106 protein-coding genes, 8 tRNA genes and 7 pseudogenes (2 of these 121 only partly in view) are annotated in these 113,593 nt (G+C 61.1%); 34 read left to right on the forward strand and 87 right to left on the reverse strand.

The features are described from left to right. The 7 genes from clpX to BMW74_RS08105 all read right to left on the reverse strand — a co-directional run. Window positions 1-677, reverse strand: the 5' portion of a protein-coding gene (gene clpX / locus BMW74_RS08075) for an ATP-dependent Clp protease ATP-binding subunit ClpX (protein ID WP_007946893.1). The gene continues 607 nt to the left of window position 1, outside the view; 677 of the gene's 1,284 nt are visible here — the first part of the coding sequence; it begins with the start codon at window positions 675-677; its stop codon lies off the left edge, out of view. 112 nt (window positions 678-789) lie between these two features. Beyond that, window positions 790-1,425: an ATP-dependent Clp endopeptidase proteolytic subunit ClpP gene (gene clpP, locus BMW74_RS08080; RefSeq protein WP_046047575.1), complete on the reverse strand. Its 636-nt coding sequence runs from the start codon at window positions 1,423-1,425 to the stop codon at window positions 790-792. 92 nt (window positions 1,426-1,517) lie between these two features. Continuing rightward, window positions 1,518-2,828, reverse strand: coding sequence for a trigger factor (tig, locus tag BMW74_RS08085; RefSeq protein ID WP_093416315.1), 1,311 nt, complete (start codon window positions 2,826-2,828; stop codon window positions 1,518-1,520). Between the two features lie 401 nt (window positions 2,829-3,229). After that, window positions 3,230-3,305 (reverse strand) — tRNA-His (locus BMW74_RS08090). A 78-nt stretch (window positions 3,306-3,383) separates the two neighbouring features. Then, window positions 3,384-3,468: transfer RNA gene (locus BMW74_RS08095), tRNA-Leu, on the reverse strand. 55 nt (window positions 3,469-3,523) lie between these two features. Further along, window positions 3,524-3,599 (reverse strand) — tRNA-His (locus BMW74_RS08100). Between the two features lie 32 nt (window positions 3,600-3,631). Further along, window positions 3,632-3,708, reverse strand: a tRNA-Arg gene (locus BMW74_RS08105). Between the two features lie 276 nt (window positions 3,709-3,984). On the opposite strand from BMW74_RS08105, the gene folD reads away from it, so the two are divergent. Further along, on the forward strand, window positions 3,985-4,839 hold the full coding sequence (folD, locus tag BMW74_RS08110; protein ID WP_093416319.1) for a bifunctional methylenetetrahydrofolate dehydrogenase/methenyltetrahydrofolate cyclohydrolase FolD: 855 nt from the start codon (window positions 3,985-3,987) through the stop codon (window positions 4,837-4,839). Between the two features lie 240 nt (window positions 4,840-5,079). Then, complete coding sequence (pbpG, locus tag BMW74_RS08115) at window positions 5,080-6,018, forward strand: D-alanyl-D-alanine endopeptidase (protein ID WP_093416322.1); 939 nt, start codon at window positions 5,080-5,082, stop codon at window positions 6,016-6,018. Window positions 6,019-6,087: 69 nt separating this feature from the next. Here the strand turns inward: pbpG and BMW74_RS08120 are convergent, their stop codons facing one another. Then, window positions 6,088-6,759 carry a peptidase C39 family protein gene (locus BMW74_RS08120; RefSeq protein ID WP_093416325.1) on the reverse strand — a complete coding sequence of 224 codons (672 nt, stop codon included), beginning with the start codon at window positions 6,757-6,759 and terminating at the stop codon, window positions 6,088-6,090. Between the two features lie 212 nt (window positions 6,760-6,971). Between BMW74_RS08120 and BMW74_RS25195 the strand changes: the two genes are divergently transcribed. Then, window positions 6,972-7,142 (forward strand): hypothetical protein, encoded by a 171-nt coding sequence (locus BMW74_RS25195; RefSeq protein ID WP_175479175.1) that lies wholly within the window; start codon window positions 6,972-6,974, stop codon window positions 7,140-7,142. Window positions 7,143-7,234: 92 nt separating this feature from the next. Here the strand turns inward: BMW74_RS25195 and BMW74_RS08125 are convergent, their stop codons facing one another. Both BMW74_RS08125 and BMW74_RS08130 read right to left on the reverse strand, forming a co-directional pair. After that, complete coding sequence (locus BMW74_RS08125; RefSeq protein ID WP_093416328.1) at window positions 7,235-7,984, reverse strand: TerC family protein; 750 nt, start codon at window positions 7,982-7,984, stop codon at window positions 7,235-7,237. A 29-nt stretch (window positions 7,985-8,013) separates the two neighbouring features. Continuing rightward, complete coding sequence (locus BMW74_RS08130) at window positions 8,014-8,268, reverse strand: hypothetical protein (RefSeq protein WP_093416331.1); 255 nt, start codon at window positions 8,266-8,268, stop codon at window positions 8,014-8,016. A 135-nt stretch (window positions 8,269-8,403) separates the two neighbouring features. Here BMW74_RS08130 and nhaR point away from each other — a divergent pair, with 135 nt between their 5' ends. After that, entirely contained in the window at window positions 8,404-9,303 is a 900-nt protein-coding gene (gene nhaR / locus BMW74_RS08135; protein WP_093416335.1) for a transcriptional activator NhaR, read from the forward strand. On the opposite strand, the gene BMW74_RS08140 is transcribed toward nhaR, so the two are convergent. Further along, window positions 9,300-10,457, reverse strand: coding sequence for an MFS transporter (locus BMW74_RS08140; RefSeq protein ID WP_093416339.1), 1,158 nt, complete (start codon window positions 10,455-10,457; stop codon window positions 9,300-9,302). The two genes, nhaR and BMW74_RS08140, sit on opposite strands and share 4 nt — an antisense overlap. A 285-nt stretch (window positions 10,458-10,742) precedes the next feature. Here BMW74_RS08140 and sstT point away from each other — a divergent pair, with 285 nt between their 5' ends. After that, on the forward strand, window positions 10,743-11,975 hold the full coding sequence (gene sstT, locus BMW74_RS08145; protein WP_093416344.1) for a serine/threonine transporter SstT: 1,233 nt from the start codon (window positions 10,743-10,745) through the stop codon (window positions 11,973-11,975). Window positions 11,976-12,152: 177 nt separating this feature from the next. Here sstT and BMW74_RS08150 read toward each other — a convergent pair whose 3' ends face one another. Then, window positions 12,153-12,662 carry a DUF1993 domain-containing protein gene (locus tag BMW74_RS08150; RefSeq protein WP_093416349.1) on the reverse strand — a complete coding sequence of 170 codons (510 nt, stop codon included), beginning with the start codon at window positions 12,660-12,662 and terminating at the stop codon, window positions 12,153-12,155. A gap of 360 nt (window positions 12,663-13,022) precedes the next feature. Here BMW74_RS08150 and BMW74_RS08155 point away from each other — a divergent pair, with 360 nt between their 5' ends. Further along, complete coding sequence (locus tag BMW74_RS08155) at window positions 13,023-13,667, forward strand: YceH family protein (RefSeq protein ID WP_093416353.1); 645 nt, start codon at window positions 13,023-13,025, stop codon at window positions 13,665-13,667. A gap of 2 nt (window positions 13,668-13,669) precedes the next feature. On the opposite strand, the gene BMW74_RS08160 is transcribed toward BMW74_RS08155, so the two are convergent. Then, window positions 13,670-14,488: a shikimate 5-dehydrogenase gene (locus BMW74_RS08160; protein ID WP_093416358.1), complete on the reverse strand. Its 819-nt coding sequence runs from the start codon at window positions 14,486-14,488 to the stop codon at window positions 13,670-13,672. A 246-nt stretch (window positions 14,489-14,734) separates the two neighbouring features. Here BMW74_RS08160 and BMW74_RS08165 point away from each other — a divergent pair, with 246 nt between their 5' ends. The 4 genes from BMW74_RS08165 to yegQ all read left to right on the forward strand — a co-directional run bounded on the left by BMW74_RS08165 (window position 14,735) and on the right by yegQ (window position 17,201). Further along, window positions 14,735-15,070: a hypothetical protein gene (locus tag BMW74_RS08165; protein WP_093416363.1), complete on the forward strand. Its 336-nt coding sequence runs from the start codon at window positions 14,735-14,737 to the stop codon at window positions 15,068-15,070. Window positions 15,071-15,308: 238 nt separating this feature from the next. After that, a complete protein-coding gene (locus tag BMW74_RS08170) occupies window positions 15,309-15,503 on the forward strand; it encodes a hypothetical protein (protein ID WP_093416367.1) in 195 nt (64 codons plus the stop codon). Window positions 15,504-15,605: 102 nt separating this feature from the next. Continuing rightward, complete coding sequence (locus BMW74_RS08175) at window positions 15,606-15,788, forward strand: hypothetical protein (RefSeq protein WP_093416372.1); 183 nt, start codon at window positions 15,606-15,608, stop codon at window positions 15,786-15,788. Between the two features lie 87 nt (window positions 15,789-15,875). Beyond that, window positions 15,876-17,201 (forward strand): prephenate-dependent tRNA uridine(34) hydroxylase TrhP, encoded by a 1,326-nt coding sequence (gene yegQ, locus BMW74_RS08180; RefSeq protein WP_093416377.1) that lies wholly within the window; start codon window positions 15,876-15,878, stop codon window positions 17,199-17,201. A gap of 352 nt (window positions 17,202-17,553) precedes the next feature. Here the strand turns inward: yegQ and BMW74_RS08185 are convergent, their stop codons facing one another. Next, window positions 17,554-18,870 (reverse strand): Na+/H+ antiporter family protein, encoded by a 1,317-nt coding sequence (locus BMW74_RS08185; protein WP_175479176.1) that lies wholly within the window; start codon window positions 18,868-18,870, stop codon window positions 17,554-17,556. A gap of 522 nt (window positions 18,871-19,392) precedes the next feature. On the opposite strand from BMW74_RS08185, the pseudogene BMW74_RS25685 reads away from it, so the two are divergent. Continuing rightward, window positions 19,393-20,463, forward strand: a pseudogene (locus BMW74_RS25685) (HAMP domain-containing protein); the annotation flags it as partial. A gap of 345 nt (window positions 20,464-20,808) precedes the next feature. Next, window positions 20,809-21,321: pseudogene (locus tag BMW74_RS25690) on the forward strand (methyl-accepting chemotaxis protein); the annotation flags it as partial. A gap of 299 nt (window positions 21,322-21,620) precedes the next feature. Here the strand turns inward: BMW74_RS25690 and BMW74_RS08195 are convergent. The 4 genes from BMW74_RS08195 to BMW74_RS08210 are packed head-to-tail and all read right to left on the reverse strand — an operon-like array spanning window position 21,621 to window position 24,217. Beyond that, complete coding sequence (locus BMW74_RS08195; RefSeq protein ID WP_093416390.1) at window positions 21,621-22,934, reverse strand: sensor histidine kinase; 1,314 nt, start codon at window positions 22,932-22,934, stop codon at window positions 21,621-21,623. Beyond that, complete coding sequence (locus tag BMW74_RS08200; RefSeq protein ID WP_093416395.1) at window positions 22,935-23,600, reverse strand: response regulator transcription factor; 666 nt, start codon at window positions 23,598-23,600, stop codon at window positions 22,935-22,937. 3 nt (window positions 23,601-23,603) lie between these two features. After that, complete coding sequence (locus BMW74_RS08205) at window positions 23,604-23,915, reverse strand: PepSY domain-containing protein (protein WP_093416400.1); 312 nt, start codon at window positions 23,913-23,915, stop codon at window positions 23,604-23,606. Continuing rightward, complete coding sequence (locus BMW74_RS08210) at window positions 23,915-24,217, reverse strand: PepSY domain-containing protein (protein ID WP_093416405.1); 303 nt, start codon at window positions 24,215-24,217, stop codon at window positions 23,915-23,917. Before BMW74_RS08210 ends, BMW74_RS08205 begins: the two co-directional genes overlap by 1 nt. A gap of 137 nt (window positions 24,218-24,354) precedes the next feature. Here BMW74_RS08210 and BMW74_RS08215 point away from each other — a divergent pair, with 137 nt between their 5' ends. From BMW74_RS08215 to BMW74_RS08240, 6 genes are all read left to right on the forward strand, one after another. Next, complete coding sequence (locus tag BMW74_RS08215) at window positions 24,355-25,434, forward strand: patatin-like phospholipase family protein (RefSeq protein ID WP_093416411.1); 1,080 nt, start codon at window positions 24,355-24,357, stop codon at window positions 25,432-25,434. Window positions 25,435-25,528: 94 nt separating this feature from the next. Beyond that, window positions 25,529-25,885, forward strand: a complete 357-nt coding sequence (queD, locus tag BMW74_RS08220; protein WP_093416416.1) for a 6-carboxytetrahydropterin synthase QueD — start codon at window positions 25,529-25,531, stop codon at window positions 25,883-25,885. Window positions 25,886-25,981: 96 nt separating this feature from the next. Further along, window positions 25,982-27,229, forward strand: a complete 1,248-nt coding sequence (codA, locus tag BMW74_RS08225; RefSeq protein ID WP_093416420.1) for a cytosine deaminase — start codon at window positions 25,982-25,984, stop codon at window positions 27,227-27,229. A 601-nt stretch (window positions 27,230-27,830) separates the two neighbouring features. Next, the gene (locus tag BMW74_RS08230; RefSeq protein WP_093416425.1) at window positions 27,831-28,982 is read left to right on the forward strand and encodes an MFS transporter; all 1,152 of its coding nucleotides are present in this window, start codon (window positions 27,831-27,833) and stop codon (window positions 28,980-28,982) included. A 136-nt stretch (window positions 28,983-29,118) separates the two neighbouring features. Next, window positions 29,119-29,724, forward strand: coding sequence for a serine protease family protein (locus BMW74_RS08235; protein WP_093416429.1), 606 nt, complete (start codon window positions 29,119-29,121; stop codon window positions 29,722-29,724). 8 nt (window positions 29,725-29,732) lie between these two features. Beyond that, window positions 29,733-30,470, forward strand: a complete 738-nt coding sequence (locus BMW74_RS08240; RefSeq protein ID WP_139208383.1) for a hypothetical protein — start codon at window positions 29,733-29,735, stop codon at window positions 30,468-30,470. Between the two features lie 39 nt (window positions 30,471-30,509). Here BMW74_RS08240 and BMW74_RS08245 read toward each other — a convergent pair. Then, a pseudogene (locus tag BMW74_RS08245) lies at window positions 30,510-31,366 on the reverse strand (TonB-dependent receptor domain-containing protein); the annotation flags it as partial. A gap of 140 nt (window positions 31,367-31,506) precedes the next feature. Here BMW74_RS08245 and BMW74_RS08250 point away from each other — a divergent pair. Beyond that, the gene (locus BMW74_RS08250; protein WP_093416439.1) at window positions 31,507-31,899 is read left to right on the forward strand and encodes a VOC family protein; all 393 of its coding nucleotides are present in this window, start codon (window positions 31,507-31,509) and stop codon (window positions 31,897-31,899) included. A gap of 15 nt (window positions 31,900-31,914) precedes the next feature. Then, window positions 31,915-32,214: pseudogene (locus BMW74_RS08255) on the forward strand (GFA family protein); the annotation flags it as partial. A gap of 17 nt (window positions 32,215-32,231) precedes the next feature. On the opposite strand, the gene BMW74_RS08260 reads toward BMW74_RS08255, so the two are convergent. Then, a complete protein-coding gene (locus BMW74_RS08260) occupies window positions 32,232-32,843 on the reverse strand; it encodes a hypothetical protein (RefSeq protein WP_093416448.1) in 612 nt (203 codons plus the stop codon). Next, a complete protein-coding gene (locus BMW74_RS08265) occupies window positions 32,840-34,309 on the reverse strand; it encodes a PAAR domain-containing protein (RefSeq protein ID WP_093416453.1) in 1,470 nt (489 codons plus the stop codon). The genes BMW74_RS08260 and BMW74_RS08265 overlap by 4 nt, the downstream gene beginning before the upstream one ends. A gap of 697 nt (window positions 34,310-35,006) precedes the next feature. On the opposite strand from BMW74_RS08265, the gene BMW74_RS08270 reads away from it, so the two are divergent. After that, window positions 35,007-35,336 (forward strand): DUF6124 family protein, encoded by a 330-nt coding sequence (locus tag BMW74_RS08270; RefSeq protein WP_093416458.1) that lies wholly within the window; start codon window positions 35,007-35,009, stop codon window positions 35,334-35,336. 123 nt (window positions 35,337-35,459) lie between these two features. Here the strand turns inward: BMW74_RS08270 and BMW74_RS08275 are convergent, their stop codons facing one another. The 4 genes and pseudogenes from BMW74_RS08275 to BMW74_RS08290 all read right to left on the reverse strand — a co-directional run bounded on the left by BMW74_RS08275 (window position 35,460) and on the right by BMW74_RS08290 (window position 39,106). After that, on the reverse strand, window positions 35,460-36,902 hold the full coding sequence (locus BMW74_RS08275) for a mechanosensitive ion channel family protein (protein ID WP_093416463.1): 1,443 nt from the start codon (window positions 36,900-36,902) through the stop codon (window positions 35,460-35,462). 204 nt (window positions 36,903-37,106) lie between these two features. Further along, complete coding sequence (gene ycaC / locus BMW74_RS08280) at window positions 37,107-37,733, reverse strand: isochorismate family cysteine hydrolase YcaC (RefSeq protein WP_093416466.1); 627 nt, start codon at window positions 37,731-37,733, stop codon at window positions 37,107-37,109. Window positions 37,734-37,793: 60 nt separating this feature from the next. Next, window positions 37,794-38,146: pseudogene (locus BMW74_RS08285) on the reverse strand (hypothetical protein). A 93-nt stretch (window positions 38,147-38,239) separates the two neighbouring features. Beyond that, the gene (locus tag BMW74_RS08290) at window positions 38,240-39,106 is read right to left on the reverse strand and encodes a pirin family protein (RefSeq protein WP_093416471.1); all 867 of its coding nucleotides are present in this window, start codon (window positions 39,104-39,106) and stop codon (window positions 38,240-38,242) included. Between the two features lie 105 nt (window positions 39,107-39,211). Between BMW74_RS08290 and BMW74_RS08295 the strand changes: the two genes are divergently transcribed. After that, window positions 39,212-40,120, forward strand: a complete 909-nt coding sequence (locus BMW74_RS08295) for a LysR family transcriptional regulator (RefSeq protein WP_093416475.1) — start codon at window positions 39,212-39,214, stop codon at window positions 40,118-40,120. Window positions 40,121-40,308: 188 nt separating this feature from the next. Here the strand turns inward: BMW74_RS08295 and BMW74_RS08300 are convergent, their stop codons facing one another. The 8 genes from BMW74_RS08300 to BMW74_RS08335 form a co-directional block, all read right to left on the reverse strand. Then, entirely contained in the window at window positions 40,309-43,548 is a 3,240-nt protein-coding gene (locus tag BMW74_RS08300) for a transporter substrate-binding domain-containing protein (protein WP_093416480.1), read from the reverse strand. 6 nt (window positions 43,549-43,554) lie between these two features. Then, the gene (locus BMW74_RS08305; protein ID WP_093416484.1) at window positions 43,555-44,202 is read right to left on the reverse strand and encodes a response regulator transcription factor; all 648 of its coding nucleotides are present in this window, start codon (window positions 44,200-44,202) and stop codon (window positions 43,555-43,557) included. A 129-nt stretch (window positions 44,203-44,331) separates the two neighbouring features. After that, window positions 44,332-44,766 carry an ANTAR domain-containing protein gene (locus BMW74_RS08310; RefSeq protein WP_093416489.1) on the reverse strand — a complete coding sequence of 145 codons (435 nt, stop codon included), beginning with the start codon at window positions 44,764-44,766 and terminating at the stop codon, window positions 44,332-44,334. A gap of 123 nt (window positions 44,767-44,889) precedes the next feature. Next, a complete protein-coding gene (locus BMW74_RS08315; RefSeq protein WP_256562547.1) occupies window positions 44,890-46,113 on the reverse strand; it encodes an EAL domain-containing response regulator in 1,224 nt (407 codons plus the stop codon). Between the two features lie 131 nt (window positions 46,114-46,244). Next, complete coding sequence (gene mgtA / locus BMW74_RS08320; protein WP_093416493.1) at window positions 46,245-49,010, reverse strand: magnesium-translocating P-type ATPase; 2,766 nt, start codon at window positions 49,008-49,010, stop codon at window positions 46,245-46,247. A 463-nt stretch (window positions 49,011-49,473) separates the two neighbouring features. Continuing rightward, the gene (locus BMW74_RS08325) at window positions 49,474-50,202 is read right to left on the reverse strand and encodes an amidotransferase (RefSeq protein ID WP_093416496.1); all 729 of its coding nucleotides are present in this window, start codon (window positions 50,200-50,202) and stop codon (window positions 49,474-49,476) included. 327 nt (window positions 50,203-50,529) lie between these two features. Beyond that, window positions 50,530-52,674 carry a 3-hydroxyacyl-CoA dehydrogenase NAD-binding domain-containing protein gene (locus BMW74_RS08330; RefSeq protein ID WP_093416500.1) on the reverse strand — a complete coding sequence of 715 codons (2,145 nt, stop codon included), beginning with the start codon at window positions 52,672-52,674 and terminating at the stop codon, window positions 50,530-50,532. A gap of 28 nt (window positions 52,675-52,702) precedes the next feature. Then, window positions 52,703-53,908 carry an acetyl-CoA C-acetyltransferase gene (locus BMW74_RS08335; protein ID WP_093416505.1) on the reverse strand — a complete coding sequence of 402 codons (1,206 nt, stop codon included), beginning with the start codon at window positions 53,906-53,908 and terminating at the stop codon, window positions 52,703-52,705. A gap of 596 nt (window positions 53,909-54,504) precedes the next feature. Here BMW74_RS08335 and BMW74_RS08340 point away from each other — a divergent pair. Continuing rightward, on the forward strand, window positions 54,505-55,311 hold the full coding sequence (locus tag BMW74_RS08340) for a c-type cytochrome (RefSeq protein ID WP_093416511.1): 807 nt from the start codon (window positions 54,505-54,507) through the stop codon (window positions 55,309-55,311). A 68-nt stretch (window positions 55,312-55,379) separates the two neighbouring features. Here the strand turns inward: BMW74_RS08340 and BMW74_RS08345 are convergent, their stop codons facing one another. The 11 genes from BMW74_RS08345 to BMW74_RS08395 form a co-directional block, all read right to left on the reverse strand. Beyond that, entirely contained in the window at window positions 55,380-55,721 is a 342-nt protein-coding gene (locus BMW74_RS08345; RefSeq protein WP_093416516.1) for a ribonuclease E inhibitor RraB, read from the reverse strand. 203 nt (window positions 55,722-55,924) lie between these two features. Next, window positions 55,925-56,161, reverse strand: coding sequence for a hypothetical protein (locus BMW74_RS08350; RefSeq protein WP_093416520.1), 237 nt, complete (start codon window positions 56,159-56,161; stop codon window positions 55,925-55,927). 136 nt (window positions 56,162-56,297) lie between these two features. After that, on the reverse strand, window positions 56,298-56,903 hold the full coding sequence (locus BMW74_RS08355; protein WP_093416525.1) for an START domain-containing protein: 606 nt from the start codon (window positions 56,901-56,903) through the stop codon (window positions 56,298-56,300). Window positions 56,904-56,944: 41 nt separating this feature from the next. Then, window positions 56,945-57,199 (reverse strand): YkgJ family cysteine cluster protein, encoded by a 255-nt coding sequence (locus BMW74_RS08360; RefSeq protein WP_093416530.1) that lies wholly within the window; start codon window positions 57,197-57,199, stop codon window positions 56,945-56,947. Window positions 57,200-57,365: 166 nt separating this feature from the next. Beyond that, window positions 57,366-57,815, reverse strand: coding sequence for a translation initiation factor 2 (locus BMW74_RS08365; protein ID WP_093416535.1), 450 nt, complete (start codon window positions 57,813-57,815; stop codon window positions 57,366-57,368). A gap of 89 nt (window positions 57,816-57,904) precedes the next feature. After that, complete coding sequence (locus BMW74_RS08370; RefSeq protein WP_093416541.1) at window positions 57,905-59,344, reverse strand: aminotransferase-like domain-containing protein; 1,440 nt, start codon at window positions 59,342-59,344, stop codon at window positions 57,905-57,907. Window positions 59,345-59,544: 200 nt separating this feature from the next. Further along, window positions 59,545-60,348, reverse strand: a complete 804-nt coding sequence (locus tag BMW74_RS08375; RefSeq protein WP_093416546.1) for an OmpA family protein — start codon at window positions 60,346-60,348, stop codon at window positions 59,545-59,547. Beyond that, entirely contained in the window at window positions 60,345-60,701 is a 357-nt protein-coding gene (locus BMW74_RS08380; RefSeq protein WP_093416551.1) for a DUF4398 domain-containing protein, read from the reverse strand. Before BMW74_RS08380 ends, BMW74_RS08375 begins: the two co-directional genes overlap by 4 nt. Window positions 60,702-60,710: 9 nt before the next feature. Beyond that, window positions 60,711-61,535, reverse strand: a complete 825-nt coding sequence (locus BMW74_RS08385) for a substrate-binding periplasmic protein (protein WP_093417371.1) — start codon at window positions 61,533-61,535, stop codon at window positions 60,711-60,713. An 81-nt stretch (window positions 61,536-61,616) separates the two neighbouring features. Then, complete coding sequence (locus BMW74_RS08390; protein ID WP_093416555.1) at window positions 61,617-62,546, reverse strand: electron transfer flavoprotein subunit alpha/FixB family protein; 930 nt, start codon at window positions 62,544-62,546, stop codon at window positions 61,617-61,619. 2 nt (window positions 62,547-62,548) lie between these two features. Continuing rightward, window positions 62,549-63,298 (reverse strand): electron transfer flavoprotein subunit beta/FixA family protein, encoded by a 750-nt coding sequence (locus BMW74_RS08395; RefSeq protein ID WP_093416558.1) that lies wholly within the window; start codon window positions 63,296-63,298, stop codon window positions 62,549-62,551. A gap of 545 nt (window positions 63,299-63,843) precedes the next feature. Between BMW74_RS08395 and BMW74_RS08400 the strand changes: the two genes are divergently transcribed. Further along, window positions 63,844-65,508, forward strand: coding sequence for an electron transfer flavoprotein-ubiquinone oxidoreductase (locus BMW74_RS08400; RefSeq protein WP_093416563.1), 1,665 nt, complete (start codon window positions 63,844-63,846; stop codon window positions 65,506-65,508). A 73-nt stretch (window positions 65,509-65,581) separates the two neighbouring features. Here BMW74_RS08400 and BMW74_RS08405 read toward each other — a convergent pair whose 3' ends face one another. After that, on the reverse strand, window positions 65,582-66,061 hold the full coding sequence (locus BMW74_RS08405) for a GNAT family N-acetyltransferase (protein ID WP_093416567.1): 480 nt from the start codon (window positions 66,059-66,061) through the stop codon (window positions 65,582-65,584). 359 nt (window positions 66,062-66,420) lie between these two features. On the opposite strand from BMW74_RS08405, the gene BMW74_RS08410 reads away from it, so the two are divergent. Continuing rightward, window positions 66,421-67,641 carry an MFS transporter gene (locus BMW74_RS08410; RefSeq protein WP_093416571.1) on the forward strand — a complete coding sequence of 407 codons (1,221 nt, stop codon included), beginning with the start codon at window positions 66,421-66,423 and terminating at the stop codon, window positions 67,639-67,641. A gap of 11 nt (window positions 67,642-67,652) precedes the next feature. Here BMW74_RS08410 and BMW74_RS08415 read toward each other — a convergent pair whose 3' ends face one another. From BMW74_RS08415 to BMW74_RS08430, 4 genes are all read right to left on the reverse strand, one after another. Further along, complete coding sequence (locus BMW74_RS08415) at window positions 67,653-68,213, reverse strand: DUF1285 domain-containing protein (RefSeq protein ID WP_093416575.1); 561 nt, start codon at window positions 68,211-68,213, stop codon at window positions 67,653-67,655. 17 nt (window positions 68,214-68,230) lie between these two features. After that, window positions 68,231-68,836, reverse strand: coding sequence for a DUF4823 domain-containing protein (locus tag BMW74_RS08420; protein WP_093416579.1), 606 nt, complete (start codon window positions 68,834-68,836; stop codon window positions 68,231-68,233). 124 nt (window positions 68,837-68,960) lie between these two features. After that, window positions 68,961-69,929 (reverse strand): GTP 3',8-cyclase MoaA, encoded by a 969-nt coding sequence (locus tag BMW74_RS08425; RefSeq protein ID WP_093416583.1) that lies wholly within the window; start codon window positions 69,927-69,929, stop codon window positions 68,961-68,963. Window positions 69,930-70,070: 141 nt separating this feature from the next. Continuing rightward, window positions 70,071-70,709 (reverse strand): TetR/AcrR family transcriptional regulator, encoded by a 639-nt coding sequence (locus BMW74_RS08430; RefSeq protein WP_093416587.1) that lies wholly within the window; start codon window positions 70,707-70,709, stop codon window positions 70,071-70,073. A 79-nt stretch (window positions 70,710-70,788) separates the two neighbouring features. Between BMW74_RS08430 and BMW74_RS08435 the strand changes: the two genes are divergently transcribed. Further along, window positions 70,789-71,922 carry an aminotransferase class V-fold PLP-dependent enzyme gene (locus BMW74_RS08435; protein WP_093416592.1) on the forward strand — a complete coding sequence of 378 codons (1,134 nt, stop codon included), beginning with the start codon at window positions 70,789-70,791 and terminating at the stop codon, window positions 71,920-71,922. Between the two features lie 224 nt (window positions 71,923-72,146). Here the strand turns inward: BMW74_RS08435 and BMW74_RS08440 are convergent, their stop codons facing one another. The 12 genes from BMW74_RS08440 to BMW74_RS08495 all read right to left on the reverse strand — a co-directional run bounded on the left by BMW74_RS08440 (window position 72,147) and on the right by BMW74_RS08495 (window position 81,929). Further along, a complete protein-coding gene (locus BMW74_RS08440; RefSeq protein WP_093416597.1) occupies window positions 72,147-72,935 on the reverse strand; it encodes a TatD family hydrolase in 789 nt (262 codons plus the stop codon). A gap of 79 nt (window positions 72,936-73,014) precedes the next feature. Beyond that, window positions 73,015-74,001 carry a DNA polymerase III subunit delta' gene (locus BMW74_RS08445; RefSeq protein ID WP_093416603.1) on the reverse strand — a complete coding sequence of 329 codons (987 nt, stop codon included), beginning with the start codon at window positions 73,999-74,001 and terminating at the stop codon, window positions 73,015-73,017. Continuing rightward, on the reverse strand, window positions 73,994-74,626 hold the full coding sequence (tmk, locus tag BMW74_RS08450; RefSeq protein ID WP_093416608.1) for a dTMP kinase: 633 nt from the start codon (window positions 74,624-74,626) through the stop codon (window positions 73,994-73,996). Before tmk ends, BMW74_RS08445 begins: the two co-directional genes overlap by 8 nt. A 21-nt stretch (window positions 74,627-74,647) precedes the next feature. After that, on the reverse strand, window positions 74,648-75,766 hold the full coding sequence (gene mltG, locus BMW74_RS08455; RefSeq protein ID WP_256562548.1) for an endolytic transglycosylase MltG: 1,119 nt from the start codon (window positions 75,764-75,766) through the stop codon (window positions 74,648-74,650). 3 nt (window positions 75,767-75,769) lie between these two features. After that, complete coding sequence (pabC, locus tag BMW74_RS08460) at window positions 75,770-76,585, reverse strand: aminodeoxychorismate lyase (protein ID WP_093416613.1); 816 nt, start codon at window positions 76,583-76,585, stop codon at window positions 75,770-75,772. Beyond that, window positions 76,585-77,829, reverse strand: a complete 1,245-nt coding sequence (fabF, locus tag BMW74_RS08465) for a beta-ketoacyl-ACP synthase II (RefSeq protein WP_093416617.1) — start codon at window positions 77,827-77,829, stop codon at window positions 76,585-76,587. The genes pabC and fabF overlap by 1 nt, the downstream gene beginning before the upstream one ends. A gap of 109 nt (window positions 77,830-77,938) precedes the next feature. Beyond that, on the reverse strand, window positions 77,939-78,175 hold the full coding sequence (gene acpP, locus BMW74_RS08470) for an acyl carrier protein (protein ID WP_093416622.1): 237 nt from the start codon (window positions 78,173-78,175) through the stop codon (window positions 77,939-77,941). Window positions 78,176-78,367: 192 nt separating this feature from the next. Continuing rightward, window positions 78,368-79,111, reverse strand: a complete 744-nt coding sequence (fabG, locus tag BMW74_RS08475; protein ID WP_093416627.1) for a 3-oxoacyl-ACP reductase FabG — start codon at window positions 79,109-79,111, stop codon at window positions 78,368-78,370. A gap of 16 nt (window positions 79,112-79,127) precedes the next feature. Beyond that, window positions 79,128-80,066, reverse strand: coding sequence for an ACP S-malonyltransferase (fabD, locus tag BMW74_RS08480; protein WP_093416630.1), 939 nt, complete (start codon window positions 80,064-80,066; stop codon window positions 79,128-79,130). Window positions 80,067-80,191: 125 nt separating this feature from the next. Further along, window positions 80,192-81,202: a phosphate acyltransferase PlsX gene (plsX, locus tag BMW74_RS08485; protein WP_093416634.1), complete on the reverse strand. Its 1,011-nt coding sequence runs from the start codon at window positions 81,200-81,202 to the stop codon at window positions 80,192-80,194. A 3-nt stretch (window positions 81,203-81,205) separates the two neighbouring features. Continuing rightward, complete coding sequence (gene rpmF, locus BMW74_RS08490) at window positions 81,206-81,388, reverse strand: 50S ribosomal protein L32 (RefSeq protein ID WP_003179396.1); 183 nt, start codon at window positions 81,386-81,388, stop codon at window positions 81,206-81,208. A 13-nt stretch (window positions 81,389-81,401) separates the two neighbouring features. After that, complete coding sequence (locus tag BMW74_RS08495; RefSeq protein WP_008152342.1) at window positions 81,402-81,929, reverse strand: YceD family protein; 528 nt, start codon at window positions 81,927-81,929, stop codon at window positions 81,402-81,404. Window positions 81,930-82,034: 105 nt separating this feature from the next. Here BMW74_RS08495 and BMW74_RS08500 point away from each other — a divergent pair, with 105 nt between their 5' ends. Next, entirely contained in the window at window positions 82,035-82,613 is a 579-nt protein-coding gene (locus BMW74_RS08500) for a Maf family protein (protein ID WP_093416639.1), read from the forward strand. A gap of 74 nt (window positions 82,614-82,687) precedes the next feature. Here the strand turns inward: BMW74_RS08500 and sppA are convergent, their stop codons facing one another. The 3 genes from sppA to rluC are packed head-to-tail and all read right to left on the reverse strand — an operon-like array spanning window position 82,688 to window position 85,312. Next, complete coding sequence (gene sppA, locus BMW74_RS08505) at window positions 82,688-83,677, reverse strand: signal peptide peptidase SppA (RefSeq protein ID WP_093416643.1); 990 nt, start codon at window positions 83,675-83,677, stop codon at window positions 82,688-82,690. Between the two features lie 20 nt (window positions 83,678-83,697). Then, window positions 83,698-84,363, reverse strand: coding sequence for an HAD-IA family hydrolase (locus BMW74_RS08510; RefSeq protein WP_093416646.1), 666 nt, complete (start codon window positions 84,361-84,363; stop codon window positions 83,698-83,700). Then, on the reverse strand, window positions 84,350-85,312 hold the full coding sequence (gene rluC, locus BMW74_RS08515) for a 23S rRNA pseudouridine(955/2504/2580) synthase RluC (RefSeq protein WP_093416649.1): 963 nt from the start codon (window positions 85,310-85,312) through the stop codon (window positions 84,350-84,352). The genes BMW74_RS08510 and rluC overlap by 14 nt, the downstream gene beginning before the upstream one ends. Before the next feature lie 740 nt (window positions 85,313-86,052). On the opposite strand from rluC, the gene rne reads away from it, so the two are divergent. Then, the gene (gene rne, locus BMW74_RS08525; protein ID WP_093416652.1) at window positions 86,053-89,166 is read left to right on the forward strand and encodes a ribonuclease E; all 3,114 of its coding nucleotides are present in this window, start codon (window positions 86,053-86,055) and stop codon (window positions 89,164-89,166) included. 91 nt (window positions 89,167-89,257) lie between these two features. On the opposite strand, the gene BMW74_RS08530 is transcribed toward rne, so the two are convergent. The 9 genes from BMW74_RS08530 to BMW74_RS08570 all read right to left on the reverse strand — a co-directional run bounded on the left by BMW74_RS08530 (window position 89,258) and on the right by BMW74_RS08570 (window position 96,812). Beyond that, on the reverse strand, window positions 89,258-89,878 hold the full coding sequence (locus tag BMW74_RS08530) for a nucleotidyltransferase family protein (protein WP_256562549.1): 621 nt from the start codon (window positions 89,876-89,878) through the stop codon (window positions 89,258-89,260). Between the two features lie 81 nt (window positions 89,879-89,959). After that, window positions 89,960-90,979 carry a UDP-N-acetylmuramate dehydrogenase gene (murB, locus tag BMW74_RS08535; RefSeq protein WP_093416659.1) on the reverse strand — a complete coding sequence of 340 codons (1,020 nt, stop codon included), beginning with the start codon at window positions 90,977-90,979 and terminating at the stop codon, window positions 89,960-89,962. Continuing rightward, window positions 90,976-91,440, reverse strand: coding sequence for a low molecular weight protein-tyrosine-phosphatase (locus BMW74_RS08540; RefSeq protein WP_093416662.1), 465 nt, complete (start codon window positions 91,438-91,440; stop codon window positions 90,976-90,978). The genes murB and BMW74_RS08540 overlap by 4 nt, the downstream gene beginning before the upstream one ends. Then, window positions 91,440-92,204, reverse strand: a complete 765-nt coding sequence (kdsB, locus tag BMW74_RS08545; protein WP_093416665.1) for a 3-deoxy-manno-octulosonate cytidylyltransferase — start codon at window positions 92,202-92,204, stop codon at window positions 91,440-91,442. Before kdsB ends, BMW74_RS08540 begins: the two co-directional genes overlap by 1 nt. After that, entirely contained in the window at window positions 92,201-92,386 is a 186-nt protein-coding gene (locus BMW74_RS08550; protein ID WP_087265487.1) for a Trm112 family protein, read from the reverse strand. Before BMW74_RS08550 ends, kdsB begins: the two co-directional genes overlap by 4 nt. A 22-nt stretch (window positions 92,387-92,408) precedes the next feature. Next, window positions 92,409-93,419: a tetraacyldisaccharide 4'-kinase gene (gene lpxK, locus BMW74_RS08555; protein WP_093416668.1), complete on the reverse strand. Its 1,011-nt coding sequence runs from the start codon at window positions 93,417-93,419 to the stop codon at window positions 92,409-92,411. Continuing rightward, the gene (locus BMW74_RS08560) at window positions 93,419-93,847 is read right to left on the reverse strand and encodes an ExbD/TolR family protein (RefSeq protein ID WP_093416671.1); all 429 of its coding nucleotides are present in this window, start codon (window positions 93,845-93,847) and stop codon (window positions 93,419-93,421) included. The genes lpxK and BMW74_RS08560 overlap by 1 nt, the downstream gene beginning before the upstream one ends. After that, window positions 93,844-94,479 (reverse strand): MotA/TolQ/ExbB proton channel family protein, encoded by a 636-nt coding sequence (locus BMW74_RS08565; RefSeq protein WP_175479177.1) that lies wholly within the window; start codon window positions 94,477-94,479, stop codon window positions 93,844-93,846. The genes BMW74_RS08560 and BMW74_RS08565 overlap by 4 nt, the downstream gene beginning before the upstream one ends. A 98-nt stretch (window positions 94,480-94,577) precedes the next feature. Next, complete coding sequence (locus BMW74_RS08570; protein WP_093416675.1) at window positions 94,578-96,812, reverse strand: DNA internalization-related competence protein ComEC/Rec2; 2,235 nt, start codon at window positions 96,810-96,812, stop codon at window positions 94,578-94,580. A gap of 135 nt (window positions 96,813-96,947) precedes the next feature. Here BMW74_RS08570 and BMW74_RS08575 point away from each other — a divergent pair, with 135 nt between their 5' ends. Then, window positions 96,948-97,469 (forward strand): DUF2062 domain-containing protein, encoded by a 522-nt coding sequence (locus BMW74_RS08575; RefSeq protein WP_093416679.1) that lies wholly within the window; start codon window positions 96,948-96,950, stop codon window positions 97,467-97,469. A gap of 110 nt (window positions 97,470-97,579) precedes the next feature. On the opposite strand, the gene BMW74_RS08580 is transcribed toward BMW74_RS08575, so the two are convergent. The 4 genes from BMW74_RS08580 to BMW74_RS08595 form a co-directional block, all read right to left on the reverse strand. After that, a complete protein-coding gene (locus BMW74_RS08580) occupies window positions 97,580-98,359 on the reverse strand; it encodes an ABC transporter permease (protein WP_093416684.1) in 780 nt (259 codons plus the stop codon). Beyond that, window positions 98,356-99,288 (reverse strand): ABC transporter ATP-binding protein, encoded by a 933-nt coding sequence (locus tag BMW74_RS08585; protein WP_093416689.1) that lies wholly within the window; start codon window positions 99,286-99,288, stop codon window positions 98,356-98,358. The genes BMW74_RS08580 and BMW74_RS08585 overlap by 4 nt, the downstream gene beginning before the upstream one ends. 133 nt (window positions 99,289-99,421) lie before the next feature. Further along, window positions 99,422-100,045, reverse strand: a complete 624-nt coding sequence (locus tag BMW74_RS08590) for a glutathione S-transferase family protein (RefSeq protein WP_093416694.1) — start codon at window positions 100,043-100,045, stop codon at window positions 99,422-99,424. A 44-nt stretch (window positions 100,046-100,089) separates the two neighbouring features. Next, complete coding sequence (locus tag BMW74_RS08595) at window positions 100,090-100,749, reverse strand: transglutaminase-like domain-containing protein (RefSeq protein WP_093416699.1); 660 nt, start codon at window positions 100,747-100,749, stop codon at window positions 100,090-100,092. A gap of 237 nt (window positions 100,750-100,986) precedes the next feature. On the opposite strand from BMW74_RS08595, the gene BMW74_RS08600 reads away from it, so the two are divergent. Both BMW74_RS08600 and BMW74_RS08605 read left to right on the forward strand, forming a co-directional pair. Beyond that, complete coding sequence (locus tag BMW74_RS08600; RefSeq protein ID WP_093416704.1) at window positions 100,987-103,434, forward strand: acyl-CoA dehydrogenase; 2,448 nt, start codon at window positions 100,987-100,989, stop codon at window positions 103,432-103,434. 95 nt (window positions 103,435-103,529) lie between these two features. Continuing rightward, window positions 103,530-103,928 carry a PA2817 family protein gene (locus BMW74_RS08605; protein ID WP_093416709.1) on the forward strand — a complete coding sequence of 133 codons (399 nt, stop codon included), beginning with the start codon at window positions 103,530-103,532 and terminating at the stop codon, window positions 103,926-103,928. A gap of 55 nt (window positions 103,929-103,983) precedes the next feature. Here BMW74_RS08605 and BMW74_RS08610 read toward each other — a convergent pair whose 3' ends face one another. Continuing rightward, window positions 103,984-104,982, reverse strand: a complete 999-nt coding sequence (locus BMW74_RS08610) for a LysR family transcriptional regulator (RefSeq protein ID WP_093417384.1) — start codon at window positions 104,980-104,982, stop codon at window positions 103,984-103,986. Window positions 104,983-105,080: 98 nt separating this feature from the next. Here BMW74_RS08610 and BMW74_RS08615 point away from each other — a divergent pair, with 98 nt between their 5' ends. Continuing rightward, window positions 105,081-105,719, forward strand: a complete 639-nt coding sequence (locus BMW74_RS08615) for a LysE family translocator (RefSeq protein WP_093416714.1) — start codon at window positions 105,081-105,083, stop codon at window positions 105,717-105,719. Window positions 105,720-105,779: 60 nt separating this feature from the next. Here BMW74_RS08615 and BMW74_RS08620 read toward each other — a convergent pair. From BMW74_RS08620 to BMW74_RS08640, 5 genes and pseudogenes are all read right to left on the reverse strand, one after another. After that, a pseudogene (locus tag BMW74_RS08620) lies at window positions 105,780-106,106 on the reverse strand (ATP-binding cassette domain-containing protein); the annotation flags it as partial. A gap of 359 nt (window positions 106,107-106,465) precedes the next feature. Beyond that, window positions 106,466-106,541: transfer RNA gene (locus BMW74_RS08625), tRNA-Gly, on the reverse strand. Window positions 106,542-106,544: 3 nt separating this feature from the next. Next, window positions 106,545-106,620, reverse strand: a tRNA-Glu gene (locus BMW74_RS08630). A gap of 104 nt (window positions 106,621-106,724) precedes the next feature. Next, window positions 106,725-106,800, reverse strand: a tRNA-Gly gene (locus tag BMW74_RS08635). A gap of 2 nt (window positions 106,801-106,802) precedes the next feature. After that, a tRNA-Glu gene (locus tag BMW74_RS08640) sits at window positions 106,803-106,878 on the reverse strand. A 371-nt stretch (window positions 106,879-107,249) separates the two neighbouring features. Between BMW74_RS08640 and BMW74_RS08645 the strand changes: the two genes are divergently transcribed. Beyond that, the gene (locus tag BMW74_RS08645) at window positions 107,250-108,008 is read left to right on the forward strand and encodes a hypothetical protein (RefSeq protein ID WP_093416718.1); all 759 of its coding nucleotides are present in this window, start codon (window positions 107,250-107,252) and stop codon (window positions 108,006-108,008) included. A gap of 63 nt (window positions 108,009-108,071) precedes the next feature. On the opposite strand, the gene BMW74_RS25695 is transcribed toward BMW74_RS08645, so the two are convergent. The 3 genes and pseudogenes from BMW74_RS25695 to BMW74_RS08655 all read right to left on the reverse strand — a co-directional run bounded on the left by BMW74_RS25695 (window position 108,072) and on the right by BMW74_RS08655 (window position 111,584). Continuing rightward, window positions 108,072-108,953: a methyl-accepting chemotaxis protein gene (locus BMW74_RS25695; protein WP_371911745.1), complete on the reverse strand. Its 882-nt coding sequence runs from the start codon at window positions 108,951-108,953 to the stop codon at window positions 108,072-108,074. Continuing rightward, window positions 108,933-110,039: pseudogene (locus tag BMW74_RS25700) on the reverse strand (HAMP domain-containing protein); the annotation flags it as partial. The gene BMW74_RS25695 and the pseudogene BMW74_RS25700, both read right to left, overlap by 21 nt. Window positions 110,040-110,171: 132 nt before the next feature. After that, window positions 110,172-111,584 (reverse strand): aminotransferase-like domain-containing protein, encoded by a 1,413-nt coding sequence (locus BMW74_RS08655; protein ID WP_093416728.1) that lies wholly within the window; start codon window positions 111,582-111,584, stop codon window positions 110,172-110,174. 330 nt (window positions 111,585-111,914) lie between these two features. Between BMW74_RS08655 and BMW74_RS08660 the strand changes: the two genes are divergently transcribed. Continuing rightward, window positions 111,915-112,919: an NADP-dependent oxidoreductase gene (locus tag BMW74_RS08660; RefSeq protein ID WP_093416733.1), complete on the forward strand. Its 1,005-nt coding sequence runs from the start codon at window positions 111,915-111,917 to the stop codon at window positions 112,917-112,919. 123 nt (window positions 112,920-113,042) lie between these two features. On the opposite strand, the gene pyrF is transcribed toward BMW74_RS08660, so the two are convergent. After that, window positions 113,043-113,593, reverse strand: partial view of an orotidine-5'-phosphate decarboxylase gene (pyrF, locus tag BMW74_RS08665; protein ID WP_175479178.1) — the 3' portion only. It continues 148 nt past the right edge of the window; only the last 551 of its 699 coding nucleotides appear in the window; the start codon falls outside the window, past its right edge — the gene reads right to left on this strand; its stop codon occupies window positions 113,043-113,045.

Below are 113,593 nucleotides of genomic sequence, written 5' to 3' on the forward strand. Positions count from 1 at the left end.
GGTGGAACGGAAGCGACCGTGCCTTCGATCAACTTGAGCAGAGCTTGTTGCACGCCTTCACCGGAAACGTCCCGAGTGATCGACGGGTTGTCGGACTTGCGCGAAATCTTGTCGATTTCGTCGATGTAGACAATGCCCATCTGAGCTTTCTCTACGTCGTAGTCGCACTTCTGCAACAACTTCTGAATGATGTTTTCAACATCTTCACCTACGTAGCCCGCCTCAGTGAGGGTGGTTGCGTCGGCGATGGTGAAAGGCACATTCAGCAAACGAGCCAGTGTCTCGGCAAGCAGGGTTTTACCCGAGCCTGTTGGGCCGATCAGCAAGATGTTGCTCTTGCCAAGTTCGACGTCGTCATTCTTTTTGTCACGCTGGTTGAGGCGCTTGTAGTGGTTGTATACCGCTACGGCCAAAACTTTTTTCGCACGCTCCTGACCAATTACGTACTGATCAAGGATGCCGCTGATTTCTTTAGGCGAAGGCAATTTATGCGCGCTGCTTTCGGCCTGTGCTTCCTGCACCTCCTCGCGGATGATGTCGTTGCACAGGTCGACGCACTCGTCGCAGATAAAGACCGAGGGGCCGGCAATCAATTTGCGCACTTCATGCTGGCTTTTGCCACAGAAGGAGCAATAGAGCAGCTTGCCGTTGTCCTCGCCGTTGCGGGTGTCAGTCATTCGTTCGATCCAAATCCGATAGGCTTGCAACACAAGATGAAGGCTATTGCGGGCTTTTTCAAGCCCGCAGGTGACCAGACCAGCCAACCAACCCTATTTTGAGCTGCTTATTTTAAGCAGGACGCTGGCTGATCACTTCATCGATCAACCCGTACTCACGTGCGGCTTCTGCACTCATAAAGTTATCGCGGTTGGTGTCACGCTCGATTTCTTCAAGCGTGTGCCCGCTATGCTTGGCCATCAACGTGTTGAGACGTTCGCGAATGAACAGGATTTCCTTGGCATGGATTTCGATATCCGACGCCTGCCCCTGGAAACCGCCCAATGGCTGGTGAATCATCACACGCGAGTTCGGCAGGCAGTAACGCTTGCCAGGAGCACCGGCAGTCAGCAAAAACGCGCCCATGCTGCAGGCCTGGCCGATACAGGTGGTCGACACGTTGGGCTTGATGAACTGCATGGTGTCGTAGATCGACATGCCCGCTGTCACCGAACCGCCAGGGGAGTTGATATAGAGATGGATGTCCTTGTCCGGGTTTTCCGCTTCAAGGAACAGCAATTGCGCACAGATCAGGTTGGCCATGTAGTCCTCTACCGGACCAACCAGAAAAATCACTCGCTCCTTGAGAAGGCGCGAATAGATATCGTAGGCGCGCTCGCCACGAGCGGATTGCTCGACAACCATCGGGACCAGGCCGCCTGCGGCCTGGATATCAGAGTTCTGCTGAATATACGAATTACGGAACATGCTCTGCAGTCACTCCCAAATAGTTATGTCTTGAATACGCATAAGCCAGCTCGAAAGCTGGCTTATGGTGTGTGCTTCTAACGCTAAAACAATCAGTCGGCTTGTGGAGCTTCTACCGGCTTGACTGCTTCTTCGTAAGAGACCGATTTGTCGGTCACGCTAGCTTTCTGCAGAACAGTATCCACAACTTGCTCTTCCAGCACAACCGAACGGACTTCGTTCAGCTGCTGGTCGTTTTTGTAGTACCAGGATACAACTTGCTCTGGCTCCTGGTAGGCCGAAGCCATTTCCTGGATCAGCTCGCGAACGCGGGTTTCGTCAGGCTTGAGGTCAAACTGCTTGACCACTTCAGCCACGACCAGACCCAACACAACGCGGCGCTTGGCTTGTTCTTCGAACAGCTCGGCTGGCAGCTGATCAGGCTTGATGTTGCCACCAAACTGCTGAACAGCCTGGACGCGCAGACGGTTCACTTCGTTCTCGATCAGGGCCTTTGGCACGTCGATCGGGTTGGCCGCCAGCAGGCCGTCCATGACTTGGTTCTTGACCTTGGACTTGATCGCCTGACGCAGCTCACGCTCCATGTTCTTACGAACTTCGGCGCGGAAACCTTCGATACCTGTTTCCTTGATACCAAACTGAGCGAAGAACTCTTCGGTCAGCTCAGGCAGCTTCGGCTCGGAGACGCTGTTCACCGTAACGGTGAACTCGGCAGCCTTGCCAGCCAGGTCGAGGTTTTGATAGTCAGCTGGGAAGGTCAGGTTCAGAACGCGCTCTTCGCCCGCCTTGGCGCCAACCAGGCCATCTTCGAAACCCGGGATCATGCGGCCGGAACCCAGAACCAACTGGGTACCCTTGGCGGAACCACCGGCGAATACTTCACCGTCAACCTTGCCAACGAAATCGATGTTCAGTTGGTCGTCGTTCTGAGCGGCACGCTCAACGGTTTCAAAACGAACGTTCTGCTTGCGCAGGATGTCGAGCATTTTGTCCAGATCGGCATCGGTCACGTCAGCGCTGAGGCGCTCGACAGCGATCGTGTCGAAACCAGCAACCGTGAACTCAGGGAACACTTCGAACGTCGCGATGTATTCCAGATCCTTGCCTTTCTCCAGCACTTTCGGCTCTACCGAAGGCTGGCCAGCCGGGTTCAGCTTTTGCTCAACGACCGCTTCGTAGAAAGAAGCCTGGATCACGTCACCTACAGCTTCCTGGCGCGCATCAGCTTCATAACGCTGACGGATCACGCTCATCGGCACCTTGCCAGGACGGAAGCCTGCAATCTTGGCCTTTTGGGCAGTCTGCTGCAGACGCTTGTTGACTTGAGTCTCAATGCGCTCAGCTGGCACGGTGATGCTCATGCGGCGCTCAAGAGCAGAAGTATTTTCAACAGAAACTTGCATGGATATTCCTCGTTGCACAGACGTTAGCCGGCCGTTTCCGACCCCAGAATCAAGGGCATGCATTCTAGTGGGTCAAACTCAAGAAGTCACCCTACTCAAAACGGGTAAAAACGCAGCAGGCAATTTATCGGCGGGGACAAAGGGTTGAGCCTCGCCATGAGAGCAAATACAGCCAATCACGCCAGGGCTCTGCGCCAACCCTTCTTATATAGAAGAAGTTGCCAGCATCTCCCTGACAGCCGATCTTGCGAACAAGGCCGGTGGCCGGCGCGGCATCATCGAGAAACAAAAACACGACGAAACGCCAACCCCAGCGACCCACAACCTGCAGCCGCCGGACACTCCAATCTCTAGAAACAAAAAAGGCGCCAGACTGTTAAATCTGGCGCCTTTTCTAAATATGGGGTGGACGATGGGGATCGAACCCACGACAACGGGAGTCACAATCCCGTGCTCTACCAACTGAGCTACGCCCACCATATTGCGTCACAAAGAAACCAAACCACTTCTTTGCTGAGCTCCAGCCAAACCAACCGGCGTGAGTGGAGCTTTATTTGGTGCGGATGAAGAGACTCGAACTCTTACACCTTGCGGCGCTGGAACCTAAATCCAGTGTGTCTACCAATTCCACCACATCCGCTTCAAACTTTTAAAGCAAAGGCGCCAGACTGTTAATCTGGCGCCTTTTCTAAATATGGGGTGGACGAAGGGGATCGAACCCTCGACAACGGGAGTCACAATCCCGTGCTCTACCAACTGAGCTACGCCCACCATATCGCGCTACTTGTGCCAAAGCTGCCTAATGGCGCACCCGGCAGGACTCGAACCTGCGACCATCCGCTTAGAAGGCGGATGCTCTATCCAGCTGAGCTACGGGCGCCTTATTAATCTGTACTCTTGGAGGACTACAAACTAAGTGCTTTCCAGCCTCACAGGACCGTAATCCCACTCAACCTTCTTAACCAGTGCTAGGCTGTGCCCGACAAGTGCGACGAATAGTATAGAGCCCCCCGAAGGTCGTCAAATCCTTTTTATAAAAAATTCATTTAATTAAAGGGCTTAGGGGAATTTGCAGACCAAGCGCCTTTGCCCTCGCGCCCTGGCATGCGAGAATACGCGCTCTTTTCTTCCCCCTCTCGATGGTTAATCACGCGCAATGACTGCACAACTAATCGACGGCAAATCAATCGCCGCCAGCCTGCGCCAGCAGATCGCCAAACGTGTCGCCGAACGTCGCCAGCAAGGTCTGCGCACGCCCGGCCTCGCGGTGATCCTGGTCGGCAGCGATCCCGCCTCCCAGGTTTATGTCTCGCACAAGCGTAAAGACTGTGAAGAGGTCGGCTTTCTTTCCCAAGCCTATGACCTGCCTGCCGACACCAGCCAGCAAGACCTGACCGACTTGATCGACCGTCTCAATGACGACCCGAATATCGATGGCGTCCTGCTGCAACTGCCACTGCCGGCCCATCTGGACGCCTCCAAGCTGTTGGAGCGCATTCGCCCGGACAAAGACGTCGACGGTTTCCATCCCTACAACGTCGGGCGCCTGGCCCAACGCATTCCACTGCTGCGCCCGTGCACGCCTAAAGGCATCATGGCCCTGCTGGAAAGCACCGGTGCCGACCTGTACGGGATGGACGCCGTCATCGTCGGCGCCTCCAACATCGTCGGTCGCCCAATGGCGATGGAGTTGTTGCTGGCCGGCTGCACTGTGACCGTCACCCATCGCTTCACCAAAGACCTGGCTGGCCACGTAGGCCGTGCCGACCTGGTGGTGGTCGCCGCTGGCAAACCCGGCCTGGTCAAAGGCGAATGGATCAAGGAAGGCGCCATCGTCATCGACGTCGGCATCAACCGCCAGGACGACGGCAAGCTGGTCGGCGATGTGGTCTACGAGACCGCCCTACCCCGCGCCGGCTGGATCACCCCGGTACCGGGCGGTGTTGGCCCGATGACCCGCGCCTGCCTGCTGGAGAACACACTCTACGCAGCAGAAACCCTGCACGACTAACGGTAGCGTCGCGACCAAGAAACCCCGCCCTCTGGCGGGGTTTCTTGTTTCAGGCGCGGCATCAAGCTGGCAAACACAAACTGCTCGTCGAAAACTGCCGTTTTTTTACTAAAAACAATAGGTTTAGGCTGCCACTCGAAGAATATTCGACAGTTCCTCAGCTACGCTCATAAAATGTAACGCTTTTTAGGATAAATCCCGTTGCAAAACGGCATACCCACATTTTTCGAGTCCACTCGCGTGAAAATCCGTCTTTCTATCCTGAGCCTCTTCTTCGCATTTTCAGGCACCATCATCACGTCGAGCGTCGACGCCCGTGAAACCACTGCGGCTCCTCGTACCCCTACAACCCTGCAGATTGCCTCCGGCAGCGCGATGCTGATCGACCTGCAGAACAACAAAGTCATCTACGCCAGCAACCCGGACGTGATTGTGCCCATCGCCTCAGTGACCAAACTGATGACCGGGATGATTGTTCTGGACGCCAAACAGAACATGGACGAATACATTTCCGTGTCGATCAGCGACACACCGGAAATGAAAGGCGTGTTCTCCCGGGTCAAGCTCAATAGCGAGCTGTCGCGCAAGGACATGCTGCTGATCACCCTGATGTCCTCGGAAAACCGCGCCGCCGCCAGCCTGGCCCATCACTATCCAGGAGGCTATGGGGCCTTCATCGCCGCCATGAACGCCAAGGCCAAGGCCCTGGGCATGACCAGCACCCGCTATGTCGAGCCCACCGGCCTGTCGATTCACAACGTATCGACTGCCCGCGACCTGAGCAAATTGCTGCAGGCCGCACGCAAGTACCCGATGCTGAGTGAGCTGAGCACCACCAAGGAAAAAACCGTGGCGTTCCGCAAACCCAACTACACCCTGGGCTTTCACAACACCGATCACCTGGTCAAAAAAGCCAATTGGGATATCCAACTGACCAAGACCGGCTTCACCAATCAAGCCGGCCACTGCCTGGTACTGGTGACCCGCATGGGGGATCGCCCAGTGTCACTGGTCATTCTCGACGCCTTCGGCAAGTACACCCACTTCGCCGACGCCAGCCGGATCCGCCAGTGGGTGGAGACCGGCAAGAGCACCTCAGTCCCCGATGCCGCCCTGCGCTACAAGGCCGAAAAGAACCTGAAAAGCCGTCAGACCGGTGTGGCTCAGGCCAGCCAGTAACCCATGAAAAAGGCCCGCGACAGATGTCCGGGCCTTGATCGATAACGGCGCCTCGTGGCGCCGTTTTAGCTAGTGGCCGCCCAAGGCCTTGGTCGCCCTGGCGGCCGCCTCCTCCTGCCCAGCCTGGGCCAGGTCATTGGCCGCCTTGAGCCAACGTTGACGGTCGACATTGGCTGGCAGCTGCGTCGGCGCCTGAATCAATACCGCCCACCCTCCAGCACTCTCGAACGCAGACTCGAATGACTTGAAGTCCATCAATAAACGGCGGTTCATGCCCGCGCGCAGCAACACCGTCTGCTTGTCGCGGTTGTAGCCTGAGAGGATGGCGTAGCGCGGCCCCTTCCAGAACGCCGACCCCTCGGTGAAGCGCAGCAGCACCGGATAACCTGCCGCCACCTGGGTCAACAGTGCCGGCAGATTGCTGTCCAGCGGATACACCACCATCCCATACTCACGCGCCAACTTCTGCATGTTCTGCTGTAGCTGAGCCTCGGCGCCCGGTAAATGCAGGGGCTTGTCGAGCAACCCCGGCGTGATCACCACACCTTGCTGCGACAGCAGGCTGGCCAGGGTTTGCGGCCCGCTCTGATAGGACTCGCCACGATAGAACGTACCACTGAGTTCCACTCGCTCAGGCAGGCGCTGGATGTGCGGCGACACGCCCCCGGCACAACCGGCCAGGCTCAAGACACAGGCCGCAGCCAGCAAGGCAAAGCGAAATCGAGGGAATACCGGCAACATCGTTACTCACTGTTCAGGTACCAGGCACCGAGATCGCCCGGATCGGACCGTGATCATAGCAGCGCTATAGCCTTTAACGGCAGTTGTGGGCCTGCGATAGAGCGAAGGAATTGGAGACTCGCGACTATTGGTCAATGGACTGCAACACACCAGCGTCTAGACTCAGACCTGCGAGAAGTGTGAGCCCGATGCAGGGCAAAGAGGAGGCACTGATGAGCCTGACAACGATAATTCTGATGCTGGTAACAGGCTGGCTGGCCGTTGCGGCCGCCATGTTGTGGGGCGTCCTGCGTATCACTCGCCGGCACCATCCTTCATACAAGCCGCCCCATGCAGCGGTTGAAAGCGAAAAGCCTGCCGCTCACCCCGCCTCCGCCCATTGACGACGCCGGCATTCAACCACCCCTGAAACAAAAACGGCCGCCGGCCCCCTTTCGAGTGCCAACGACCGTCTCGTGCTACCTACCGATCAAGATCAAGCCTGGCCGGCGGCCTTCTTCTGCTTGGCCCGGCGCGACAGCATGTTCAACACTTCAATCGCTGCCGAGAACGCCATGGCGGCGTAGACGTAGCCTTTCGGTACATGGGCGCCAAACCCTTCGGCGATCAGCGTCATGCCGATCATGATCAGGAAGCCCAAGGCCAACATGACCACCGTCGGGTTATCGTTGATGAACTTGGCCAGAGGCTCGGCCGCCAGCAGCATCACCAGCACCGACACCACGACCGCGATGATCATGATCGGCAAATGCTCGGTCATGCCAACAGCGGTGATGATGCTGTCGATGGAGAACACCAGGTCTAGCATCAGGATCTGACCGATCGCCGCAGCAAAACCCAGGCTCACATTGGAGGTTTTCGACAGCGGATCATCGGGCGACGGGTCCATGCTGTGGTGAATCTCGTTGGTCGCCTTCCACAACAGGAACAGGCCACCGGCGATCAGAATCATGTCTTTCCATGAGAACGCATGGCCGAACAACTCGATCACCGGCGCCGTCAGTTGCACGATGAACGCGATCGTGCTCAACAAGCCCAGGCGCAGGATAAGCGCCATGCTGATCCCGATCCGGCGGGCCTTGGCCCGGTGCTGTTCGGGCAGCTTGTTGGTCAGGATCGAGATGAAGATCAGGTTATCGATGCCGAGCACAATCTCCATGACGATCAGGGTAGCCAGGGCGACCCAGGCAGTGGGGCTTGCAGCAAGTTGTAAAAGGTATTCCATGGGTCAGTCCTGACTCGGTGTTGAACGGGTTAGATTTCCTGCGACGCGCTTTCTTTCTTCTCGCTGTCGTCGTCGGTTGCACCTTCTTTCTTGCCAATGAGGTTGCCAGTGGCGTCGCTCAAGGCTTGTTCGGCGGCCTTGTGGGTGTCGTCGATGGCCTGCTTGGCGGATTCGGCGGCCTTACCCATCAGTTGTTGAGCGCTTTTTTCGGCTTGGTCACAACCACCGAGCACCAGGGCGAAGGCCGCCACTAGGGACACAGTAGCTAGGGATTTGAACTTCATCATGCTTTCCTCGATAGAACGGGAGGGACCAAGGTGGCGGCCCATCAATAGCGGGACATTCTAAGGACCCGAACACTTCAGGAAAATTCGTATTTTTAGCGGGTATACTTCGGTTTTTACGAATCGACGAAAGCCATGCTCAATTACCGGCAACTGCATTACTTCTGGGTCGTGGCCAAGACCGGCAGCATTGTGCGTGCGTGCGAACAGCTTAACCTGACCCCGCAAACCATCAGCGGGCAGATCAGCCTGCTCGAGCAAACCTATGGCATCGAATTGTTTCGCCGCGTCGGGCGCCAACTGGAACTGACCGAAGCCGGTCGCCAGGCCCTGCCCTACGCCGAACAGATGTTCCAATTGGGTGGTGAACTGGAAGCCATGCTGCGGGCCCAGCCCAATGAGCAGCAGATCGTGTTTCGGGTGGGCGTTGCCGACGTGGTCCCCAAGTCCATCGTCTACCGCCTGATTGCACCGACCATGGAGCTCAACGAGCCCCTGCGCATCACCTGCCGCGAGGACAAGCTGGAGCGCTTGCTGGCTGACCTGGCGATTCAGCGCCTGGACCTGGTGATTTCCGACAGCCCGATGCCCTCGCACCTGGACATCAAGGGCTATAGCCAGAAGCTGGGCGAATGCGGCATCAGTTTTTTCGCCACCCCGGCCTTGGCCGAGCAGTACGGCACCGACTTCCCTGGCTGCCTGCATGGTGCGCCGCTGCTGATTCCCGGCCAGGAAACCGTGGTGCGCAGTCGCTTGCAGCGCTGGTTTGCCGAACAGCAGATCCAGCCGCGCATTGTCGGCGAGTTCGATGACAGCGCCTTGATGCAAGCATTTGGACAATCCGGCAGCGGGTTCTTCATCGGCCCCAGCGTGATTGCCGACGAGGTCCGGCGCCAGTACGGCGTGCAGTTGATCGGCCAGACCGACGCGGTGACCGAATCGTTTTACGCCATTTCGGTGGAGCGCAAGGTCAAGCACCCCGGCATCGTCGCCATCACCGAAGGTGCCCGCCGCGAGCTGTTTACCACACTTTAAGGGATGCACACCGTTGGCGACTTGAAGCGCATCAACAGCAATGCCAGCACAATCGACCCCAGGATAAAACCGGCCGCCGTGTAGCCGAGGCTACCAAGGCCCAGGGTGTCGATCACCCGCCCACCGACCAGCGCGCCCAGGCCAATCCCCAGGTTGGCTGCCGCAATGTTCAGCGAGGCGGCAAAGGCCGGAGCCTGCGGTGCGACCTTGATCAGCCGCACATGGCTGACCAGGAACAACGCGGCCTGGGTCACGCCCCAGATCCCCAGTGCCGCCGCCAAGCCAAGGGTGGAATGGATGCTCGGCACCAGCGCCACCATGCCGCACACCAGAAAGGCGCAGAACACCATCGAGGCCATCAGCGGATGGCGATCGACCATGCGCCCACCCAGCGAGTTGCCGATCAGCCCGGCCGCACCAAAACCCATCAGGCACCAGCCGACCAACGTGCCGTTGAATCCGGCCAGGCGCTCAAGGATGTCCGCCAGGTAGGTGTACGCCGTGAACATGCCGCTGAACACCAGAATCGACAGCAACATGTGCCCTTGCAGCAGCGGGCTGCGCAGGATCTTGAACTGTGAGCCCAGGCTCGCGGGGCGTTGGTGCAGGTCAGTCGCGGGCAAGTAGACAAACAGCAGCAAGGCCTTGGCGAACGCAATCAGTGACAACAACCCAAACGCGCTGCGCCAGCCGAACGCATCGGAAATCAGCGTGCCGATGGGAATGCCGAACACTGTGGCACAGACAATCCCGAAGCCGATCTTGGCAATCGCCCGCCCGGCGTAATCCGGCCCGACAATGTCCACTGCGGTTTCACTGGCCAGCGCCCAAAACACCGGCAAGCCCAACGCTGGAATCAACCGCGCCAAGGCCATCACCCCGATATTCGGGGCCATGGCGGCCAAGGCGTTGGACAGGCCGAAGATCACCAGCACCGTGATAAACAGCCGGCGCCGCTCGAACCGCGCGCAGTACGCCGTCAGGAACGGCCCGAACGCCGCAACGGTAAACGCAAACAAGGTCACCAGCAGCCCCGCCTGGGGAATGCTGACCTGCAGGTCGCGGGCGATCGAAGGCAGCAGGCCGACAATGATGAATTCAGTGGTCAGCACGGTAAAGCCGGCGGCTGACAGCAACAGAATGGGTAACAACATGGGTAACTCCAGAAAACGACAACGCCAGCGACGACCCGAAGGTTCACTGAGGGGAGATGAAGAAGAGGATGGCGAATCTTAACAGAGTGTGTCCGCAAGCGGCGACCCGCGACAGCGCGCATCACGGTTGAATCACCCCGGCGGCAGTTCGTCACAGGCCTGAGGGATAGGACCTGGGTTGTGATAAAGTCCCAGCCCCGCGCAGGTCCGCCCTTAGTGCCGCCTGCCCGTTTGTTGCTGCAAGCCCCTGGACTCACAGCACCTTAAAAAATCAGAGATACCGCTATGACTGCTGCACCGCCTTCATTAGTACAACGACTCACCCGCATCAGCCTGGTCACCCAGATCGTCATCGGCTTGCTCGCCGGTATCGCCCTGGCCCTGTTCGCCCCTGAGCTGGCGAAATCCACCGCGTTCATTGGCAAGGTGTTTGTCTCGGCGCTCAAGGCTGTCGCGCCGATCCTGGTGTTCGTGCTGGTCATGGCCTCGATTGCCAACCACAAGCACGGCCAGGAAACCCACATCCGCCCGATCCTGTTCCTGTACCTGCTGGGCACCTTCGCGGCAGCCGTGGTCGCCGTGGTGGCCAGCAGCCTGTTCCCCTCAAAGCTGGTGCTGCTGACCCACGATATCGCCGTGACAGCCCCGGGCGGTATCGCCGAAGTGTTGCAAAGCCTGCTGCTGAGCGTGGTCGATAACCCGGTCAGCGCCCTGATGAATGCCAACTTCATTGGCATCCTGGCCTGGGCCATTGGCATGGGCGTGGCGATCCGGCATGCCGGCGAGGCGACCCGCCAGGTGCTGGGCGACCTGTCCAACGGCGTCACGCTGATCGTGCGCCTGGTGATTCGTTTTGCACCGCTGGGGATCTTCGGCCTCGTGGCCTCCACCCTGGCCACCTCGGGCTTTGGCGCGCTGCTCGGGTACTTGCACCTGCTGGCCGTGCTGCTGGGCTGCATGCTGTTCGTGGCCTTGGTGATGAACCCCGCCATCGTGTTCTGGAAGCTGCGCCGCAACCCTTATCCACTGGTCCTGACCTGCCTGCGTGAAAGCGGGATCACCGCGTTCTTCACCCGCAGCTCGGCGGCGAACATCCCGGTCAACCTGGAACTGAGCAGGCGCCTGGGCCTGCACGAAGACACCTACTCGGTGTCGATCCCCCTGGGCGCCACCATCAACATGGCCGGCGCGGCGATCACCATCACCGTCCTGACCCTGGCCGCCGTCCATACCCTGGGCATCGCCGTGGACATCCCGACCGCCGTGCTGCTCAGCGTCGTCGCCGCGGTCTGCGCCTGTGGCGCCTCCGGCGTGGCCGGTGGCTCGCTGCTGCTGATTCCGCTGGCGTGCAGCCTGTTCGGCATCCCAAGCGAAATCGCCATGCAGGTGGTCGCGGTCGGCTTTGTGATTGGCGTACTGCAGGACTCGGCGGAAACCGCGCTGAACTCCTCCACCGACGTACTCTTCACCGCCGCAGCCTGCCTGGCCGAAGAAGATAAAGGCCCACAAGCCGCGTAAGCCCCTGTGGGCGCGAGCCTGCTCGCGAAAGCGGTCTATCCGTCACATCAATGTTAGATGTGCTGCCGTCTTCGCGAGCAGGCTCGCCCCCACAAGAGATCGCAGGCGGCCTGAAAGCGCCCACAAAAAAGCCCGTCCTGGCTCACACCAGGACGGGCTTTTTAGTGGCCTACGGGTTTAGAACGCGCCCATGTAATCGCGCTTGCCCACCTCAACACCGTTGTGACGCAGGATCGCGTAGGCGGTGGTGACGTGGAAGAAGAACTGCGGCAGGCCGTAGGTCAGCAGGTAAGCCTGGCCACTGAAGCGTTTCTCTTTCGGAGTGCCCGGACGGGTGATGATCTCGATGCCTTCCTTGCCGTCGATCTGCGAAGGCTTAATGCCATCAATGTACGCCAGCACCTTGGCGATCAGCGCTTGCAGGTCGGCGAAGGTCACTTCGTTGTCGTCGTACTTAGGCAACTCGACTTCCGCCAGGCGCGAGGAAACGCCCTTGGCGAAGTCGACAGCGATCTGCACCTGACGTACCAGCGCGAACATGTCCGGGAACAGGCGCGCTTGCAGCAAGGCATTAGGATCGATGTTCTTCGCCGTGGCGTGGGCTTCAGCCTTGGCCAGCACATCACCAAGCGCGGTGAGCATTTGCTTGAAGACAGGAACGGAAGCGGCGTACAGGGAAATAGTCATGGCAGTCTCGTCAAAGATGGGGCGGGATAAGGGTCAAGCATGGCGCGATTATAGCCATGCTTGCGTGGCCGTGCGGCGGGTCTTTTATCCCACGAGACGTGACAGCCCAGCACTTCAGGCGACCGTTGGCGTCAACGATCACCGAACTGCGCACCCACCAGGACCGGGCAAGCGGTGACAAACACCAACAGACAGCACGTGGGCTGTCTGCCGCAGCACTGGCCGTGAATGCGTGCCTGCCGAGCTAATGAGCGTATTCGAGGCGCCATAGCACAACGCAGGCACAACGAGTGTGCCCAAGTGCCGGCGTTTGAATTATCTTAGGCCCCTAAACTAACAGTGAGTAAGGGGCCAGACACCATGAGCACTGAACAAGAACGTTCGCCGCAAGCACTTCAACTCAGCAGCACGGAGCTGCGCATTCTCGGTTCCCTGATCGAAAAGCAAGCCACCAGCCCCGAAACCTATCCCCTGACCCTCAACGCCCTGGTCATCGCCTGCAACCAGAAGACCAGCCGCGAGCCGGTGATGAACCTCAGCCAGGGCCAGGTCGGACAAAGCCTGCGTGCGCTGGAAGGGCACGGCTTCACCCGCCTGGTGATGGGCAGCCGCGCCGACCGCTGGGAACATCGCCTGGACAAGGCACTGGAGTTGGTGCCCGCACAAGTGATCCTCAGCGGCCTGCTGTTCCTGCGCGGGCCACAGACCGTCAATGAACTGCTGACCCGTAGCGGCCGCATGCACGACTTCGAAGACGCCGAACAGGTGGTCCATCAAATGGAACGCCTGATCGCCCGGGGCCTGGCAATGCTGTTGCCGCGCCAGTCGGGCCAGCGCGAAGACCGCTACATGCACACCCTGGGCGACCCGGCGGACATCGACGCGATCCTCGCCGCGCGCCAGTACCCCGTAGAACGTGGCGCCGCCGGCGTGTCGGTGGAACGCATCGAAGAATTGGAGGCGCGCATTGCGGCACTGGAAGAGCGCCTGGCACGCCTGGAATAACCTCAGCCGCGAGCGAACGCCACGGCCGTGTGAAACTGCTCGTCGCTGGGGCGCACGCCGGTGTACAGCACAAACTGCTCCAGCGCCTGGATCGCAATCACTTCAACGCCGGTGATCACCTGCTTGCCGGCCTCGCGTGCGTGCACGATCAGCGGGGTTTCCCCCGGAATCGCCACCACATCAAAGACGATGCTCGCCGCCGCGATGGCGTCGACTTCAAAGGCCAGTTGATCGGCCTCGCTGCCGCCTGACATACCGATGGGCGTGACGTTGATCAGCATCTGCGGGCGCGCATCGCCCAGTTCCGCTTGCCAGTGATACCCCAGGGCGTCGGCCAGGGCCCGCCCGGCGCTTTCGTTACGGGCAATGATCAGGCCGTTTGAGTAACCACCATCGCGCAGCGCACTGGCCACGGCCTTGGCCATCCCGCCGCTGCCACGCAGGGCAAACGATGCGTGTTGCGGCACGGCGTGGGTCTTGAGCAATTGCTCGATGGCCAGGTAATCGGTGTTGTAGGCCTTGAGGTGGCCATCGGTGTTGACGATGGTATTGATCGAGGCAATGGCGGCGGCCGAGGCATCCAGCTCATCGACCAGTGCAATGCACGCTTCCTTGAACGGCATCGACACGCCGCAACCGCGAATGCCCAGGGCGCGAATCCCACCAATGGCCCCCGGCAGGTCCTGGCTACTGAATGCCTTGTAGTAAAAATTCAGGCCCAGTTGCTCGTAGAGGTGGTTGTGGAAGCGCAAGCCGAAATTCCCGGGACGGCCCGACAGTGACATGCACAGCTGGGTGTCTTTGTTGGGGTTGATCAGCATCGGGAAAACTCCTTGAGGACACACGTTCAGACGGACGGACTAGCCAGCCCTGAGGCTGTGCACAATCATTACCAGACGCCTGGCCCCATGGGGTTCGGCCGGCCAGGAAGACGGTACAGACCTTACACAAAATTTACTCATCCGCGTCGCGGATTCATCCAAGAACGCTGTCAGAACATTATCCCCGCGACAATCCTTGGGTCTATTGCAGTTCCACGCGCTGGGGCGAAATCAAGAGGGCTTATCATGATCCGTAAACTTCCTGTCGTCGCTTTGCTGATCGGTGCATTGGCTGTCGCAGGACAAGCCCAGGCCCATGGTGGCTACTACTATGGTGGCCACGGTGGTGGGTATTGGGGTGGCAATCGCTGGGTGGCTCCACTGGCTGTCGGCGCGGTACTGGGTGCCGTGGTTGGCGGGGCGGTCGTTGCCAACTCGCCACCACGCCCCGTTTACGTACAGCAACCGGTCTACGTGCAACCGCCGCCGGTCTACTACCAGGCCCCGCCACCGGTCTACTACCAGCCACAGCCGGTCTACATCCAACCCCAGCCGGTCTACTACGGCCAGCCTCGCTACTAAGGCCCAGGCTGGAGACAGGCGTCGAATACACCAGGCCCCGCGTTCAATCGGGGCCTGCTTTCGTCTGGCCATGTCTGAATGACTCTTGCCAAGGTCGCTGGCGGAACAGTGACCGGGTTCAAACTTGGCATGATTGATACGACGAATGCCTTGGCTTGCCCGCACAACTGTCATATTTATGTCATGACCGTTGAGCAAGCTCTGGAACCAACGGCTCATAAAAACAAGGACGAGCGCCATGCCCACGCAAAACCCACACCGCATCGTTGGCCTGTGTACCTCCAGCAAGGTCTACAGCGCGCTGACCGAACTCAAGCACCTTGAGGGTCATCGCAGTGCCAAGTTCCTTTCGCTGCTGGCCGAAAACCTGGTGCGCAAGGGCCTGCTCAATGACCACGAAGTCATGCACCTGCTCGACCAGGTCGTCGACTGACCCGCGACGCCTCAACCGCGTCAATAAGCACTATCGAGCGCGTCGATTGTCCCCGGGACCGGCGGCTCAGTAAGGTAACCCCATCGTTTGATGGAAGTCCTTATGACCCAGGTTCAGATCATGTCCGTTGTCGGCAGCGCCGTCCCCCCGTCACTCAGGGAGCGGGGACTGCTGGCCTGTTGGTACCTGATGCAGGACGGCGTGCCGATCAGCGGTCCGCTCACGTCCCTGCCCGCCGCGCAGGCGCTGTCGAAACGTATCGCGCTTTTTGTCATTAACGCGTGAGGCCGGGCGCTTCATCCACCTGACCCAGATCAATGCCGGCCGGGCGCGTCTGCCCTACCCTCGCGCCCTTTTGCGATCGACGCCGCCATGACCCTCGCCACACCCGAACTGCTCGCCCCCGCCGGCACCCTGAAAAACATGCGCTATGCCTTTGCCTACGGCGCCGATGCGGTCTACGCCGGCCAGCCGCGCTACAGCCTGCGGGTGCGCAATAACGAATTCGACCATGCCAACCTGGCCCTCGGCATCCAGGAAGCCCAGGCCCAAGGCAAGCGCTTCTATGTGGTGGTTAACATCGCCCCACACAACGCCAAACTCAAAACCTTCCTCAGGGACCTGGAACCGGTCATCGCCATGGCCCCGGACGCACTGATCATGTCCGACCCCGGTCTGATCATGCTGGTCCGTCGCAACTTCGCGCAGATGCCAATCCACCTCTCGGTGCAAGCCAACACCGTGAACTGGGCCAGCGTCGAGTTCTGGCAACAGCAAGGCCTGAGCCGGATCATCCTGTCGCGGGAGTTGTCGCTGGAGGAGATCGCCGAAATCCGCCAACAAGTGCCCGCCATGGAGCTGGAGGTATTCGTCCACGGCGCCCTGTGCATGGCCTATTCCGGGCGCTGCCTGCTGTCGGGCTATATGAACAAGCGCGATGCCAACCAGGGCAGTTGCACCAACGCCTGCCGCTGGAAGTACGCCGCCGAACCCGCCACCCAAAACACCACCGGCGACATCGTCCAGCGCTACCAACCAGAACCCACCCTGGGCATCGGTGCACCCACCGAGCAGGTGTTCCTGCTGCGCGAAGCCAATCGTCCGGACGAACTGATGCCAGCCTTCGAAGATGAACACGGCACCTACATCATGAACGCCAAGGACCTGCGCGCCGTGCAGCACGTGGAGCGCCTGACCCAGATGGGCGTGCATTCATTGAAGATCGAAGGCCGGACCAAATCCCACTTCTATTGCGCACGCACCACCCAGGTCTACCGCCGCGCCATCGACGATGCCGTGGCCGGTCGCACGTTTGATCGCAGCCTGATGACCGACCTCGAATCCCTCGCCCAACGCGGCTACACCGAAGGCTTCCTACGCCGCCACGTGCACGATGAGTACCAGAACTACCAGAACGGCAGCTCAGTCTCGGAACGCCAGCAATTCGTCGGCGAACTGACAGGCCTGCGCCGCGAGCGGCTGGCCGAGGTCAAGGTGAAAAACCGCTTCGGCCTGGGCGACCACATGGAACTGATGACCCCCAAGGGCAACTACCACTTCGACCTGCACCAACTGCAAAACATCCAGGGCGCGGCGATTGACGTAGCCCCGGGCGACGGCCACACCGTCTACCTGCCCATCCCGGACGCCGTGGACCTGGAATTTGCCCTATTGATGCGCGACGTAAGCGGCAAGTAAGCCACCGGCTTGCGATAGCGACGAGGCAGCCAAACTGGAGTTGACTGCGCTGGCCTCTTCGCGAGCAAGCCCGCTCCCACCCTGGTCCACGGCGAACACACATCCGGGGAGCAGCTCAATTCCTTGTAGGAGCGAGGCTTGCCCTAATGCCAGTCAGTTAAGCGAAACCCACGTGGGAGCGAGCCTGCTCGCGATAGCAGTAGGTCAGTCAACGGAGATGTTGGCTGTGTTGCCGCCTTCGCGAGCAGGCTCCCACACTCAATTGAGCGGGGTACATCCGCAAGAGCTGGGCTGGTTGTCAGACCGCCTTCGCTGGCAAGCCGGTCTCGCTCCCACCAACCCCGTGCCCCGCTTACAACACCATCGCCGCCACCCAACCAAACGCCAGCAACGGCAGGTTGTAGTGCAAGAACGTAGGAACCACCGTGTCCCAAATATGGTGATGCTGGCCATCAATGTTCAAACCCGAAGTCGGCCCCAGCGTCGAATCCGAGGCCGGCGAACCCGCATCGCCCAGCGCACCGGCAGTCCCCACGATACAAACAATGGCCAACGGGCTGAAACCCAACTGCACGCACAACGGCACAAAAATCGCCGCCAGAATCGGCACCGTGGAAAACGACGAACCGATGCCCATCGTCACCAGCAGCCCCACCAGCAACATCAACAACGCACCCACACCCTTGCTGTGCCCGATCCACGAGGCCGACGTTTGCACCAGCGTCTGTACTTCCCCGGTGGCCTTCATCACTTCGGCAAAGCCAGAGGCGGCGATCATGATGAAACCGATCATCGCCATCATCTTCATGCCTTCGGTGAACAGGTCATCGGTCTCACGCCAGCGCACCACGCCGGACACCGAAAAGATCAGAAACCCCGCCAGGGCGCCAATGATCATCGAGTCGAACAGCAACTGAATGATGAAGGCCGCCGCGATCGCCAGCCCGGCCACCATCAAGGTCAACGGGTTGTACTGCACGTCCACCTGCTCGACCCGCTCGATTTTCCCCAGGTCATACACGCGCTTCTTGCGGTAGCTGACAAACGCCATCAACAGGCCAAATACCATGCCCAGGGCCGGAATACCCATTGCGTGGGTGACGTTGATGCCGCTGATGTCCACGCCACTCTTGGCGACATTGGCCAGCAGAATTTCATTGAGGAAGATGTTGCCGAAGCCCACCGGCAGGAACATGTACGGCGTGATCAGGCCGAAGGTCATGACACAGGCGATCAGGCGCCGATCCAGCTGCAGCTTGGTCAGCACGTACAACAACGGCGGCACCAGCAACGGGATGAACGCGATGTGGATCGGCAGGATGTTCTGCGAGGCAATCGCCACCACCCATAGCAATCCGATCAACAGCCACTTGACCTGGCCACCGCCCGCTACATCCTGGCGGTCCACCAGGGCCAGCGCCTTGTCGGCCAAGGCATGCGCCAGCCCGGACTTGGCAATCGCCACCGCGAACGCACCGAGCAACGCATAGGACAACGCCACCGTCGCCCCGCCGCCCAGGCCACTGTTGAAGGCCTTGAGCGTGGCATCGATCCCCAGCCCGCCGACCAGGCCACCCACCAGCGCACCGACGATCAGCGCGATCACCACGTGAACGCGGGACAGGCTGAGCACAAGCATGACGCCAACCGCGGCAATTACTGCATTCATCATCGTTCCTTTCAATACAATCGCAGGTAAAACCTGCCCAAACAGCATGAGTCCGGCCCGTCGGCTGCATAGGCCCACGTCGGATTGAATAGAGGTTTTATTAGAGGGCGCGCACTGTGCCGCAGCCGGCCGCGCTTGTCAAAACCAACCCGACACCGGCCCTCCCCCGGTGGGAGCGAGCCTGCTCACGAAGACGCCCACCCATTCAGCCGCCCGGCCGCCTCGACCGCAACCACTCAAGAACCCCGCCGTTCGGCCGTTACAGTGCAAAGTCTCTGATATTTATCGAATAAGGACGCCTCCATGTCGCTTCGACAATTCTCTATCCAATGGAAAATCACCCTGCTCACCGGGCTCTGCCTGGCCAGCATCGTGACCCTGCTGGTGGGGCTCTCGCTGTATCGCATGGAGCACAGTTCCGAACTGGTCAAAGCCTCAAGCATGGAAATGCTCAACGAAGCGGCCCAAGCCCGCATCGAGGCCCAGGGCGAAGTCCAGGCAGCCGGCATCCGCCAGCAGTTCATGGATGCCTATCAATATGGCCACGGTTTCTCCCGCCAGGTGCTGTTCCTGCGCGAGCAGGCCGAGAAACGCTTCCTCGATGCCTTCGACCTGCGCGAAGACCTGACCCGCCAGGTCAAGTCGGCGCTGCAAGCCAACCCACAACTGCTCGGTTTGTCGCTGGTGTTCGAACCCAACGCCCTGGATGGCAAGGACGAACTGTTCGCCAACCAAGATGAACTGGGCAGCAACGACAAGGGCCGCTTCGCCCTGTACTGGTCGCAACCGACCGCCGGCAAGCTGAGCGCGATGGCCCTGCCCGAAAAAGACATCGCCGACACCCGCACCGGCCCCAGCGGCGAAGCGGCCAACGCCTGGTTCACCTGCCCGCGCACACAGCTCAAGCCCTGCGTCATCGAACCGTACTTCTATGAGATCGACGGCCAGAACGTGCTGATGACCAGCATCGTCTTCCCCTTGATGCTGGAGGGCAAAGTCGTTGCCTCGCTGTCGGTGGACATCAACCTCAACAGCCTGCAAGCGATCAGCCAGCAGGCGAGCAAAAAGCTCTACGACGGCCAGACCACCATCAGCATCCTGAGCCCAGCCGGCCTGCTGGCGGGCTACAGCAAGGATGCCAGCAAGCTCAGCCAGCGCCTGGACACGGTCGACAAGACCAACGGCGCCCAGTTGATCGCCCTGCTCAGCACCGGCCAGACGCCCCAGAGCCTGCACGCCGACGACCTGCTCAAGGTCCTCTCGCCCTTCGAACCGATTCCTGGCGGCAAACCGTGGGGCGTATTGCTCGAGGTACCGGAAAAGGTCGTAGTCGGCCCGGCCGAAGCGCTGAAGAAAGAGCTGGATGACCGCAACGCCACCGGCACCTTGATCGAACTGAGCCTGGGCCTGCTGGCCGCGGTCATTGGCTTGCTGCTGATCTGGCTGATGGCACGCAGCGTGACCAAGCCGATCCTCGGCGTGGCCCACATGCTCGAAGACATCGCCAGCGGCGAAGGCGACCTGACCCGCCGCCTGGCCTACGACAAACAGGACGAACTCGGGCAACTGGCCGGCTGGTTCAACCGCTTCCTCGACAAGCTGCAACCGATCATCGCCGAGGTCAAACGCTCGGTGCAGGACGCCCGCAGCACGGCGGACCAGTCGTCGGCCATCGCCACCCAGACCAGCGCCGGGATGGAACAGCAATACCGCCAGGTCGACCAGGTGGCCACCGCGTCCCACGAAATGAGCGCCACCGCCCAGGACGTCGCCCGCAGCGCCGCACAAGCCGCCCAGGCCGCACGCGACGCCGACCAGGCGACCCGCCAGGGCCTGACCGTGATCGACCGCACCACCACCAGCATTGACAGCCTGGCGGCCGACATGAGCACCGCCATGATCCAGGTCGAAGGCCTGGCCACCAACAGCGAGAAGATTGGTTCAGTGCTGGAAGTGATCCGCTCCATCGCCGACCAAACCAACCTGCTGGCCCTCAATGCCGCAATCGAGGCCGCCCGTGCCGGCGAGGCCGGACGTGGCTTTGCCGTGGTCGCCGACGAAGTGCGCAACCTGGCACGCCGCACCCAGGAGTCGGTGGAGGAAACCCGCCAGGTGATCGAGCACCTGCAAAACGGCACCCAGGAAGTCGTCGAGTCCATGGGTAACAGCCATCGCCAGGCCCAGGGCAGTGTCGAACAGGTCAGCCAAGCCGTGACGGCCCTGCGCCAGATCGGTGAGGCGGTGACGGTGATCACCGACATGAACCTGCAGATCGCCAGCGCCGCCGAAGAACAGAGCGCGGTGGCCGAGGAAATCAACAGCAACGTGGCGACCATTCGCGACGTCACCGAATCACTGTCGGGCCAGGCCAACGAGTCGGCCCGGGTCAGCCAGGCGCTCAACAGCCTGGCGAACCAACAGCAGAGCCTGATGGATCAATTCCGGGTCTGACCCGGATTGAAAAAGGGAGCGAGACCGGCTTGCCGACGAAGGGGTCAGCACAGCCAGCAGTGATGTCGACTGACAGTCCGCTATCGCCGGCAAGCCGGTGAAAGCGGTAAGTCTGGCAACATCGATGTTGAATGGGCTGGCCTCTTCGCGGGCAAGCCTCGCGCCTACGGGCTCAACCTCAATCCCCTGTGGGAGCGAGCCCGCTCGCGAAAGCAGTGTGTCAGCCTGCATTGATGTTGAATGTGCAGGCCTCTTCAGCCTCGCTCCCACAGGGTTCATCCGCGTTGATCAAATCGCTGTCAGCGCCCCGGCAACCGCACCACCACCTTCAGCCCGCCCCACTCGCTGTCTTCCAGGCACAGCCCCCCGCCCCATGCCTCGACGATATCGCGCACGATGCCCAGCCCCAGGCCATGGCCGTCGGTCTGTTCATCCAAGCGAGTACCGCGGCTGAGTACCTGCTCACGCTGCGCAGGGACAATCCCCGGGCCATCGTCTTCCACCACCAACACAAAACCTTCGTCCACTTGGGTCACGCTCAAGCGCACCTCGGCGTCAGCCCATTTGCAGGCGTTGTCCAAGAGATTGCCGAGCAGTTCCAACAGGTCCTCCCGGTCCCACGGCAAGTGCAGGCCGGGGGGGGCGCGGTAGCTCAGGTCGAGGTGTTCGCCGTGGATCATATTCAGGGTCGCCAACAACCCTGGCAGCTCGGCATCACAGTCAAACTGTGCGCCGGGCAGCGCATCACCGGCCAGCCGGGCACGGTTGAGCTCGCGGTTGAGACGTTGCTGAACCTGGGCCAGTTGCTGTTGCAACACCGTGCGCACCTGCGGGTGGGCGTCGAGTTTGTCACCGGCCGCCAGGCTCGACAGCACCGCCAACGGCGTCTTCAGCGCATGACCGAGGTTGCCCAGGGCATTGCGCGAGCGCTTGAGGCTGTCTTCGGTGTGGGCCAGCAGGTGGTTGATCTGCGCCACCAGCGGCTCCAACTCCTCGGGCACCTGGGTATCGAGTTGCGAACGCTGTCCTTGCTGCAACTGGGCGATCTGCTCCCGGGCGCTTTCCAGTGGGCGCAAGGCGCGGCGCACGGTGAGCCGCTGCAAGAACAGGATCAGCAGCAGCCCGGCGACCCCTAGCCCCAGGCCGACCTGGCGCATACGCTGGAAACTCTCGCGCACCGGGGTGTAGTCCTGGGCCACACTGATGGAAATCGCCTGGCCCAGGCGCCGGTAGTCCGAACGCAACACCAGCAACTGCTGGCCCTCCGGCCCCAGCTGCAGGTTGCTGTGCAGGCCAGGCTGATCGAGCAATGGCAACTCCTGATCCCAGAGCGAGCGCGAGCGCCAGTGGGTGTCGGCAAAGTCGATACGGAAGTAGCGCCCGGAAAACGGGCGCTGATACGCCGGTGACAAACGGCGTTCGTCCAGTTGCACACCTTGCGGGCCGCGTACCAGTGCCACCAGCAGGTCTTCGCTGTCGTTGCGCAACCCCGCCTCCAGGTAGCGCTGCAACCCCAACTCGAACACCCACAGGCTGGTTTGCGCCAGCACCAGGCCGACCACCACCAGGACACTCACGAGCCCCAGGCTCAACTGCCGTTGGATCGACCGCATCTAGGCTTGCCCGGCAAACAGGTAGCCCTGGCCGCGGCGGGTTTCGATCACGCTACGGCCCAGCTTGCGCCGCAGGTGATTGACGTGGACTTCCAGCACATTGGAGTCGCGCTCGGTCTCACCGTCGTAAAGGTGTTCGGCCAGGTGGCTTTTGGAGAGGATCTGCCCGGGGTGCAGCATGAAGTAACGCAGCAGGCGGAACTCGGCCGCAGTCAGTTGCACCTCGGCGCCGTCACGAATCACGCACTGGCGGCCCTCGTCCAACTGCAAGCCGGCAGCCTTGAGCGTGGGTTGATTCGCCTGGCCGTGGGAACGGCGCAGCAATGCCTGGATGCGCAGGTGCAACTCCTCGGGATGAAAGGGCTTGCTCAGGTAATCGTCGGCGCCGGCCTTGAGCCCTTCGATGCGCTCGGCCCAGGAATCGCGGGCGGTCAGCACCAGCACCGGGGTCGCCAGCCCGGCCGCGCGCCATTGGCTGAGCACCTCCAGCCCCGGCAAGCCGGGCAGGCCCAGGTCGAGTATCACCAGGTCATAGGGTTCGGTGCTGCCCTGATACAGCGCATCGCGACCGTCGGCCAGCCAGTCCACCGCATAGCCCTGGCGATTGAGCCCGGCCAGCAACTCGTCGGCCAGCGGCACGTTGTCTTCAACCAGCAGCAAGCGCATCGGTCAATCTTCCTTGTCTTTGAGCAAACGGCCGGTGGTGGCATCCAGGTCCAGCTCGCGGACCACCCCTTGGGGGGTCAGCAACTCGACTTCATAAATGTAGACGCCGCGCTTCTCTTCAAGCTCGGCCTCCAGCAACCTGGCGCCGGGGTAGCGGTCCAGCGCCTGCTGCAACAGTTGCTCCAGCGGCAGGATGATCCCCTGCTGGCGCAGGCGCAGGGCTTCGTCCTGATCCAGGTCACGGGCCAGTCCCACCGAGCAAAATGCCAGGAGCGCCACGGCGACTGGCCCATAAGCGCGCAGATTAACGGTCATTACGTATCCTGATGATCCTTGAGTAGTTGCCCACTGACAGCGTCCAATTCCAGCTCCCAGACAATCCCCTGTGGGTCGCGCAACTCGATCTCATAGATGTACTTGCCATAGACTTCATCCAGTTCGGCTTCTTCCACGCTGGAGCCTGGGTGCAAGGCCAACGCCTTGGCGTTGAGTGCTTCAAAGGATTGAATGGTACCAGCGTCGCGCAGTCTCTGGGCTTCGTCGCGCCCCAGGTCACGGGCCTGGGCCAGGCTGGTGGTCAGGGCGACCAGGATCGCCGCGCGCAGGATTGTGTTCATGGAGCCTCCAGATGTGCGTACCCGCCAACCTAACGCGGTGAACTTAATTGAAACTGAATGGCCATTATTGCTGATCAATGAACAACACAGGGTTAGGCGTCCCTCTACACTCCCAGCCCCCACCACCCGAGGCCGGCATGACTGCTATCCACATCAAATTCCCGGCCCTGACCCTCAAGGCCGGCCCACGGGCCTTCAAGCAGATTCGTGAGAACGGATTGAGCGCCCTGGACGTCGGCACCCTGCCCGGTGCCGCCGGTGGCCCCAAGGCCCTGGGCATCCAGGGCCTGGACCTGGCGCTGTTCGGTGGCTGGCTGCCGGCTGCCCCGCGGGAACGCTCGCTGATCGGCGCCTCGGTGGGCTCCTGGCGCTTCGCCAGCGCCTGCTTGCCGGACGCCGCCGAGGGCCTCAAACGCCTCGGCGAGCTGTACAACGCCCAGACCTTTGCCAAGGGCGTGACCATGGCGCAAATCAGCCAGAGTTCCCAGCGCATGCTGGATGAGCTGCTCGACGGCCGTGATGCGCAGTTGCTGGCCAACCCGCTCTATCGCCTGAACATCATGGTGGTCAAAAGCCACGGCCTGCTGGCCGACGACCATCGCGCTCGACTGGGTCTCGGGCTGTCGTCCGTGATCGCCGACAATCTGCGCGGTCGCTCGCGCCTGGCGCGGCACTTCGAACGGCTGATCGTCCACGACCCACGCCTGGCTCCGCCGCTCAATGCCCTCAACGACTTCCCTTCGCGCTTCGTGCCCCTCAATGCCGGCAACCTGCGCCAGGCCCTGCTGGCCTCGGGCTCGATCCCGATGGTCATGCAAGGCGTGCGCGACCTGCCTGGCGCCGGCGCCGGGACCTTCCGCGACGGCGGCCTGCTGGACTACCACCTCGACCTGCCCTACAGCGGCGACGACATCGTGCTCTACCCGCACTTCACCGACCGGGTGATCCCCGGCTGGTTCGACAAGACCCTGCCCTGGCGCCGCGCCTGCACCGCTCGCCTGCACAACGTGTTGCTGGTGGCCCCGTCCAAGGCCTACCTGGCGCGCCTGCCCTATGGAAAACTGCCCGACCGTAACGACTTCAAGCGCTTCATCAACGACCCGGCCGGTCGCCAGGCGTATTGGAAGACCGCCATGGACGAAAGCCAGCGCCTGGGGGATGAGTTTCTCGAACTCGCCGCCGGCGGGCGCCTGGGCGAACATCTGCTGACCCTTTAGTCAGGCTTTTCCCACACACGCTATTTCTAGCTGGTAGACTCGCGGCCTGCCCCATCGCCGCGGGCGATAGCCACCTGATAGAGCTCAAAACACTGTGGAAATCTTCAAAGAATTTACCTTCGAATCCGCCCACCGCCTGCCTCACGTCCCGGATGGCCACAAGTGCGGGCGCCTGCACGGTCACTCGTTCAAGGTGGCGATTCACCTGAGCGGCGACCTCGATCCGCACACCGGCTGGATCCGTGACTTCTCGGAAATCAAGGCAATCTTCAAGCCGCTCTACGAGCGCCTGGACCACAACTACCTGAACGACATCCCGGGCCTTGAGAACCCGACCAGCGAAGTGCTGGCCCAGTTCATCTGGCAGGAACTCAAGCCCCTGCTGCCTGAACTCAGCGCGATCCGCATCCACGAGACCTGCACCAGCGGTTGCATCTATCGCGGCGAGTAACGAGCGCCCCCCAAAAAACCACCTGCCCCGGTGGTTTTTTTGTGCCTATGATTCACCCATTGAACGGCGCCATCGACTGACCAAAGGACCCGCCCCATGCACATCATCAACGCCCGCCTGCGCCACCATGACGGCCTGTATGAACTGCACCTGGCAAACGGCCTGATCGCCAGCATCGCCCGCCAGACCGAGGCCCCGACCCTGGGCCCCGAGGACCTGGATGCCGCCGGCAACCTGGTGGTGCCGCCCTTCGTCGAGCCGCACATCCACCTCGACGCCACACTGACGGCCGGCGAACCGCGCTGGAACATGAGCGGCACCTTGTTCGAAGGCATCGAGTGCTGGGGCGAACGCAAGGCCACCATCACCCTGGAAGACACCAAGGCCCGGGCGAAAAAAACCATCGACACCCTGGCCGCCCACGGCATCCAGCACGTGCGCACCCACGTCGACGTCACCGACCCGCAACTGACCGCACTCAAGGCCATGCTCGAAGTGCGCGAGGAAAGCCGGCACCTGATCGACCTGCAAATCGTCGCCTTCCCCCAGGAGGGCATCGAGTCCTACCGCAACGGCCGCGAACTGATGACCGAGGCCATCGCCCTGGGCGCCGACGTGGTCGGCGGCATCCCGCACTTCGAGTACACCCGCGACCAGGGCGTCAGCTCAATCAAGTTCCTGATGGACCTGGCCGAACGCACCGGCTGCCTGGTGGACGTGCACTGCGACGAAACCGACGACCCGCACTCGCGCTTCCTCGAAGTGCTGGCCGAAGAAGCCCGCCGCCGCGACATGGGCTCGCGGGTGACCGCCAGCCACACCACCGCCATGGGCTCCTACGACAACGCCTACTGCGCCAAGCTGTTTCGCCTGCTCAAGGCGTCGGGGATCAGCTTCGTCTCCTGCCCCACCGAAAGCATCCACCTGCAAGGACGCTTCGACACCTTCCCCAAGCGCCGTGGCGTAACTCGGGTCAACGAACTGCTCGAAGCCGGGATGAACGTGTGCTTTGGCCAGGACTCCATCGTCGACCCGTGGTACCCGCTGGGCAACGGCAACATCCTGCGGGTGCTCGAAGCGGGCCTGCACATCTGCCACATGCTCGGCTACCGCAACCTGCAAAGCGCCCTGGACCTGGTGACCGACAACAGCGCCAAGGCCATGGCCCTGGGCGAACGCTACGGGCTGGAGCCAGGACGGCCGGCCAACCTGCTGATCCTCTCGGCCGACAGCGACTACGAATTGATCCGCAGCCAGGGTTTGCCGCTGTACTCGATCCGCGCGGGGAACGTGTTGATGAAGCGGGAGATGGCGGTGGTGCAGATGGTTGGCTCGGCTCGTTAGGTCATGTGACCTGCCGGGCCCCATCGCGGGCAAGCCCACACCACCCTGGTCCACGGTGAACACCCATCCCGTGTCAGGCCCGGATTTCTTGTAGGAGCGAGGCTTGCCTGCGAAGGCGGTAAACCTGGCGACATTGATGTTGGATGGACTGGCCGGTTCGCGGGCAAGCCTCGCTCCTACGGACTCAACCCAGATTCCTGTGGGAGCGAGACCGGCTTGCCGGCGATGGCGGTGACGAGCGGCATGGCTAAGACAGTTGCTCCCACAGATTACGAGTCGTTCGCGCCGTTGCGTTCAACTCAGTCAATGTGGAAGCGGGCTTGCCCTAATGCCAGTCAGTTAAGCGAAACCCGCGTGGGAGCGAGCCTGCTCGCGATAGCAGTAGGTCAGTCAACGGAGATGTTGGCTGTGTTGCCGTCTTCGCGAACAGGCTCGCTCCCACAGGTTTGGCGCCTTAACTGACTGGCATTAGGGCTTGCCCGCGATGACGATCGTGAAACCTCACCATATCCAACTCGCTGCCCCAAGGTCGTCTGATGGTCCTTGATGTGCAAGGATGTGGCCCTGTTTGCTGCATCCACCCACAGGCCCAGGATTGTTCATGACCGCGATCACCCCACCCGCCACGACGCGTCCCGGGCGTCTGGAGCAGATGTCGACACGTATCGCGTTCTTCATCGCCGGCATCGGCATTGCCGCGTGGGCGCCGCTGGTGCCGTACGCCAAGGCGCGGGCTGGGCTGGATGACGGCACCCTCGGCTTGCTGCTGTTGAGCCTGGGGGGCGGCTCGATTCTGGCGATGCCGATCGCCGGGGTGTTGGCCTCGCGGTTTGGCATTCGACGGGTGGCCAGCGTTGGAATCCTGTTGATCTGCGCCGCCTTGCCGCTGCTGGCCACGGTGTCGTCTGCAGCGCTGCTGGTTGGCGTGTTGTTCATGTTTGGCGCAGGGCTGGGTACGGTGGATTCAACGGTCAACGTGCAAGCCGTGATCGTTGAGAGGGCCAGTGGCCGCACGATGATGTCGGGGTTTCACGGGTTGTTCAGCCTGGGTGGAATCGTCGGCGCGGCGGGGGTCAGCGCCCTGCTCGGCCTCGGCATGTCGCCGCTGGGCGCCGTCGGCGTGGTAATCGCGGTCGTGCTGCTGGCCTTGTTCAAGGCCGTCCCTCACCTGCTGCCCTACGGCAGCGAGCGTTCGGGACCGGCGTTTGCCGTGCCCCATGGCGTGGTGCTGCTGATCGGCTGCCTGTGCTTCGTCGTGTTCCTCGCCGAAGGCGCGGTGCTGGACTGGAGCGCGGTGTTCCTGACGGCCGAGCGCAACATCGACACCGCCTATGCCGGGCTCGGCTATGCCGCATTTGCTTTGACCATGACAGTCGGACGACTGACCGGCGATGCCATCGTGCGCACGTTGGGCGCTACCAAAGTGATTGTGCTCGGTGGCCTGACCGCTGCGGTCGGCCTGGCACTGGTCACACTGGCGCCGGCCTGGGAGGTGACGTTGCTCGGCTTCGCATTGGTGGGGGTTGGCTGCTCGAACATCGTGCCGGTGCTGTACACCGCCGTGGGCAAGCAAAAGGTCATGCCCGAGCATATCGCCGTGCCAGCCATCACCACCCTGGGTTATGCGGGGATTCTCGCGGGGCCCGCGGTGATCGGCTTCATCGCACATGGCAGCAGCTTGAGCTTCGCCTTCGGCGTGATCGCGCTGTTGCTGGTGGTCGTTGCGGCCAGTGGCCGGGTGTTGAAAACCTGAGCCAGCGCTCTTGGCGCTTCGCAGGTGTGCAGAACACTATCCGACCAACGGTGCCGTCTACTGTCATTTCTGACAGTAGACGCACGTTACCCGCGCACTCATCCTGATTCGCAGTGTTCACATCAGGATCATCATCATGCATCGCACCCTCTGCACGAGCGCATTCGCGCTACTGTTCACGGGACTGATGAATACGGCCCCCGCCGCCAGCACGCTCATCGGCAAACAACAGGATTGGGGCGAAGGGACGCCTAACTTTTCTCCGGCACAGCCACTGAGTAACCGTGAAGGACGCTACGATCATTGGCGGTCAATCGGCCGAGTCAGTCTCCAGCAAGGCCTGACCTGCTCAGGCACGCTGATTGATACGCGCTATGCACCCAATGGCCTGGACGGGCCTGCCTATGTGCTGACATCAGGGCATTGCAACAACCTGAATCCCGACATCGTTCTCGAAAACGTCGCCGCTAAAGGTAGCGTTTCCTTCAACTATTTTTTCGATACCGCCGAACACACCCAGTCTTACTTCATTACCAACATCAACTGGAGCACCATCCGCGGGCAAGACATTTCAGTTGTTGAACTCGACAACACCCTCGGGCAACTGCTCAACGATGGCATTACCCCGCTGAAGTTGGCCAGCCTGCCGTTGCCCCAAGGTCGCGATACGTTGATTGTCGGGGCAGCGGACTGTCCCGGTGCAGCACTGGCGCGCCGTGTGAAGTCGTCAATGGCCAGGTGAACAAAGCCTTGGATACCAACTACGCCACACCAGTGTCTGGGGTGTCCGAGTGCTTTGTGCAAGGGCGATTCAATCGCCGCAATGGGGCCTGTAGCTTGGGGCCTGCCTTTACGTTCGAACCGCCTCAACTGGGCAACCACCATATCAAGCTGGAACGTGATGACACCGGCGCGGTTATCCCTTGGCAATGGGTTGAGACCTTTGCCGTCAACCGTCCTTACTACCGATTTAAGTACACACGAACGCTGGCAGACTGCCGCGAAGCCGGCAACTACAGTGAACCCATCGCCAGCCATGAAAGCGGGAAGGATGAACTCATCCGGGACGTCCGGGACGGTGCAGGCATGTACGTGCTATGCGTCATGGGCCAGGACCAAAAAACCAGTGTTCCCGGGCAATGGGATGCACGAAACGCCAGGGTCTACTGGCGATGGATGATGGAGGGGCCCAACCAGACGGTTCCGCTCTATAACATTACTCAAGCGGATCCCTTGTCCTTCGACATTAGAGCCTTCCCCGTCAACCCTGACCTGGACGCTTATCAGTACCGGTACAAGGCGGGGCCGCCTGGCTCGACCCACTGCCAGGACGCTGCACAGTACAACCCGGTTCACGGTTCAACCGGACAGTTTCACGTTTCTGTCGAGCATGGCCCGATGAAGGTTTGCCTGAAGTCAGCGGACCTGGCGGGCAATCCATCGCCCATTGCCGAGTTTGTGGTTCCCCCAGCCGTGTCGAACCGGTAGGCGCGAGCCCGGTCCGCGAACCGCTCTCAACGCAGAGGATCAGAACCCAACGCTGGCCTGGACGAAGAAGGTCCGCGGCGCGCCGACGTACATCCCCGCGTTGTTGTCGCTGGAGCGGGTGAAGTACTGCTTGTCGAACACGTTCTTGACCCCGGCACCCAACTTCAGGTTCGACAGTTGCGCGCCGAAGTCATAGCCGCCGCGTACGTTCCAGGTCACGTAGCCCGGGATGTCGCCGTACTGACCATCGGCGCTGCCCTCGGTGATGTAGTTGCCGGTGAAACTGCCGCTGGCTTTCATCCCGGTACCCGGTGAGCGTTGTTTGGATTGGGCGAACGCATCGACGTTCCAGGTCCAGCGGTTGATGTCGTAACGCAGGCCGGCCGTGGCCACCTGGCGCGAATAGAACGGCAGGTCGCGGCCCCACGCCTCATCGTTGTAGCGCGTACCGATCTCGTAGGTCTTGGCCTTTTCCGGGTTCAGCCCGCTGGCGGTCTGGTCGCCCGAGCCGCCCTGGCCCAGCTGGAAGTACTGCAAGGCGCCGAACGAGGTCTCGAAGTTGGCGAACAGCTTCCAGGCATCGGACAGGTGATACATCACGCTTTGGGCCGGCAGCGGTTCGTGGCGTCGTAGTAGTGGAAGTTCAGCGAGAAATCGTCGACATCGGTCGGCGCCCAGTGCGTCTTGAGGATCACGTCACTGATGTCGTTGTCGGCGGTGCCGCCCAGGAAGGCCGTGTCGATATGCTTCCAGCCACCGTGCCGGGACGTCTCCAGGGTGGTGCCGATTTCACCGGTGGCTTTCTCCGGGATCGCGCGGGTGACGAAGTTGATCACCCCGCCGACGTTCTGTGGCCCATAGCGCACGGATCCCGCGCCGCGCACCACATCGATGCTTGCCGGAGGAGATCGGCGCCATCGACAACTGCGGCTCCTGTGCCGGCACTGGCGCGACAGCACGCCGACATAAAGTGGTGTTGTCGTTTCGCCCTTGTTAGATTCTCGTGCCTACTGATCCCAACAAGGAAAGTTCTCTGATGAAGCTCGGCTACCTGATCACCTACGTCCCCGACGTGCGCGCGTCCCTCGATTTTTTCTCCACCGCGTTCGGCCTTGACGTGCGCTTTGTCCACGAGTCCGGCACCTATGGCGAGCTGGAAACCGGCGAGACCGCCCTGGCCTTCGCCGCCGATGAGCTGGCCGAGCAGAACTTCCACGGCGGGCACGTCTCGGCCCATGCGTCGATCAAACCGCTGGGCATGGAAGTGGCGTTGGTCACCGACGATGTGCCGGCTGCGCATGCCAAGGCCCTGCAGGCCGGCGCCACCGAAATCGCCCAGCCCGTCCGCAAACCGTGGGGGCAAGTCGTGTCCTACGTGCGTTGCCCGGACGGCATATTGGTCGAGCTGTGCTCGCCGATAGGCGGATGACTCAGGAGAGCGACCATGCAACACACCACCTATCACGGCGGCTGCCTGTGCGGCTGGATTCGCTTTGCCGCCCTGGGCCCGGCAGACAACCCCCACACCTGCGAATGCCGGTTCTGCCAGCAGCACACCGGCGCCCTCAGCGCGCCCTGGGTCGAGTTCCCTCGCGAGCGCGTGACCTGGACCGGCGAAGGCGGCATGCCGGCGACGTTCCGCTCATCGGACTACTCCAGCCGCGCGTTCTGCCCTCGGTGTGGCAGCTCCATCGGGGCGATTGACGATGCGCCGACGGTGGCGCTGTTGTTGGGCGGGTTTGATCAGCGTTGAGGGGCACTTCAAGGCTTTACCCACGGTCTGGCAAGACCTAGCGTGATGAGATAGCGCTCTTGTGTCGGGTGTCTGTCGTCCTTGAAACGGCGAACCCCCAACCTAATCTGATACTGCTCACCCGCATGCCAGTAGGTCTTCCCCCCTCTCCTTACATTCTGTAACTGGGCACGCCATTGGGGGGTGTCGGCAAACGCTGGAAAGTCCGGCCGGGTAACGCTCCAGCCGCCTTGGCGCCATTGTTCCTGCAAGTCCAGTACAACCTTTAGCGTGTCGTCGAGTAGCAGGGGTTCGATTTGGGGGGACATGCGGACATTTTTAACTAGCCCATCTTTCGTGAAGGTCACGGAAAAGTAGCGAGCCACCGGAGTCACAAACCCATATTGCAGATCAATGAAACGCAGGCGGGCGCCTGCCTGCGGTAGTCGCCCCCAAAAGGTTCCTGGAATGACTGGCTCTATGGTCGCACTGGAGCGCTGGCGCATGTCGTCCCAAGGCTCACCAATCACCAGCGCGATTTCCTTTTCCGATTGCGTTGCAATCACGATCAGGGCTAGCAGGACAGCAACTGCCAGCACCAATGCACCGCGGCGCCACCCCATACGAACGAGCCGCTTCATCGAACGCCCCCTCCGGCGGCAATATCTCGAATCGCCTGTTCGATCAGGTGGCGACTTTGTTCCTGCAAGAGCGCGTCGAACTGTCTTGCGGCCTTGAGCACAAAGGGCATGCGCTGGGTGATGTCCGCCAGATTAGCGATGGCACGGTCGCTGAAACCGATAGTACGTTCATCGTCGACCGGTCGGCACTGCCCGGCCAGGGTCAGTTCGATGGCTTGAGCGGCACCCGACGGGAAATTCGTGACATGAGAGAGCTGGTTGCCAATCAGCAGCGCTACCAGTTTCAGGTCGCTGTACATTGTCGGCTGCAGGACATTTTGCTGTTCATGCCAAGCCAGATGCACAACACTTTCAGCAATGTTGCCAGCCTCAACAGCCCGGAACGTGTCCACAATTTCCTCATAGTCAATTCCGAACTCCAGCGTCTCCTGCCCAACCGGCCACAACACCGCCGGCCACCCACCCCCAGTAATCCCCTGCCGCGCCGGCAAGCACTGCTCCAGCCTCTCCAACCCCCGCTCCAAGTAGAACCTGTGCAATGGATACACATCCAAAAACAACGTGGTGTTACCCAGGGCCAACCTGTCATGCACATACCGGGCGTTCTTCTGCATCACCGATAACGACCCGGCGTCATGCCGGTAGTCCACCCACCACAACGGGTTCTCGCGTTGCGCCTGTTCCGCCTCGCGTTGCCTGCGTTCAAAGTCGCCTATCCCCACCTTGCGTTGAGGCTCACCGCGACTGAACAAACCCCAAAAACCGCTCCTGGCACTCCGATCCCGGCGCTCAGCTGCGTCAGAATCCACCTGGATCTTTTCGATGGACTCAGCCGCGTGCAGCAGGCCACAGCCGACCTGTTTGGAAGCAAACGCCGCCAGGCCCGCCCACTGAAAGCGCGGGTCCTCCAGCCACAGTCGGGCGTAGGCGGCGTTGATCGCCCGGTTGCGGGTCTTGGGGTCGGCAATCAGCACGCCGTCCGGAGCCACGATTTTTTCGGCGGCTTGCTGATAGCGTTGCCAGAGGTCCTGACAGATTTGCGCGGATGGCTCAGTGAAGGATGATGAGGGATGAAACGGTGCAGACACTGCACTGGATGGGAGCGGTTCGGCGGGAGCGCGGTTGTCAACTGAGGTGGCCGACTGGGCGACTGCGCTGGCCTTGGCGGCTTGCGTTGCAGCGTGCTCCTTGAAGTCGTAGCTGGCCTTGAATGTCGAGGCCAGCAGTTGGGCCCTGCACGGGCAACTGCTCACGCTGTCCAGCGTGCCAGCCACTCGCCGCCCATGGCTACTGATCTGAGAAACCCCGCCAACGATCTGATAGGGCTTGTTGTCCTTGCCGCAGGTGACGGCATCCCCCTCGCGGGCATGGGCGATGCCAAACATCATGACCCGCGTATCGCTTTCCAGCACTGTGCCGCCACAGGAAGTCTTGTCCCCTTGGCGAATGAAATATCCGATGGCCATTGCTCACACTCCTTCCCGACAGGTCATTAACCCGACTCAAACGTGAGCCGGGTTAACGCACCGTACCGACGCAGAAAAGTCATTCAAGACAGCGGGATACGAACAGGAAGTGCCCTACGCCAATCTCAGAAACAAGGAAGACAGGCGCCGAAACAGCCGACAGAAAAGTCATCAAAACAGACGGTGGACTCGGTGGACTCGGTGGATGGCGGGGGTTCGCTGGGGATGCTTTGGGGTGGGTGAGCGTGTCTTCGCGAGCAGGCTCGCTCCCACGGGGTTGGGGGCTGGCTTGCGGGAGTGGGGCTTGCTGGCGACAGCCTCAGGCGCGGGCTACGGTGTCTTGCGTCGCGGCCTACACATACGCCAGAATCCGCCGGCTTGTGCGCCTGAGGCCCTCGGCTCTATTGTTCCGTGCCGCTGACCATTCAGCGGTCGGGTTTAGCAGCTCGAATCATTTAGGAGCACCAGTACCGCCTCCCGATCAGTTGGCGTTTTTTTGTGCCAACTGTTCTGTGTTATGGCGGCTGTACGCGGGGCACTTCGGTGCGCCGGGATGCTCCTCAACCGGTCTGCTAACCCGCGTACAGCTGCCACCCTTCGTTTAGCAGCGACAGATGGCGGCTCCCATTACAAGGAGCGCAATCATGTTCAAAGTAACCCCCAATCCCCCAATCCCCCGAACACCGAAAACCCCGACGTGTCCCCCTACGCCGACCTCAGTTCCAAGAAACTCCACGACGCCGCCGAGCGGGCGCTGGATCATTACCTGCAACCGCCCTCCCCCAACACTCGCGCTACGCACAAACGCCCCTCCACCATCTTCACCGTCATCCCCGACCTGGATAACGAAACCCTGCTGGCCCACGCCTCGGAAACCCTGGCGGCGGTCAATGTGCTGAGCAGCGACCTGGCCTTCGAGCTCGAAGGCGCACCTCGGCATGTGGCGCTGGCGATTCAGCAGATGATTTCGTTGAGCCAGTTGTTGGTGGAGCGCGCGTTGGATCGCATCGATCAGCCGACACGCTAAACGCCACGGTCTGTGTGGGAGCGAGCCTGCTCGCGAAGAAGGTGTGTCCGTCAACGGAGATATGGCTGAAGCACCGCTTTCGCGAGCAGGCTCGCGCCCACAGGGGGCCGGCGGTACGCGTCGCTAAGTGCGATTGCGCAACCACTGCATGAAGCCCTTTTTCGTCGCCACCACCGGCACCTCCTGGGTCAGGGTCTGGGCGGTGTGCAGGCGCAAGTCCAGCAAGGCTTTCATGGCGTCGCTGATGTCGTGGCGGGCGTCGAGGCAGGTCTTGAGGTAGTGCTTCTCGACGCGGTACAGGGTGCAGAAGGTCTTGGCCAGGAAGTCGGCGGACACTGACTGGTCCGTGAGGATCCCCGCTTCACCGATCACTTCCCCCGGCCCCATGCGCCCGGCTTCGAACGTGTGCTCGCCACGGCTCAACAGCACCGAGACCACGCCCGATTCAATGATGAACAAATGATCGCTGACTTCACCGGCCGGCAGGATCACCTCGCCGGCGCGGTAGGTGACCAACGCCATGTTTTGGCTGAAGGTGTCCTTTTCGTCCTGGCGCAGGGTGGAGAAGATGTTCGAACGCTCCAGCAACGCCCGTGGCCGCGAAAGCGTGTGCGGGGTGTCGGCCTCGCCGGTCGACAGCAAGCTCACGCCCGAGGCCTGCAGGTGCCGGAAGGCCAGGTCGAACAGGCCGTTGCGGGCCTCGCGCTTGTGCGCCATGGCGCTGACGAAACCGCTGATTTCATACTCGACCCCGCTGCTGCCGGAGCTTTTCAAGGCGACGTTGGGCGCCGGGGTGCCCAGCAGGTGACGACAGCCTTGCATGGCCCGCTCCAGCGCGTCGATCACGGTCTGCGGGCGGGCATGGGGGCTGACCTGAACGCTGATGGCGATGCCGAAGATGTCGCTGGGACGGCTGAAGTTGATGATCTTGGCCTTGGCCGCCAGGGAGTTGGGGATCACCGCCAGGCTGCCCTGGGCGGTTTGCAGGCGCGTGGCGCGCCAGTCGATGTCGATGACCCGGCCCTCAAGGCCGTCGATGGCGATCCAGTCATCGATTTGATAAGGCTTGGTGGTGTTGAGTACGATCCCGGAGAACACGTCGCTCAAGGTGCTTTGCAGTGCCAGGCCGACGATGATGGCCACGGCGCCCGAGGTCGCCAGCACGCCCTTGACCGGCAGGTCGAGCACGTAGGCCATCGCCGCGATGGTGGCAATCAGGAAGATCAACGCGCCCAGCACGTCCTGCAGCAAGCGCCCGGTGTGGCCGACGCGCTGCATCATCGCGGCGCCGATCACCACGGTCAGGGTCCGCGCACCAAACAGCCACCAACCGATCTGCAGTCCCGTGGCCGCCAGGTGCAGCGGCACGTTCTCGGGCCAGGGCGCCGGTTGCAGGGGGTTGAGGCCTTCGTTGAACAACACCACGCTGAACAGCGCAAAGATCACGACCCGCACCAGCAGTTTCCATTGGCTGCCACTGGCGTCGATCAAGCGCCACAGCACCATGTCGAACAGAATCAGGGCCAGGGCGACAAACAGCGGGTGATCGGTGAGAAAGGACAGCATCGAACGACTCCATGACACGGGTTGGGCACAGTGTAGGAGCAATTGATTTCAGAGGACTCAAAACACCACACACTCACAAACCTGTGTGGGAGCGAGCCTGCTCGCGAAGAGGCCGTGTCAGGCAACAAAGTGCTGTCCGACACACCGTTTTCGCGAGCAAGCCCGCTCCCACAGATCGATCGCGGGTCTACACCCGCAGCCCCGTTACTTGCCGTTGGTCAGGGCGTCGTAGCTGGTCATCAGGTTGCGGTAGTCGGGGATGTGGTTGGAGAACAGTGCGCCCAGGCCCGCGACGTCGTTGCGCCAGTCGCGGTGCAACTCGCAGGCCAGGCCGAACCAGGTCATCAGTTGCGCACCGGAGGCCGACATGCGGTTCCAGGCCGACTGTTGGGTCAGGCTGTTGAAGGTGCCAGAGGCGTCCGTGACCACGAACACTTCGAAGCCTTCAGCCAGGGCCGACAGCGCCGGGAACGCGACGCAGACCTCGGTCACCACACCAGCGATGATCAATTGCTGCTTGCCGGTGGCCTTGACTGCCTTGACGAAGTCTTCGTTGTCCCAGGCGTTGATCTGGCCAGGGCGGGCGATGTACGGCGCCTCGGGGAACAGGGCCTTGAGTTCGGGCACCAGCGGGCCGTTGGGGCCGGTTTCGAAGCTGGTGGTGAGGATGGTCGGCAGCTTGAAGTACTTGGCCAGGTCGGCCAGGGCCAACACGTTGTTCTTGAACCGATCCGGTTCGATGTCACGCACCAACGACAGCAGGCCCGCCTGATGATCAACCAACAGAACGGCGGCGTTGTCCTTGTCCAGACGCTTGTAAGAGGTAGTCATTGCAGTAGTCCTCACAGGGTTTCAATGGCCGGCCCGGTGGCCGGCGTGGGGGTTGCCCGGTTAGCGCTGGGCGTCCAGCACTTCGTGTTCGGTGGCCACTTGCTGGGCCTTGATGTAGCTCTCGATCAACAACTGGTAGTGCGGCATGGCCTGGGTGTAGACGCCCGCCCATTGCTCGGCGTCGGGGCGGTTCCACGAACCTTGCAGCTCGGAGAGCGTGCCCATGATGTCGATGGGCACCACGCCGGCCTGGCCTGGGCCAGGGCGATGGCGTTGGCGCGCAGCTGCGGGACGTCGATGTCCTTGACGATCTGGAACAGGCCGCTCTGGTGGTCGATCAACAACATGGCGGTGTCGTTGGGGTCGATGGTCGGTTTCAGGCCATTGAAGTTGGCTGCGGTGTGGGTGCTCATGCGCATCGCCTCTTTCGTTGGACAACAGCCATCCCTGGCCTGTAAACCGGCCTACTCATCCTGTGCAGAGCGGGTATTAACGATAGCTACGAATTAGCCGGGCATCTGGCCGAAGCGACCGGACTGGAAGTCGACGAACGCCTGGTGGATCTCCTGTTCGGTGTTCATCACGAACGGGCCGTGACCGACGATCGGCTCGTCAATCGGCTCGCCGCTGAGCAACAGCACGATGGCGTCGTCGTTGGCCTCCAGGCTCAACTGGTCACCCTGGCGGTCGAACAGGGCCAATTGCCCTTTGCGCACCACTTCCTGGCCGTTGACCTGGACCGTGCCGCGCAAGACCACCAACGCGGTGTTTCGGCCTTGGTGCAGGTCGAGGTTGATCGACTTACCGGCGTTGAGACGGATGTCCCAAACGTCGATCGGCGTGAAGGTCCGCGCCGGGCCGGTGCGGCCCTCGAACTCACCGGCGATCAAGCGCAAGCAGCCGGCCTGGTCCTTCAGGGCGATGCTGGGGATGTCGCCATCGAGGATGGTCTGGTAACCCGGCTCGGCCATTTTGTCCTTGGCCGGCAGGTTGACCCACAGTTGGACCATCTCCAGGGTGCCGCCACGCTGGGCGAAGTCCTGGGAGTGAAACTCCTCGTGGAGGATGCCGGACGCGGCTGTCATCCATTGCACGTCGCCGGGACCGATCTTGCCGCCGCTGCCGGTGGAGTCGCGGTGCTCCACTTCGCCGTCGTAGACGATGGTCACGGTTTCGAAACCCCGGTGCGGGTGCTGGCCGACGCCGCGACGGGCCTTGGTGGGGGTGAATTCAGCGGGCCCGGCATGGTCGAGCAGCAGGAACGGGCTGATGTGTTTGCCCAGGTTGTCGTAGGAAAACAGCGTGCGAACCGGGAAACCATCGCCCACCCAATGGGCATTAGGGCTGGTGTAGATACCGATGATGTTTTTCATGGAGCCTCCGAATGTGGGTGAGTTAAACCATGGACAGAGCTTAAATCCGCCACCTTTGATGCGCTAGACTGCAAAAATCACCCTTAGCGTTCTATTTGGAGAACGATAGTGGAAGACTTGAACACCCTGTACTACTTCACCGAAGTGGTTGAGCACGGCGGGTTTGCCGCCGCCGGGCGGGCCTTGGACATGCCCAAGTCCAAGCTCAGCCGGCGCATCGCCCAGCTCGAAGAACGCCTGGGGGTGCGCCTGATCCATCGCACCAGCCGCCATTGTTCCCTCACCGAAATCGGCCAGGCGTATTACCAGCGCTGCCTGGCCATGCGCGTGGAGGCCGAAAGTGCGGCCGAGTTGATCGAGCGCAACCGCTCCGAACCCCAGGGCCTGGTGCGTATCAGTTGCCCGACGGCGCTGCTCAACTCCTGGGTGGGGCCGATGCTCACGCGCTACATGCTCAAGTACCCGCTGGTGGAGTTGTTCATCGAAAGCACCAACCGCCGTGTCGACCTGATTCACGAAGGCTTCGACATCGCGTTGCGGGTACGTTTCCCGCCGCTGGAGAACACCGACCTGGTGATGAAGGTGCTGGGCAACAGCACCCAGGCCCTGGTAGGCAGCCCGGCGTTTGTCGAGCGTTTGTCGTCGCCCGCCTCGCCCGCCGACTTGAGCGGCCTGCCGAGCCTGCAATGGGGCGGTGCGCAGCGCGAGTATCAGTGGGAGCTGTTTGGCCCGCAGGGCGCCAGTGCCGTGATCCGCCATCACCCACGGCTGGTGACCGATGACCTGATTGCCCTGCGCACCGCCGTGCTGGAAGGATTGGGCATCGTCCACCTGCCCGCCGTGGTGATTCGCCAGGACCTGGACGCCGGCCGGCTGGTGGAGTTGGTGCCGGGGTGGGCGCCAAAATCCGGGGTCGTCCACGTCATGTTCCCCTCGCGCCGTGGCCTGCTGCCGTCGGTGCGGAGCTTGATCGATTTTTTGGGCGAAGAATTCAGCCGCAGTGATATTGCGTAGAGGGCGCGGTTGAATTCGTGAGGCGGCGATCACTCGCCAGATTGATGTCGACTGAACCCGCGCTTTCGCGAGCCAGCCCCACCCTGGTCCACGGCGAACACACATCCCGTGTCAGTTCAATTCCTCGCGCCTACGGGCTCAACCCAGATTCCTGTGGGAGCGAGGCCGGCACTGCCAACTGAGCGGTCTCAACGCTGTTCGAGGTAGTCAGCCAGCCGTTGCATGGCCTTGCTCAGGTCCTCGACGGCCTGCTCCAGTGCCTTGGGGTCTGTGTGCCGGCAGGCGTCCTGCAGGTGTTCGCAACCGGCCATCAGGCGCCAGGCCTTGACCATGATTGCGCCGCCCTTGATCCGGTGGGCCAGGTCCAGCAGTGCCGCACGATCGCCTCGGGCGTGAAAGGCCTTCAGCCGCGCCAGGTCCTCGCGGTTGCTGGCCGCCAGGTCCGCCAGCAGGTTGTCGATCAGGCCTCGGTCGCCACCGGCCAGTTGCTCAAGGCCACTGATGTCGATGTCCAGCGCCGGGCCCGGCGGTTCCTCGCTCAGCGCCGGCGCTCGCGCCTGCACCACGCCCCCCGCCAGTGCGGCGCTCAGGTCGTGCAAGTTGATGGGTTTGAACAGGCAGTCGTTCATGCCGGCTTCCAGGCAACGAGTCCTGACCTGCGCCTGGGCATTGGCGGTCAAGCCGAGGATCAGGCAAGGCAGCATGCCACGCGCGTGCTCGTCATCGCGGATCGTCGACGCCAGCTCATAGCCACTGAGCCCCGGCATGTTGCAATCGGTGATCACCACGTCGAAGGCCTGTTTGCGCCAGCGCTCAAGCCCTTGCTCGCCGTCGCTGGCATCTTGCACCCGATGCCCCAGATGACTCAGTTGCTGGACCAGAAGCAAGCGGTTGGCCGGGTAGTCATCCACCACCAGCACGTTCAGCGAACGCTCGGGGTCTGCCGCAACCGGTTCGCCCGGCGGTTGTTCGGCCAAGGGTGCGAGGGTGGGCACACGCAGGCTGACATCGACGCGGGTGCCCCGGCCCGGCTCGCTGCTCAGTCGCAGCCGGCCACCCATCATCTCGCACAGCGAACGGCTGATGACCAGCCCCAGCCCCGAGCCACTGCGGGCATCGTGCGGGTTATCGGCCGCTTGCACGAACGGGCTGAACAGCCGTTGCTGGTCGGCCTCGCTGATGCCAATCCCGCTGTCTTCGATCACCACGCTGAACGCCAGATACCCCTCCTCGCCCCCGGGCTCGACCTGCAAGGCCAGGCGAATGTGGCCGGACTGGGTGAACTTGATGGCGTTGCTCAGCAGGTTGGCAAGGATCTGCTTGAAGCGTGTCGGGTCAATCAGCACCTCGCACCGACTGCGTTCGTCCAGCTCCACCCGCCATTGCAGGTTCTTTTGCCGCGCCAGGCCGGCGAACACCTTGGCCACTGAATCGGCGGCAGTCCACAGGTGGGTGCGTTCCGGGGCCAGGGATAAATGCCCGGACTCGATGCGAGAGATGTCCAGGATGTCGCCCATCAGTGCCAGCAGGTGTTGCGCGGCGTTGGCGGCGACCTCAATCGCGACGCGGTCCGTGACGCCCTGTTCGGCACGCTTCATGGCCAATTCGAGCATGCCGATCAGCGCGTTCATCGGTGTGCGGATTTCATGGCTCATGGTCGCCAGGAACGTGGTTTTGGCGCGGTTGGCATCGTCCGCCGCATCTTTGGCCTGCTGCACCTGGTCCAGCAGTTGCTGACGCTTGCCAATCAGGTAGCGCTGGTAAGCGATCCAGGCCAATGCCAGCACCAGCAACAGCGCGGCGACGGCAATCCCCTGGAACAACGTGGTGCGGTAGCGCAGCCACGTGCTCTCATCGACCGGCTGCTCGGTGCGCCAGCGATTGGCCAGCTCGTCCATTTCCTGGGGGGAGATGCTCAGCAGGGCCTTGTTCAGGATCGAGTGCAGCTCCAGCGCCCCACGGCTGGTCGCAAAACTCAGGTGCACCGGCTCGGCCCCCACCGTACTGGCCACCTGGAGCCGATCACGGTAATGCCGGGCGATGATGTAGCGCGCGGTGATCAACGAGTTGAACGCGGCATCCGCCTCCCCCTTTGCGACCATGGCCATCGCCTGGGCGGGGTCGTCAACGTCGATGAACTTCACGCCCGGCGCCAGGGTACGAATCAATTCATGCATGCCGTTGCCGCCGATGATCGCCAACCGCCTGCCCGCCAGGTCGGCCAAGGTCACCGGTGCCTTGCTGCCGATGGCGCACACCAGCACATAGGGGTTGGTCAAATAGGGGCGAGTGAACTGCAACTCCCCATGACGCTCGATGCTGGGGGTGATCACGGCCATCAGGTCGATCTCCCCGCGCTTGAGCCGGTCGATCTGCTGGTTGACTGACGTGCTGGGGACGGCGTTGAACTTCAGTCCGGTGCGCAGGCTGATTCGGTCCAGGACCTGGGCGCTAAGCCCGCTGAACCGGCCATTTTCATCCTCGAACGACAGCGGTGCGAAGTCGCGCATGAAGCTGACGTTGATCTGTGGGTGCTGGTCCAGCCAGCGTTGCTCGCTGGCGCTCAACTGCACGCGCTGGGCGTTGCTGAAACTGCTGCCGGCGCTCCAGCGGCGCAGGATGGTGGTGCGCTCCTGCTCGGGAATCGCCGTCAACGCGGCGTCGATGATACGCCGCAAGCGGGTGTTATCCGCACTCACGGCAAAGCCGAATGAGTTGACCTCCAGCCGGGCGAATTGCGCCAGTTGGACGTTGCTCAGGTAGTTGTTGTTGATCAGGTAGCTGGCGCTGATGGAGTCGCCCAGGTACGCATCGGCGCCGCCAAAGGCCACGGCCCCGATGGCACTTAATGTCGAGCGATAGAGTTGCAACCGAACGTTGGGGTAGACCGCCTCGACGGCCTCCGGCGGCAAGTAGTGGTCCAGCATCGCCACCCGCAGGCCCGCCAGGTCGGATGAAAGCCGGGCACTCTCGCCCATGCGCGTGACCAGGATCGGCGCGTCTTCGGCGTAGGCGCGTGACAGCAGCAGGTGCGGGTCGGCGGCTTCAAAGCCATTGGCGGCGCCCAGCCAATCGATCTGGCCCTGCTTCAACGCCTCGATCACCGCCTGGCGCGAGTCATAACGCAATACCTCGACCGGGACGCGCAGCAACTGCGCAATCAGTTCGGCAAAGTCGGCGGTGATGCCCTCGAAGTTGTGCTCGTTGATGGTGTTTTCAAACGGTGGGTAGTCCGGCGCCGAGGCCCCCAGGCGCAACCGGCCCTTTTCCTGCAGCCAACGCCAGTCGGCGGGATCCAGGTCGACCCGGTAACCCTCGACACTCGAACGCCCCAGCAACTGTAAGGGCTCCGGCGCAGCAGCCGTACTGTCGAGCGGCCAACACAGGCTGATCAACATCATGATGACCGGCCAGGTCCGTACGCTCATGGGGGTTCAGATCAGTTGATTGCGCTGGGCGAGATCCCTCAGGTGCACCAGGGACTTCACATTGAGTTTGTCGATCAGGCGGCTTTTATAGGTGCTGATGGTCTTGTGGCTAAGGTTCATCATCGTGGCGATTTCCTGGTTGCCGGCGCCTCGTGCCAGGTACTGGAAGATGGTCAGCTCACGGTCGGAGAGCATCTCGATCATCTTCTGTTCGTCGATCTGCAACACGCTCAGGTTAACGGTGCTGGTGTCCAGCCGGGGGAAATAGGTGTAGCCGGAGAGCAGCGCCTTGACGGCCTTGACCAACTCCTCCAAGTCATTGGTTTTTTCGACGAAACCCATCGCCCCGGCGCGCATGCAGCGCTCGACATAGAACCTGGGTTCGTAGGAACTGAAGACCACCACTCGCGCGGGCGACCGGTCATGCTGAAGGCGCGCCAGGAACTCCAGCCCACCCAGCTTGGGCATCTGCAGGTCCAGCACCACCAGGCTCGGTGAGCGCTCACGAATCAGTTGCAGGGCGCTCACCCCGTCGGACACCTCGAAGAGGGTGTCGAACACCTTACGGTCATTCGAGTCCTTGAGGGCACCCAGCACCATTTTAAGAGCAGCCCGAACAACCGGATGATCATCTGCGATCAACACTGAACTCATGCTAACTCCAGTAAAAATTACGACGACCTATAACGCAGTCGACACAATGGCTGCGCAATGACTATCACATGGAAAAAAGAACACCGATACCTGTTAGATCTGACAGTTCAGACCAACGGTAGTGGCCAATCAGGCACGCATGCTGCCGAGCTGCCTGGGGAACTCGCCTTCGCTACACGGGTGCGCCGGGTCAACGCGGTCCATCAGGCTCGCCAACACCTCTTGGTCCGGCACACGGGCCTGGCAGACGGTGACGTTGTGCGGTGGCACGACGAGCAAGCCCGAGCATTCGACTTGAGGGGTGTCGTAGACCATCGCGTGGCGGATCTGTGGGTTGTCCTGGCAGAACCCCAGGGGATCCAGGCCGGTATGCTTGCACAAGGTGGCGTTGAGGATCACCAGGTCGAACGGTTCGCAGCCGTATTCGACAACGCTGAGCAGTTCCTCAAGGCTCTGCACCGGGGCGATACGGTAGTAACCGAGCGAGTTCAGGCAACGCTCGATCTTCATGCGATGAAAGTGCTGCTCATCAGCGATCAGGATGCGTAGGGCTTTATTGGGCATAGTTGATGGGCTCTGCAATGACAATGCGACCGGATTGGATCCAGCCCTTTGAAGAAAGCGTGAGACTAAGGGCAATGCCGCGGGGTTTATGTAGGACTATTCCGAAAGAAACAGTTCAATCTGCTATTCGTTTTTTCTTCGTGCTACCGCAGCAATCTGTAACCAGCGCAGTAAGTCGCTGCCACTCATCGGCCGGGCCAAGACGTAGCCTTGGCCGTTCACACACCCCAACGCCAGCAATTGCTCGCGCTGCGCTTGCGTTTCGATGCCTTCGATCACCACCGACATGCCCAAGGCCTCGCCCAGGGCCAGGGTGCTGCCGATGACGGCCCGGCAACGCGGTTCATCTTCCAGGGTGCGTACGAACTCAGCGTCGAGCTTGATTTCGTTGAACGGCAATTGGCACAGGCGCTGCAGTGACGAGAACCCGGCACCGAAGTCGTCGATCGACAGCCGGCTGCCCATCATCCGCAGGCGCACCAGGCTCTCCAGGCTGGTCGCCGGGGCTTCCAGCAAACCACTTTCGGTCAACTCAAAGGTCAGGCAGGCACCCGGCGCGCCGTGCGCCTGCAAAATGCCCTTGATGGTGGCAACCAGGTCCGGGTGGGCCAGTTGCATCGCATGCAGATTGAAGGCGACATTGAGCTCAAATCCCTGCTGGCGCGCCTCGCGCTGCAGGGTCAGCGCCTGGTCCATCTGAGAAAACAGCAACTCATCGAGCAACTCGCAGCGCTCCAACACCGGCATGAACACCGCCGGCGACAAGAGGCCGCGAAACGGGTGAAGCCAGCGCGCCAACACTTCCACGCCGCACACTTCACCGGTCAGCAGGTTGAACTTGGGTTGGTAATAAGGCTGAAATTGCCCATCGCGCAAGGCACTTCGCACCTCGGCTTCGCTGGCCGGTACGGGCGCTTGCTGGGTCCGCGAATCGTCGCGCAGCACCGCACGGTGACTGTGCAGCAACGGGATCAATGCCTGGACCTGCAATGGCTTACCCACGTCACCCAGCAAGCGCAACCCCGACAGGGAAACGATCTGGCACACCGCCCGGCGCAAGTCGGCCGACAATGAACTGCTGATGATGATCGAACCGACCAGCCCGCTCGGGCCCACGCGCTGGAAGAACTCCAGGCCATCCATGCCGTCCATGCACAGGTCGCACAGGGCAATGTCTACCGCGCCCACCTCTTGCAGGACCGCCAGCGCCTCGGCGCCATCACTGGCCTCGAACACCTCCTGGCAGCCCAGTTGCCTGAGCATATTGACCGCTACCGCACGGGCAAAGGCATGATCTTCAAGCACCAGAACCCTGATCGGCAGTGTCATCTCGGTAACCCGCATCATTAAAAGATCAACCGATTATCCCGGCACGCCTCCGATTCCGAACTAGGAAACGTCCTAAAAGACCAGGGAATTGTCCTACACGCGCAAGGAGCGCACGTGCTCCCACCAGGGTCTGTCCTTGAAGGACCGCATCACTGCCAGCCAAACCGACGAATGTAGAAACCTTTCACCGCCTGCGTCAGGAGCATGTACGCCAGCAGGATCACCGGCAGGAACACGAAGTACAGCGATGGCAACGCCTGCAGTTTGAAGTAGTGCGCCAGCGGTCCCATGGGCAGGAAGATCCCCACCGCCATGATCAGCCCGGTCATCACCATCAACGGCGTGGCGGCGCGGCTTTGCAGGAACGGGATCTTCGGTGTGCGGATCATGTGCACGATCAACGTCTGGGTCAGCAGCCCCACCACGAACCAGCCTGACTGGAACAGGGTCTGGTGGTCCGGGGTGTTGGCATCGAACACATACCACATCAAGGCGAACGTCAGGATGTCGAAGATCGAGCTGATGGGCCCGAAGAACAGCATGAAGCGCCCGACATCCGCAGGCTGCCAGCGCTGGGGTTGCTTGAGCATCTCGTCATCGACGTTATCGAACGGGATGGCGATCTGCGAGATGTCGTACAGCAGGTTCTGCACCAGTAGGTGCATGGGCAGCATCGGCAGGAATGGGATGAACGCGCTGGCCACCAGCACCGAGAATACGTTGCCGAAGTTCGAGCTGGCGGTCATCTTGATGTACTTGAGCATGTTGGCGAAGGTGCGGCGGCCCTCCAGCACGCCCTCCTCCAGGACCATCAGGCTTTTTTCCAGGAGGATGATGTCGGCGGCTTCCTTGGCGATGTCCACCGCGCTGTCCACCGAGATCCCAATGTCCGCGGTACGCAGCGCCGGCGCGTCGTTGATGCCATCGCCCATGAACCCCACCACGTGGCCGTTCTCCTTGAGCAGGCGAACGATGCGTTCCTTGTGGCTGGGTGTCAGCTTGGCGAATACGTTGCAGCGCTCGACAGCCACCCCCAACTCGGCGTCGCTCATGCCCTCGATGTCGTTGCCCATCAGCAAGCCTTGTGGCTCCAGGCCCACTTCGCGGCAGATCTTGGCGGTGACCCGTTCGTTGTCGCCGGTCAGCACCTTGACCGCCACACCATGGGCGGCCAAGGCCCGCAGGGCCGGGGCGGTGCTTTCCTTGGGTGGATCGAGGAACGCGACGTAGCCAATCAGCGTCAGTGCGTGTTCGTCGGCCAGGCTGTAGGTGTCGCGTCCGGAGGGCATTGAACGCGCAGCCACCGCCACCACGCGCAGGCCTTCATCGTTGAACTGCGCCGTCACCAGGCGAATGCGCGCCAGCAGTTCCTCGCTCAGCGCTTCGTCAACCTCGCCGTGCCGCACCCGCTCGCACACCGCCAGCACCTCTTCCACCGCGCCCTTGCAGATCAACAGGTGGGGCTGCTCCTGCTCGGCCACCACCACCGACATGCGCCGACGGTTGAAGTCGAACGGCACTTCATCGACCTTGCGAAACGCCGTACCGACCTTCAATTCACGCTGCACTTCCACATGCTCAAGCACGGCCACGTCCAGCAGATTCTTCAGGCCGGTCTGGTAGTAGCTGTTGAGGTAGGCCATTTCCAGCACGTCCTCGGACTCTTGCCCCCAGACATCGACATGCCGGGCCAGGAAGATTTTGTCCTGGGTCAGGGTGCCGGTCTTGTCGGTGCACAACACGTCCATCGCGCCGAAGTTCTGGATCGCATCCAGGCGCTTGACGATGACTTTTTTACGCGACAGGAACACCGCGCCCTTGGCCAGGGTCGAGGTGACAATCATGGGCAGCATTTCCGGGGTCAGGCCCACGGCAATCGACAGCGCGAACAGCAGCGCCTGCATCCAGTCGCCCTTGGTGAAGCCGTTAATGAACAACACCAGCGGCGCCATGACGAACATAAAGCGGATCAGCAACCAACTGACTTTGTTGACCCCGGCCTGGAACGAGGTCGGCGCCCGGTCGGTGGCGCTGACACGCAGGGCCAGCGCACCAAAATAGGTGGCATTGCCGGTGGTCAGGATCACCGCCGTGGCAGCGCCTGATACCACGTTGGTGCCCATGAACAGGAGGTTTTCCAGGTCCAGGGGGTTGCGGGTGTCGCCGCTCTGCTGGCGGGGAAACTTCTCCACCGGCATCGATTCGCCGGTCATCGCGGCCTGGCTGACGAACAGGTCCTTGGCGCTGAGCACCCGGCAATCGGCGGGGATCATGTCGCCGGCCGACAACACGATCAGGTCGCCCGGCACCAGCAGCTTGATGGGCAGTTCGACGCGCTGCGCCCCTTGGGTCAATGGCGCAGCACCCAGCAGCTTGCCGAACACCGCAGGGGTTTGCTGGCTGAAGTCGCGACGCATCACGGTGGCGGTGTTGCTGACCATGGCCTTGAGCGCATCGGCGGCCTTGTTCGACTTGGCCTCTTGCCAGAAGCGCAGCACGGTCGACAGCACCACCATGGAGAAAATCACCGTGGCCGCCTTCATGTCTTCGGTCAGCCAGGAGATCACCGCCAGCAACGTCAGCAGCAAGTTGAAGGGGTTTTTGTAGCAGTGCCACACGTGCACCCACCACGGCAATGGCTGCTCGTGCTCGACCTCGTTGAAGCCGAATTGCTCACGCAGGGCGGCGGCTTCGGCCTCACTCAGGCCATCGCTGTGGCTACCGAGCTTTTCCAGCAAGGGACCGGTGTCGCTGTTGGCGGCGGTGACTAGGGTCTGGGCCAGGGTGGGCGGGACTTCACGGCTGACCGTGGCGTCGGAAAAGCTTTCCAGCAACGCCAGTCGACGAAAGTGCCGGGCAAAGTGCCGGGTACGCAGGAAGCCCGCAAAAAATTCTTTCAACACGTTCAGGTTCATGGCCTTCTCCCCTTGGGTCAGCCGCAAAACCGTCAAGCAGGTACCGCTGCCCACTGGCCTGCCACGCAATGGGCAAGCCTGACGGCAGGCGCGTCGATGCCGTTGCGATGGCGATCAACATCGGCATCACAGGCTGTTCAGTGTCGGTGAGAAGGGACGTCGGACATGACCAGGACTGGCCGTGACGAGAGGCCGCCGCTCGCACGCTAGGGCGAGACGACGGCACACGAAGCTGCGCGTTATCTTGCCGGGAAGGTGCCGGTTATCGAAACCGGCCGACTACTGTCGCTCGAACAAGTACCCACTCTGGGTCTCCGCAATTGATGAAAACACGCGCAGCTTACGCCGCCCTTTTTACAGCGTAAACCTTGTTACAAAGTCTGCCGGGGGAATCTGCGCACCGTTCAGCACGGGTTCAGACTGAGGCCTTGCAGCAAGGTTTGGCCGCGATCGCGGCACAGGCTCAAGACAACGACGTGGCCGGTTTGTGGGCGACAAACCGCATCATCCATTCGGCGACGGTGGTGCCGTGATGGTCATGGGCCAGGCTGTCGACGCCTTGTTGGTAGATCTGCGGGCCGAGGAACTGCTGGCGGATGTCGAGCAAGGCCCGCGAGTAGTCGTGAATGAACTCCGGGTGCCCCTGGAAGCACAGCACTTGGTCGTTGATGTGGTACGCGGCGTACGGGCAGAAGTCGCTGGAAGCAATCACCGTGGCGTTGTCCGGCAGCGCGGTGACCTGGTCCTGGTGGCTGATCAGTAAGGTCAGCTCTTCGCGCACCGGGTTCATCCACGGCGCCTTGGCCGCCATTTTGTAGTTGTGGATGCCGACGCCCCAGCCCTGGGGCGCGCGCTCGGCCTTGCCGCCCAGCAGCAACGCCAGCAGTTGATGGCCGAAACACACGCCCAACAACTTGTCGCCACGCTCATAGCGCGCCAGCAGGTAGGTCTTGAGGGTTTCAATCCAGGGGTCGGTGCCGAATGAATCGGCCTTGCTGCCGGTGACCAGGTAGGCATCGAATGTCAGGTCGTCGCCGGGGTATTCGCCCTGCACTACGTTGTAGACCGTGAACTGGGCAGCAATCGGTTGCTGGGAGAACAGGCGCTGAAACATCTGCCCGTAACCTTGGTATTGATCGATCAGTTCTGGACGCAGGATGTCGGTTTCCAGAATGCAGATGCGTAGCGACATAAAAAATACCTGACACGATGATGGGAATAATGAACACCCCCAGAGCCTGCCTTGAAACCTGCTATCAAGGCAAGTCCCCAATGCCCGGCATATCGGCCATCCCTCTGTGGGATCGAGACTGGCAAACCGCTCTCGATCCCACAAGGACCAACGCCATCACGTACCTAGTGTCCTGTCTTGGAAATACGTTACCTTTTTGACGAGCATCTGTTGCTGCCAGGCAAGGCACCGCGACGAGTCATAGCAGGGCTATGGCGAGGAGTGGCAACGCAGCATGGCGGCGACAGGTGCCGTCAAAAGGGAACAGCTTATTTCCGAGACAGGACACTAGAACAACGCCTCCCTGGCGGCCTTGTCCAGCAACAGCGCCGGTGGGGTGAAGCGCTCGCCGTACTGTCCGGCCAGGTACTGGGCCCGGGCGACGAAGTCCTTTACCCCGTACTGGTTGATGAACTGCAACGCCCCGCCGGTCCACGCGGCGAAGCCGATGCCGAAGATCGAGCCGATGTTGGCGTCTGCCGTCGACAGCAGCACGCCCTCCTCCACGCAACGCACGGTTTCCAGGGCTTGCACGAACAACAGGCGATCACGCACGTCCTGGGGTGAGATCTGTCCGTCGGCCTTCTCGAAGTGCTTCTTCAGCTCCGGCCACAGGTGCTTCTGGGCACCGGCCGGATAGTCATAGAACCCCGCGCCCGCGGCCTTGCCCGGGCGTTTGTATTCATTGAGCAGCAGATCGATCACCGCAACGGCCGGGTGCTCGGGCAAGTGTTTGCCTTCGGCATGCAGGTCCTTGGCGGTCTGCTGGCGGATGTGGCTCATCAGGCTCAGGGACACTTCATCGCTGATCGCCAGCGGCCCGATCGGCATGCCGGCCTTGCGCGCTTCGGTCTCGATCATCGGCGCCGCGATGCCCTCGCCGAGCATGGCGATGCCTTCGTTGGTGAACGTGCCGAATACCCGTGAGGTGAAGAAGCCTCGGCTGTCATTGACCACAATCGGGGTCTTTTTGATCTGCAGCACGAAGTCAAAGCCGCGGGCCAGGGTTTCATCGCTGGTGCTGGCGCCCTTGATGATTTCCACCAGGGGCATTTTTTCCACCGGGCTGAAGAAGTGCAGGCCGATGAACTTGCTTTGATCCGGCACGGCCTGCGCCAAGCCGCTAATGGGCAGCGTCGAGGTGTTGGACGCCAGCACCGCGTCGGGGCCCACGATTTTTTGCGCGGCCGATGAGACACGGGCCTTGAGCTCGCGGTCCTCGAACACAGCCTCGATGATCAGGTCGCAACCCGCCAGGTCGTCGTCCTGCTCGGTGGCGTGGATGCGTGCCAGCGTCACATCCCGCTGCTCGGCGCTCAACTGGCCACGGGCAACCTTCTGGTCCAGCAGTGCCGCCGAATGGGCCTTGCCCTTCTCGGCCGCGGCCAGGTTGATGTCCTTGAGCACTACTTCGATGCCCGCCACCGCACTGACGTAGGCAATGCCGGCCCCCATCATGCCGGCACCGAGCACTCCGACCTTCTTCGTCACATGGGGGGCAAAACCGGCCGGGCGCGAACCACCGGCGTTGATCTCGTTGAGCTGGAACCAGAAGGTGCCAATCATGTTCTTTGCCACCTGGCCGGTGGTCAGCTCGGTGAAGTAACGGGTTTCAATCAACTGGGCAGTATCGAAATCGACCTGGGCGCCTTCCACCGCCGCACAGAGGATCTTCTCCGGCGCCGGCAGGCAGCCCTGGGTCTTGGCGCGCAGGACCGACGGGGCGATGGCGAGCATTTGCGCGACCTTGGGGTGCGCGGGTGTGCCACCGGGAATCGCGTAGCCCTTCACGTCCCAGCGCTGCACCGCTTGCGGGTTGGCGAGGATCCAGGCGCGGGACTTGGCCATCAGTTCGGCGTGATCGCCCGCCAGTTCATCCACCAGGCCGGCCTGCAAGGCCTGTTGTGGGCGGATCTTCTTACCTTCGAGCAGGTACGGCAGGGCTTTCTCCAGCCCGAGCATGCGCACCATACGCACCACCCCGCCACCGCCGGGCAACAGGCCGAGGGTCACTTCCGGCAAGCCGATCTGCACCGAGGCGTTGTCCAGCGCGACGCGGTGATGGCAGGCCAGGCAGATTTCCCAGCCGCCCCCCAACGCCGCGCCATTGATCGCGGCGACCACCGGCTTGCCCAGGGTCTCCAAGGTGCGCAGTTGCTGCTTGAGCGCCAGCACCATGTCGTAGAAGGCCTTGGCCTGCGCCTTGTCGACCTTGATCAGTTCATTGAGGTCGCCACCGGCAAAGAAGGTTTTCTTCGCCGAGGTGATGATCACGCCGCTAATCGACGCTTGCTCGGCCTGCAGCCGCGCCACGCAGGCCGCCATGGCCTGGCGATACATCGCGTTCATGGTATTGGCGCTCTGGCCCGGCATATCGAGGGTCAGCACGACGATCCGGTCCTGACCTGTTTCGTAACGAATGGCTTCAGTCATGAAAGTGATTCCTTGAAAAGTCAGGCGCTCAGAGGCGTTCGATGACGGTGGCAATGCCCATGCCGCCGCCGACACACAAGGTCGCCAGGCCATAGCGCAATTGGCGTACCTCCAGTTCGTCAAGCAAGGTGCCGAGGATCGCGCAGCCGGTGGCGCCCAACGGATGACCCATGGCAATCGAGCCGCCGTTGACGTTGACCTTGCCCGGGTCGATGGCCATGTCGTTGATGAACTTGAGCACCACCGAGGCGAAGGCTTCGTTGACCTCGAACAAATCGATGTCCTCGACCCGCAGGCCGGCCTTGGCCAGGGCCTTGCGGGTGGCCGGTGCGGGACCGGTGAGCATGATGGTCGGATCGGTGCTGGTGACCGCCGTCGCGACGATGCGCGCGCGCGGCGTCAGGCCCAGTGCCCTGCCCTTTGCTTCGGAGCCGATCAACATCAGCGCCGCGCCGTCGACGATCCCCGAACTGTTGCCCGGTGTGTGGACGTGATTGATCCGCTCGATATGGCTGTAGACTCGCAGCGCGGTGGCGTCGAAGCCCATCTGCCCCATCATCTCGAAGCTCGGCTTCAACTGGCCCAGGCCCTGGAGCGTCGAGTCGGCGCGGATGAATTCGTCATGATCGAGTAGGACAATGCCGTTCTGGTCCTGCACCGGCACCAGGGATTTGTTGAACGCGCCATCAGCCCGGGCCCGCGCGGCCTTTTGCTGGGAGTGCAGCGCGTAGGCATCAACGTCCTGGCGGCTGAAACCTTCGATCGTGGCAATCAGGTCGGCGCCCACCCCTTGCGGGGTGAAGTGGGTATGCAGGTTGGTTTGCGGGTCCAGCGCCCAGGCTCCGCCATCGCTGCCCATGGGCACCCGCGACATCGACTCGACACCCCCGACCACGACCAGGTCCTCGAACCCCGAGCGAACCTTCATCGCCCCCAGGTTGACCGCCTCCAGCCCCGAGGCGCAGAACCGGTTGATCTGCACCCCGGCGACGCTGACGTCCCAATCCGCCACCAGGGCGGCAGTCTTGGCGATATCGGCACCCTGGTCGCCCACCGGCGTGACGCAGCCCAGCACGATGTCATCGACCTGGCTGGTATCGAGTTGGGTGCGCTGTTGCAAGGCGGTGAGCAGGCCGGCCAGCAGGTTGACCGGTTTGACGCTGTGCAAGGCGCCATCGGCCTTGCCACGGCCACGGGGCGTGCGTAACGCATCGAATATCAAAGCTTGGATCATGACGTCCTCGAACCGCTGGGCAGGTGAATAAATGACGAGTGTTCACCTTAAGGCCAGCGGCGACAGTTTCAATGACCGAAGCGCTCACCGGCCTTGACGCCCGCGCTCAGACGAACGGTCGCGGGCTATCGGGTTAACCGTTTCAGGTCGCCGGGCTGTCTAGCAAACGGGCGACAACGTAGCTGGCTATAGGCCTCATACTTTTTTTATTGGATTTCTTTAGCTGAAAATACTAAATAGATCTAAGCCACGACCGACGCGGCCCCTAAGGTAAAACATACGAGGTTGCCATCGGTTTTTGCCGAGGCCCCCGGAAGGAAGTACAGCGCTTTGCCGTCATGGAGAAGGCAAGCATTCGACGCTCAGGACATAACAAAAAAAGGCGGTCAGCCATGTTCAAACATACGAAAGTCCGTCAAGCCGGTCTCATTCTATTCGCCACCACGCTGCTCCTGATTTTGCCGAACCTGACCAAAGTGATCGGGTAATCAAACGTGGTTGTTTGCGGTGTCTTGCTCAAAAACTGACGTGCTCGCTACCCGGGTCCGCGTGGGTGTGCCAACCTTTGGGTTCATCCACCGACAGCAGGCGGTCTCTTGAAACCTCTACTCTTGCTCGGGGCCTTGCTGCTCAGCACGCCCTTGTACGCCGCGCAGTTGGTGCTCGACCTGGGCACCGACCTGCGCACCTGGCAAACCCAGGAGCTGCTTGAGCTGCCTCAGGTTCAAACCCTCCACATCGTCAACGACGTGTCCTATAAGCGCGACATGCGCTATCGCGCCGTGCCGCTGGCAACGTTGCTGACCGGCATCAAGGCCAGTGACCACCTGCAAGCCGTGGCCCTGGATGGCTTTGCCGCCGAGTTGTCGGCGGCGCCGTTGCTCGAAACCCAAGGTGCCCGGGCCTGGCTGGCGATTGAAGACCCCGCCCACCCCTGGCCGGCGCTGGCAGCAGGTAAACCCAGCGCCGGACCGTTCTATCTGGTGTGGACCGACCCACAAGCCGGGCATATCAGCCCGGAGCAATGGCCTTTCCAGGTTGCCACGATCAAGCGCCTGGCGTCCGTTGCCACGCGCTTCCCGGCCCTGCTGCCAGACCCGGGGCTTGCGGCCGATGACCCGATCAACCAGGGCTTTGCGCTGTTCCAGAAGAACTGCCTGGCCTGCCATCGCCTGAACGGCGCCGGGGACGCACAGTTCGGCCCGGACCTGAACATCCCCTACAGCCCGACCGAGTACATTGGCAGCGCGTTCCTCAAACGCTACATCCGCGACCCGCAAAGCCTGCGCCAGTGGCCGCAGGCCAGGATGCCGGGGTTCTCGAACGAGGTGCTGCCCGATGCGGAACTGACGATGCTGGTGGAGTACTTGACGCATATGGCCGGGCGCAAGGTGAAGCTCTGAGCTCGACAGCAATGAAAACGGCCGACCCTAGGGTCAGCCGTCGCTGAGTGTTGTCGCTGTTCATAGTGTTATGCGAGTCGCCCTCGTACCTCCTGCTTGACGCCCCATCCTTCGATAATGCCGCCCAATGGCTCGACCACGGCTTCGAAGTCCAGCTCAAAGTCGCCAATGCCGCCATAGGTGGCGTACATCACCTTGCTCAACTCCAGGTGCCAGGCGCCGTCATCGCGCACGCTGACCTGTGCGTTCAAGGACTCACCGCGAAACTGCCCTGCCGCCCTGCGTGCCCGCTCCTCGTCCGGGAAAATGGCGTAGAACTCGATGGGATGGAATCGGGAAAAATCAAAGCCGCCTTCTTTCATGCGGCGCAACACGCTGGTGCTGATGTCTTCTTGATAGGCTGTGCTCATGAAACGTCCTCCTAAAACCGATGGATAGACTTTCCGTACTCCCAACGTGCGCAACCGAACGGTGCGTGCGATACGACAAAGCAGATTGTCGTCGGGAAACAAGCATGTAGCTGACAAGACCAGACCTTAGCGATCCATTCGCTGATCTCGATTGCAGAGTAGCCCCAAGTCGCGACGGCTGCCAAGGTCTGGATGGGAGCAGGTCATGAAATCGCGTGAATGCCGAGGATTTGAATGCTGTTCTGGTCCTTGAGACTTTTGAGAGTGGGGTCGTTGGTGCGCCCTTCCAGATCGTTGAGATCCAGCTCTGCCGGGACCGGGAGGAGTTTGGCGCGGATCAGTTGGGCCGCTTTTTCCAGGTCAGGTTTTTGCTCGCAGTCGACGTACTCGACAGTTTGCACACCATGCTCGTCTACAAAGGTGATTCCCCACTTTGGCATCGGTACCTCCTCGCAAAACCCACCAATGGGCTTACATCATCTCGACCTTGGGGGGCGGGAAATCGTTCCCCCCGGGCCGGGTGAGCGAGCATGAAAAAGGCCACCCGCAGGCAGCCTCGTTCTGCATCAACCGCGATTATTTCTCGGCACGTTCTTTCAGGGCCTTGAGCGTCTGGAACGGCGCATCGACCACGAACTTGTTGGCAACCATCGCCGGCACGCTGCCACCTGGTTCGGTGTGCACCTGATAGGTCACTTCGACCTGATCACCCTTGGGCACGAGTTTCCAGAAGCCTTGCACCTGAGTGACGCGCACGAAGCCTTTTTCTTCGGGAACGTAGGTTGGCACCCCTTCCAGCGTGCGGGTCAGGCTGCCGTCTGCACCCTCGGTGGTGGTGATGTGCAGCACCGAGTCACGCGCAGTGACCGGCCACGGCGTATTGAACTGGGTGTAGGTCCAGCTTTGATCACCGTCCTTTTTGAGCAGTTTCTGCACCTTGCACTCGTGAATCCAGGCACAGGCGCCCGCCACGTCTTCCTGCAATGCGCGCAGCTTGGCCATGGAGGTCTTCATCAAGGCAACACCCTGGTAAGCCTTGTAGTTCGAGCCTGGCACTTCACTCAAGGAAATCTTGATGCCGTCTTCGTTCTTGGCGACCTTCCACTCTTCGGCCTGGGCGGCCGATGTAGCCAGAACCACCGTCAAACCACACAACACAGCGATACGATGCAGCGAACCCATAGTCTTGTTCCTTGTTGTTGAAGTTCCGTACGTTGAACACACTACGCCGCGGTCATTTGCTCCCACCAGCCGATCAACTTGATCGCTTCTTCGCGATTGGCACCGCAGACTTCGATATCGGCCTGGAACGAACTGCACACCGCTGGCCGTTCGGGCTGGCCGAAGATCGCGCATAGGTTATCGACCGACAGTTGCACGCATCGTTCTCCCGCAGGCTTGCCGTTGGGCATGCCGGGAATCGGGGTGCTGATGGAGGGGGCAATGCAACAAGCGCCACAGCCTTCACGGCAGTTCATGACGACAGGCTCCTTGTGACGGGTAATGTATTGAATGACGGGGGCTAGAGTACCCGCTAAAACAGACGTTTTAAATTGGCCACCGCGCAGTTTTTCACGCAAACGCCCGTGACTGGGCAGTCTTGCGACGAAGCGTCAGGTCATCGGGTGACAGATCGCATCGAACTTACTGCTTGAACTCGAATTCCAGTGCCGCACCATCGACTTCGCGGCGCTCTTCGTTGCGCAGCTGTAGCTGCATTTCGTTGGAGATCAATCTGCCGTTGAGCTGAAAGTTGCTGTCTTCCTTGGGCCGCTCGCCAAAGAAAGGCGGCAGTAAAGGCTCGCGCTTAACCAACGGCACCGTACCAATGGGCTGTAGCTGCTTGACCATTTCTGGAGGCAGGCTCAAATCCACCTTTGCCGACGGCAACTTGGTGGTCCTGACGATCTCGCTGGCGGACTTGGACTTGGCAGCAATCGGCCGACGCTTTTGCACCGGTTTGAGCGGCTTTTCGCTCTTGCTCGACGCGTGGACCGGCGTTTTTTCCGGAGTCGAAAACGCCATCGCGCGCTCCAGGCTAAAGACATTCAGCAGGCAGACCAACACCAGACCAACAGGAAAAGTAGCTTTCATAACCCTACAGCATTAACGGCATAGGGCCATATGCTCGCTTGTTGCAAGGTCGCTGACAAGCACGCATGACAATCTATGCCGTCAAGGCATTACAAACCGCTGGCGGTTTCCTGGCAGAGTTGAGTCGCGAGCATGCCCAGCGTCATCAGGGCGCGCTCCGCTTCCCGATTCCAGGGCGTGCCACAATTCAAACGAATGCAGTGGTTGAACTGTTCGGTGTTACTGAAGATCAGTCCTGGCGCAATACTGATCCCCTGCTGCAACGCCCGGACATGCAGTTCTTGGGTATTGACCCGCCCCGGCAGGCTGACCCACAGAATAAAACCACCCGTCGGCCGGGTCATCTGGGTGCCCTCCGGGAAGTACTGTTGCACCGCCAACTGGAACGCGCTGAGGTTCTTGCGGTACTCCTGCCGGATGTAACGCAAGTGCCGATCGTAGCCACCGTTCTCCAGATAAGCCGCAATGCCCATCTGGGTCACGCTGCACGCCGAATGGGTCGTGAACGTCTGCAAGCGCTGAATCTCCTGCTGATACTTGCCGGCAATCATCCAGCCAACCCGCACACCAGGGGACAGGGTCTTGGAAAAGCTTGAACAGTAGATCACCCGGTCCAACCGGTCGTAAGCCTTCAAGGACTTGGTGCGACCTTGCTCGAACATCAGTTCACCGTAGATATCATCTTCCACGATCTGAATGTCGAAATCCGACGCCAGGCGCAACAACTGCTTCTGCCGGTCCTCGGGCATGGTGCCGCCCAATGGATTGCTCAGGCGTGTCGTCAGTACCAATGCCTTGATCGACCATTGATTGGCCGCCAGTTGCAGGGCTTCCAGGCTCATGCCGGTGGACGGATCACTGGGAATCTCGATGACCTTCAAGCCCAGCAAGTCCGCCAACTGCAGCAATCCGTAGTAGGTCGGTGACTCGGCCGCGATCAGGTCGCCTGGACGGGTCAATACCCGCAAGGACATCTGCAGGGCATCGACGCAGCCGTGAGTGATGACGACTTCCGAGGGATCGACCACGACGCCAGCATCGCGCATGCGGATCGCGACTTGGCGACGCAGCGGCTCGAAGCCCGGGCTGAACATGTAGCTGAACGCCCGTGGGCTGTGAAAACGGGTGACCTTGGCCAACTGCTGGTGCAACGCCCGCACGGGCAAGTAATCGACACTGGGAACCGCCGCGCCGAGCGGGAATACCCCTTCGCGGCGAGCTTCAACCAATACCTGCTGGATGATGCTGGCCCGAGTGACCAGCCCTGGGCGTTCGACGCGCGCAATATCCGGCGTCGGCGCGGTCAGCGCGGGGGTCTGATGCACGTAGTAGCCCGACTGCGGACGCGCACGAATCAGCCCCTGGTCTTCGAGATTGGCATACGCCTGAAGCACCGTTGCATGGCTGACATTGAGTTGCGAGCTCATCTTGCGCACGGACGGCACACGCTCGCCAGGCTGATAGACACCACGCCGGATATCCTCAGCCAACTGCTGAGCAATACGTTGATAGAGCAGAAGATTGGTCATGACGCTGCACTCGATTTCACGGGCATTTTATTGTTGTGTGAAACAATACCGGAACAGTTTAGAAGTGTACGGGGACAGTTGCCACAATAGTCGACCGTACAGGGCAGTGTCAGCAAAAACTGTACTGTTTTTCCGGGTACATCGCAGACATAAAAAAACCCGGTACCGCTGAGGCACCGGGTTTTCCAGTAACGCTGACCTTAGCGGGCAGCGCCGAGCTGGCCTGTTTCGTCGGAGAACACAATTTCAACCCGGCGATTCTGCGCGCGCCCCCGTTCGGAGGCATTGGCTTCTACCGGGTACTCATCACCGTAGCCTTCAACCTGAATACGCTTTTCGTCGATCCCCAAATCAATCAGCATGTCTGCCACTGCTTGGGCGCGATCACGGGACAACTGATGATTGTCTTGCTTGCCGCCGGTACTGTCGGTGTAGCCCTCGATCCGCACCACGCGCTTGGGGTTGAGCTGCAGGAACTGGACAATTTTCAGCACGGTACGATTCGCGGAGCTTTTGAGCTCTGCCTCGCCGGTATCGAACAACACGTCACCCAGCGTCATCACCAGTCCACGGTCGGTCTGGGTGGTGGCAAGGCTGATGATTTGCTCTTCCAGCCATTTACCCTGCTGCTGCACGCTCAACAGCTTGGCTTCGCGCAGAGCCAGCTGCAGGCGCTGGCGCTCCAACTCCAACTTGGCCGCACGTTCTTCATTCAACGCTTTCTCGGTATGCTGACGGGCAATCTCACTGTAGCGCTGGCTCAGGTAGGCGTATTGCCGCACGTCGGCACCGCTGCCCCAGTAGGTAGACAAGCGATCGGCCCGCGCCAGGGACTCGCCGGCGCGGATCACGTCCTTGGGCGCAATGCGCAAGACATTCGAGTCTTCCTTGACCTTCTGGAAGTCGACGCTGGCTTGTTGCAGGGCCACTTCACTGCGCTGCCCCGCACAGCCGTACAAGCCCACCAGGAGCACGCTGCCCAATGTCACAAGCTTGAGGTTCATTGTGCATCCCCCAACTGCTTGCGCAGGCGCGCAATTCGAGCGTTGAGCATGTTCAACTGCTCCTGGCTCTTGAAGGTCAGCACCTTGGCTTCCGCCAGACGAGCATCCAGTTCGGCCTGCTCGGCGCGCATGCGTGCATTTTTGTACGACTGATCGGCCATATCGGCCTGGGCCCGTGTGTATTTGTCTTCAGCCAGCTTCAGTTCCGGCACCTCTTCGGTGGTTGCGCCAACAGCAGCGGCCTGCTCCAGGGCCTGCCCGGTCAAGCGCATTTGTTCATTCGGCGCCGGATCGGCTGCACAACCCGCCAGAGCCATAACGGCCAGGGCAGCGAAAATAGGTCGAATAGTCACTAAAAATCCCTACTGATTTGGGGTGCTGACGGGGTGCTTCAATTGTGCTTTCCAACGCTCCAGATTGCGCTGCAACACAGCCTCCGCCAGACCGGACGCGGGCAATTCTGTCATCTTTTTGGCCAACTGTCCGCGCAACCATGGATCGTTGCAGGCCGAGTTGTGGGAAATAGCCAGGAACAACCCCGGTTTATCGATGGGTTGTGCACTCGCCTGCACATCGCTGGCGATGCTCAGTGTCTGGGTCATCGCCATACCGGCATACTGTGGAGCCAGTACGTACTCTACTTCCCCCAGGACCAACTTCTGAAAGGCCAAAGTCAGGTTGGCGGTGCTCACCAGCGTCAATTGCTTACGCACGACGCTCTCGAAGGCCTGGGTCAGGCGCGCCTTTTCCGACACGGCTCCCAAATGCCCGATCAAGTCTGCGGCTTCGCTGTAGGCCAGAGCCGAGTCGTTGCGGGTCCAAACCAGATAGTTGTTCTCTTCGAGCGGCGGATGGATATAGTCCAGTGACTCCAGTTGGTTGTTCGTCAGCGACGTGTCAGCCAGCATATCCATGCGCCCACTGCGTACCTCTTCCAGCGCCTGGGCGCGCTTACCGGCGTACAACAACTCGACCTTGAGCCCCAACTCCCCCGCCACATGCGTCAACAGGTCAGCGTTGGCCCCGATCAGGTGCGCGGGATCCTGTGGGTCCTGCCACAGATAAGGCGGCGCGTCCGGGCTGCCGGTGACGATCACGCGATCGCACTTGCCAGCCGCCAGGGCCAGCACCGGCAACATCGATAGCCCAAGAAGCAGCGGCACGCCGCTCAATCGACGCAAATCCATGGCTTCGCTCTCCCGTTTCAAATCGCACACGAAAAAAAACCCGGCCAAAAGGCCGGGCTCTTTATAAGTGACGCCGCTGGATTAGACCAGCTTCGTCAGCTCAGGAACAGCTTCGAACAGATCGGCTACCAGGCCATAATCGGCCACCTGGAAGATCGGCGCTTCTTCGTCCTTGTTGATCGCAACGATCACTTTGGAGTCTTTCATACCGGCCAAGTGCTGGATCGCGCCGGAGATACCGACGGCAATGTACAGCTGTGGTGCAACGATCTTGCCGGTCTGACCGACCTGCATGTCGTTGGGTACGAAACCTGCGTCGACCGCAGCGCGCGAAGCACCAACGGCAGCGCCCAGCTTGTCGGCCAGTTCGTACAGGTGCTTGAAGTTGTCGCCGTTCTGCATGCCACGGCCGCCGGAAACGACGATCTTGGCAGCGGTCAGTTCCGGACGATCGGACTTGGCCAGTTCTTCACCTACGAAGCTGGACAGACCTGCATCGTGAGCAGCCGAGACCGCTTCAACGGCAGCCGAACCACCGTCTGCAGCAACCGGGTCAAAACCGGTGGCACGCACGGTGATTACTTTCACAGCGGCGTTCGACTGAACGGTCGCAATGGCGTTACCGGCGTAGATCGGGCGCTTGAAGGTGTCAGCGCTTTCGACCGAAATGATCTCGGAGATCTGGTCAACGTCCAGTGCTGCGGCAACGCGCGGCAGGATGTTTTTGCCGTTGGACGTCGCGGCAGCCAGGATGTGGCTGTAGCTCTTGCCCAGCTCAGCGACCAGTGGAGCAACGTTTTCTGGCAGTTGGTGAGCGTAGGCAGCGTTGTCGGCTACCAGCACTTTGGCCACGCCAGCGATTTTCGCAGCGGCTTCAGCCACGGCACCAACGCCCACACCTGCAACCAGTACGTGAACGTCGCCACCGATTTTCACGGCCGCGGCCACGGTGTTCAGCGTGGCCGGAGCCACTGCTTTGTTGTCGTGTTCAGCGATTACCAAGATAGTCATGATTAGATTACCTTCGCTTCGTTTTTCAGTTTCTCGACCAGTTCAGCCACCGACTTGACCTTGATACCCGCGCTGCGTGCCGCAGGCGCTTCGACTTTCAGGGTCTTGTTGGTGGAGGCGGTGGAAACGCCCAAAGCGTCAGGAGTCAGCACTTCAAGCGGCTTCTTCTTGGCTTTCATGATGTTTGGCAGGGACGCATAACGCGGCTCGTTCAAACGCAGGTCGGTGGTGACGATGGCCGGCAGCTTCAGGGAAACCGTCTGCGCGCCGCCGTCGATTTCGCGGGTCACGGCAACCGTGTCGCCAGCCACTTCTACTTTCGAGGCGAAAGTGCCCTGACCGTAGCCGCTCAATGCCGCGAGCATCTGGCCAGTCTGGTTGTTGTCGCTGTCGATGGCCTGCTTGCCAAGGATCACCAGCGAAGGCTGTTCCTTATCAACGACCGCTTTCAACAACTTGGCAACCGCCAGGGATGTCAGGTCTTCGGCGGATTCGACGAGGATGGCGCGATCGGCACCCAGAGCCAGCGCAGTGCGCAGTTGCTCTTGAGCGGTGGACGGACCGATGGAAACGACGACGATTTCAGTCGCAACACCTTTCTCTTTCAGGCGTACGGCTTCTTCCACTGCGATTTCGCAGAAAGGGTTCATCGACATCTTGACGTTAGCGAGATCGACGCCGGAGTTGTCCGCTTTGACGCGAACCTTGACGTTATAGTCGACCACTCGTTTGACAGCTACAAGAACCTTCATGGATTCCTCGTTACTCTCCGGTGAAAAGAAAGTCGCCTAGGCGAACCTGGCGGTTGATGCTCAACGGCGCAAGGGCACCTCTAAAAACGCCGGCATGTGAATGGGTGACCCTGCTCACGAAGTTAACGACCGTTCATCAGTGGTGACTGGCCAGTCATTCGTTTTCGCGGCATGTAAACTTCGCACCGAACCATCGCTGCGCGTCACCTTGTACTGCCTTCGCCCTGTTTTTAGAGGTGCTCTTGAAGCCAACAGTCAGCCTACGGCGAGCGCAAAACCGCCCGTATCTTGACCGGAACACCTATTCCGGTCAATACAGCAAAAGGGTGAGTTATGAGCCGCGCGTCTTTGATTTATCTGGCCCAGAGCAAATTCAAACAAACGTTTGTATTGGACGCTGAGAGTGGTGTAGATATAATGCGCCACCCAGAGAGAGAAGGTTGCTATCGATTGTCCCCTGCCCGGCATTCCGGAGCAATTGATCGATGCGACATCAAACCTCCAATTAGAAAAAAAACTGTTGAGCCTTGAGTAGGAGATAGCCTGTGGAACGCGAATACATGGAATTCGACGTGGTCATCGTCGGTGCCGGCCCCGCTGGTCTTTCCGCCGCCTGCCGATTGAAGCAGAAGGCCGCCGAAGCGGGTAAGGAAATTAGCGTCTGCGTGGTCGAAAAAGGCTCCGAAGTCGGCGCTCACATCCTGTCCGGCGCGGTGTTCGAACCTCGCGCCCTGAACGAACTGTTCCCTGACTGGAAAGAACTCGGCGCGCCGCTGAACACACCTGTCACGCGCGATGACATCTTCGTCCTCAAGAACGCCGAGGGTGCTATCAAGGTTCCCGACCTCTTTGTGCCCAAGACCATGCACAACGAAGGCAACTACATTATCTCCCTGGGCAACCTGTGCCGCTGGCTGGCCCAGCAAGCCGAGAACCTGGGTGTGGAAATCTACCCAGGTTTCGCCGCTCAAGAAGCCCTGTTCGACGAAAATGGCGTGGTTCGCGGGATCATCACCGGCGACCTGGGTGTCGACCGTGAAGGTCATCCGAAAGAAGGCCTCTACACCCCAGGCATGGAGTTGCGCGGCAAGTACACGCTGTTCGCCGAAGGTTGCCGCGGCCACATCGGCAAGCAACTGATCAAGCGCTTCAACCTGGACAGCGAAGCCGACGCCCAGCACTACGGCATCGGCCTGAAGGAAATCTGGGAAATCGATCCAGCCAAGCATCAACCAGGCCTGGTGGTGCACACCGCCGGTTGGCCGCTGGACATCATGGGCACCGAAAACACCGGCGGCTCGTTCCTCTATCACCTGGAAAACAACCAAGTGGTGGTCGGCCTGATCGTGGACCTGTCCTACAGCAACACTTACCTGTCGCCATTCGACGAGTTCCAACGCCTCAAGCACCATCCCGTGCTCAAACAGTACCTGGAAGGCGGCAAGCGCATCAGCTACGGCGCGCGCGCCATCTGCAAAGGCGGCTTGAACTCACTGCCGAAGATGGTATTCAAGGGCGGCGCACTGATCGGTTGCGACCTGGGCACCCTGAACTTCGCCAAGATCAAAGGCAGCCACACCGCCATGAAGTCCGGCATGCTGGCCGCTGACTCGGTAGCCGATGCCCTGTTCGCGGGCTCCGAAGGCGCGGACGAACTGACCAGCTACGTGGACGCATTCAAGTCCAGCTGGCTCTACGAAGAACTGTTCGCCAGCCGCAACTTCGGTCCGGCGATCCACAAATACGGCGCAATCATCGGCGGCGGTTTCAACTGGCTCGACCAGAACATCTTCGGCGGCAAACTGCCCTTCACCCTGCACGACACCAAGCCGGACTATGCCTGTCTCAAGCTGGCCGCCGACTGCAAGAAGATCGACTACCCGAAACCAGACGGCAAGCTCAGCTTCGACAAACTCAGCTCGGTATTCATCTCTGGCACCAACCATGAAGAAGAACAACCGTGCCACCTGAAGCTGGCTGACGCGAGCATCCCGATCAGCAAGAACCTGCCACTCTACGATGAGCCTGCCCAGCGCTACTGCCCGGCCGGCGTATATGAAGTGGTGACCAAGGAAGACGGCGAAAAACGCTTCCAGATCAACGCCCAGAACTGCGTGCACTGCAAGACCTGCGACATCAAGGACCCTTCGCAGAACATCACCTGGGTAACACCAGAAGGTTCTGGCGGCCCGACTTACCCGAACATGTAAGCCGAACGCCATAACGAAGAAGGCTCCCAAGCGGGAGCCTTTTTTGTTGCCCATCGATCAGCCATTCGGTGAGTCAACCCTCGGCAAACTCACGCAACACCGCCCCATCCATGCGATAGCGCACCCACTCTTCTTGAGGCTGTGCCCCCAGGGACTCGTAGAACTCGATCGCCGGCTTGTTCCAGTCCAGCACACTCCACTCGAACCGGCCACAGTCGTTGGCGCAGGCGATCTTGGCCAGATGACGCAACAGTTGCTTGCCAGCCCCACCACCGCGCTGCGGCGGAGTGATGTATAGATCTTCCAGGTACAGACAGTTGCTACCCAGCCAAGTCGAATAGCTGAAAAAAAACACCGCGAAGCCAATGGGCAAACCATCCCGCAGGCAAATCAAGCCATGGGCAGTAGCGCCTTCGCTGAACAGGCTGCGTTCGATATCAGCGACACTGGCGATGACTTCGTGCCGGGCACGCTCGTAGTCGGCAAGCTCGGTGATAAATGCAAGGATTTGTGGCGCATCGCTGGGTATGGCCGGACGGATCTCGATCGACATGGGCGTCCCTTGAGAATGATTAAAAACACATACTATGTCGGCGCTCAGCACGCGTCACAGGTCATGACAAAACTTTGTCCGAGAAACCCGTTACTCCGCCATCTGCTAACCCTGGAGCCGGCAACCGCAGAACATTCAAGCCATCAGCCTGTGGTATCTAGTGTCCTGTCTCGGAAATAAGCTGTTCCCTTTTGACGGCACCTGTCGCCGCCATGCTGCGTTGCCACTCCTCGCCATAGCCCTGCTATGACTCTTCGCGGCGCCTTGCCTGGCAGCAACAGATGCTCGTCAAAAAGGTAACGTATTTCCAAGACAGGACACTAGTCCCTTATGACACCGACCGGCCAAGGGATAACTCCATGCCCAATCGCAACACCCCGGACACCGCGGTTTCCGGAAAACTGTTCGGCTTGTTCTGCCTCGCCAGCTATCTGCTGTCGCTGTCCTACGGCTCGACCTTTTTGCTCTCGCTGCTGATCAGCTCGCGCGGCGGCAATGAGCATGATGCCGGCAGCGTGATTTCAGCAGCGATGCTCAGCACCTTCGCCGCCGTCATCTTGTCTGGGCACTTATCGGACCTGCTGGGCGCCGCACGCTCGATTGCGGTGTTCGGCGCCTTGCTGGTACTGGCCAGCCTGGGGTTTGCCCTGACACCCGGCTTTGGCAACGCCCTGCTGTTCTTCGGCCTGACGCTGGGCCTGGGCTGGGGTGTGTTTTATACGCTGGGGCCGATCATCGTGGCGATGCTGGTCGCACCGGCACAACGGGCCAAATATTTCGCGCTGCTGTCAGGCAGCATGATGACCGGCATCGGGTCCGGCCCCTTGCTGGGACGTGCCGCCAGCGCCCTGGACTATCCCGTGACCAGCGCGTTTTACCTAGCCGCCGCTGCCAGCCTGATCGGCGCGGTGCTGTTCTGGCGCCTGGGCATCGAACTCAAGCAACGCCCCAATCAACTGGGCTCGGCAGCTGTCTCGCGCATTTCCTGGGCGGCCGCAATCCGGGTGATGTCCTCCCGGGCGCTATTCCCCATCGTGATGGTGGGCCTGGCCGGATGTGTGTTTGGCGGGCTTTCGAGTTTTCAGACCAGCTATGCGGCATCCCGCTCCCTGGACTATTCACTGTTCTTTCTCGGTTTCATGAGCGCGGCGATTACCAGCCGCCTGTTGATCGCCAGTTTTGTGGTCAAGCGCGATCCCTACTGGACGTCATGCCTGTTGTCGGGGCTGATCGTGGTGTCGATCCTGATGTTTCGGTATGTCGTCGACGATTCATTCACCTACTTAATGGCGGCCGTGGTGCTAGGCGTCGGCTACGGGCTGACCTATTCGGTGATCAACGGCCTGGCCGCGAATGAAGCACCGCCAGGCAACACCTCGCAGGCCCTGCTGTTGTTCAGCCTGGGTTACTTCGTCGGGGTATTTGGCTTCCCGCTGCTGGCGGGCAAGATCATCGTCGACCAAGGGCTGCCAACATTGTTGCTGGTGGTATTGGCAGTGGCGCTATTGAACTGGTCGATCACCGTAGGGCGCCTGCTATGGCGCTGGATGAGCGCGACCAAGGTACTGCAAGAGGCGTAGGCCTGGACCCATCAAGGTTCAAGCCCGATACGGAAAAATTCGCCACCACTCCACACGCCGAGCCAGCGCTGGCCGTCGATCTCACGGGTCACGGCCAGCTCGACCAACTGATAAAACACATTGCGGTGAATCAGCGCTTCCAGGTTAGTGCGCACATGCACGTAGGGCGACGGCTCTTGGGTCAGCGGATCAATCACCACCCGCATCGGATGCTCGGGACCGGCCTCGGTGGTCTCCTCGACGTTGGTGGTAAAACGCAGCCGTTGCGCCTCGCCCTCCCCCTCAACCTCCAGGGTCACCGCCACAAACGGCGCGTCGTCGACCTTGATCCCCACTTTCTCCACCGGGGTAATCAGGAAGTAATCATCGCCGTCGCGGCGCATGATCGTCGAGAACAGCTTGACCATCGGCTTGCGCCCGATCGGCGTGCCCAGGTAGTACCAGGTGCCGTCGCGTGCGATGCGCATGTCGATATCACCGCAAAAATCCGGGTTCCACAGATGGACCGGCGGCAAGCCTTTGGACTTGGGGATTTGCCCCAGCAGATCGTTAGCTTTTTGCGGCCCACTCATGTTGCTCTCCCGTTGAACTACTGATCACTCAGGCCCAGCAGGCTGCGAGCGTATTGCTGCAGGGGCGGGCCAATCAGATCTTCTGGCTTATTGTCGTGGAACGTCAGTAAACCGCCACGACTCTTGATACGTGCAGTATCAATCAAATACTGGGTACTGGTCTCGATCAACATGATTTGAATCACCCCGGTGTCGACGCCCAGGCGGTCAACAGCCTCTTGGTCCAACCACTCGTCCGAGTTGCCGATACGGTCGTCGGCCTTGGCAAAGCGCGTATAGAGCAGGTAGTGGGCGCCGGTAGCACGGGCCTCGGCCATCGCGGCATCGAGCCCCTCGGGAGCACGGGCCCGGCGAACCATCGGAAAGTACTCGACAAAACCCTTGAAGGCTTCCTCGGCGACTACGTTCGGGCGCGGGTACGCATCGCCAGGCGGGGCAAACGCACCCTGAGCGATATAGATGAATGAGTCTGGCTGAATGCGCAGGTTGTTCACGCGACGGCTGTCACTATGATCAAGAAAGCCCGCGTCGCTCATCTGATAGCGAACACCTTCGCCCATATCGCTGACACTCATGCAGCCGCCAAGCGCCATAACGGCCAGCAGCAAAACCAGGCTACGCATCCTACTCTCCCAGAAGCCGGTGACGGAAAACCGGCGAATGAGCGCAGGATGCAGCTTCCGCGCCAGTCCTGACGACAGTGAACGTATCGAATTTGAAAGGGGGCTTTCTACGCGAGCGTTCGGTTTAGCCACCGATGATTTTCATCACCGTCGCGCCCCCTGAAAACGCGACTTCCTGCTTGTCCCCCAGCGCCTTCACCAGCAGACGCTGGAGCGCCGGCAGCGCCTCGTGGCGGGGCTTGTCCAGCAAGTCGCCGACATAGTGGCGATTACTTGACGACAGGCAGCCATGCAGCCACCCCGTGGACGACAGCCGCAAGCGCGAGCAGGTCCGGCAGAACGGCACGCTTTCGTTGGCAATCACCCCGAAAAAGCCTTTGTCAGGGATTTCATAGCGCACGGCCGTGGCGTCCACAGGCGCGCTGGCTTGCAGGTACGCATAGCGCTCGCCGATCAGGCCAAGCAACTGCTGAAGGCTGACAAACTGCTGCAGGAAAGCATTTGAGTCACTGGCCAGGTGGCCCATGCGCATCAACTCAATGAAACGCAGCTCATACCCACGCGCCAGGCAGTAATCGAGCAAAGGCATCACCTGATCGAGGTTCTGCCCACGCAACGGCACCATATTGACCTTGATCTTCAACCCGGCACTACGCGCCTGCTCCATGCCATCGAGCACCGTCGCCAGATCGCCGCCTCGGGCGATACCACGAAAAGCCGAGGCGTCGAGGGTGTCGAGGGAAACATTGATCCGCCGGATGCCCGCCTCCACCAACAGCGGCAGCTTCTTCGCCAGCAATTGGCCGTTGGTCGTCAGGCTGATGTCCGCCAACCCCATCTGCCCGACCGCCTTCATGAAGGTTTCCAGCTTGGGGCTTACCAGGGGTTCGCCACCGGTAATGCGCAGCCGTTCGATGCCGGCCGCCTCGATCAGGTAGGCCACGCCACGCGCCATGGCGTCGGCCGACAACTCATCCTGCGCAGCCACCAGCCGCTTGCCGTTGGGCACGCAGTAAGTACAGGCATAGTTGCACGCGGACGTCAGGCTGACCCGCAAGTTGCGGAAACGCCTGCCTTGTCGATCGACAATCATGGATCACTCCGGCGGAGATAGATTCGGAAGCACCAAAACTTGACTCACAAATCAGGTTTTGGCAAGTCCTAAGCCTGAGTATAGTTCTGGGGACACTGCGCCATACAGGGAAAATATGGCGCCATCAGCTCATTGAATGGATCAGTTGCCGGATGTATCGGGATCGCGCTTGCGCTTGTTGCCCATGCGCACGCCGATATCCATCAGGAACTGGAAGAAACCTTCCTGGTCTTCCAGCACGTTGCTCCAGAACGGCGAGTGATACAGCGCGACGGCGCCGTGCACGAGTGCCCAGGCTGCACAGTAGTGAAAGTACGGCGGCACATCTTCCAGCTTGCCTTCACTGATACGCCCCTTGATCAACAAGGTCAGGCGTTCGAAGTTGGAAGCACGAATCTTATGCAGCTCTTCGACCATCTCCGGCACCTGGTTACCCTTGACCACCTTCTCTTCCAGGCGATCGAACAAGCGGTAGCGTTGCGGGTCACGCATGCGAAACTCAAAGTAGGCCCGGGACAGGGCTTCCTTATCCTTGTCGACATCCGCAGAGTGCAGCAACTCGTTCAAGTCACGCTCGTAATCGAGCATCAGGCGCAGATAGATCTCGGCCTTGGATTTGAAATGCTTGTAGATGGTGCCTTTGCCGATACCCACGGCATCAGCGATCATCTCGACGGTGACACTGTCTTCACCTTGTTCGAGGAACAGCTTGAGCGCGGTGTCGAGAATTTCTTGCTCGCGGCGACGAAACTCACGGACCTTACGAGGTTCTTTGTGCATAAGAAAAGGTCTGTAGGGGTCAAAATTCGAAGCCGCGTATTATGCCTAACTTGCACCAAATTGCACGGATCATCCGACCATGACTACGTTTCTTGATGAATTTGCACAAGCTCCCGACCTGCGCTATTTGAATCACGCGGCGGTTTCTCCCTGGCCAAATCGAGCCGCCGCCGCCGTGACGCGCTTCGCCCAGGAGAACGTTTTACTGGGTGCGCGCGACTATCCAGACTGGATGAGCCTTGAGCAACGCCTACGCGAACGCCTGGCACGACTGCTAAACGCACCATCGACGGATGATGTGGCACTGGTCAAAAATACTTCCGAGGCGCTGTCGTTTGTCGCCTTCGGACTGCCTTGGCAAAGCGGTGACCAGATCGTCATCAGCGATGAGGAGTTCCCTTCAAACCGCATTGTCTGGGAAGCCCTGGCCTCACAAGGCGTGGAAGTGGTCCAGGCCAGCCTCAAGGGTGATGACCCGGAAGGCTCCCTGCTGGCGGCGTGTGGGCCGCGCACTCGACTGATGTCAGTGAGTGCGGTGCAGTTTGCCAGCGGCGTGCGCCTGGACCTGCAACGCCTGGGTGCCGGGTGCAAGCAACTGAACGTGCTGTTTTGCATCGACGCCATCCAACAACTCGGCGCCCAGCCCTTCGACGTGCAGCGCTATCAGTGCGACTTCGCCATGGCCGACGGCCACAAGTGGATGCTCGGCCCGGAAGGCCTGGGCGTGTTCTACGTGCGCAGCGAACTGCGCGAGCGACTCAAGCTCCACGAATTCGGCTGGCACATGCTCGAACACATGGGGGATTACAACCGAAGTACCTGGGAGCCAGCCAAAAGCGCAAGGCGCTTTGAGTGTGGCAGCCCGAACATGCTCGGCGCGATGGCGCTGGAGGCAAGCCTGTCGTTACTGGAAGAGGTCGGCATGGACACTGTTGCGGCACTGATTGCCGAGCGCGTGCAGTGGCTACAGGAAGGGTTGGGGGCGATTGCCGGCGTCAAACTGCACAGCCCGCTCAATCCGGCCCGTCGCGGGGGGATTATCTCCTTCAGTATCGACGGCATCGATAATCAGGCCCTGTGGACCACCCTCATGGCCCAGCAGGTCGTCTGTATCCCCCGCGGGCCAGGTGTGCGTTTTTCACCACATTTCTATACAGAAAAGCGCGTGATCACCGAAACTATCGCCATCGTCGCGTCAATCGCCAAGCCATGAGAACTCAAGCGAAGCGTCGGTATTCCAAATATGTTTAAGAAACGCGGGGAGCAAACTGGACTCGGCGCAATACTGATCAATACTTGAACTGTCGGCGCGACATCTCCCCCAAGTGTCGCGCCGATATAGGTACCAACGGACCGCGTACCTTTGTTTACTCCTAATGGTCTTAACCCGGATTCACCCCCCAGAACCCGGGTTTTTTTTGCCTGCGATTTAGCCGATCAAGCCGACTTGACGCGGGCCAGCGGGAACAATCGCTTGAAGTTCTCGGTGGTCTGCTCGGCAAATCGCTCGTAGGACTCCCCGCGCAGCATCGCCAGGAACTCTGCCACTTCACGCACGTACTGCGGCAGGTTGGGTTTGCCGCGATAAGGGATCGGCGCCAGGTACGGCGAGTCGGTTTCTACCAGCAGGCGGTCGACCGGTACCTTGCTGGCGACATCACGCAGGGCGTCGGCATTGCGAAACGTCACGATCCCCGACAGTGAAATGTAGAACCCCAGGTCCAGCGCCGCCTTGGCCATGTCCCAGTCTTCGGTAAAGCAATGCAGCACACCCGCCTGGGGCAACGCGGCCTCGCGCAACAACGCCAGGGTATCGGCACGAGCGCCGCGGGTGTGGACGATCACCGGCTTGCCCGTCTGCTGAGCGGCCTGCAGGTGCAGGCGGAAGGACGCCCGCTGCAACTCGGCGGCCTCCGGCTCGTAATGGTAGTCCAGGCCGGTTTCGCCGATGGCCACCACCCGTGGATGCGCAAGCTCATGCAGCAACCAGTCCAGCGCCGGCGCAGCCCCCGGCTGCACATCAAGCGGGTGAACGCCTACCGAACAATCGACATCGTCATAGCGCTCGGCAAGCGCCTTAACATCGGCAGCGTTGTCGACACTGACGCCAATACACAGGAAATGCCCCACCCCACGTTGGCGGGCCGCCTCAAGTGCAGCATCCAGGGAGCCCTCATGGGCGGTGAGGTCGAGACGGTCAAGGTGACAATGGGAATCTACGAGCATAGGGGCTGCAACTGCGTCGGATAAAGGAAGTGGCCGGCCTCAGGGCCGCACCACGTTGGAAATGCGCGGCGACGGGGACTCACCGCTGGGCGGGCAACCCGGCCCATTGCACCAGGAGCGCCTCAAGCAGCAACACCCGATTAAGGTTAGCCTTGCTCAGCACCTTCTGCCGCTGAGCCAGGATCCAGTCCTGAATGTTCAGCACCTTGTCCTGGGAGGACTTTTGCGCCAGGTATTGCACCACCTTGCGCATGTCAGCCAACCCCAATCCGGCCTCATCCTGGGTCAATTGATAGCGCAGGATCAGGCTCGACCAATCGCAGAACCAGTCGAACAGCAGCAGCAGTGGAATCGCATTCCACCCCTCGGCCAATTGTGTGGGCGACTGCTGTTGCTTGAGCAGTTTCTTCACCCCTTCGACCACCAGCGCCCGCTGCTCGCGCACGCCCTGGGCCTGCAAAGCAACCGCCGCCAGGGGCGAGCCAGCCGCCAGGGTCAACAGTTCGACACGTTCGTCCTCGCTGCAATCCGGCAAGGCCCTGGCCAGCCATTCAAGGCTCATCGCCTCGCTCGGCAGCGGGCACGCTTGCTGCACGCAGCGACTCTTGATCGTTGGCAACAGGCGGCTGGTCTGGTGACTGACCAGCAACAGCACGGTATCGCCGGAAGGCTCTTCAAGACTCTTGAGCAGCGCGTTGGCCGCGTTGACGTTCATGGCCTCGACCGGCTCGATCAACACCACCTTGCGCCCGCCCATCTGCGCGGTCTGCACCACGAAGCTGACCAGGTCTCGTACCTGATCGACCTTGATCGCCTTGTCTGCCTCTTCCGGCTCCAGGATGTAGTTATCCGGATGACTGCCGGCCTTGAGCAGCAGGCAGGACTTGCACTGCCCGCACGCCTCCAGGCCTTCGGGGCGCTGGCACAGCAATCGCGCCATCAGGCGCTCCGCCAGGGCGCGCTTGCCAATGCCCGCGGGGCCGTGGAGCAAATAGGCATGGGCGTGTTGGGGGCGGCCCGCCAGGTGCTGCCAAAGGCCGTCCTGCCATGGATAGGCCTCAGCCACGGTGACGCTCCAGCAACTGCGGCATCAATGCATCCAGCGCTTGCTGAACACGGTCCAGCGACTGCGACGCATCCACCAAGAGATAACGCGCCGGATCGGCTTCGGCACGCTTGAGAAAGGCACTGCGCACCGCATCGAAGAACACTCGACCTTCAAGCTCGAACCGATCCAGCCGCCCCCGGGCGCTGGCCCGCGCCATGCCGATTTCAATCGGCAGGTCGAAGACCAGCGTCAGGTCTGGGCGCAAGTCGCCCTGGACAAAGGCTTCCAGTGTCGCAATACGTTCCAGGGACAATCCACGTCCGCCGCCCTGATAGGCGTAAGTCGAATCGGTAAAGCGATCACACAAGACTACAGCCCCTCGCGCCAGCGCCGGGCGAATCACTTCAGCCAAGTGCTGGGCACGTGCGGCGAATACCAGCAACAGCTCGGTATCCGGGTTCATCACTTCGTCGACCGGCGCCAACAGCACATCACGGATGCGTTCGGCCAACGGCGTGCCGCCCGGCTCGCGCGTCAACACCACCTCGACACCCGCGGCGCGCAAACGCTCTGCCAGGTATTCGCGATTGGTGCTCTTGCCAGCGCCTTCAGGGCCTTCCAGGGTAATAAACAAGCCAGTCACAGGCAGTCCTTAGTCAGAGAGTCATTGCGGGCTTTGCGATTCTTCAGCGCCGGGAGCGCCATCCGGCGGCACAGAGACGGGAGCATCTGGCGCTGCAGCACTGTTGGCCGGCGCAGGGCTTGAGCGGTAGTCCGCCCGACGCTTGAGCTGATACTCGCGCACCGCGCTGTTGTGGGCATCCAGGTCATCGGAAAACACATGGCTGCCATCCCCGCGGGCCACGAAATACAAACTGCTGCCCGGCACCGGGTTCAGCGCGGCATTGATCGCTTCGCGGCCAACCATTGCAATCGGCGTCGGCGGAAGACCGGAAATCACATAGGTGTTGTAGGGTGTTGGCTCTTTCAGGGCCGAGCGGGTCAACTTGCCGGTGTAGCGTTCGCCCATGCCGTAGATCACGGTCGGATCGGTCTGCAGCAACATGCCGACCCGCAAGCGCCGCACAAACACCCCGGCGATCTGCCCGCGCTCCTGGGGCACGCCGGTTTCCTTCTCCACCAGCGAGGCCATGATCAGCGCCTGATAAGGATCGGTATAGGGCGCATCAGGAGAGCGCTTGCTCCACTCCTTGGCCAGTACGTCGTCCAGGCGGTCGTAGGCCTTTTCCAGCAAGTCGGCATCGCTCATCCCACGAACGAAACGATAGGTGTCGGGAAAGAATCGCCCCTCTGGGAACACGCCAGGATGGCCGAGCTTTTCCATGACCTCACTGTCGCTCAAGCCGGCCAGGGTTTGCTCAAGCTTGTCATTTTTAGCCAACGCGGCGCGGACCTGCCGGAAGTTCCAGCCTTCAACCAATGTCAGGCTGTACTGAACCACTTCACCGCGCTGCCACAGGCCGATCAGCCCTTGCGCCGTCATGCCCGGCAGCATGCGGTACTCACCGCTATGCAGGGGTTGCGAGGCAAGATTGAAGCGCCAGTACAGACGCAGCCAGAAGGCATCGTCGAGCACACCGTCAGCTTCCAGGCGATTGAACGTCCCGGACGGTGTTGCACCATTGGGCACATCCAGAAACTCTTCCTGAGTAATATTGAGCGGCTGCTCCAGCGCCGAGTTGATCTTCCAGGCCGAAGCGCCCAGCAGCAGCCCCGCCAGAACCAATCCGGTTTCCAGCAGCAGCAAGAGTTTACGTCTCACGAATCAAGCATCCAGTAGGGAGCGGGCAATGCCTTGCAGTTTACGGGTGAGCGGCCCAACCGGCCAGCTCAGCGCAGCATAAGCGCATACCGGCCAGACGCCGTACACGCTATTACAAACGAAGACCTCATCAGCCGCCTGCAACTGATCGAGGTTGATGTCGGTGATTTCAGTGGAAATCCCCAGAGAACTGGCTTGAAACAACAATTCGGCACGCATCACACCCGCGACACCACAGCGACTCAGGTCAGCCGTAGCCAGCACGCCATTACGCACCACGAATACATTGCTGAACACCCCTTCGATCACTCGACCTTCCAGGTCGAGCATCAAGCCTTCTGCGTAATCGACACCTTGCCATTCGGCACGCGCGAGGACTTGCTCCAGGCGATTCAAATGCTTGAGGCCGGCGAGCAATGGCTGGCTCGAAAGGCGTGTGGCGCAGGGAAACAGGCGAATGCCTGTCTGCCCATAGGCGGGCGGATAGCTCGGCGCAGGGCTGCCTTGCAGGATCCGCCGCACCGTGGCGGCGGGGTCGGCAGCATAACCGCGCAGACTATCGCCACGGGTGAGGATCAACTTCAGTACCCCAGCCCCCAACGCCGCCGCGTAAGCCAGGACCTCGGCACGAATCAGCGCAGGGTCGGCAACCATCGCCAGGCGCGAGCAACCCAACGCCAGACGCTGCAAATGCCGCTCCAGCAGCAAGGGTCGCCCGTCTTTCACCGCGATGGTCTCGAACAGACCATCGCCGTAGGCCAGGCCACGGTCCTTCAGCGACAGCGCGTCATCTGACTGACCGTCGACCCAACTGTCCATCAGCCGACGAACCGGCGGAACACCAGCGAACCGTTGGTACCGCCAAAGCCGAACGAGTTGGACAACACGACATCGATGCCCATGTCACGGGCCGTATGCGGCACAAAATCGAGGTCGCAGCCTTCGTCCGGCTCATCAAGGTTGATGGTCGGCGGCGCTACCTGGCCATTGATGGCCAACACGCTGAAGATGGCTTCGACAGCGCCTGCAGCCCCCAACAGGTGCCCGGTCATGGATTTGGTGGAGCTGATGGCCAGCTTGTAGGCATGATCGCCAAACACAGTCTTGATCGCCTGCGCTTCAGCCAGGTCACCCGCCGAGGTCGACGTGCCGTGCGCGTTGACGTACTGCACTTGATCGCCATTGATCTGCGCATCACGCAAGGCATTGGTGATGCAGCGTGCAGCGCCCGCCCCGTCAGCCGGTGGCGAGGTCATGTGATAGGCGTCACCACTGGTGCCAAAGCCAATCAGCTCGGCATAGATGGTCGCGCCACGCGCCTTGGCATGTTCCAGCTCCTCAAGTACCAACGCACCGGCACCGTCAGACAGCACAAAACCATCACGCCCCTTGTCCCACGGCCGGCTGGCACGGGTTGGCTCGTCATTGCGCGTGGACAGCGCACGCGCAGCCCCGAAACCGCCCATGCCCAGGCCGCAAGCAGCCATTTCAGCGCCACCGGCAATCATCACATCGGCTTCGCCGTAGGCAATGTTGCGCGCCGCCATGCCAATGCAGTGCGTGCCTGTCGTACAAGCGGTCGAGATGGCGTAGTTGGGTCCCTGTATCCCCAGGTGGATCGACAGGAATCCGGAAATCATGTTGATGATCGAGCCCGGCACGAAAAACGGAGAAATCCGTCGCGGCCCGGAATCATGCAGGGTGCGGCTGGTCTCCTCGATATTGGTCAGTCCACCAATACCCGAGCCCATGGCCACGCCAATCCGCTCACGGTTGGCGTCGGTCACTTCCAGGCCAGCATTACGCATTGCCTGAAACCCGGCTGCCAAGCCGTATTGGATGAACAGGTCAAGCTTGCGAGCTTCCTTGGCCGACAGGTATTCCTCGACATTGAAGGCCTTTACCGAGCCGCCAAAACGGGTGGAATAGGCAGAAAGGTCGGTGTGTTCGATCAGACCAATGCCACTGCGGCCAGCCAGAATGCCCTGCCAACTGCTCGGCACATCCGTACCCAGTGGCGACAACATACCCATACCGGTGACTACGACGCGTCTACGCGACACAGCACTCTCCTTTTTTCAAATGACGACTTTGCATCAGGCCTAAAGAAAAAACCGCACGCCATGATGGCAGTGCGGTTTTTCCATGACAGCGAACAACGATTACAAACTATTACGCCGAGTGGGCAGTAACGTAGTCGATTGCTGCTTGTACAGTAGTGATCTTCTCAGCTTCTTCGTCAGGGATTTCGGTCTCGAATTCCTCTTCCAGAGCCATCACCAGCTCAACGGTGTCAAGGGAGTCGGCACCCAGGTCTTCAACGAAGGAAGCACCGTTGGTGACTTCGTCTTCTTTAACGCCCAGTTGCTCAACAACGATTTTCTTGACGCGCTCTTCGATGGTGCTCATACCTTGTTTTCACTCCTAATGGACAAATTCAGGCAGCTGGCCAGTGGGTAAGTGTATAGAAAGGCATTTCAGTTTTTCAACTGAAAGCTTCACTCCTCAAACCCTGATGACCCGCCACCAATAATTAGATTGCAGCTTTATAACGGATTTTAGACAGCTCGTATGACATTTTTTTGAAGCGACCCGTCACATTTAACTCATGTACATCCCGCCGTTCACCGGGATTGTAGCCCCAGTAACGTAAGCCGCACCGTCCGACGCAAGAAAAGCGACCACGGACGCAATCTCTTGAGCCTGCCCCAGACGGCCCAGCGGAATTTGTGCCTGCAAGGCTTCACGCTGCGCTTGCGGCAACTCGCGGGTCATATCAGTATCGATAAAACCCGGCGCTACCGAATTGACCGTGATCGAGCGCGAGCCCACTTCACGTGCCAATGCACGACTAAAACCTTCCAGCCCTGCCTTGGCGGCTGCATAGTTTACTTGGCCTGCGTTGCCCATGGCACCCACAACCGAACCAATACTGATGATTCGCCCCCAACGCGCCTTGGTCATGCCACGCAAAACGCCCTTGGACAAGCGGAATAGACTGTTCAGGTTGGTATCGACGACGTCATGCCACTCGTCGTCCTTCATGCGCATCATCAGGTTATCGCGGGTGATACCGGCGTTATTCACCAGAATCGCCGGCGCCCCGAACTGCTCCTGAATGCTCGCCAGCACAGCGGCGACGGACTCGTCGCTGGTGACATTCAACTCAAGGCCTGTACCTTGAATGCCATGCTCTTTCAGGGTTTGAGCAATGCGCTCGGCACCCGAGGCGGACGTTGCAGTGCCTACCACGACAGCACCCTGACGACCCAACTCCAGGGCGATGGCCTGGCCAATACCACGGCTGGCACCGGTAACCAGTGCAACTTTACCTTGCAGACTCATGCAAGCTTCTCCTAATTCAGGCCAGCGCTGCACGGGCGGCAGCGAAGGCATCTGGGGTATTGAGGTTAGAGGTCGACACGCCTTCGGCGCAGCGCTTGTTCAGGCCCGCCAGGACCTTGCCCGGACCGCACTCAACCAATTGAGTCGCGCCCTTGGCAGCCAGTGCCTGGACAGACTCAACCCAGCGTACGGGCTTATAGAGTTGTTCCAGCAGATCACGCTTGAGGGCCTCAAGATCAACCGGTACGGCGGCGCTGACATTTTGCACCAACGGGATCTGTGGGACTTGCCAGTCGATCGCCGCAATGGACTCGGCAAAACGCTCGGCGGCTGGACGCATCAGCTCGCAGTGCGATGGCACGCTCACGGGCAATGGCAGCGCACGCTTGGCTCCACGCGCCTTGCAGCCTTCGATGGCGCGCTCCACAGCAGCCTTGGCCCCGGCAATCACCACCTGGCCAGGCGAGTTGAAGTTAACGGCGCTAACCACCTCACCCTGGGCCGCTTCGGCGCAGGCTGCCAGCACATCAGCATCGTCCAGACCGAGAATGGCAGCCATACCGCCCTGCCCGGCCGGAACGGCTTCCTGCATCAACTGGCCACGACGCTCGACCAACTTGACCGCATCCCCCAGGCTCAGGCTGCCAGCGGCAACCAGCGCGCTGTACTCACCCAAACTGTGACCGGCAACATAGGCCGGACGCGCACCGCCTTCAGCCAGCCACAAGCGCCACAGGGCGATCGAAGCGGTCAGAATGGCCGGTTGGGTTTTATCGGTTTGATTGAGTTGCTCTTCCGGCCCTTGCTGGGTCAGCGCCCACAGGTCGTAACCCAGGGCAGCGGAAGCTTCTTTGAATGTGTCGAGGACAACCGGATGTTGCGCGCCCAACTCGGCCAGCATGCCGAGGGACTGCGAACCCTGTCCTGGAAAGACAAATGCGAGAGAAGCAGACATGTAACAAGCCCCTAATGATCTTGTCGTCGGATAATTGACGCCCCACGCGGGGGACGCAAGAAACTGACAGTTGGATGGCCAATTGAACTGAGCGGTCACATTTAAGCATTGTCCAACGCAAACGCCTAAAGCAACAAACCCTCCAGCCGCCCATGCAGGCGCTGCGGCAGGTCTTCCTGGATCTCGATCAATGCGCGCTGAATGGCACTCTGAAAGCCCAGCACACCAGCCGAGCCATGGCTTTTGATCACAATGCCCTGCAACCCGAGAAAGCTTGCGCCATTGTGCCGGGCGGGCGCCAAGTCGGCCTGTAAACGCTTCATCAATGGCAACGCCAAGGCGCCCACCAATTTTGTAGCCAGGTTTTTGTTGAACAACGCCTCGATGCGCCCGGCAATCATGGTCGCCAGGCCCTCGCTGGATTTGAGCAGGATATTCCCGACAAAACCATCACAGACCACCACATCCGCCTCGCCACGGTACACGCCATCGCCCTCGACGAAACCGATGTAGTTCAGCCCCCGAGCGCTTTGCAGCAACGCGGCGGCGAGTTTCACCTGCTGGTTACCCTTGATGTCTTCGGTGCCGATGTTGAGCAGCGCGACCTTCGGCCGAACGACCCCCAAGGTCTCTGCCGCCACCGAACCCATTACCGCGAACTGAAGCAGATGTTCGGCACTGCAATCGACATTGGCCCCCAGGTCCAGCAACTGGCAATAGCCACGCTGCGTCGGGATAGCCGCAACCATCGCCGGCCGGTCAATGCCTGGCAACGTCTTGAGCACATAGCGGGACAAAGCCATCAGCGCCCCGGTGTTACCCGCACTGACACAGGCCTGGGCCTTGCCATCGCGTAACAATTCGAGGGCTACCCGCATCGAGGAGTCCGGCTTGCCACGTAGGGCCTGGGAAGGTTTTTCATCCATGCCAATGACTTCGCCCGCCGACACAATCGTCAGGCGCGCGCGATCCACAGCTGAATGGCTGGCAATCAATTCTTCAAGAAGGGAGGGTTGACCGACGAGGGTCAGGTGCAGCGAGGGCGTAGCAGACAGACAAGCAATGCTCGCCTGAACAATGCTGCGGGGACCGAAGTCCCCGCCCATTGCGTCAATCGCGATGACTTGAGCAGACAAGGATTACTCGTCAGCGCCCTTGTCGATCACTTTACGGCCACGGTATACGCCTTCTGGCGATACGTGGTGACGCAGGTGAACTTCACCAGTAGTCTTTTCTACGGACAGAGTGCTTGCCTCGAGAGCATCGTGGGAACGACGCATGTCACGGGCGGAGCGGGATTTTTTGTTCTGCTGAACAGCCATAATTGATTAACTCCTAAACGTTTGGGTCACGCTTTAACTGCGCCAATACACTGAACGGGTTGGACCGCGTTACCTCGTCCTCGCTCGGTTCGGGCTCATCGAGACCCGCCGGCTGCTGGCATTCTTCCGGATGATGAGCAGGCACAATGGGCAAGGCGAGCAGAAGCTCCTCCTCGATCAGTGACTGCAGATCCAAAGGATCTTCGCCCAGTTCCAGCACGTCATAACCTTTCGGCAACGACTGGGTATTCGCACCCTCCTTCACCACAGCATAACTGCATTCGCTGTGAATCGGCAGGGTGACCAGCTCAAGACAACGCTGGCAAACCATTTTGACCTCGGTGTCGATAAAACTGTGGATGACCACAGATTTACGTTCATCTCGTTCAAAAACGAATTTAGCCTGCACCGTACCGACAGTGTCGGAAAGCGGGTCGCAGAGTCTCTCCAAATCGGCCAGCAGCATTTCACCTTGAAGGGTGGTGCCACGATCAGCCAATTTGCGCGGGTCAACGTGAGGTGGAATCGGGTCATTCAACATAGGCGCAGCATTATAGGGATGCCCCTGAACATGTCAAAGGAAATTCAACCCTGTCCGCCACTTGCAAGCCTCGCTAGAATTTACAACTGACTTTTGGAGAGCCGCATGCTGCCTTTATTACTCGCTTCCAGCTCGATTTATCGCCGCGAACTGCTGACTCGCCTGCAACTGCCTTTCACCTGCAGCTCCCCGGACATCGACGAAAGCCACCGCCCCGGCGAGACCGCCAGCGAACTGGTCAAGCGCCTATCCAAGGAAAAAGCCCAGGCCCTGGCAACCCGTCATCCAGCCCACCTCATCATCGGCTCGGACCAAGTCGCGGTACTCGACGGGCAAATCATCGGCAAACCCCACACCTTCGAGAAGGCCCGCGAGCAGCTCCTGGCAGCCAGCGGCGCCAGCGTGACCTTCCTCACCGGCCTGGCGGTGCTCAACAGCCAGACCGGTGAATGCCAGGTCGATTGCGTGCCGTTCACCGTCCACATGCGCACACTGGATCAGGCACGCATCGAACGCTACCTGCGCGCCGAACAGCCCTACGACTGCGCAGGCAGCTTCAAGGCCGAAGGCCTGGGGGTGAGCCTGTTTCGAAGCACCGAAGGCCCTGATGCCACCAGCCTGGTCGGCCTGCCGCTAATCCGACTGGTGGACATGCTGCTCGCCGAAGGCCTACAGATTCCTTGACGCGCAACGCCGCATCCGCGCACCCAGCATAAAAAAACCGGCCTCAGGGGCCGGTTCTTCATGCAGCATTACGATCAGCGCAATGCCGGCCCTTGAAAGCCCATCCACATCGCCAATTGCTCAGCCACGCTGGCCCCAAGCTTTTTCGAAAAGCGATCGAACGGCGACTCCTGAACGGTGAAGTCCACCAGTTCTTTCTCGCCAATCACATCCCGCGCCACCGAACTGGCATTACCCAGGCCATCGATCAAGCCCAACGGCAACGCCTGCTCACCCGACCAGACCAGGCCAGAGAACAACTCCGGATGCTCCTTGTCCTTGAGCCGATCACCGCGCCCCTTCTTCACACTGGCGATGAACTGTTGATGCGTTGTATCCAACACCCCCTGCCAGAACTTGGTTTCTTCGGGCTTCTGCGGCTGGAACGGATCAAGGAACGACTTGTGCTCGCCCGAGGTGTACGTGCGACGCTCAACCCCCAGCTTCTCCATGGTACCGACAAAGCCGTAACCGGCCGCCGTCACCCCGATAGAGCCCACCAGGCTCGCCTTGTCAGCATAGATCTGGTCCGCCGCACTGGCGATGTAGTAAGCCCCTGAAGCCCCCAGGTCGGATATCACGGCATACACCTTGATCTGCGGGTGCAAGACGCGCAGACGGCCAATTTCATCGTAGACGTAGCCCGACTGCACCGGACTGCCGCCCGGACTGTTGATGCGCAGCACAACGCCCTTGACCTTCGGGTCCTCGAACGCCGCCCGCAGGCTGCCAACGATATTGTCGGCGCTGGCGGGTTCTTTATCGGCAATCACGCCAGTGATATCAATCAGCGCGGTGTAGCCCGGACCACGGGTCGCACTCTTCTCAATATCCATCAGCGGCGTGAAGAGGATCAGCGCGACAAACAGGTACACAAAGGTCAGCAACTTGAAAAAAATCCCCCAGCGCCGCGAACGACGCTGCTCCTGCACGCCTGCCAGCAAGGTCTTTTCCAACAGCTTCCAGCTTTTGTCGGCACCGTCATCCGCACTTGCCTTGACAGGCGCTTTCCATTCGTCGGTCATTCAATCCACCCCAACAACATTTAATGGGCCCGCTGACCCAGCCAGGCATGCAATTGCGAAAAATGGTCAATGCTCAGGCATGGCTCGAACATACGCAACGCCTCGATGGACTGGGCGCCATAGCTGACCGCCACGGAGGCCATGCCGGCATTGCGCGCCATCTGCAGGTCAAACGATGAATCCCCGACCATCAATGCCTGCCCGGCACGGACGCCGCAATGCGCAAGGATTTGCTCGAGCATCAGCGGATGAGGCTTGCTGGCGGTTTCATCCGCAGCACGGGTGATATCAAAAAAGCTTTCCCAGCCATGGGACTTGAGCACGCGATCCAACCCACGCCGAGCCTTGCCGGTTGCAACCGCCAACTGATAGCCCTCGGCACGAAACGCGCCCAGGGTTTCGACGACGCCGTCGAACAACGGCGAGGGCTCTGAATCCAGGGCGATGTAGTGATCGGCATAATGCTGACGAAAAGCGACCAACTGCGCATCACCGATACCCGGATACAAGGTACGGATCGCCTCCGGCAAGCCAAGGCCGATAATGCCCTTGACCGCCAGGTCGTCACACAAGGCATAGCCCGAGCGCTCGGAAGCAACGTGCATCGACTCGACGATCCGGCTAACAGAGTCAGCCAGCGTGCCATCCCAATCAAAAATCAATAACTTGCATTCAGATGGGTGCACTCAAGCGCTCCACGGTCTTGGCCCACACGTCATCGACAGGCGCCTGCAACTTGAGCTCGCCACCATCCGGCAATGGCACGGTCAGCATGTAGGCATGGAGAAACAGGCGTTTGCCGCCCATGTCGCGAATCTCCTTGCTGAAATCGTCATCGCCATACTTGGTATCACCGGCGATACAGTGCCCCGCATGCTGGGTGTGCACGCGAATCTGGTGAGTCCGACCAGTGATCGGCTTGGCTTCGATCAGGGTGGCAAAGTCACCAAAGCGACGCAGGACCTTGAACACGGTCACAGATTCCTTGCCCTCCTCCTCGTCGACCTCGACCATGCGCTCTCCGGAGCGCAGGTTGCTCTTGCCCAGCGAGGCACGCACCTGCTTGATCGAGGCGGCCCAGTTACCACGAACCAACGCCATATAGCGCTTATCGACACCATCGCCACGCAAGGCGGTGTGCAGATGGCGCAGCATGCTGCGCTTCTTGGCGATCATCAGCAGGCCGGAGGTGTCGCGGTCGAGACGGTGAACCAGTTCGAGCTCCTTGCAATCGGGGCGCAACTGGCGAAAGGCTTCGATCACCCCGTACGTCAAGCCGCTACCACCGTGCACAGCGATGCCGCACGGCTTGTTGATCACGATCAGTGCTTTGTCTTCGAAGACAATCGAGGCTTCCAGGCGCTGCAACAAACCTTGCGCCAAGGGCACCGGTTCGTCGCGCTCAGGCACACGGACCGGCGGCACGCGCACGATATCACCCGCCTGCAGCTTGTATTCGGGCTTGATCCTTCCCTTGTTCACCCGCACTTCGCCTTTACGCAAAATGCGGTAAATCAAGGTCTTGGGCACGCCTTTGAGTCGAGCGAGCAGGAAGTTATCAATACGTTGGCCGGCATATTCCGGCGAGACCTCAAGCAGTTGTACGCTTGGAGTCGAGGGGGCAGTAGTCGTCATGCCGCGAATGATAACAATTTTTTATGGAATTGAAGCACTTAATCATTGCTGCTATAGTCGCGAACGCCGCCAAAAGCGGCCTGGACAGAGGACAAACGGCAAGTTGCCGGCCCTGCCCAACGCAATTCATCAGGACGCGAGGCCGTCCTACGGGGCTTTCGCAATGATTGGAAGGTTCATGATTGTAACAAGCGCAGGTGACATGAGGCCTGAAGCGAGCACAGCCAGAGAGTAACCACTCGTCAGTTGTGCCGATATTTACGGCCAGTTCACAAAGTGCAGTCAGTCACGAATCGAACCATGAGCGAATGCTTCGGAAACAACGCCTGTTACAGCCGGGTACGGGTACAACCGCCTTTACCCGGTATTGAGTAGCCATGAGCGTGCCCTCCCCTTTGGAGTGCGCGGTAAATGCCAACCCGCTGCGGATTCTGCGCGCGGCAGCACCCGAATTATCAGGGATACGTGTAGGGTGGAGATGCACAACCGTCGGACTGTGTAGCACTAGGCTTATATTTAGACGCTTCATCTCGTCCACAGTCGCCGGTTGATTCCTCCTCCTGACTGAGTGCTTAAGTAGCCACAGCAAGCAGGACGCGTACGTCGCGATGAAGGCCCACATTGGCCGGACTTCGCTGGACACGGGAATGGCCAACCACTCCTGACGCACCTGACACCGACCGTGAGAAGTCGTGTGTGCCGAACGCCGTTTCCGGCAGCCCGGAAACCGACGGTACTACATGAAAAGAATGCTGATTAATGCAACCCAACCCGAAGAGTTGCGTGTTGCACTGGTAGATGGCCAACGCCTCTACGACCTGGACATCGAGTCAGGTGCACGCGAGCAGAAGAAGGCCAACATCTATAAAGGCCGGATTACTCGCATCGAACCAAGCCTTGAGGCTGCCTTTGTCGATTTCGGCTCTGAGCGCCACGGCTTCCTGCCCCTCAAAGAAATCTCCCGCGAATACTTCAAGAAAACCCCAGAAGGTCGCGTGAACATCAAGGACGTCCTGAGCGAAGGCCAGGAAGTCATCGTTCAGGTGGAAAAAGAAGAACGTGGCAACAAGGGCGCAGCCCTGACCACCTTCATCAGCCTGGCCGGTCGTTACCTGGTGCTGATGCCGAACAACCCACGGGCCGGCGGCATCTCCCGTCGCATCGAAGGCGAAGAGCGCAACGAGTTGCGCGAAGCCCTCAATGGCCTGGTTGCCCCGGCTGACATGGGTCTGATCGTGCGCACGGCCGGCCTTGGCCGCAGCAGCGAAGAAATGCAGTGGGACCTCGACTACCTGCTGCAACTGTGGACCGCCATCAAAGAAGCCTCGCTGGATCGCTCCGCGCCATTCCTGATCTACCAGGAAAGCAACGTGATCATCCGCGCGATCCGCGACTACCTGCGCCAGGACATCGGCGAAGTGCTGATCGACAGCGTTGAAGCCCAGGACGAAGCCCTGACCTTCATCCGCCAGGTGATGCCGCAGTACGCCAGCAAGATCAAGCTGTACGAAGACAGCGTTCCGCTGTTCAACCGTTTCCAGATCGAAAGCCAGATCGAGACCGCTTTCCAGCGCGTCGTCGAACTGCCTTCCGGCGGCTCCATCGTGATCGATCCGACCGAAGCCCTGGTGTCCATCGACATCAACTCGGCGCGCGCCACCAAAGGCAGCGACATCGAAGAAACCGCGCTGCAGACCAACCTTGAAGCCGCCGAAGAGATCGCCCGTCAGTTGCGCCTGCGCGACATCGGCGGCTTGATCGTTATCGACTTCATCGACATGACGCCGGCCAAGAACCAGCGCGCCGTGGAAGAAAAAGTCCGCGAATGCCTGGAAGCTGACCGCGCCCGCGTGCAAGTCGGTCGCATCTCGCGCTTCGGCCTGCTGGAAATGTCCCGCCAGCGCCTGCGTCCTTCGCTTGGCGAAAGCAGCGGCATCGTCTGCCCACGTTGCAACGGCACCGGCATCATCCGTGACGTTGAATCGCTGTCGCTGGCAATCCTGCGCCTGATCGAAGAAGAAGCCCTGAAAGACCGCACCGCCGAAGTTCGCGCACAAGTGCCGATCCCGGTTGCCGCGTTCCTGCTCAACGAGAAGCGTAACTCGATCACCAAGATCGAACTGCGTACTCGCGCGCGCATCGTCATCCTGCCGAACGACCACCTCGAAACGCCGCACTTCGAAGTTCAGCGCCTGCGCGATGACAGCCCAGAAGCACACATCAACCAGTCCAGCTACGAAATCGCTGCTGCCGCTGCTGAAGTGGAAGAAGTGCAACCGGCTGCCGCCACCCGCACCCTGGTTCGCCAGGAAGCCGCCGTCAAGACCGCTCCAGCGCGCGCCAATGCTCCGGTTCCGACCGAAGAGGTAGCCGCCCCGGCGCCAGCACCTGCCGTCGTGCCGGAGCCCAGCCTGTTCAAGGGCCTGGTGAAGTCGCTGGTCAGCCTGTTCGCCACCAAGGAAGAGCCAGCTGCTCCTGCCGTGGTCGAAAAGCCAGCCACCGAGCGCCCAGCGCGTAACGAAGAGCGTCGCAACGGCCGCCAGCAAAGCCGCAACCGCAACGGTCGTCGTGATGAAGAACGCAAGCCTCGCGAAGAACGTGCACCGCGTGAAGAACGCGCACCACGTGAGCCGCGCGAAGAGCGCCAACCACGCGAAGCCCGTGAAGAGACTCCAGCGGTAGCCCGCGAAGAGCGCGCACCTCGCGCACCGCGTGAAGAGCGCGCACCACGTGCCCCACGCGAAGATCGCAAGCCACGCGGCGAGCGTGAAGAGCGTCCGGTTCGTGAACTGCGCGAGCCTCTGGATGCCGTTCCAGCCGCTGCTGCTGCCGTTGCCGCAACCGTCGTCGCTGAAGAGCGCCCAGCTCGCCAGCCTCGTGAAGAACGTGCGCCACGCCCACCGCGTGAAGAGCGTCAACCACGGGCCGAGCAAGCGACTGCCGCCGCAACTGAAGAAGAACTGCTGACCAACGAAGAGCAACTGTCGGAAGACGGTCAGGACAACGCCGAAGGCGATCGTCCGCGCCGCCGCTCCCGTGGCCAGCGTCGTCGCAGCAACCGTCGTGAACGTCAACGCGATGCCAATGGCAACGTGATCGAAGGTTCCGAAGAGTCCGAAAACAGCGAAGAGCCAACTGGCGCTGAACTGGCTGCCGGTCTTGCCGTAACCGCCGCCGTTGCCAGCACCGTGATCAGCGCCCCTGCTGAGGCCCAGGCCCACCAGCAAGCTGAACGTGCGACCGCAACCGTGACCGAGGAAGTCGCTCAGGAAACTGCCCAGGAAGCCGTTCAGGTAGAAGCGCCAGTCGTTGAAGCCACGACGCCAGTCGAAGCGCCAGCCGCTCCTGCTGTAGACGTTGCGCCAGCGGTTGAAGCCCAGCCCGAAGTGCACGCTGAGGTTGAAACCTTCGTCGCGGCTGCAGAGCCTGCCTTCGAAGCGCCGGTCGCCGAAGAAAAAGCGCCTGAAGCCCGCGAAGAGCAAACAGCGTTCAACTGGGTTGCCGAGCCTGTGGCTGTTGAAGCCGCCGTTGAAGTGATCGCTGCCGAAGTCGTGGCACCGGTTGCCGAAGTGGTTGCCGAACCAGTGGCCGTTGTTACCGAAGCCGCTCCAGTCGAAGCGCCAGTCGTTGCCGAGGCACCAGCACCGGTTGTCGAAGCGGCACCCGCTGTCGTCCTGACCGAAAACGGTCGCGCACCCAACGACCCACGTGAAGTGCGTCGCCGCAAGCGTGAAGCCGAGCGTCTGCAGAAAGAAGCCGAACAGGCTGGCGCTGCTGTCCCGGCAACCGACGACGTGACCGAGCAACACCCTGAGGCCCTGGAAAAAGAGCACGAGCCTAAACCCCTCGCCTGATTCCATCCGCCACTAAAAAGCCCCGCCTGAGTGATCAGGCGGGGCTTTTTTTACATCTGAATCCGAGCCCCAGGGGTTCAGCGATCGGTGGCTACTTGAATGCCAATGCCTGCGGCACATCCACATCCCACAACACCCCAGGATCCTCCAGCGCCACCTCAATCACCTTGGCCGAGGCAAACAATGGCTTGGCCCCGCGATCACCCGACAGCGCCATCAATGCCGGACCATACGCAGCACCAAAGCCTACCGGATGCCCAAACTCACCACCGTGCACCGGCACACTGATTGAATCCGCCGCCATCCGTGCGATCACCCGCTCAATACTCGACGGCAGGATAAACGGCATATCCCCCAGCACTATCAACCAGCCCTCCTGCGCCGGGTGCGTCGCCACCGCCGCAGCGATGCTGTCGCCCATGCCAGTGCAGGCCTGTAGCAACACTTCACAACCATAGGCACGGGCGAGGCGCGCCACCTCGGGACGATCCCCCGTGGTCACCAGTATTCGCGATTCAAGGCTGGCTGGCAGGTTGCGCAAAGTGTGCTCGACCACCGGCCGCACCACCCCGTCGCGCCCCACGCACAAGGCCAACAGCTTGTCCTGATCGAATCCCGCCACCTGCCGGTAACGACTGCCCTGCCCTGCGGCAAGGATGATTGCCCCCACCATCAGGCGCTGATCCTGACCCTGGAGTGTTGAGCGCGTCATGGGCATGTCCGTACAGAAGTTAAAAAAAACCCTGCCACCGCGTAAGGCGTGCAGGGCTTTGGATTCAGCCTTGAGCGTAGATCAATACCGATTGGGTTCCATTTCCAACTCGACATTGAAGCGCGCGGCAATGTCTTCCTGGATCCGTTGTGCCAGGGCCAACAACTCAAGCCCGGTGGCCTGGCCATAGTTGACCAACACCAGCGACTGCAAGCTGTGAACGCCCGCATCGCCGTCACGAAAGCCCTTCCAACCGGCCTGCTCGATCAACCAACCAGCGGCCAGTTTCACCTGGCCATCGGCCTGCGGGTAACCAATCAAGCCGGGATGGGCCACGCGGATTTGCGCAGCCAGCACCGCCGACACCAGCGGATTCTTGAAGAAACTGCCCGCATTGCCAAGCACCGCCGGATCGGGCAGCTTTTCACTGCGAATGCTGCAAATCGCCCGACTGACATCGGTCGCGCTCGGCTGATCGATACCCTGCTCGCTCAAGCGCTGGCGTACCGGACCGTACTCCAGATGCAAGTGCTCGCCGCGCTCAAGGACAAATCGCACCCTGAGGATCACCCAGCGCCCAACCTGCTGCTTGAACACGCTGTCACGGTAGGCAAACTTGCATTCGGCCAGGGTGAAGTCGCGCAACTCGCCCGTCTGGCGATCCAGGGCGGTCAAGCCGGCAAACACATCCTTGATCTCAACCCCGTACGCACCAATGTTCTGCATCGGTGCCGCACCGACAGTACCTGGGATCAGGCTGAGGTTCTCAAGTCCCGACAAACCCTGGGCCAGGGTCCACTGCACGAACGGGTGCCAGGTTTCACCGGCCTCGGCCTCGATCACCACCCGGCTGCCATCGTCGCTCAACAGGCGAATGCCACGGCTGGCCATGCGCAGCACCAGCGCAGGCACATCCGCCGTCAGCAACAGGTTGCTGCCACCGCCGATCACCAAGAGTGGGACGGTCTGCTCGGCGGCATACGCCAGCGCTTCGCGAACATCGGCATCGCTATGGGCCTCGGCGAACAGGTGCGCGCGAACGTCCACGCCGAAGCTGTTGTAGGCCTTGAGCGATACCTGCGGCAGCACCTGCAACGTCATAAGCGTCCCTTCAATTCAATCACCAGCGCATCACAGGCGTGCTCGATCAGATCCAGTACCTGCTCGAAGCCTTGATCGCCGTCGTAGTACGGGTCCGGCACCTCATCCACACGGCCTTCATAGCGGCGCAGAAACAGGTCCAGCTCGGCCCGGCTCTTGGCCGGCTGCATGGCCTTGAGGTGACGCAGGTTGTTCTGATCCATGGCCAGGATCAGGTCAACACTGGCGAAATCGGCGCGCGTCACTTGTTGTGCACGCTGCGCCGACAGGTCGTAGCCACGTTTCAACGCGGCGGCCTGGCTACGCGTGTCCGGCGCCTTGCCGACGTGCCAGTCGCCCGTCCCCGCCGAGATCACTTCGACCTGATCGGCCAACCCCGCTTCACGCAGTTTGTGCCGCAATACGCCTTCTGCCGTAGGCGAACGGCAGATGTTGCCCAGGCAGACGAACAAGACCCGCATCAAACCTCCAGCAGACGACGAACGCGTTCAAGGTCTTCCAGGGTATCGACCCCCGGTGGCGGTGCGATCAGTGCGTCGGCGACGTGAATCCGCACGCCGTGCCAAAGTGCGCGCAACTGCTCCAGGCACTCGGTGTCCTCCAACCAGCACGGCCCCCAACTGACGAAGTCATGCAGGAACCCGGCGCGGTAGGCGTAGATACCGATATGACGACGGTACGGCACGCCGGCCGGCAATTGCTCCTGGCTCTTGGCGAACGCATCGCGCGCCCAGGGCAAGGTGGCACGACTGAAGGTCAGCGCCAGGCCGTTCAGGTCGCTCACGACCTTGACCACATTGGGGTTGAACAGGGTTTCAATGTCTTCGATCGGCTCGGCCAGGGTGGCCATGCCCGCTTCGCCATGGGCCGCCAGATTGGCGGCGACCTGGTCGATCACGCTCGGCGGGATCAGCGGTTCGTCACCCTGCACGTTGACCACGATGGCGTCGGGGGCCAGGCCCAGTTGGGCGGCGACTTCGGCCAAGCGGTCAGTGCCGGAGTTGTGATCGGCGCGGGTCATCACCACTTCAGCGCCAAACACCGCGCACGCTTCGACAATGCGCGCGTCATCCGTGGCGACCACTACTCGCTGGGCACTGCTTTTGCTCGCCTGTTCCCAGACGTGCTGGATCATCGGCTTGCCGGCGATCATTTGCAGGGGCTTGCCCGGCAGACGCGTGGAGGCAAAGCGCGACGGAATCACCACGGTGAACGCGGTGCTCATTTGTCCAGGCGCTCATCGGTGGTCAGGGTGCGGGCTTCGCTTTCGAGCATGACAGGGATGCCATCACGAATCGGGAACGCCAGGCCGGCGCCCTTGCTGATCAGTTCGGTCTTGTCCGCGCTGAGCTTGAGTGGACCCTTGCAGATCGGGCAGGCGAGGATATCGAGCAATTTGGTGTCCATGAAAACTCCCTGGATTAAGCGTTTAAGGCAAAAGACGTGCGGGCAACAACCGCATCAACTGCGTATCGAACCAGGCCACGAAAGCCGGCGATGGCCGTGCATCGACCGCCAGGTACCACCAGTCTGGCGCGGCGAAGGCGCGGCATTTCACCGCGTCCTTCTCGGTCATGACCAACGGCAGTGGCGGCGTGAAATTCAAGGCCGCCGCGCTGTACTGCGCGTGGTCGGCAAAAGCATGGGCAATGGGCTGCCAGTGTAGCGTTTCGAGGGTCGCGAAGAAACGTTGCGGGTTGCCGATCCCGGCCACCGCGTGCAGCGCCTGGCCCTTCGGGAAGTGCTCAAGCGCCCGACGCTCGCCCGTCAACAGATTGACCAACGCCGTGGGTTGTAACTGGAAGGCAAAGCCATCATCGCGATCCTCGCTGGCCCCGTTGTACAACACCGCATCGACGCTCTGCAGGCGTTCGACCGGCTCGCGCAAAGGCCCAGCCGGCAGGCAACGGCGATTGCCCAACCCACGGGCGGCGTCGATCAGCACCAACTCCAGGTCTCGTGCCAGACGGTAATGCTGCATGCCATCATCCGACAGGATCAGGTCCAACGGCTCGGCGGCCAACAATGCCTGGACGGCTCGGCTGCGATCCGGGTCGATCATCAGCGGCACACCGGTGCGCTGCACGATCAACAGCGGCTCATCTCCCGCCATCGCCGCGCTTTGCTCGGCCTCGACCCGCCACGGCAACTGCGGCGGCGTGGCGCCATAACCGCGGCTGACCACGCCCACCCGAAGGCCGGCGCGCTGGCAGTGTTCGATCATCCACAGGATCAACGGCGTCTTGCCGGTACCACCCACGGTGATATTCCCCACCACGATCAGCGGCACCGGAGGCTGATAGATAGCCCCCTCGCCCGCCAAAAAACGCTCGCGCTTGGCGTTGACCACGCGCCGGTACAGCCACTCCAGCGGCTGCAACAGTTTGAGCGCCGGGTGACCGGCGTACCAGGCAGCGAGCAAGCGATCGGAAATAGCCATCAGGGTACGGGCGCCGCCTCGACAGTGGTCATGCGCAAGTGGGTGAACCCCAGTTTGCCCGCGGCATCCATGGCGGTGATGACCGCCTGGTGCTGGGTCTTACCATCGGCACTGATGGACAGAGGCAGGCTGGTGTCGCCATTGGATTCTTTCTGCAGGGCCTCGATCACGCTGGCCAGGTCACTCTTGGGTAGCAACTGGTTGTTGAGCGAAAACGCCCCCTCGGCACTGATGGTGATGTCCAGTTGCTTGGCCTGCTGGTCTTCGGCGGGCGAGCCACTGACCGCTTGCGGCAAGTCGACGCGCAATTGGGTTTCACGGGTGAAGGTGGTGGTCACGACGAAGAACAGCAGCAGGATAAACACCACGTCGATCAGCGACGCGAGGTTGATGTCCACGTTCTCCCGTGGCTTGCGGCGGAATTTCACGCTTTGCCCTCGGCCAGGTCCACGTCCCGGTCGCCCTGCACCACTTCGACCAGCTTGATCGCCTCCTGCTCCATGCCGACCACCAGTTCATCGATGCGCCGCTGCAGGAAACGATGGAAGAACACCGATGGAATACCCACCATCAAGCCCGCCGCCGTGGTAATCAGGGCCTTGGAGATGCCGCCTGCCAGTACCGAGGCATTGGTGGTCATGCCCGAGCCGGTGAAGGCGCTAAAGATATCGATCATGCCCAGCACGGTGCCAAGCAGGCCCAGCAGCGGCGCCATGGCGGCGATGGTGCCCAGGGCATTGATGTAGCGCTCCAGTTCGTGGATGACCCGTGCGGCGGCCTCCTCGATGCATTCCTTCATGATCTCGCGACCATGCTTGGAGTTGGCCAGGCCCGCGGCGAGGATTTCACCCAGCGGCGAGTTGGCGCGCAGTTCCTTGAGTTTTGCCTGGTTGAGCTGTTTGTCCTTGATCCAGACCCAGACCTGCCCGAGCAAGTGTTCCGGGGTCACGCGACTGGCTCGCAGGGTCCACAGGCGCTCAGCGACGATCGCCATGGCCGCGATGGAACTCAGAATGATCGGCAGCATCATCCAGCCGCCGGATTTGACCAATTCCCACACAGTGACAGCCCCCTCGAAAAAGTGCGTCACTTTACCATACAGACTCACCGGAAAGGCTCGGCCCAGCGACGACCGTGATGCCCCAGGGCGCATGCGCTCTAATGACTGGCCGGTGCAGCGCGGCGCCAGAAGCGTGATTGCTGGCGCAACGACCCGGGCGCCTCGAACGCCCCCAGGCGCAAACGCACGGCGCCCTGCTCGGCACTGTCGAGGACCTGCAGGCCCAACCGGCGGTAGCGCGCCATGACTTGGGGGTGGGGATGGCCGAACGCATTGTCGTGACCGCGGGAAATCAGCACCGCCTTGGGCGCCAGCGCCATTAAAAACGCCATCGACGACGACGTGCGACTGCCATGGTGGGGCGCCTGCAACCAGTCGGTGTTCACCGCCAGCGGGCTGTCGAGCAAGGCCCGTTCAGCGTGACGATCAATGTCACCGGTCAACAGCAGGCGCTCACCATTGGCCTCGACCTGCAACACGCAGGACGTCTGGTTGCTATCACGGGCCTCGGCCCATCGCCACAGGGCAAAGTGCACACCGTCCCACTCCCAGGTCCGGCCACTGTCACACGCCTGGGCCAACAACGGTGCCGGCAGCGCCAGCGGGTCGCCGCTGACCACCTGAGCCACGGGCAACGCCTTGGCGACGGTGCGGGCACCGCCGGCGTGATCGGCGTCTGCATGGCTGATCAGCATCAGGTCCAAGCGACGTACCCCCAGCTTGCGCAGCACCGGCACGACCACCCGCTCGCCGAGGTCAACCTCACCGACCCGTGGGCCGCTGTCGTAGAGCAGCGCGTGATGGCGTGTACGAACCAGCACCGCCAAGCCTTGCCCCACATCCAACTGCCAGATTTCAGCGATGCCCTCGGGAACCTGGGGCCGCGGCGCACACACCAGCAGCGTCAGCATCGGCCAGCCCAGCACGCGCAGCGGCACGCCCTTGGGCAACAAGAGCAAGACACTGCCCAGGACGGCGATCACCCACGCCCCTATCGGCACAACCGGCGATACCCATGCGGGCACCCAACCTGCCGCCACCTCCAGCACACTGAACAACCCACCAAGCAATCCGCCGGCCAGCCATAACAACCCCGCACCGACATAGGGCACAGACAGCAACAATGTCCCCAGCAAAGCCGTTGGCAGCACCGCCAGACTGATCCAGGGCACCGCCAGCAGGTTGGCCAGCGGCCCGCTAAGGCTGATCGGCAGCCCCAGGATCAACAACCACGGACACAGGCCGATGGCGATCAACCACTGCGCCCGCGTCCAGGCGTGCCACCAACGCCAGGCACCCAACCGGCCGCTGAACGTGAAGAGCAACACCGCGACGGCCACAAACGACAACCAAAACCCCGGCTGCACGCTGGCCAGCGGATTGAGCAATAGCACCGCGTTCAGCGCCAGCAGCAACGGCCACCCGGCGTGCAGATGACGAAAGCGCAGGCGCCAGAGCAACACCAGGCCAATCATCACGCAGGCCCGGCGTACCGGCACCTCGAACCCCGCGAGCACGCCATAGCCCAGCGCCGCGGCAAATGCCAACCCGCACGCCCAGGGCAACCAGGGCAGGCGCTGGGGCCACAGGCCATAGCGCGCCAACCCGGCAATCAACAGATAGACCATCGCGGCCAGCAGACCGATGTGCTGCCCGGAAATCACCAGCAAATGTACGGTGCCGGTGTCCTGTAACACCTGCCAGTCTTCACGCGTCAAACCGGAACCATCGCCCAGGACCAGCGCCGCCAGCGCCCCCGCACGCCCTTGGGCATCGACCGCCAGCAAGCGCTGGCGAATGGCATCGCGCCAGGCCCACTTGGCGGGTTCGAGCAACTGCCCATCCTTGATGGTGCCCGTCGCACCGATACCCTGCGCCAACAGCCAGGCTTCGTAATCGAACGCATGGGGGTTGAGCAGCCCTGCCGCACGCTTGAGCTTGACCGCCAGGCGCCAGCGCTCGCCGCTGTTGATTGGCGGGCCGCCATACCAGGCCAGGCGAATCAGCGCCGGTAATCGCCCGCGCCGGGATTGCCCGTCGGCCAACTCAAAACGCACCACACCCTGCTCGCGTTGTGGCAGCCCGACGACACGGCCCTCGACCCAGCGGGTTTGCCCGTCAAGCTGCGGTGCCAGCCGATCCTTCAGCGCCCAGTGCGCGTTCAGGCACGCCCAACTCAAGCCGAACACAAAGAACGCCAACGGATAAGTGCGCCAAGGCAGGAACATCAGCGCCAGCAGCGGCAGCACCAGCAACAGCCCGACCGGCGGTAATACGGGTAGAAAACGCAGGGTCAACAGACCCAGCGCGAGCGCCAACATCCCTGTGCGCATAAGCTCTTCCTTGAGAGTCCCTACTCTTGGATTAGCCCAGTCACAAAGGCCTGCGTATATTAATTGTCACAAAGTCTGAATTGGCGCTCGGCGGAATCCGGGCATACTTGCCGCCTGAACTGACCGAGAAGCCTTATGCCCCGGCGCCTTTTCAAACGCTACATGCCAGACCCGACGAGCATCAAGGAACACAAATCCTTACGCTTTCTTGGCAATCTGTTGCATGACCCTAACTTATGGCACCTCAATCGGCACTCGGTCGCCCGGGCCATGGCAGTCGGGTTGTTCGCCGCCTTCCTGCCGATTCCCATGCAGATGCTGGTGGCTGCGGCGCTGGCGGTGTCGGTACGGGGCAATATCCCGATCGCCGTGAGCCTGGTCTGGCTGACCAACCCGATCACCATGCCGGTCGTCTTTTTCTGCACCTACCAGGCGGGCGCCTGGCTGATGAACGTGCCCGCGCGCACCCTGCCGGATGAGCTGACCTGGGAATGGATCAGCGGCGAGTTGTCGACCCTGTGGCAGCCCTTCTTGCTGGGCTCGGTGGTCGCCGGCCTGACACTCGGCGCCCTGGCCTACTGCCTGACCATGACCTACTGGCGCTGGTGGGTCGGCCGACAATGGACGCGACGCAAGAAGGATCGTTCGGCGAAATGAATCGTGGGAGCGAACCTGCTCGCGAAGCGGCCAGCACAATCAACAACCTTGTTGACTGACGCACTGCCTTCGCGAGCAGGCTCGCTCCCACCCAGTAACGCCTACGCCGATCAGGTACGCATGCCGCGACCGCTGACCAGCAGCCGCGCGCAACCGACGTACAGCACCACGGTAGCCACCAGCATGAAGGTGATGGCGATGCTGATCTTGATGTCCGAGACACCGAGAATCCCGTAGCGGAAGGCGTTGACCATGTGCAGCACTGGATTGGCCAGCGACACGGTCTGCCAGAACGGCGGCAGCAGGGTAATGGAGTAGAACACCCCGCCCAGGTAGGTCAATGGCGTCAGCACGAAGGTTGGGATAATCGAGATATCGTCGAAGTTCCGTGCAAAGACCGCGTTGATGAACCCCAGCAGCGAGAAGATCGTCGCCGTCAGCACCACCACCAACACCGTCACGCCCAAGTGATGCACCTGCAAGTCGGTGAAGAACAGCGAGAGCAGCGTCACGATCACCCCGACCATCAGCCCACGCAGCACACCGCCCAGGGTGTAGCCAATCAGGATGGTGTGCGGTGACAGCGGCGAGACCATCAGTTCTTCAATCGAGCGCTGGAACTTGCTGCCAAAGAAGCTCGACACCACGTTGCCGTAGGAGTTGGTGATCACCGACATCATGATCAGGCCCGGCACGATGTACTCCATGTAGGTGAAGCCACCCATGTCGCCGATTTGCCGGCCGATCAGGTTGCCAAAGATCACGAAGTACAAAACCATGGTGATCGCTGGCGGCAGCAGGGTTTGCGGCCAGATCCGGGTGAAGCGCCGGACCTCGCGGTAAACGATGGTATTGAGCGCCACGAGGTTGGGTTGCAATTCGGAACTCATACGGCCACCTTCGCCAGATTTTTCTCCACCAGGGACACGAACAGCTCCTCAAGGCGATTGGTTTTGTTACGCAGGCTCAGCACTTCGATGTTCAATGCGGCCAGTTGCGCGAACAGTGCGGTGATCCCCATGTTTTTATCGACCTGGACTTCCAGGGTATGGCTGTCGACTAGGCGACACGGGTAGCCGATCAACTGCGGCGGTGTCGTCATGTTGCCCTTGAGGTCCAGCAGGAAGGTCTCGACATGCAGTTGGCCGAGCAGGTTACGCATGCTGGTGTTTTCGACGATCGTGCCGTGATCGATGATGCCGATGTTGCGGCACAACTGCTCAGCCTCTTCCAGGTAGTGCGTGGTGAGGATGATGGTGATGCCTTTCTGGTTCAGCTCGGTGAGGAAGCTCCACATCGAGCGACGCAGTTCGATGTCCACGCCAGCCGTCGGCTCGTCGAGGATCAGCAGGCGCGGCTCGTGCACCAGCGCGCGGGCAATCATCAGGCGCCGCTTCATACCGCCCGACAGCGAACGTGACGGCACATCGCGCTTGTCCCACAGGCCGAGCTGGGTCAGGTACTGCTCGGCGCGCTCCTTGGCCAGCTTGAACGGGATGCCGTAGTAGCCGGCCTGGGTCACGACGATGTCGAAGGTCTTTTCGAACTGATTGAAATTGAACTCCTGGGGCACCACGCCGATGCTGCGCTTGAGCGCGGCCGGGTTGCGGTCCAGGTCGTGGCCAAAGATGTTCACCGTGCCGCTGGTCTTGTTCACCAGGGTCGAGAGAATGCCGATGGTCGTGGATTTGCCGGCACCGTTGGGGCCGAGCAAGGCGAAAAAGTCACCTTCGGCGACATCCAGATCGATACCACTCAGGGCCTGGAAACCGTTGCCGTAGGTTTTGGTTAGCTGCCGGATGGACAGAGCAGAACTCATATCGGATTTACGCACCAAGAAGGGAAGTCAGGAATGGTTAAGGCCCGGCGGCGTGCAGTGCAACCAAGGCGCTGGGACGCAATGGTGCTTGGCGACGCCGCACAAGTACAGTCATGTGTGTTGATAGTGAATATTAAGTCAACGCAGTCATCACCGCTTTCTGGTAGGCCACGCGGCGCTTGAGTCGCTCGTACCAGGCCTGCAAATGGGGCGCAGGTGCACGTTCGATGGGCATTTCGAACCAGGCATAAATGAAGCTGCCCAGGGGAATGTCACCCATGCCGATCTCGTCACCCGACAGGTAGGGCTGATTCGCCAGCGCCTGGTCGACCATGGCCAGCAGGCCCTCGCACTCGTTGATCGCGGCCTTGATTTGTATCCAGTCCTGCTGCGCGGCCGGGGTGCGCAACACGCCCCAGAACACCGTGCGGAAAGGACCCGCAAAGCTCGACGTGGCCCAGTCCATCCACTTTTCGGCGCTGGCACGGGCCTGGAGATCCGCCGGATACCACGGCGTGCCACTGGCGTGACGGGCCATCAGGTAACGCACGATGGTGTTGGACTCCCACAGCACGAATCCATTGTCGTCAATCACCGGCACCCGGCCGTTGGGGTTCATCGCCCGGTACTCGGGCGTGTCCACCACACCAAAGGCACCGCCGGCGTCTATCGCCTCGTAGGCCAGGCCCAGTTCTTCGGCGGCCCACAGTGGTTTCCTGACATTCGACGAGTTTTTCCGACCCCAGATCTTCAGCATGACCTTCCCTTAAGTGGATGAACGCCGGGGCAGTCTACGCCGGATCAGGCCCGACTCAAATCGTCCTGCATATCCCCCAATAGCTCAGGCATCTGCGTGCCAAACAGGTGCGGGTAGCACTGTTCCAGGTGTTTGAAGAAGAACGCCTCGGGCACATCGACAAACTGCCCGTGGTCCACCAGGTACTCCATCGACTGCTGCCCCTGGCGATTGAAGGGATGAAACACACTGTCGTTGAACCCATCGAACTCCAGCGGCGGCACATCGAATACCTCGCAGAGTTTGGCATTGAACGCCGGCGTGGCCTTCACCCAGCGATCATTCAAGTACAGCTCGGTGTAGCCGTGCATGGCAAACACGTCACTTTTCAACAACTCGATCAGCCGGGGCGTCGACAGGTGATTGCGTACGTCCGCCAGGCCGATACGCGCGGCAATCCCGCAATGGCGGGCACACCCGGCCAGCAAGGTGGCCTTGGGCACGCAGTAGCTCACTCCGGTGGCCAACGCATGACTGCCACGCAAGGTGGCCGGGTCTCGACTGAAGCTATAGGGGTTGTAGCGCACCGCCTCGCGCACCGCGTAATAGAGATTGACCGCCTGCTCCACCGGGTCGTTGCGGCTACCGCGATGTTTTTCGGCGAACTCCACCACCGCAGGGTGGTCACTATCGATGAAGCGTCCGGGACTCAGGTACTGGTGCATGAGGTTGATCTCCAGGGGAAGCCCCGAGTCTAGCGACACCTTGAGCACAGAGATAACGACGTTTCGGCCAAACATCAGCGCTTGCCGTACGCGCTTTCAGACAACCGCAACGCTTTCACTCACGAAATACCCAGCTGTTTCCCACCGATTCATACGAATCGCTCTGGCCACCCCGTTTTGCAGATGCCGTCTAAGCTCTGGAGGTGGTTTTGCCCCTGGTTTCACGGAGGATTGAATATGCTGCTGTTGTGGATACTGGCCCTGGTGGCCGGGATAGCCTGGCTGGCTCACCGCCGCACCGCTCCCCTGCCCGCGCTGGGCATCGTGGCGATCTACCTGCTGGCGATGGGCGCCTTCAGTCGTGCTCCTGGCTGGTTGCTGCTGATTTTCGGCGCGGTGCTGGCCGCAGTCGCCGCGACCCTGTTGCTGCCCGATCTACGGCGCAAGCTGTTCACCGCGCCGTTATTCCGCTGGTTCCAGAAAACCCTGCCGCCGATGTCGCAAACCGAACGTGAAGCCATCGACGCCGGCACGGTGTGGTGGGACGGCGAACTGTTCAGCGGCCGCCCGGACTGGAACAAGTTGCTGGCCTACCCCAAGGCGCAACTGAGTGAGGAGGAGCAGGCATTTGTCGACGGTCCGACCGAAGCACTGTGCGCGATGGTCAGCGACTGGGACATCAGCCAGCAAATGGACTTGCCCGCCGAGGCCTGGGCCCACATCAAGGCCCATGGTTTCTTCGCCTTGATCATCCCCAAGGAATACGGCGGCAAGGGCTTCAGCGCCTACGCCAACTCACAGGTCGCGATGAAGCTGGCAACCCGCAGCGGCGACCTGGCCTCCACCGTCATGGTGCCCAACTCCCTGGGGCCGGCCGAGTTGCTGCTGCACTACGGCACCGAGGAGCAGCGTAACCACTACCTGCCGCGCTTGGCCCGTGGCGACGACATTCCGTGCTTCGCCCTCACCGGCCCTCTGGCGGGTTCCGACGCCGGCGCCATGCCCGACACCGGGATCGTCTGCAGGGGCCAGTGGGAGGGCCAGGAAACCCTGGGCCTGCGGCTCAACTGGCAAAAGCGCTACATCACCCTGGGCCCGGTCGCCACTTTGCTCGGCCTGGCATTCAAGGCCTATGACCCGGACCATTTGCTGGGCGACAAGGAAGACCTGGGCATCAACCTGGCGCTGATCCCCACCGACACGCCCGGCGTGGAAATCGGCCGCCGCCACCATCCCCTCGGCGCGTCGTTCATGAACGGGCCGAACTCGGGCAAGGACGTTTTCGTGCCCCTGGACTTTCTGATCGGCGGCCAGGAGATGCTCGGCAAGGGCTGGATGATGCTGATGAACTGCCTGTCGGTCGGGCGCTCGATCTCGTTGCCGGCGGTGGGTACTGGTGCGGCCAAGTTCACCAGCCTGGTGACCGGCCAGTACACCCAGGTTCGCGAGCAATTCAACGTGCCGTTGTCGGCCTTCGAAGGCATTCAAGAGGCCATGGCCCGGATCGGCGGCAACGCCTGGATGATGGACGCCGCCCGCATGCTCACCGCCAACGCGGTGGACCTGGGGGAAAAACCCTCGGTGCTGTCGGCCATCCTCAAGTACCACCTCACCGAGCGTGGGCGCGAATGCATCAGCCACGCCATGGATGTCCACGGTGGCAAGGCGATCATCATGGGCCCCAACAACTACCTGGGACGTAGCTGGCAGGGCGCGCCCATCTTCATCACCGTGGAAGGCGCGAATATCCTCTCGCGCAACCTGATGATCTTTGGCCAGGGCGCCATCCGCTGCCACCCGTTCGTCCTCAAGGAAATGGCCCTGGCCAGCCGCGAGGACAAGGAGCAGGCACTCAAGGAGTTCGACGCACTGCTGCTCAAGCACATCGGCTTTGCCGTGAGCAACGCCGCCAGCACCTTGATGCTCAACCTGGGCATCGGCCGCTTCGAACCCGCGCCAGGCGACACCCTCAGCCAGGGTTACTTCCGTGCGCTCAACCGCCAGGCGGCGGCCTTCGCCATGCTGGCGGACCTGAGCATGATGCTGCTGGGCGGTGAACTGAAGCGCCACGAACGCCTGTCCGCACGCCTGGGCGATGTGCTGAGCAACATGTACCTGGCCTCGGCAGCGCTCAAGCGTTACCACGACCTCGACTCACCCGCCCACATGAAGCCGCTGTTTACCTGGGCGATGGAAGAAAGCCTGGGCCAGGCCGAGCGCGCCATGGACGAGTTGCTGAACAACTTCCCGAACCGGGTGCTTGGGTGCCTGCTGCGGGGGGTGGTGTTCCCGCTGGGGCGTCGCCACACCGGGCCTTCGGACAAATTGGCGGCCGAAGTCGCCGCCGTGATTGGCCGGCCCAAGGGCGACCCGACCCTCGAAGAGTTGCTCTGGGGTTGCTACCGGCCGCAATCGGTCGACGATCCGGTCGGCGCCTTGCAACATGCCAGCGACCTGCTCAACGCGGTGCAACCCTTGCAAAAGAAGCTCCACACCGCGCTCAAGAGCGGGCAGGTCAAGCCCGCCCCCGGAGAATCGGTCATCGACGCGGCCCTGCAAGCCGGTGTCTTGCAAGCCGGCGAGGCACAGAGCCTGCACGAAGCCGAAGCCGCACGGCGCAAAGTGATCGATGTCGATGACTTCTCCAAGGAGCAACTGCAACTGGCGCCGGGCAAGGTCCGCTAGCACCGGGGCACGCCCAGCGGTTGAAGGGTGAAAAGCGGGCGCCGGGGCTATATACTCCGGCGCCCGTTTTGCTTTAGTTCTAGAGGACTCCCGTTATGCTCGACCAAACTCTCGTCCAGCTCGACCTCCTACGCAGTATCCTGGTCGCTGTCGGCGAAGCCGAGCAGGTTCCGGACGAAAGCCATGCCCTGTTCCTGGAACGTTTCGACGAACTGCGCGCGTCACTGCCCATCGACCCGATCGAAAGCCAATACCTGGGCCAGGACATTCTGTGCCAGATCATCGTCCGCTATCCGCAAATCGCCCACTTGGTGCCACGCGACCTGCTGTGGTACTTCGCCGGTGACTGCCTGCACTACATGCCAGACGACGAGATCGAACTGTATCAGGCCCTCGAAGAACGCCGCTTCGAAGCCGAACAGAACGACGAACCGTTCGACTGGAACCAGGAGAAGCAACTGCTGGCCCTGTCGAACCAGGAACCGAAGCACTGATTTCGCGCCCTGCATTCAAAAGGCCCGCCTGGTTAACCAGGCGGGCCTTTTTGCTTCAGAGCAAACCATCGCTCTCCGGCAACTCGTAGGCCAGGACAGGTTTGCCCATGGTACTCGGTTTGCCCGGTTTGCCCAGCGTGGGCTCCTTCTCCAGGCACTCCACCAGATAGTCGATCAACACCCGCAACTTGGGCGGCAGATAGCGTGTCGGCGAATGCAGCAGCCAGGCGCCACCGTGATAGGAGGCGAGAAAGGTCCAGTCCGGCAATACCTGCACGATCAAGCCTTGCTCCAGGGCATAACGCGCCGTGAAGTACGGCAGGCTGCCAATCCCGATGTGTTGCAACACGGCCCCCAGTCGCACGCCCGTGTGATTGGCCGCATAGCGCCCCCGCACGCCAACGGTCACGGCCTTGGTGCCCTGCCTGAACTTCCAGCGCGCATCGCTCGGCGTTTCGCCCAGGTAAATGCAGCTGTGATTGAGCAGATCGTGGGGATGGCTCGGCGTGCCGTGTTCCGCCAGGTACTGCGGGGTCGCGCACAGCATGTGGTCGATCGTCAGCAACTGGCGCCCCACCAGCCCCACCGGCGGGCGATCGGTGATGCGGATCGCCAGGTCGACATGATCATCGATCAAATCGACCTGGCGGTCCTCCAGCAACAACTCCACATCGACCTTGGGATAACGACGCAGAAACTCCGGCATGTGCGGATGGATCACAAATCGCCCTACCGCCTTCGGCACGCTGATGCGCACCCGCCCTTGCGCCTCCTGGGTGAACTGGCCACTGATTTCCATCACCGAACGCGCGGCGCTGACCATCTCCTGGCAGCGCTTGAACACCTCTTCGCCACCATCGCTCAGGCGCAACTTACGGGTGGTGCGCTGCAACAACCGAGTGGCCAGGGCTTTCTCCAGGCGCGAGATGCTGCGGCTGACCGCTGACGGCGACGAGCCCAGCTGTCGCGCCGCCTCCGAAAAGCTGCCGGTCTCGACCACCTTGACGAAAATCGCCATTTCCCCCAACAGCGGTAGCGGAAGATTTATGCTCACAGCGCAAAAGTCCATTGATGTTTGAACGGATTATCACGCAATTGCCGGTTTCATATAATAAAAAAATGAATCCTCACTAGGCCATTGTTGGAGTTGAAATGCTTTCGAATTACCTCGGCGAGTTCCTTGCCCTGGCGACGATCCACTTTCTCGCCGTCGTCGCGCCAGGCCCCGACTTCGCGGTGACTATCCGGCAAAGCGTGCGCTTTGGCCGTGCGGTCGGGATGTGTACCGCACTGGGCATTGGCGCCGGCATTTCGGTGCACGTGCTCTACACCTTGCTTGGGGTGGGCGCACTGATGCATGCCACCCCGTGGCTGCTGACCGTGGCCAAGGTGGTGGGCGGCGCCTACATTCTTTACCTGGGTGTGAGCCTGTTACGCAGCAAGCCAAAGTCGACGCAAGAAGGCCTGGGCGCTGTCGAGGTGCCTAACGAACAGCAAACCCTGTTCAAGGCGTTCGCCACGGGCTTTCTGACGAACGCCACCAACCCCAAGGCAACCCTGTTCTTCCTGGCAATCTTCACCACCGTCATCAGCGCATCGACCCCTTTGCAGGTCCAGGCGCTCTACGGGCTGTGGATGTGTTTCGTCAACGCGCTGTGGTTCGTGATCGTGGCGCTGTTCTTCTCCAGCAGCCGGGTGCGCGTGCTGTTCATGCGCATGGGGCACTGGTTCGAACGCACCATGGGGGTGATCCTGATCCTGTTCGCCGGGCGCTTGATCCTGTCGATGTAACCCCTCGATCCCGGCCTCGAGCACCCCATCAGGCGCTCAAGGCCGAGACGGCGGCGCGGGTTACTTCAGGTTGCCGCTGAGAAACTGCTGCAAGCGCTCGCTCTTTGGATTGCCCAGCACGTCCTGCGGCGCGCCCTCCTCCTCCACGCGCCCCTGGTGCAGAAACAGCACCTGATTGGACACCGTCCGGGCGAGGCTCATTTCGTGGGTGACCATGATCATCGTGCGGCCCTCTTCGGCCAGGCCCTGGATCACCTTGAGCACTTCGCCCACCAACTCGGGGTCCAGCGCCGAGGTCGGCTCATCGAACAGCATCACTTCCGACTCCATTGCCAACGCCCGGGCAATCGCCACCCGCTGTTGCTGGCCGCCGGAGAGAAACGCCGGGGTTGCGCACCGAGGCAAGAAAGCGCTTGAAGGCAGGAGAAGGCAGCTAGCCGGAGGGTTTGAGGAGCGCCAGGAAACGCTTGAGCGATACGCCAACCCTGTCACACCTGTTACCCCGGTCGCTTTGCGCGCCGCATAGGTGCGTCCGGTAACAGGTCCAAAGGCCGGGGCAGGTGCCGAAGTACCCGCTTCGCGGTCGACGTCCGCTCAAGTCGCCGCGATATCGCTACGCGCGCGCCCAGCCAAAACGCAACAGGCCCGCGCAATCACCTGGGCGGACCTGTATCGTCGTTTCGACGGGCATGACAAATCACGCACACACAAAAACGCCGCTCATTGAGCGGCGTTTTCATTAAATATGGAGCGGGAAACGAGACTCGAACTCGCGACCCCGACCTTGGCAAGGTCGTGCTCTACCAACTGAGCTATTCCCGCAAATGGCGTCCCCTAGGGGACTCGAACCCCTGTTACCGCCGTGAAAGGGCGGTGTCCTAGGCCACTAGACGAAGGGGACACGCTACCCGGAACACATGGTGTGTGTTCCAGTGCCCAGACCCGCCTCCGAAGACTTGGTTCTGGTTTCACTCAACATCACCCGAAAGCAATGCTGCTTAAAAATGGAGCGGGAAACGAGACTCGAACTCGCGACCCCGACCTTGGCAAGGTCGTGCTCTACCAACTGAGCTATTCCCGCATTGGCGTCCCCTAGGGGACTCGAACCCCTGTTACCGCCGTGAAAGGGCGGTGTCCTAGGCCACTAGACGAAGGGGACACAGCTACAACTTCACTCCTTACCGCGTCTTGCTATTCGCTTTCCGCTGTAAGTGGCGCGCATTCTATGGATGGATTGAGGGGTCGTCAACCCCCAACTATAAATTTATTTAAATCAATGACTTCGCCACCCTTTAAGGAGCAAATCGGGGTTTTCGTGCGTCCGGTGTTTGACGCCTATATTCTGGCACTCGCCAAGGCGCTATAGTCAGCTACGCCTCGATGATGGCTATGTGCATCCACTCGCCTATCGCCTGTAAAGGCAACGCCGCGGCCTGCCACAAGTCGTCGCACCGGCCTATGCGGCCCCAGGCTCAACCACTACACTCGCACGCAAACCCTATTAAAGAGGTCTTCACGGTGACACCACTCATGATCACCCTGCTAGTAATAGTCGGGATCGCACTATTGATCGCCATCGGCTACATGAACCATGTGGTGGAAAACAATAAGCTGGAAAAGGCCCGCACCAAGATCGAGCTCAATGATCGCCTGCGGCGCTGCGGCGAAATCACCGAGACATTTCCCGGCCAACTGATGACACCAGCCCTCAAGTTGCTGCTGGCACGCCTGGAACTCAACGTCTGCCAACGCCTGCTGAACCTGGACAAGTCCAACACCAGCAGCAAGACGCGGATCGATGAACTCAACGCCTTGATCGCCCAGGGCGAATCCATTCCGGTCAACAATCCACCATCGCCGATTCGCACCGAGGCCAAGGCCAAGGATGTACGTTTCCTGCTCGAAGCCTTGCATGGCCAGGTCACACGCGCCGCACAAGATGGTTTCCTGCCGACCAACGAAGCCAAGCGCTGGATTCGCGAGATCCGCCACATCCTGGTGCTGCTGCACATCGATTTCTTCAACAACCTGGGCCAGCACGCCCTGCAACAGGAGCAGCCTGGCCAGGCTCGCCTGGCGTTCGAGCGTGGTGTGCAGTACTTGCGCAAGCAGCCTGACCCACAGGTCTACAGCGAACAACTGCAGTACCTGGAGAAACTCCTGGCCCGCGCCAACTCCATGGTGCTGACCAACATTGCGCCCATCGAAGGCGAAGTGAATGAGTTGACCGAAGGCCTCAAGGATGTCGAGGCCGATGCGGACTGGAAGAAGAAAGCTATCTACGATTGATCAAGATGCGGCGCAACGCCGCGTCAACGCACGCGGGCGAGGAGATCGGTCCTCGCCAACGGCTTACAACCTGAAATGCCCCACCATCCCCTTGAGTTCAACCCCCAACTGCGCCAGCTCGATGCTCGACGCCGCATTGCCGCGCATGGCGATCGAGGATTGATCGGCGCTGGCGCGAATACTGGTCACACTGCGGTTGATCTCTTCGGCCACGGAACTCTGCTGTTCGGCCGCGGCGGCGATCTGCTGGTTCATCTGTTGAATCAGCGACACCGCGGTGGCAATGCTGCCCAGCGCGCTCTCCGTCTGCAGGGCATCGCCGACCGCCAGCTTGACTAACTCACCGCTGCCTTGAATCTGCTGCACCGAGGACTGTGCCGCCAGGCGCAATGCGCTGACCAAGCGCTCGATTTCCTCCGTCGACTGCTGGGTCCGCTTGGCCAGGGCCCGCACTTCATCGGCCACCACCGCAAAGCCCCTGCCCTGCTCGCCCGCTCGCGCCGCTTCAATGGCGGCATTCAGCGCCAGCAGGTTGGTCTGCTCGGCAACGCTTTTGATCACACCCAGCACCATGCCGATGTTCTGGATTTCCCCGCTGAGGCTTTCAATACTGGCGCTGGCCGAGACCGCCGATTCAGCCAACTGCTCGATCCGCTGCAGGCTTTGGCGAACCACCTGTTGCCCGGCTTCGACCTTGCCATCGGCCGTATGCGCCGCCTGGGCGGCCTCTTCGGCATTACGTGCCACATCATGAACGGTCGCGGTCATCTGGTTCATCGCCGTGGCGACTTGTTCGGTCTCTTCTTTCTGGCTACTGACTTCCAGATTGGTCTGCTCGGTCACTGCCGACAGCGATTGCGCCGAGTTGGCCAACTGTTCGATCCCGGCCTGCAAGCCGCTGACGATACCACTGAGCCCAGCGCCCATTTGCTGCATCGCCTGCATCAACTGACCGACTTCATCGCGACGAGTCACCTGCACGCTGGCGCTCAAGTCGCCGGCCGCGATCCGCTCGGCAACCCCAATCACACTGCGCAACGGTGTAACGATCAAGTGCGTGATCACCCACGCGGCAATCAGGCCAACCAGCAGGGCCAAGGCTGACGAGCCGATGATCAACAATGAGTTCTGGTTCAGTTCTTCTTGCATGGCCTGGTCCTGGGCGCCATACGCCTGATCGACCTGTTGCACCACCTCGCCCGCGCGTGCACGCAATTGCTGGTAGACCTGTTTCTCCTGGGCCAGCAGCCCGGTGTACTCCGTGAGCTTTTCACCGAAACTGGCGATATGTCCCGCCACCTCCGCCAACACCGTTTGATAACCCGCGTCCTTGATCACCCCCTGTAGCGCCTGTGCCTGGATCAACGCCTGCTCGGCCTGCTCGATCTTGCCTTGCACGGCACTGTCCGCCGTGACCTTGCGGCTTTGATCCAGGCGCACCCGGGCTTCGTTCATCGCCTGCAGCATCAGCTTCGACACCTGGCCGACCTGGCCGGCCTGCTCGATAAACTCGGCGCCCTCCTTGCCCGCCGACTCCTTGAGCGTATAGGCGCCATCGTCAGCAAGACCGGCCTGCAACACATCCAGGTTGTTGGCCACGCTGGAGACCGACCAACTGGCCATCTCCAGCGCCAGGTCCTTGGTGCTCGTCAGCTCGACAAACTCATCGAATGCCTTGCGGTACGCGACCAGGGATTGCTCGACCTGCGCCATGACCGGCGCGTTGACGGCGGACTGCGCCTTGAGTTGTTCGGCCTGGGCGATCAACGCGTCGACGCCCGCGTGCAAGGCGTCGACACTCGACGCATCGGCGTGCAAGGCGTACTCCTGCTCCAGCAGCCGGACCTTGAGCAAGCCGCTGTTGAGCGCCGACATCTGTTTGAGGCCGTCGAAACGGTGGCTGATGGTTTGCAAGGACCACACACCAATGGCCGCTACCAGGGCCGTCAACAGCAGCACCAGCACAAACCCAAGCCCCAGCTTCTTTGCCATCCCAAGATTGGCAAAACGCCCTTGCACGACCGAAATCATTTCACGTAACCCCCTGTCACGCCGGCGATACCCACATCGCCAGGCTCTATGCCTGCAGGTTCGCAATGGGCTGCACTCAAGCACAAGTCTATGGCGCCACAATAATGGCCAAAAGCTACGTACTCGTCGTTTTCAGAACGCTTGAAGTCGATCCGGTGCGCCGCAAGCCTGGAAAAAGGCCAAGGCTCGCGGATCATTGGCGTAGGCCACGTTGATCCGCAGCCAGTTACCCGGCCGGCCACACGGGCTGAATGCGGCGCTGCCCAGCAAGGAGATCCCCAGCCTTTGAGCCTGGACCCGCACGTGCTCCGGCGAACCCACCCTCGGCCGCGCCCAGATGTACAACCCGCCAACGGGGCGACCAAAAACCTCCCATTCAGCGTCCTCAAGGGACTGCAAGGCAGCGCACATCTCACATTTGAGGCGCTGGCGCTGACGCTGGACGAGCTTGCGATACGTACCATTGACCAGCAGATGGGCCACCACGGCCTCGCAGAATCCCGATACCCCCAGGCTGGTAATCATCTTGACCTCGGCCAGTCGAGCGCTCATTTCAGCACTGGCCACGACATACCCGACCCTTAGGGAACTGCTGAGGTTCTTCGAGAAGCTACCGACGTAGATCACCCGCCCCTGCGTGTCCAACGCCGCCAGGCGCGGGCTCGCACTGCCTTGAAAGTCGGCATAGACATCGTCCTCGACAATGGTCAGTTGATAGCGCTCGGCCAGGGCAAAAATTCGCTGGGCCACGGCGGCGGTCAGATTGCTGCCGGTGGGGTTGTGCAACAGGCTATTGATGAACAGGGCACGAGGCTGATGGGCCCCGAGCAGCGCTTGCAGTGCCTCGACGTCCGGCCCCTTGGGGGTACGCGGTACTTCCAGCATCTGCACGCCCCACAAGCGCAATTGCTCGAACACGTTGCCATAGCCCGGACTCTCGACCACCACACAATCACCCGGCTTGAGCAAAGTGCGGATGATCAGGTCCAGCCCATGGGTGGCACCTGCGGTGGTCAGCACCTGGTGCTCCTGGACCGTGACGTTGATCTGCTTCAGGCGCCGTTGTATTTGCTGGCGCAACTCCAGCAACCCAAAGGACGTGCTGTAGTTGAACAACCCCGCCATATCCGTGCGCGAGATATGGCGAATGGCATAGCTAAGGTCATCACTCTCGCGCCAGCTTTCGGGCATGCCGCCACGCCCCAGCGGCAACACCCCCGACAACACCGGAGCCGAGGCCGCGGGCGTCGTCTCGACTTCACCCGGTGCCGCTGCGCCAGCGAAAGCAGCCGGCGTCACGGCCGACCTTGGCGTGGCGACGAAAAACACCGAACCATGACGCAATGCAAGAACGCCCTGGGCGACCATGCGTTCGTACGCTTCATTGACACAGGACTGGCTGAGGAGGTTTTCCCGCGCCAGTTGACGAATGGACGGCAAACGCGTCCCGGGTTCGACGGCATCACTGCGAATCCAGCCTGCCAGGGCATCAACAATTTGCTGCACGACAGGGACCAGTGCCTGCCGATCAATTCTCAGTTCCATGAGAGACCCACTCCAACCGTTCAGTGTATTTCCGGAAACAGTTAAACACAGACACCCCGAGGGCGATGTGCGACAACGCCGTCAAAACCTGCGCCCCTAACCATTTGAAACACAATGCCCGGCCGCGTGGCGGTCGCCCAGGCTCCGCGCTAGATTGCGATCACCCCACCGCCAGCACATGGCCGGTTGAGCCACCATGGATCGCAGTGATGAAACTACCCGCACAACTATCACCCAGTTGGATCAATCCGTATTCGTCATACCGGCAAACCTTGCTACAAACGCCATCTGGGTCTATCAATCAAGCTTCATTCACGCTGAGTGCCCGCCATGACTGCCCAGACCAATCGCCAATTCCTACTCGCCAAACGTCCGGTGGGGCCCGCGACCCGCGAGACATTCACCTTTCAACACGTACCTGTCGGCGAACCCGCGACCGGCCAGATCCTGGTGAAGAACCAGTACCTGTCGCTGGACCCGGCCATGCGTGGCTGGATGAACGAAGGTAAATCCTACCTACCGCCCGTCGCGATCGGTGAGGTGATGCGTGCACTGGGTGTCGGCCAGGTCATTACCTCCAACAACCCGGGCTTTGCCGTAGGCGACTACGTCAACGGTGCGCTAGGCATACAGGATTACTTCGTCGGCGAGCCCACGGGGTTCTACAAGGTCGACCCGACATTGGCTCCGCTGCCGCGCTACTTGTCCGCCCTGGGCATGACCGGCATGACTGCCTACTTTGCCCTGCTGAACGTCGGCGCGCCGAAAGCCGGTGACACCGTGGTGCTCTCGGGCGCTGCCGGCGCCGTCGGCAGCATTGCCGGGCAGATTGCCAAACTCAAGGGCTGCCGTGTCGTCGGCATCGCCGGCGGCAAGGACAAGTGCAGGTTCCTGATCGACGAACTGGGGTTTGACGGTGCCATCGACTACAAGAGCGAAGACGTGGTGGCCGGCCTCAAGCGCGAATGCCCGAAAGGCGTGGACGTGTACTTTGACAACGTCGGCGGCGACATCCTCGACGCAGTGCTCAGCCGCCTGAACTTCAAGGCCCGCGTGGTGATCTGCGGCGCGATCAGCCAGTACAACAACAAGGAAGCGGTCAAGGGACCGGCCAACTACCTGTCATTGCTGATCAACCGTGCACGCATGGAAGGCTTTGTGGTGATGGACTACGCCGCGCAGTACGCCAGCGCCGCCCAGGAAATGGCCGGGTGGATGGCCAAGGGGCAGATCAAGAGCAAGGAAGATATCGTCGAAGGACTGGAGACGTTCCCCGAAACCCTGATGAAGCTGTTCAACGGGGAAAACTTCGGGAAGTTGGTGCTGAAGGTTTGATGCGCGACCTGAAGTCAACGTGGGAGCGAGCCTGCTCGCGATAGCGATCATGCAGTCAAGGTGACGTTGACTGCGCTGATGCTTTCGCGAGCGGGCTCGCTCCCACATGAGGTTCAGCGGTGTTTAGGCCAGTTCGGCCACCACGGCCGCCAGCGCCTTGGCCGGATCGGCCGCCTGGCTGATCGGACGACCGATCACCAGGTAGTCGGAGCCGGCATCCAGTGCCTGGCGCGGGGTCAGGATACGGCGCTGGTCATCCTGGGCGCTGCCCGCTGGGCGGATCCCCGGGGTCACCAATTGCAACGACGGGTGCGCCGCCTTCAATGCCTGGGCTTCCAGGGCCGAGCATACCAGACCGTCCATCCCGGCTTTTTCGGCCAGTGCCGCCAGGCGCAGCACTTGCTCCTGAGGCTCGATGTCCAGGCCGATACCGGCCAAGTCTTCACGCTCCATGCTGGTCAGCACGGTCACCCCGATCAACAGGGGTTTGGGGCCGCTGCGTTGGTCCAGCACGTCACGGCAGGCCGCCATCATGCGCAGGCCACCAGAGCAATGGACGTTGACCATCCACACGCCCATCTCCGCCGCTGCCTTGACCGCCATGGCGGTGGTGTTGGGGATGTCGTGGAACTTGAGGTCCAGGAACACTTCAAAACCCTTGTCGCGCAGGGTCC

The organism is Pseudomonas sp. ok272, assembly GCF_900109995.1.
GTDB lineage: Bacteria > Pseudomonadota > Gammaproteobacteria > Pseudomonadales > Pseudomonadaceae > Aquipseudomonas.

Coding starts and splice junctions, on each gene's coding strand:
- clpP (WP_046047575.1), bottom strand. CDS start 1,425: ATGTTCCGTAATTCGTATATTCAGCAGAACTCTGATATCCAGGCCGCA.
- tig (WP_093416315.1), bottom strand. CDS start 2,828: ATGCAAGTTTCTGTTGAAAATACTTCTGCTCTTGAGCGCCGCATGAGC.
- folD (WP_093416319.1), top strand. CDS start 3,985: ATGACTGCACAACTAATCGACGGCAAATCAATCGCCGCCAGCCTGCGC.
- BMW74_RS08120 (WP_093416325.1), bottom strand. CDS start 6,759: ATGTTGCCGGTATTCCCTCGATTTCGCTTTGCCTTGCTGGCTGCGGCC.
- BMW74_RS25195 (WP_175479175.1), top strand. CDS start 6,972: ATGAGCCTGACAACGATAATTCTGATGCTGGTAACAGGCTGGCTGGCC.
- BMW74_RS08125 (WP_093416328.1), bottom strand. CDS start 7,984: ATGGAATACCTTTTACAACTTGCTGCAAGCCCCACTGCCTGGGTCGCC.
- BMW74_RS08130 (WP_093416331.1), bottom strand. CDS start 8,268: ATGAAGTTCAAATCCCTAGCTACTGTGTCCCTAGTGGCGGCCTTCGCC.
- nhaR (WP_093416335.1), top strand. CDS start 8,404: ATGCTCAATTACCGGCAACTGCATTACTTCTGGGTCGTGGCCAAGACC.
- BMW74_RS08140 (WP_093416339.1), bottom strand. CDS start 10,457: ATGTTGTTACCCATTCTGTTGCTGTCAGCCGCCGGCTTTACCGTGCTG.
- sstT (WP_093416344.1), top strand. CDS start 10,743: ATGACTGCTGCACCGCCTTCATTAGTACAACGACTCACCCGCATCAGC.
- BMW74_RS08150 (WP_093416349.1), bottom strand. CDS start 12,662: ATGACTATTTCCCTGTACGCCGCTTCCGTTCCTGTCTTCAAGCAAATG.
- BMW74_RS08155 (WP_093416353.1), top strand. CDS start 13,023: ATGAGCACTGAACAAGAACGTTCGCCGCAAGCACTTCAACTCAGCAGC.
- BMW74_RS08160 (WP_093416358.1), bottom strand. CDS start 14,488: ATGCTGATCAACCCCAACAAAGACACCCAGCTGTGCATGTCACTGTCG.
- BMW74_RS08165 (WP_093416363.1), top strand. CDS start 14,735: ATGATCCGTAAACTTCCTGTCGTCGCTTTGCTGATCGGTGCATTGGCT.
- BMW74_RS08170 (WP_093416367.1), top strand. CDS start 15,309: ATGCCCACGCAAAACCCACACCGCATCGTTGGCCTGTGTACCTCCAGC.
- BMW74_RS08175 (WP_093416372.1), top strand. CDS start 15,606: ATGACCCAGGTTCAGATCATGTCCGTTGTCGGCAGCGCCGTCCCCCCG.
- yegQ (WP_093416377.1), top strand. CDS start 15,876: ATGACCCTCGCCACACCCGAACTGCTCGCCCCCGCCGGCACCCTGAAA.
- BMW74_RS08185 (WP_175479176.1), bottom strand. CDS start 18,870: ATGAATGCAGTAATTGCCGCGGTTGGCGTCATGCTTGTGCTCAGCCTG.
- BMW74_RS08195 (WP_093416390.1), bottom strand. CDS start 22,934: ATGCGGTCGATCCAACGGCAGTTGAGCCTGGGGCTCGTGAGTGTCCTG.
- BMW74_RS08200 (WP_093416395.1), bottom strand. CDS start 23,600: ATGCGCTTGCTGCTGGTTGAAGACAACGTGCCGCTGGCCGACGAGTTG.
- BMW74_RS08205 (WP_093416400.1), bottom strand. CDS start 23,915: ATGACCGTTAATCTGCGCGCTTATGGGCCAGTCGCCGTGGCGCTCCTG.
- BMW74_RS08210 (WP_093416405.1), bottom strand. CDS start 24,217: ATGAACACAATCCTGCGCGCGGCGATCCTGGTCGCCCTGACCACCAGC.
- BMW74_RS08215 (WP_093416411.1), top strand. CDS start 24,355: ATGACTGCTATCCACATCAAATTCCCGGCCCTGACCCTCAAGGCCGGC.
- codA (WP_093416420.1), top strand. CDS start 25,982: ATGCACATCATCAACGCCCGCCTGCGCCACCATGACGGCCTGTATGAA.
- BMW74_RS08230 (WP_093416425.1), top strand. CDS start 27,831: ATGACCGCGATCACCCCACCCGCCACGACGCGTCCCGGGCGTCTGGAG.
- BMW74_RS08235 (WP_093416429.1), top strand. CDS start 29,119: ATGCATCGCACCCTCTGCACGAGCGCATTCGCGCTACTGTTCACGGGA.
- BMW74_RS08250 (WP_093416439.1), top strand. CDS start 31,507: ATGAAGCTCGGCTACCTGATCACCTACGTCCCCGACGTGCGCGCGTCC.
- BMW74_RS08260 (WP_093416448.1), bottom strand. CDS start 32,843: ATGAAGCGGCTCGTTCGTATGGGGTGGCGCCGCGGTGCATTGGTGCTG.
- BMW74_RS08265 (WP_093416453.1), bottom strand. CDS start 34,309: ATGGCCATCGGATATTTCATTCGCCAAGGGGACAAGACTTCCTGTGGC.
- BMW74_RS08275 (WP_093416463.1), bottom strand. CDS start 36,902: ATGCTGTCCTTTCTCACCGATCACCCGCTGTTTGTCGCCCTGGCCCTG.
- ycaC (WP_093416466.1), bottom strand. CDS start 37,733: ATGACTACCTCTTACAAGCGTCTGGACAAGGACAACGCCGCCGTTCTG.
- BMW74_RS08290 (WP_093416471.1), bottom strand. CDS start 39,106: ATGAAAAACATCATCGGTATCTACACCAGCCCTAATGCCCATTGGGTG.
- BMW74_RS08300 (WP_093416480.1), bottom strand. CDS start 43,548: ATGAGCGTACGGACCTGGCCGGTCATCATGATGTTGATCAGCCTGTGT.
- BMW74_RS08305 (WP_093416484.1), bottom strand. CDS start 44,202: ATGAGTTCAGTGTTGATCGCAGATGATCATCCGGTTGTTCGGGCTGCT.
- BMW74_RS08310 (WP_093416489.1), bottom strand. CDS start 44,766: ATGCCCAATAAAGCCCTACGCATCCTGATCGCTGATGAGCAGCACTTT.
- BMW74_RS08315 (WP_256562547.1), bottom strand. CDS start 46,113: ATGATGCGGGTTACCGAGATGACACTGCCGATCAGGGTTCTGGTGCTT.
- mgtA (WP_093416493.1), bottom strand. CDS start 49,010: ATGAACCTGAACGTGTTGAAAGAATTTTTTGCGGGCTTCCTGCGTACC.
- BMW74_RS08325 (WP_093416496.1), bottom strand. CDS start 50,202: ATGTCGCTACGCATCTGCATTCTGGAAACCGACATCCTGCGTCCAGAA.
- BMW74_RS08330 (WP_093416500.1), bottom strand. CDS start 52,674: ATGACTGAAGCCATTCGTTACGAAACAGGTCAGGACCGGATCGTCGTG.
- BMW74_RS08335 (WP_093416505.1), bottom strand. CDS start 53,908: ATGATCCAAGCTTTGATATTCGATGCGTTACGCACGCCCCGTGGCCGT.
- BMW74_RS08345 (WP_093416516.1), bottom strand. CDS start 55,721: ATGAGCACAGCCTATCAAGAAGACATCAGCACCAGCGTGTTGCGCCGC.
- BMW74_RS08350 (WP_093416520.1), bottom strand. CDS start 56,161: ATGCCAAAGTGGGGAATCACCTTTGTAGACGAGCATGGTGTGCAAACT.
- BMW74_RS08355 (WP_093416525.1), bottom strand. CDS start 56,903: ATGGGTTCGCTGCATCGTATCGCTGTGTTGTGTGGTTTGACGGTGGTT.
- BMW74_RS08360 (WP_093416530.1), bottom strand. CDS start 57,199: ATGAACTGCCGTGAAGGCTGTGGCGCTTGTTGCATTGCCCCCTCCATC.
- BMW74_RS08365 (WP_093416535.1), bottom strand. CDS start 57,815: ATGAAAGCTACTTTTCCTGTTGGTCTGGTGTTGGTCTGCCTGCTGAAT.
- BMW74_RS08370 (WP_093416541.1), bottom strand. CDS start 59,344: ATGACCAATCTTCTGCTCTATCAACGTATTGCTCAGCAGTTGGCTGAG.
- BMW74_RS08375 (WP_093416546.1), bottom strand. CDS start 60,348: ATGAACCTCAAGCTTGTGACATTGGGCAGCGTGCTCCTGGTGGGCTTG.
- BMW74_RS08385 (WP_093417371.1), bottom strand. CDS start 61,535: ATGGATTTGCGTCGATTGAGCGGCGTGCCGCTGCTTCTTGGGCTATCG.
- BMW74_RS08390 (WP_093416555.1), bottom strand. CDS start 62,546: ATGACTATCTTGGTAATCGCTGAACACGACAACAAAGCAGTGGCTCCG.
- BMW74_RS08395 (WP_093416558.1), bottom strand. CDS start 63,298: ATGAAGGTTCTTGTAGCTGTCAAACGAGTGGTCGACTATAACGTCAAG.
- BMW74_RS08405 (WP_093416567.1), bottom strand. CDS start 66,061: ATGTCGATCGAGATCCGTCCGGCCATACCCAGCGATGCGCCACAAATC.
- BMW74_RS08410 (WP_093416571.1), top strand. CDS start 66,421: ATGCCCAATCGCAACACCCCGGACACCGCGGTTTCCGGAAAACTGTTC.
- BMW74_RS08415 (WP_093416575.1), bottom strand. CDS start 68,213: ATGAGTGGGCCGCAAAAAGCTAACGATCTGCTGGGGCAAATCCCCAAG.
- BMW74_RS08420 (WP_093416579.1), bottom strand. CDS start 68,836: ATGCGTAGCCTGGTTTTGCTGCTGGCCGTTATGGCGCTTGGCGGCTGC.
- BMW74_RS08425 (WP_093416583.1), bottom strand. CDS start 69,929: ATGATTGTCGATCGACAAGGCAGGCGTTTCCGCAACTTGCGGGTCAGC.
- BMW74_RS08430 (WP_093416587.1), bottom strand. CDS start 70,709: ATGCACAAAGAACCTCGTAAGGTCCGTGAGTTTCGTCGCCGCGAGCAA.
- BMW74_RS08435 (WP_093416592.1), top strand. CDS start 70,789: ATGACTACGTTTCTTGATGAATTTGCACAAGCTCCCGACCTGCGCTAT.
- BMW74_RS08440 (WP_093416597.1), bottom strand. CDS start 72,935: ATGCTCGTAGATTCCCATTGTCACCTTGACCGTCTCGACCTCACCGCC.
- pabC (WP_093416613.1), bottom strand. CDS start 76,585: ATGGACAGTTGGGTCGACGGTCAGTCAGATGACGCGCTGTCGCTGAAG.
- acpP (WP_093416622.1), bottom strand. CDS start 78,175: ATGAGCACCATCGAAGAGCGCGTCAAGAAAATCGTTGTTGAGCAACTG.
- fabG (WP_093416627.1), bottom strand. CDS start 79,111: ATGAGTCTGCAAGGTAAAGTTGCACTGGTTACCGGTGCCAGCCGTGGT.
- fabD (WP_093416630.1), bottom strand. CDS start 80,066: ATGTCTGCTTCTCTCGCATTTGTCTTTCCAGGACAGGGTTCGCAGTCC.
- rpmF (WP_003179396.1), bottom strand. CDS start 81,388: ATGGCTGTTCAGCAGAACAAAAAATCCCGCTCCGCCCGTGACATGCGT.
- BMW74_RS08495 (WP_008152342.1), bottom strand. CDS start 81,929: ATGTTGAATGACCCGATTCCACCTCACGTTGACCCGCGCAAATTGGCT.
- BMW74_RS08500 (WP_093416639.1), top strand. CDS start 82,035: ATGCTGCCTTTATTACTCGCTTCCAGCTCGATTTATCGCCGCGAACTG.
- sppA (WP_093416643.1), bottom strand. CDS start 83,677: ATGACCGACGAATGGAAAGCGCCTGTCAAGGCAAGTGCGGATGACGGT.
- rluC (WP_093416649.1), bottom strand. CDS start 85,312: ATGACGACTACTGCCCCCTCGACTCCAAGCGTACAACTGCTTGAGGTC.
- rne (WP_093416652.1), top strand. CDS start 86,053: ATGAAAAGAATGCTGATTAATGCAACCCAACCCGAAGAGTTGCGTGTT.
- BMW74_RS08530 (WP_256562549.1), bottom strand. CDS start 89,878: ATGACGCGCTCAACACTCCAGGGTCAGGATCAGCGCCTGATGGTGGGG.
- murB (WP_093416659.1), bottom strand. CDS start 90,979: ATGACGTTGCAGGTGCTGCCGCAGGTATCGCTCAAGGCCTACAACAGC.
- BMW74_RS08540 (WP_093416662.1), bottom strand. CDS start 91,440: ATGCGGGTCTTGTTCGTCTGCCTGGGCAACATCTGCCGTTCGCCTACG.
- kdsB (WP_093416665.1), bottom strand. CDS start 92,204: ATGAGCACCGCGTTCACCGTGGTGATTCCGTCGCGCTTTGCCTCCACG.
- BMW74_RS08550 (WP_087265487.1), bottom strand. CDS start 92,386: ATGGACACCAAATTGCTCGATATCCTCGCCTGCCCGATCTGCAAGGGT.
- lpxK (WP_093416668.1), bottom strand. CDS start 93,419: ATGGCTATTTCCGATCGCTTGCTCGCTGCCTGGTACGCCGGTCACCCG.
- BMW74_RS08570 (WP_093416675.1), bottom strand. CDS start 96,812: ATGCGCACAGGGATGTTGGCGCTCGCGCTGGGTCTGTTGACCCTGCGT.
- BMW74_RS08575 (WP_093416679.1), top strand. CDS start 96,948: ATGCCCCGGCGCCTTTTCAAACGCTACATGCCAGACCCGACGAGCATC.
- BMW74_RS08580 (WP_093416684.1), bottom strand. CDS start 98,359: ATGAGTTCCGAATTGCAACCCAACCTCGTGGCGCTCAATACCATCGTT.
- BMW74_RS08585 (WP_093416689.1), bottom strand. CDS start 99,288: ATGAGTTCTGCTCTGTCCATCCGGCAGCTAACCAAAACCTACGGCAAC.
- BMW74_RS08590 (WP_093416694.1), bottom strand. CDS start 100,045: ATGCTGAAGATCTGGGGTCGGAAAAACTCGTCGAATGTCAGGAAACCA.
- BMW74_RS08595 (WP_093416699.1), bottom strand. CDS start 100,749: ATGCACCAGTACCTGAGTCCCGGACGCTTCATCGATAGTGACCACCCT.
- BMW74_RS08600 (WP_093416704.1), top strand. CDS start 100,987: ATGCTGCTGTTGTGGATACTGGCCCTGGTGGCCGGGATAGCCTGGCTG.
- BMW74_RS08605 (WP_093416709.1), top strand. CDS start 103,530: ATGCTCGACCAAACTCTCGTCCAGCTCGACCTCCTACGCAGTATCCTG.
- BMW74_RS08615 (WP_093416714.1), top strand. CDS start 105,081: ATGCTTTCGAATTACCTCGGCGAGTTCCTTGCCCTGGCGACGATCCAC.
- BMW74_RS08645 (WP_093416718.1), top strand. CDS start 107,250: ATGATCACCCTGCTAGTAATAGTCGGGATCGCACTATTGATCGCCATC.
- BMW74_RS25695 (WP_371911745.1), bottom strand. CDS start 108,953: ATGCAGGCGATGCAGCAAATGGGCGCTGGGCTCAGTGGTATCGTCAGC.
- BMW74_RS08655 (WP_093416728.1), bottom strand. CDS start 111,584: ATGGAACTGAGAATTGATCGGCAGGCACTGGTCCCTGTCGTGCAGCAA.
- BMW74_RS08660 (WP_093416733.1), top strand. CDS start 111,915: ATGACTGCCCAGACCAATCGCCAATTCCTACTCGCCAAACGTCCGGTG.